Annotated in this window: 99 protein-coding genes and 1 tRNA gene (1 of these 100 running past the window's edge); 46 read left to right on the top strand and 54 right to left on the bottom strand. The window is 57.7% G+C overall.

The features are described 5' to 3' along the window. The 8 genes from BLS30_RS10670 to BLS30_RS10635 form a co-directional block, all read right to left on the bottom strand. Positions 1–2,107, bottom strand: partial view of a circularly permuted type 2 ATP-grasp protein gene (locus tag BLS30_RS10670; protein WP_090228725.1) — the 5' portion only. The gene continues 437 nt to the left of window position 1, outside the view; 2,107 of the gene's 2,544 nt are visible here — the first part of the coding sequence; it begins with the start codon at positions 2,105–2,107; its stop codon lies off the left edge, out of view. 240 nt (positions 2,108–2,347) lie between these two features. Next, entirely contained in the window at positions 2,348–5,644 is a 3,297-nt protein-coding gene (locus BLS30_RS10665) for a transglutaminase family protein (protein ID WP_090228722.1), read from the bottom strand. Between the two features lie 54 nt (positions 5,645–5,698). Continuing rightward, positions 5,699–6,742, bottom strand: coding sequence for an alpha-E domain-containing protein (locus BLS30_RS10660; protein ID WP_090228720.1), 1,044 nt, complete (start codon positions 6,740–6,742; stop codon positions 5,699–5,701). Further along, on the bottom strand, positions 6,739–8,220 hold the full coding sequence (locus tag BLS30_RS10655) for a circularly permuted type 2 ATP-grasp protein (RefSeq protein ID WP_052743877.1): 1,482 nt from the start codon (positions 8,218–8,220) through the stop codon (positions 6,739–6,741). The genes BLS30_RS10660 and BLS30_RS10655 overlap by 4 nt, the downstream gene beginning before the upstream one ends. A gap of 265 nt (positions 8,221–8,485) precedes the next feature. Continuing rightward, positions 8,486–9,280, bottom strand: a complete 795-nt coding sequence (gene otnI, locus BLS30_RS10650; RefSeq protein WP_090228717.1) for a 2-oxo-tetronate isomerase — start codon at positions 9,278–9,280, stop codon at positions 8,486–8,488. Between the two features lie 66 nt (positions 9,281–9,346). Then, a complete protein-coding gene (gene arfB / locus BLS30_RS10645; protein ID WP_170832454.1) occupies positions 9,347–9,769 on the bottom strand; it encodes an alternative ribosome rescue aminoacyl-tRNA hydrolase ArfB in 423 nt (140 codons plus the stop codon). A 43-nt stretch (positions 9,770–9,812) separates the two neighbouring features. Then, positions 9,813–10,337, bottom strand: a complete 525-nt coding sequence (locus BLS30_RS10640) for a flavin reductase family protein (RefSeq protein ID WP_197540865.1) — start codon at positions 10,335–10,337, stop codon at positions 9,813–9,815. Positions 10,338–10,463: 126 nt separating this feature from the next. After that, positions 10,464–12,086 (bottom strand): phytoene desaturase family protein, encoded by a 1,623-nt coding sequence (locus BLS30_RS10635; protein ID WP_046479222.1) that lies wholly within the window; start codon positions 12,084–12,086, stop codon positions 10,464–10,466. Between the two features lie 213 nt (positions 12,087–12,299). Here BLS30_RS10635 and BLS30_RS10630 point away from each other — a divergent pair, with 213 nt between their 5' ends. After that, complete coding sequence (locus tag BLS30_RS10630) at positions 12,300–12,581, top strand: hypothetical protein (protein ID WP_046479223.1); 282 nt, start codon at positions 12,300–12,302, stop codon at positions 12,579–12,581. A 401-nt stretch (positions 12,582–12,982) separates the two neighbouring features. On the opposite strand, the gene BLS30_RS10620 is transcribed toward BLS30_RS10630, so the two are convergent. Continuing rightward, positions 12,983–13,879 (bottom strand): branched-chain amino acid aminotransferase, encoded by an 897-nt coding sequence (locus BLS30_RS10620; RefSeq protein ID WP_046479224.1) that lies wholly within the window; start codon positions 13,877–13,879, stop codon positions 12,983–12,985. Between the two features lie 220 nt (positions 13,880–14,099). On the opposite strand from BLS30_RS10620, the gene BLS30_RS10615 reads away from it, so the two are divergent. From BLS30_RS10615 to BLS30_RS10605, 3 genes are all read left to right on the top strand, one after another. Next, positions 14,100–14,678 carry a MarR family winged helix-turn-helix transcriptional regulator gene (locus BLS30_RS10615; RefSeq protein WP_090229380.1) on the top strand — a complete coding sequence of 193 codons (579 nt, stop codon included), beginning with the start codon at positions 14,100–14,102 and terminating at the stop codon, positions 14,676–14,678. A gap of 37 nt (positions 14,679–14,715) precedes the next feature. Further along, positions 14,716–15,420, top strand: a complete 705-nt coding sequence (locus tag BLS30_RS10610; RefSeq protein WP_082101105.1) for a response regulator — start codon at positions 14,716–14,718, stop codon at positions 15,418–15,420. A 139-nt stretch (positions 15,421–15,559) separates the two neighbouring features. Continuing rightward, a complete protein-coding gene (locus BLS30_RS10605) occupies positions 15,560–16,987 on the top strand; it encodes an ATP-binding protein (protein ID WP_082101104.1) in 1,428 nt (475 codons plus the stop codon). A gap of 2 nt (positions 16,988–16,989) precedes the next feature. Here BLS30_RS10605 and BLS30_RS10600 read toward each other — a convergent pair whose 3' ends face one another. The 5 genes from BLS30_RS10600 to BLS30_RS10580 form a co-directional block, all read right to left on the bottom strand. Then, positions 16,990–17,697, bottom strand: a complete 708-nt coding sequence (locus BLS30_RS10600; protein WP_170832453.1) for a TetR/AcrR family transcriptional regulator — start codon at positions 17,695–17,697, stop codon at positions 16,990–16,992. A 92-nt stretch (positions 17,698–17,789) separates the two neighbouring features. Then, positions 17,790–18,197: an arsenate reductase (glutaredoxin) gene (arsC, locus tag BLS30_RS10595; RefSeq protein WP_090228713.1), complete on the bottom strand. Its 408-nt coding sequence runs from the start codon at positions 18,195–18,197 to the stop codon at positions 17,790–17,792. 97 nt (positions 18,198–18,294) lie between these two features. Continuing rightward, complete coding sequence (gene proC, locus BLS30_RS10590) at positions 18,295–19,119, bottom strand: pyrroline-5-carboxylate reductase (RefSeq protein ID WP_046479227.1); 825 nt, start codon at positions 19,117–19,119, stop codon at positions 18,295–18,297. Between the two features lie 31 nt (positions 19,120–19,150). Continuing rightward, complete coding sequence (locus BLS30_RS10585) at positions 19,151–19,648, bottom strand: type III secretion system chaperone family protein (RefSeq protein WP_046480679.1); 498 nt, start codon at positions 19,646–19,648, stop codon at positions 19,151–19,153. Between the two features lie 289 nt (positions 19,649–19,937). Beyond that, positions 19,938–20,195: an accessory factor UbiK family protein gene (locus BLS30_RS10580; RefSeq protein ID WP_046479228.1), complete on the bottom strand. Its 258-nt coding sequence runs from the start codon at positions 20,193–20,195 to the stop codon at positions 19,938–19,940. Positions 20,196–20,380: 185 nt separating this feature from the next. On the opposite strand from BLS30_RS10580, the gene lgt reads away from it, so the two are divergent. From lgt to BLS30_RS10555, 5 genes are all read left to right on the top strand, one after another. Then, a complete protein-coding gene (gene lgt / locus BLS30_RS10575) occupies positions 20,381–21,208 on the top strand; it encodes a prolipoprotein diacylglyceryl transferase (RefSeq protein WP_046479229.1) in 828 nt (275 codons plus the stop codon). Further along, positions 21,205–22,332 carry a class I SAM-dependent methyltransferase gene (locus BLS30_RS10570; protein WP_090228710.1) on the top strand — a complete coding sequence of 376 codons (1,128 nt, stop codon included), beginning with the start codon at positions 21,205–21,207 and terminating at the stop codon, positions 22,330–22,332. Before lgt ends, BLS30_RS10570 begins: the two co-directional genes overlap by 4 nt. Positions 22,333–22,372: 40 nt before the next feature. Next, positions 22,373–23,158, top strand: a complete 786-nt coding sequence (gene pgeF, locus BLS30_RS10565; protein WP_244464945.1) for a peptidoglycan editing factor PgeF — start codon at positions 22,373–22,375, stop codon at positions 23,156–23,158. Between the two features lie 199 nt (positions 23,159–23,357). Beyond that, positions 23,358–24,434, top strand: a complete 1,077-nt coding sequence (locus BLS30_RS10560; RefSeq protein ID WP_090228708.1) for a hypothetical protein — start codon at positions 23,358–23,360, stop codon at positions 24,432–24,434. Between the two features lie 283 nt (positions 24,435–24,717). Then, complete coding sequence (locus tag BLS30_RS10555) at positions 24,718–25,695, top strand: ribose-phosphate pyrophosphokinase (protein WP_046479231.1); 978 nt, start codon at positions 24,718–24,720, stop codon at positions 25,693–25,695. 37 nt (positions 25,696–25,732) lie between these two features. Here BLS30_RS10555 and BLS30_RS10550 read toward each other — a convergent pair whose 3' ends face one another. Genes BLS30_RS10550 through BLS30_RS10540 form a run of 3 tightly spaced genes read right to left on the bottom strand, consistent with a single transcriptional unit; the run spans position 25,733 to position 27,664 of the window. Further along, entirely contained in the window at positions 25,733–26,197 is a 465-nt protein-coding gene (locus BLS30_RS10550; RefSeq protein WP_090228704.1) for a cupin domain-containing protein, read from the bottom strand. Positions 26,198–26,242: 45 nt separating this feature from the next. Beyond that, on the bottom strand, positions 26,243–26,554 hold the full coding sequence (locus BLS30_RS10545) for a MoaD/ThiS family protein (protein ID WP_052743874.1): 312 nt from the start codon (positions 26,552–26,554) through the stop codon (positions 26,243–26,245). A 27-nt stretch (positions 26,555–26,581) separates the two neighbouring features. Continuing rightward, positions 26,582–27,664, bottom strand: coding sequence for a WD40/YVTN/BNR-like repeat-containing protein (locus BLS30_RS10540; RefSeq protein WP_046479233.1), 1,083 nt, complete (start codon positions 27,662–27,664; stop codon positions 26,582–26,584). A 91-nt stretch (positions 27,665–27,755) separates the two neighbouring features. On the opposite strand from BLS30_RS10540, the gene BLS30_RS10535 reads away from it, so the two are divergent. From BLS30_RS10535 to BLS30_RS10525, 4 genes are all read left to right on the top strand, one after another. Continuing rightward, entirely contained in the window at positions 27,756–28,202 is a 447-nt protein-coding gene (locus tag BLS30_RS10535) for a MarR family winged helix-turn-helix transcriptional regulator (protein WP_046479234.1), read from the top strand. A 125-nt stretch (positions 28,203–28,327) separates the two neighbouring features. Further along, positions 28,328–29,260: an AEC family transporter gene (locus BLS30_RS10530; protein ID WP_139165329.1), complete on the top strand. Its 933-nt coding sequence runs from the start codon at positions 28,328–28,330 to the stop codon at positions 29,258–29,260. 129 nt (positions 29,261–29,389) lie between these two features. Beyond that, a complete protein-coding gene (locus tag BLS30_RS18025; RefSeq protein ID WP_139165328.1) occupies positions 29,390–29,626 on the top strand; it encodes a hypothetical protein in 237 nt (78 codons plus the stop codon). Between the two features lie 552 nt (positions 29,627–30,178). Continuing rightward, positions 30,179–31,588: an SLC5/6 family protein gene (locus tag BLS30_RS10525; RefSeq protein ID WP_090228701.1), complete on the top strand. Its 1,410-nt coding sequence runs from the start codon at positions 30,179–30,181 to the stop codon at positions 31,586–31,588. Between the two features lie 76 nt (positions 31,589–31,664). Here BLS30_RS10525 and BLS30_RS10520 read toward each other — a convergent pair whose 3' ends face one another. After that, positions 31,665–33,248, bottom strand: a complete 1,584-nt coding sequence (locus BLS30_RS10520; protein ID WP_244512415.1) for an OmpA family protein — start codon at positions 33,246–33,248, stop codon at positions 31,665–31,667. A 257-nt stretch (positions 33,249–33,505) separates the two neighbouring features. Between BLS30_RS10520 and BLS30_RS10515 the strand changes: the two genes are divergently transcribed. From BLS30_RS10515 to ychF, 3 genes are all read left to right on the top strand, one after another. Beyond that, positions 33,506–34,162: a 50S ribosomal protein L25/general stress protein Ctc gene (locus tag BLS30_RS10515; RefSeq protein WP_090228694.1), complete on the top strand. Its 657-nt coding sequence runs from the start codon at positions 33,506–33,508 to the stop codon at positions 34,160–34,162. A 98-nt stretch (positions 34,163–34,260) separates the two neighbouring features. Continuing rightward, on the top strand, positions 34,261–35,004 hold the full coding sequence (pth, locus tag BLS30_RS10510; RefSeq protein ID WP_090228690.1) for an aminoacyl-tRNA hydrolase: 744 nt from the start codon (positions 34,261–34,263) through the stop codon (positions 35,002–35,004). Between the two features lie 61 nt (positions 35,005–35,065). Beyond that, positions 35,066–36,163 (top strand): redox-regulated ATPase YchF, encoded by a 1,098-nt coding sequence (ychF, locus tag BLS30_RS10505; protein ID WP_090228687.1) that lies wholly within the window; start codon positions 35,066–35,068, stop codon positions 36,161–36,163. Between the two features lie 80 nt (positions 36,164–36,243). Here the strand turns inward: ychF and BLS30_RS10500 are convergent, their stop codons facing one another. Then, complete coding sequence (locus tag BLS30_RS10500) at positions 36,244–37,659, bottom strand: aminotransferase-like domain-containing protein (protein ID WP_090228685.1); 1,416 nt, start codon at positions 37,657–37,659, stop codon at positions 36,244–36,246. Between the two features lie 109 nt (positions 37,660–37,768). Here BLS30_RS10500 and BLS30_RS18020 point away from each other — a divergent pair, with 109 nt between their 5' ends. Further along, entirely contained in the window at positions 37,769–37,984 is a 216-nt protein-coding gene (locus BLS30_RS18020; RefSeq protein WP_046479241.1) for a YjiS-like domain-containing protein, read from the top strand. A gap of 16 nt (positions 37,985–38,000) precedes the next feature. Here the strand turns inward: BLS30_RS18020 and sthA are convergent, their stop codons facing one another. From sthA to BLS30_RS10470, 4 genes are all read right to left on the bottom strand, one after another. Further along, positions 38,001–39,425, bottom strand: a complete 1,425-nt coding sequence (gene sthA, locus BLS30_RS10490) for a Si-specific NAD(P)(+) transhydrogenase (RefSeq protein ID WP_090229376.1) — start codon at positions 39,423–39,425, stop codon at positions 38,001–38,003. Positions 39,426–39,615: 190 nt separating this feature from the next. Continuing rightward, on the bottom strand, positions 39,616–40,425 hold the full coding sequence (locus BLS30_RS10485; RefSeq protein WP_090228681.1) for a class II aldolase/adducin family protein: 810 nt from the start codon (positions 40,423–40,425) through the stop codon (positions 39,616–39,618). After that, positions 40,422–41,513, bottom strand: coding sequence for an S-methyl-5-thioribose-1-phosphate isomerase (gene mtnA, locus BLS30_RS10480; protein WP_046479242.1), 1,092 nt, complete (start codon positions 41,511–41,513; stop codon positions 40,422–40,424). The genes BLS30_RS10485 and mtnA overlap by 4 nt, the downstream gene beginning before the upstream one ends. A gap of 389 nt (positions 41,514–41,902) precedes the next feature. After that, complete coding sequence (locus BLS30_RS10470) at positions 41,903–42,433, bottom strand: adenine phosphoribosyltransferase (RefSeq protein ID WP_082101101.1); 531 nt, start codon at positions 42,431–42,433, stop codon at positions 41,903–41,905. Positions 42,434–42,581: 148 nt separating this feature from the next. Here BLS30_RS10470 and BLS30_RS10465 point away from each other — a divergent pair, with 148 nt between their 5' ends. Then, on the top strand, positions 42,582–43,010 hold the full coding sequence (locus BLS30_RS10465) for a hypothetical protein (protein WP_090228678.1): 429 nt from the start codon (positions 42,582–42,584) through the stop codon (positions 43,008–43,010). Between the two features lie 82 nt (positions 43,011–43,092). On the opposite strand, the gene BLS30_RS10460 is transcribed toward BLS30_RS10465, so the two are convergent. The 5 genes from BLS30_RS10460 to petA form a co-directional block, all read right to left on the bottom strand. Beyond that, positions 43,093–43,308 (bottom strand): 2TM domain-containing protein, encoded by a 216-nt coding sequence (locus BLS30_RS10460; RefSeq protein ID WP_046479245.1) that lies wholly within the window; start codon positions 43,306–43,308, stop codon positions 43,093–43,095. A 136-nt stretch (positions 43,309–43,444) separates the two neighbouring features. After that, positions 43,445–44,320, bottom strand: coding sequence for an S-methyl-5'-thioadenosine phosphorylase (locus tag BLS30_RS10455; protein WP_170832452.1), 876 nt, complete (start codon positions 44,318–44,320; stop codon positions 43,445–43,447). Positions 44,321–44,515: 195 nt separating this feature from the next. Continuing rightward, positions 44,516–45,397: a cytochrome c1 gene (locus tag BLS30_RS10450; RefSeq protein ID WP_046479246.1), complete on the bottom strand. Its 882-nt coding sequence runs from the start codon at positions 45,395–45,397 to the stop codon at positions 44,516–44,518. A gap of 31 nt (positions 45,398–45,428) precedes the next feature. Beyond that, a complete protein-coding gene (locus BLS30_RS10445; RefSeq protein ID WP_090228676.1) occupies positions 45,429–46,727 on the bottom strand; it encodes a cytochrome b in 1,299 nt (432 codons plus the stop codon). 18 nt (positions 46,728–46,745) lie between these two features. Continuing rightward, positions 46,746–47,318: a ubiquinol-cytochrome c reductase iron-sulfur subunit gene (gene petA / locus BLS30_RS10440; protein WP_090228672.1), complete on the bottom strand. Its 573-nt coding sequence runs from the start codon at positions 47,316–47,318 to the stop codon at positions 46,746–46,748. A 337-nt stretch (positions 47,319–47,655) separates the two neighbouring features. Between petA and BLS30_RS10435 the strand changes: the two genes are divergently transcribed. Next, the gene (locus tag BLS30_RS10435) at positions 47,656–48,141 is read left to right on the top strand and encodes a tRNA (cytidine(34)-2'-O)-methyltransferase (protein WP_090229373.1); all 486 of its coding nucleotides are present in this window, start codon (positions 47,656–47,658) and stop codon (positions 48,139–48,141) included. A 20-nt stretch (positions 48,142–48,161) separates the two neighbouring features. Here BLS30_RS10435 and BLS30_RS10430 read toward each other — a convergent pair whose 3' ends face one another. Next, positions 48,162–50,012: an ABC transporter ATP-binding protein gene (locus BLS30_RS10430; protein WP_090228669.1), complete on the bottom strand. Its 1,851-nt coding sequence runs from the start codon at positions 50,010–50,012 to the stop codon at positions 48,162–48,164. A gap of 244 nt (positions 50,013–50,256) precedes the next feature. On the opposite strand from BLS30_RS10430, the gene hemF reads away from it, so the two are divergent. Continuing rightward, positions 50,257–51,159 carry an oxygen-dependent coproporphyrinogen oxidase gene (gene hemF, locus BLS30_RS10425; protein ID WP_090228667.1) on the top strand — a complete coding sequence of 301 codons (903 nt, stop codon included), beginning with the start codon at positions 50,257–50,259 and terminating at the stop codon, positions 51,157–51,159. Between the two features lie 228 nt (positions 51,160–51,387). Further along, positions 51,388–52,170: a DUF2147 domain-containing protein gene (locus BLS30_RS10420; RefSeq protein ID WP_090228664.1), complete on the top strand. Its 783-nt coding sequence runs from the start codon at positions 51,388–51,390 to the stop codon at positions 52,168–52,170. A 243-nt stretch (positions 52,171–52,413) separates the two neighbouring features. Here the strand turns inward: BLS30_RS10420 and BLS30_RS10415 are convergent, their stop codons facing one another. Next, the gene (locus BLS30_RS10415; RefSeq protein WP_090228662.1) at positions 52,414–53,790 is read right to left on the bottom strand and encodes a hypothetical protein; all 1,377 of its coding nucleotides are present in this window, start codon (positions 53,788–53,790) and stop codon (positions 52,414–52,416) included. A gap of 125 nt (positions 53,791–53,915) precedes the next feature. On the opposite strand from BLS30_RS10415, the gene BLS30_RS10410 reads away from it, so the two are divergent. Genes BLS30_RS10410 through BLS30_RS10400 form a run of 3 tightly spaced genes read left to right on the top strand, consistent with a single transcriptional unit; the run spans position 53,916 to position 56,162 of the window. Next, complete coding sequence (locus BLS30_RS10410) at positions 53,916–54,584, top strand: CoA pyrophosphatase (RefSeq protein WP_090229371.1); 669 nt, start codon at positions 53,916–53,918, stop codon at positions 54,582–54,584. Further along, positions 54,581–54,868 (top strand): DUF6111 family protein, encoded by a 288-nt coding sequence (locus BLS30_RS10405; protein ID WP_046479250.1) that lies wholly within the window; start codon positions 54,581–54,583, stop codon positions 54,866–54,868. The genes BLS30_RS10410 and BLS30_RS10405 overlap by 4 nt, the downstream gene beginning before the upstream one ends. 10 nt (positions 54,869–54,878) lie before the next feature. Further along, complete coding sequence (locus BLS30_RS10400) at positions 54,879–56,162, top strand: CCA tRNA nucleotidyltransferase (RefSeq protein ID WP_090229368.1); 1,284 nt, start codon at positions 54,879–54,881, stop codon at positions 56,160–56,162. Between the two features lie 76 nt (positions 56,163–56,238). Here the strand turns inward: BLS30_RS10400 and groL are convergent, their stop codons facing one another. The 3 genes from groL to BLS30_RS10385 form a co-directional block, all read right to left on the bottom strand. After that, the gene (gene groL / locus BLS30_RS10395; protein ID WP_046479251.1) at positions 56,239–57,873 is read right to left on the bottom strand and encodes a chaperonin GroEL; all 1,635 of its coding nucleotides are present in this window, start codon (positions 57,871–57,873) and stop codon (positions 56,239–56,241) included. Between the two features lie 56 nt (positions 57,874–57,929). Next, a complete protein-coding gene (locus BLS30_RS10390; RefSeq protein ID WP_046480694.1) occupies positions 57,930–58,244 on the bottom strand; it encodes a co-chaperone GroES in 315 nt (104 codons plus the stop codon). Between the two features lie 467 nt (positions 58,245–58,711). Then, positions 58,712–59,095 carry an H-NS histone family protein gene (locus BLS30_RS10385; RefSeq protein WP_244464948.1) on the bottom strand — a complete coding sequence of 128 codons (384 nt, stop codon included), beginning with the start codon at positions 59,093–59,095 and terminating at the stop codon, positions 58,712–58,714. A gap of 1,033 nt (positions 59,096–60,128) precedes the next feature. Here BLS30_RS10385 and BLS30_RS10380 point away from each other — a divergent pair. Beyond that, positions 60,129–60,722 carry a superoxide dismutase gene (locus tag BLS30_RS10380; RefSeq protein WP_046479252.1) on the top strand — a complete coding sequence of 198 codons (594 nt, stop codon included), beginning with the start codon at positions 60,129–60,131 and terminating at the stop codon, positions 60,720–60,722. Between the two features lie 379 nt (positions 60,723–61,101). Then, complete coding sequence (locus tag BLS30_RS10375; protein ID WP_244512414.1) at positions 61,102–62,337, top strand: patatin-like phospholipase family protein; 1,236 nt, start codon at positions 61,102–61,104, stop codon at positions 62,335–62,337. Between the two features lie 20 nt (positions 62,338–62,357). Here BLS30_RS10375 and BLS30_RS10370 read toward each other — a convergent pair whose 3' ends face one another. After that, a complete protein-coding gene (locus tag BLS30_RS10370; protein WP_046479253.1) occupies positions 62,358–63,848 on the bottom strand; it encodes a helicase HerA-like domain-containing protein in 1,491 nt (496 codons plus the stop codon). A gap of 267 nt (positions 63,849–64,115) precedes the next feature. Here BLS30_RS10370 and BLS30_RS10365 point away from each other — a divergent pair, with 267 nt between their 5' ends. The 3 genes from BLS30_RS10365 to BLS30_RS10355 all read left to right on the top strand — a co-directional run bounded on the left by BLS30_RS10365 (position 64,116) and on the right by BLS30_RS10355 (position 69,804). Then, entirely contained in the window at positions 64,116–66,083 is a 1,968-nt protein-coding gene (locus tag BLS30_RS10365; RefSeq protein WP_090228659.1) for a methylmalonyl-CoA mutase family protein, read from the top strand. A gap of 118 nt (positions 66,084–66,201) precedes the next feature. Next, entirely contained in the window at positions 66,202–68,364 is a 2,163-nt protein-coding gene (scpA, locus tag BLS30_RS10360; RefSeq protein WP_090228656.1) for a methylmalonyl-CoA mutase, read from the top strand. Positions 68,365–69,003: 639 nt separating this feature from the next. Beyond that, positions 69,004–69,804 (top strand): 2OG-Fe(II) oxygenase, encoded by an 801-nt coding sequence (locus tag BLS30_RS10355; RefSeq protein ID WP_090228655.1) that lies wholly within the window; start codon positions 69,004–69,006, stop codon positions 69,802–69,804. A 14-nt stretch (positions 69,805–69,818) separates the two neighbouring features. Here BLS30_RS10355 and BLS30_RS10350 read toward each other — a convergent pair whose 3' ends face one another. The 3 genes from BLS30_RS10350 to BLS30_RS10340 all read right to left on the bottom strand — a co-directional run bounded on the left by BLS30_RS10350 (position 69,819) and on the right by BLS30_RS10340 (position 72,853). Next, positions 69,819–70,406: a hypothetical protein gene (locus BLS30_RS10350; RefSeq protein ID WP_046479257.1), complete on the bottom strand. Its 588-nt coding sequence runs from the start codon at positions 70,404–70,406 to the stop codon at positions 69,819–69,821. A gap of 103 nt (positions 70,407–70,509) precedes the next feature. After that, entirely contained in the window at positions 70,510–70,911 is a 402-nt protein-coding gene (locus tag BLS30_RS10345) for a hypothetical protein (protein ID WP_046479258.1), read from the bottom strand. 73 nt (positions 70,912–70,984) lie between these two features. Continuing rightward, a complete protein-coding gene (locus BLS30_RS10340; RefSeq protein ID WP_244512413.1) occupies positions 70,985–72,853 on the bottom strand; it encodes an alpha/beta hydrolase in 1,869 nt (622 codons plus the stop codon). Positions 72,854–73,129: 276 nt separating this feature from the next. Here BLS30_RS10340 and meaB point away from each other — a divergent pair, with 276 nt between their 5' ends. The 3 genes from meaB to BLS30_RS10325 all read left to right on the top strand — a co-directional run bounded on the left by meaB (position 73,130) and on the right by BLS30_RS10325 (position 76,206). Next, complete coding sequence (gene meaB / locus BLS30_RS10335) at positions 73,130–74,131, top strand: methylmalonyl Co-A mutase-associated GTPase MeaB (protein ID WP_046479259.1); 1,002 nt, start codon at positions 73,130–73,132, stop codon at positions 74,129–74,131. A 57-nt stretch (positions 74,132–74,188) separates the two neighbouring features. Continuing rightward, a complete protein-coding gene (locus tag BLS30_RS10330) occupies positions 74,189–74,806 on the top strand; it encodes a pyroglutamyl-peptidase I (protein ID WP_046479260.1) in 618 nt (205 codons plus the stop codon). A 65-nt stretch (positions 74,807–74,871) separates the two neighbouring features. Next, positions 74,872–76,206, top strand: coding sequence for a TIGR03808 family TAT-translocated repetitive protein (locus BLS30_RS10325; RefSeq protein ID WP_046479261.1), 1,335 nt, complete (start codon positions 74,872–74,874; stop codon positions 76,204–76,206). An 80-nt stretch (positions 76,207–76,286) separates the two neighbouring features. Here the strand turns inward: BLS30_RS10325 and BLS30_RS10320 are convergent, their stop codons facing one another. Beyond that, positions 76,287–77,297 carry an asparaginase gene (locus BLS30_RS10320; RefSeq protein ID WP_046479262.1) on the bottom strand — a complete coding sequence of 337 codons (1,011 nt, stop codon included), beginning with the start codon at positions 77,295–77,297 and terminating at the stop codon, positions 76,287–76,289. A 321-nt stretch (positions 77,298–77,618) separates the two neighbouring features. Here BLS30_RS10320 and BLS30_RS10315 point away from each other — a divergent pair, with 321 nt between their 5' ends. The 4 genes from BLS30_RS10315 to BLS30_RS10295 all read left to right on the top strand — a co-directional run bounded on the left by BLS30_RS10315 (position 77,619) and on the right by BLS30_RS10295 (position 85,196). Then, a complete protein-coding gene (locus BLS30_RS10315; protein ID WP_090229361.1) occupies positions 77,619–79,934 on the top strand; it encodes a Tex family protein in 2,316 nt (771 codons plus the stop codon). A gap of 188 nt (positions 79,935–80,122) precedes the next feature. After that, complete coding sequence (locus BLS30_RS10310; RefSeq protein WP_090228652.1) at positions 80,123–81,532, top strand: DUF1254 domain-containing protein; 1,410 nt, start codon at positions 80,123–80,125, stop codon at positions 81,530–81,532. An 11-nt stretch (positions 81,533–81,543) separates the two neighbouring features. Further along, positions 81,544–82,569, top strand: coding sequence for a DUF1254 domain-containing protein (locus BLS30_RS10305; protein ID WP_090229358.1), 1,026 nt, complete (start codon positions 81,544–81,546; stop codon positions 82,567–82,569). 644 nt (positions 82,570–83,213) lie between these two features. Then, on the top strand, positions 83,214–85,196 hold the full coding sequence (locus tag BLS30_RS10295; protein WP_046479263.1) for an acyl CoA:acetate/3-ketoacid CoA transferase: 1,983 nt from the start codon (positions 83,214–83,216) through the stop codon (positions 85,194–85,196). Between the two features lie 214 nt (positions 85,197–85,410). Here BLS30_RS10295 and BLS30_RS10290 read toward each other — a convergent pair. The 7 genes from BLS30_RS10290 to BLS30_RS10260 all read right to left on the bottom strand — a co-directional run bounded on the left by BLS30_RS10290 (position 85,411) and on the right by BLS30_RS10260 (position 91,157). After that, positions 85,411–85,485 (bottom strand) — tRNA-Gln (locus BLS30_RS10290). Positions 85,486–85,652: 167 nt separating this feature from the next. Further along, positions 85,653–86,603 carry a TIGR02186 family protein gene (locus BLS30_RS10285; protein WP_090228647.1) on the bottom strand — a complete coding sequence of 317 codons (951 nt, stop codon included), beginning with the start codon at positions 86,601–86,603 and terminating at the stop codon, positions 85,653–85,655. Further along, positions 86,603–87,532, bottom strand: coding sequence for a sulfite exporter TauE/SafE family protein (locus tag BLS30_RS10280; protein ID WP_046479264.1), 930 nt, complete (start codon positions 87,530–87,532; stop codon positions 86,603–86,605). Before BLS30_RS10280 ends, BLS30_RS10285 begins: the two co-directional genes overlap by 1 nt. A gap of 51 nt (positions 87,533–87,583) precedes the next feature. Next, positions 87,584–88,630: a 2Fe-2S iron-sulfur cluster-binding protein gene (locus BLS30_RS10275; RefSeq protein WP_046480703.1), complete on the bottom strand. Its 1,047-nt coding sequence runs from the start codon at positions 88,628–88,630 to the stop codon at positions 87,584–87,586. A gap of 86 nt (positions 88,631–88,716) precedes the next feature. Continuing rightward, on the bottom strand, positions 88,717–89,094 hold the full coding sequence (locus tag BLS30_RS10270; protein ID WP_046479265.1) for a Rieske 2Fe-2S domain-containing protein: 378 nt from the start codon (positions 89,092–89,094) through the stop codon (positions 88,717–88,719). A gap of 113 nt (positions 89,095–89,207) precedes the next feature. Further along, positions 89,208–89,699 carry an aromatic-ring-hydroxylating dioxygenase subunit beta gene (locus BLS30_RS10265; protein WP_046479266.1) on the bottom strand — a complete coding sequence of 164 codons (492 nt, stop codon included), beginning with the start codon at positions 89,697–89,699 and terminating at the stop codon, positions 89,208–89,210. Between the two features lie 186 nt (positions 89,700–89,885). Next, entirely contained in the window at positions 89,886–91,157 is a 1,272-nt protein-coding gene (locus BLS30_RS10260) for an aromatic ring-hydroxylating oxygenase subunit alpha (RefSeq protein WP_046479267.1), read from the bottom strand. A gap of 778 nt (positions 91,158–91,935) precedes the next feature. Here BLS30_RS10260 and BLS30_RS10255 point away from each other — a divergent pair. The 8 genes from BLS30_RS10255 to BLS30_RS10220 all read left to right on the top strand — a co-directional run bounded on the left by BLS30_RS10255 (position 91,936) and on the right by BLS30_RS10220 (position 100,554). Next, positions 91,936–93,072, top strand: a complete 1,137-nt coding sequence (locus tag BLS30_RS10255) for a type 2 periplasmic-binding domain-containing protein (protein WP_090228644.1) — start codon at positions 91,936–91,938, stop codon at positions 93,070–93,072. 196 nt (positions 93,073–93,268) lie between these two features. Continuing rightward, positions 93,269–94,156, top strand: a complete 888-nt coding sequence (locus BLS30_RS10250; protein ID WP_046479269.1) for an ABC transporter permease — start codon at positions 93,269–93,271, stop codon at positions 94,154–94,156. 35 nt (positions 94,157–94,191) lie between these two features. Continuing rightward, complete coding sequence (locus BLS30_RS10245) at positions 94,192–95,073, top strand: ABC transporter ATP-binding protein (RefSeq protein ID WP_090228642.1); 882 nt, start codon at positions 94,192–94,194, stop codon at positions 95,071–95,073. 27 nt (positions 95,074–95,100) lie between these two features. Next, on the top strand, positions 95,101–95,967 hold the full coding sequence (locus tag BLS30_RS10240) for an ABC transporter permease (RefSeq protein WP_046479270.1): 867 nt from the start codon (positions 95,101–95,103) through the stop codon (positions 95,965–95,967). A 49-nt stretch (positions 95,968–96,016) separates the two neighbouring features. Next, positions 96,017–96,904 carry an ABC transporter ATP-binding protein gene (locus tag BLS30_RS10235; RefSeq protein WP_046479271.1) on the top strand — a complete coding sequence of 296 codons (888 nt, stop codon included), beginning with the start codon at positions 96,017–96,019 and terminating at the stop codon, positions 96,902–96,904. 36 nt (positions 96,905–96,940) lie between these two features. Beyond that, a complete protein-coding gene (locus BLS30_RS10230; RefSeq protein ID WP_046479272.1) occupies positions 96,941–97,147 on the top strand; it encodes a hypothetical protein in 207 nt (68 codons plus the stop codon). Between the two features lie 46 nt (positions 97,148–97,193). Then, positions 97,194–97,925, top strand: a complete 732-nt coding sequence (locus BLS30_RS10225) for an ABC transporter ATP-binding protein (RefSeq protein ID WP_052743866.1) — start codon at positions 97,194–97,196, stop codon at positions 97,923–97,925. A 4-nt stretch (positions 97,926–97,929) separates the two neighbouring features. Next, positions 97,930–100,554, top strand: a complete 2,625-nt coding sequence (locus BLS30_RS10220; protein ID WP_090228636.1) for a Gldg family protein — start codon at positions 97,930–97,932, stop codon at positions 100,552–100,554. Between the two features lie 119 nt (positions 100,555–100,673). Here the strand turns inward: BLS30_RS10220 and BLS30_RS10215 are convergent, their stop codons facing one another. The 5 genes from BLS30_RS10215 to BLS30_RS10195 all read right to left on the bottom strand — a co-directional run bounded on the left by BLS30_RS10215 (position 100,674) and on the right by BLS30_RS10195 (position 105,953). Beyond that, complete coding sequence (locus tag BLS30_RS10215; protein WP_046479274.1) at positions 100,674–101,252, bottom strand: c-type cytochrome; 579 nt, start codon at positions 101,250–101,252, stop codon at positions 100,674–100,676. A gap of 73 nt (positions 101,253–101,325) precedes the next feature. After that, on the bottom strand, positions 101,326–102,591 hold the full coding sequence (soxC, locus tag BLS30_RS10210; RefSeq protein WP_046480706.1) for a sulfite dehydrogenase: 1,266 nt from the start codon (positions 102,589–102,591) through the stop codon (positions 101,326–101,328). 501 nt (positions 102,592–103,092) lie between these two features. After that, positions 103,093–104,001 (bottom strand): 3-methyl-2-oxobutanoate hydroxymethyltransferase, encoded by a 909-nt coding sequence (gene panB, locus BLS30_RS10205; protein ID WP_052743865.1) that lies wholly within the window; start codon positions 103,999–104,001, stop codon positions 103,093–103,095. A gap of 182 nt (positions 104,002–104,183) precedes the next feature. Next, complete coding sequence (locus BLS30_RS10200) at positions 104,184–105,179, bottom strand: aminomethyltransferase family protein (RefSeq protein WP_090228633.1); 996 nt, start codon at positions 105,177–105,179, stop codon at positions 104,184–104,186. A 12-nt stretch (positions 105,180–105,191) separates the two neighbouring features. Further along, positions 105,192–105,953: a sulfite exporter TauE/SafE family protein gene (locus BLS30_RS10195; RefSeq protein ID WP_046479276.1), complete on the bottom strand. Its 762-nt coding sequence runs from the start codon at positions 105,951–105,953 to the stop codon at positions 105,192–105,194. Positions 105,954–106,223: 270 nt separating this feature from the next. On the opposite strand from BLS30_RS10195, the gene BLS30_RS10190 reads away from it, so the two are divergent. Further along, entirely contained in the window at positions 106,224–107,300 is a 1,077-nt protein-coding gene (locus BLS30_RS10190) for a LysR family transcriptional regulator (protein ID WP_090228630.1), read from the top strand. Positions 107,301–107,430: 130 nt separating this feature from the next. On the opposite strand, the gene BLS30_RS10185 is transcribed toward BLS30_RS10190, so the two are convergent. The 4 genes from BLS30_RS10185 to BLS30_RS10170 form a co-directional block, all read right to left on the bottom strand. Then, positions 107,431–108,267, bottom strand: a complete 837-nt coding sequence (locus BLS30_RS10185; protein WP_046479277.1) for a hypothetical protein — start codon at positions 108,265–108,267, stop codon at positions 107,431–107,433. A gap of 61 nt (positions 108,268–108,328) precedes the next feature. Further along, positions 108,329–109,276, bottom strand: a complete 948-nt coding sequence (locus BLS30_RS10180) for a dimethyl sulfoxide reductase anchor subunit family protein (RefSeq protein ID WP_046479278.1) — start codon at positions 109,274–109,276, stop codon at positions 108,329–108,331. An 89-nt stretch (positions 109,277–109,365) separates the two neighbouring features. Next, positions 109,366–110,115: a 4Fe-4S dicluster domain-containing protein gene (locus BLS30_RS10175; protein WP_046479279.1), complete on the bottom strand. Its 750-nt coding sequence runs from the start codon at positions 110,113–110,115 to the stop codon at positions 109,366–109,368. After that, entirely contained in the window at positions 110,112–113,030 is a 2,919-nt protein-coding gene (locus BLS30_RS10170; RefSeq protein WP_090228626.1) for a molybdopterin oxidoreductase family protein, read from the bottom strand. The genes BLS30_RS10175 and BLS30_RS10170 overlap by 4 nt, the downstream gene beginning before the upstream one ends. Positions 113,031–113,633: 603 nt before the next feature. Between BLS30_RS10170 and BLS30_RS10165 the strand changes: the two genes are divergently transcribed. Then, positions 113,634–115,310 (top strand): formate--tetrahydrofolate ligase, encoded by a 1,677-nt coding sequence (locus BLS30_RS10165; protein WP_046478303.1) that lies wholly within the window; start codon positions 113,634–113,636, stop codon positions 115,308–115,310. Positions 115,311–115,343 lie beyond the last annotated feature (33 nt).

Raw genomic sequence — 115,343 nt, 5'->3', positions numbered from 1 at the left:
TCACGATCAGGGCATCGATCGCTTCTGAGAGATTGTAAGCGCGCTCCAGCCGCCTTCCCATATCGAGGAAAGCCCAACCGAAGTTGCGTGTCATGTTCTCGTGGACCAGGCCATTAAACGCGGCAATGGAGGTCAGCCCATCTTCAAGCCATTCCAGCGCGTCGATACGTGCGACGCCACGCAAATCCGCTGCGCGAAGCCGTCTGAGCGTGCGCCATGCTTCGAGTGATAGCCGATCCCGAATATGTCCGAGTGTCCGATGAAGTGCCTCGACGGTTTGGATGAGGCCGCAGACGTGGGTGTCATTGCAGAGCAGCTGGCCGATCATCCAGTTCAACGCATCGATGTCGGATACTTCAGGCCCCGGCAGGTCCACGTCGCTGTCGCGCGCAATCAAACTGGACAAACAGCGCCGTGCCGCTCGCGGTCCGTCAGGCGAAGCCCCCACATCCTGATCAAGCCGCTCCAGAGCACTCCGCAGCGCTCGCATAATCCAATCCGTCCGTTCGGCGTAACGTCCCAGCCAAAATAGGTTGTCGGCGACGCGGCTTTGCAGCGCGCGCTGCGACCGATCTACGGTGGCTGTTTCTATTGCCGGACGCCACAAGCTCGTGTGCGGGCGGCTACGGGTATCGGAACTGATCCAGACGTCTCGGGTCAATGCAGAGGGGGCGCTCAGCGCGACGGATTGGGTCTCCACGGTCATCGCAATGCCACCGGGCATCACCCGATACCCGTCCTCAGTCGCGCTGACGAATATGCGAACGGCGTACGGCACGGGATGCAGACCGTTCTCTCCCAGCGAGGGTGTCGTTGCGAACCCTACGGGTGCTTCCGCGACCATGGACTGACCGAACAGTTCAACCTCTGTGCGGAGCGACTCGGTCGTCCCGGAATCGAGTGCGGAAAGAATGCGGCCCGCTGTTGCACGGCCCGGTCGTCCTGTTCCTTCGTGCGCGGCGCGGAAAATCCATTTGTCCGGATTCCGCAGCACTTGCTCGCGGGCCTCCGCATCACCCAGCCAATAACGCGGCGCATCTCCTAACGTCAGGGGTTCGCCGAGCAGTTCCTGGCACAGTCTCGGAAGGTAACCGCTCAAACCACGGTTTTCGACGATCGCTGATCCCAGAGCGTTGACGATCAAATCCGGGTTGTATTGGGCAGCTTGAACCAACCCTACCGGGCCGCCGAAATCGCTGGGGTTCAATTCGAGCGGATCAGACGAGGCCGCCTCGGTGCAGCGCACCACTTGATCGATGGCCTTCAATCCCTCAAGCGTCTTCAAGTACAGACGCTCGTTCACCACACTGAGGTCGCCTCCCTCAACAAGGAGGCACCCAAGATATCGAGCGATGTAGGCGTGCGAGAAATAATCGCTATTCGTCGGCCCTGACGTCAGCAGTGCAATGCGGGGATCAGGTCTTTCCGACCGTGCGAAGAGGCTGGCCTGCATGTCGCTGAAAAACGACGACAGGCGCATGATATTTGCGGTTTTAGACAGGTCGCCAGCGACCTGGGTCAGCACAACGCGATTGGCTAGTGCGAAGCCGATGCCGGCCATCGTTTCGGCATGGCTATCTATGATCCGCCACATGCCGTCCGCGCCGCGTGCGATATCCGCTGCGTAAAATTGAAGGGGGGAGCCTGTCGGTTTTATACCAACGCAAGGGCGCAGAAACGCCGGGTCGGAGAATACGAGAGATGGCGGCAAAAGGTTGCGCCGCATGAGGTTTTGTTCACCGTAGACGTCCTTGAGGATCTCGTCCATCAGGCGCGCGCGCTGGATCATCGCCGCTTCAAGCCAACGCCACTCAGCGGGAGAAATGATCAGCGGAATGAGATCCAGATGCCAGGGTTGTTCGGTGTTGCTCGGGTCAGCGTAGATATCATTCGCTATGCCGAGTTCGCGAACGCGATGGTTAAGACGGTCAGAGCGCTGATGCCGCTCGTGATCACCGAGACCTTCAAGAGCTTCTAGCACATCAGCCCAATGAGCCCGGAGCCGGCCGTGCTCATCGAGCAGTTCATCACGAACGCCTGCGATGGGCCGGTAACCGGCTAACAAGCTCCCACTAGGGGGCAAGGCTTGCTGTGCACTCATCGTCATCTATTCGGTGCTCCAGGTCACCGCAGGTACTCATGGTCACGTAGGGAATACATTGCGCGTCCTTTTGAGTTCGCGCCATGTCTTTCAAGAAACGTGCTTTCGGCTGGCTTCTACTTACCGACGACTCGCCCCAAGCTGTCCGATTATAGGAGGCTGCTTTGCCAATCAACGTGACCAAATGAATACACTTGGCCTATGTTTCGGCAGATTCGGCGTAGATTTATGCTCATACGGGTCGAATTAGCGCACAAGACGCAGGTCCAGGGTGACCGGATAGTCCGGATTTCTGGGAGGATTGATCGGCGTGGTGGCTCCTGCCGTGTGGCCATTCCCCTCGAATCTGGCCAACCGCCGTCCCTCCGCCTCAAACGCATTGACCGGAAAGTTTTCGAAATTGCGGCCGCCTGGATGCGACACATGATAGCGACATCCGGCTACGGCACGGCCGCTCCAGGTGTCGTAGATGTCGATGGTCAAGGGCACGTGTGGTCCAATCGTGGGATGGAGGCATGAGGGTGGCTGCCACGCCCGGTAACGTATCCCTGCGACCGCTTCGCCCGCACCACCCGTTTTGGTAAGGGGGAGCTTCACCCCATTGCAGGTGATTTCAAAGCGGTTGTCCGACTGCCCTGTGACCTTGATCTGGACACGCTCAAGCGAGGAGTCGACGTAACGCGCGGTGCCGCCGACAGCACCTTCCTCTCCCATAACGTGCCAGGGTTCGAGCGCCTGGCGTAACTCAACCGTCAATCCGTGGGTCGCAACCTGGCCATAGCGCGGGAAACGGAACTCAAAGTGGGGCTCGAACCAGGATAGCTCGATGGGAAGGCCCGCGGCTCGCAAATCAGCCACAACATCCGCAAAATCCGACCACACGAAGTGAGGCAGCATGAAACAATCATGGAGTGACGTGCCCCAACGGACGAGAGGCCGACGATAAGGCGTTTCCCAGAACCACGCGATGAGCGCCCGCAGAAGTAGTTGTTGCGCCAAGCTCATGCGCGGGTGCGGCGGCATTTCAAACGATCGAAATTCCACGAGGCCCAGGCGACCGGTCGGGCCATCGGGCGAATACAGCTTATCGATGCAGATTTCGGCACGATGGGTGTTGCCCGTTACATCGATGAGCAGGTTTCTAAAGATACGGTCGACGAGCCAGGGTGGCAGGTGCCCCTCCCCGGGGCCCGGCACCTGGGCAAGCGCGATTTCCAGCTCGTACAGACTTTCGTGCCGCGCTTCATCAACACGCGGAGCCTGGGAGGTGGGGCCGATGAACATCCCGGAGAATAGATAGGACAGTGAGGGATGGTTCTGCCAATAGGCGACAAGGCTCGCCAACAGATCCGGCCGGCGCAAGAATGGACTGTCGGCGGGCGTCAGCCCACCCAACACGATGTGATTGCCGCCCCCCGTACCCGTATGCCGGCCGTCGAGCATGAACTTCTCTGTACCGAGCCAGCACTGATGTGCATCTTCATATAGCCCCTCCGTCACTTTGAGAGCCTCCGCCCAGGAACTCACCGGCTGCGTGTTGACCTCAATGACGCCGGGGTCCGGCGTGACCTTGATTTCGTTCAATCGGCTATCGTGAGGTGGGGAATACCCCTCGATGTGGACCTTTACTCCCGTTTTTCCAGCCGCTCCCTCAATCGCACCTGCGAGGGCAGCATAGTCTTCAGCGTCCTCAAGCGGAGGCATGAATACACATACGCGGCCATCTCGCGGCTCGACGGCAAGGGCCGTGCGCACGGCACCATAAATTTCATCCTTCTCCGGTGCTGTCACGGGCTGTTGCGCCGTAAGCGTCACTGTGCGTCGACGCTGCAAAAGCACTTGCCGTTGCGGCAGCGGCTCGCGGGGCACTTGCGGATCGCGAGGGATGACTTGTGGGTAGTCGACGGGGGCTGCGTAGTTCAGCGAGGCTAAAGGCAACCGGAATCCGATCGGGGAGTCGCCCGGCGTGAGGAAAAGTTTGTCCCACCGTAGCGCCCAGCGTTCGGTGACCCAACGCCGGCCGCGGTCGTGCGTCTGCCACGCCTGAATAGGTAAAACATAGCCCACCGGAGCTCCTAGCCCGCGCTCAAATACCCGGATAAGACGGGCGCGGTCGGCTTCATTTTCGAGCTTGTTGTCTTCCGGTGTCAGGTTGATCGGTAACTTCTGCTCAATGAGCATGAAGTGAGCGACATCCTCGTATGCGGGAATCCCGCTATCGTCGGGCAAGCCCAGTTCATCGCACAACGCTTTCGTGAATTTTTCCGCGTCCAGCTTTGTGGGTGGTGGCCCCTCTTGCGCCTCGGGAGCTATGAGCGCGTCATCGGTCCAAAGCGGTTCCTGATCAGCGCGCCAATAAATCGAGAAGGACCAACGCGGAAGCTCTTCACCAGGATACCATTTGCCCTGACCGTAGTGCAGCAGGCCGCCCGGCGCAAAGCGGTCGCGCAGACGACGCACAAGATCCTCTGCGTACCGCCGTTTGGTCGGTCCGACTGCCGCCGTATTCCATTCGGCGCCATCCATGTCGTCGACAGCGACGAATGTCGGTTCACCGCCCATCGACAAGCGCACGTCGCCTTTGCTCAACAGCACATCGACGGCGCGACCTGCATTCACGATGTCTTGCCACTGAGCATCGTCGTATGGCTTTGTCACGCGCGGCGTTTCGCGCACGCGTGTTACGGCCATTTCGAAGTCGAACTCGACTTCGGCTTTTTCATGCGCGCCTGTAATGGGCGCCGCGCTCACGGGATGCGGTGTCGCGGCTAGCGGAATATGGCCTTCTCCGGCTAAGAGGCCGGACGTCGGGTCGAGGCCGATCCACCCAGCGCCCGGAACGTAAACTTCGGCCCAGGCATGCAGATCCGTGAAATCCGTTTCGGCCCCGGATGGCCCCTCGAGGGCTTTCACATCCGGCTTCAGCTGGATCAGGTAGCCAGAGACGAAGCGCGCCGCCAATCCGAGATTTCTCAGGATCTGAACAAGCAGCCAGGCGCTATCCCGGCACGAGCCGGAGGCGTTGGTCAGCGTTGTCTCCGGCGTCTGGACGCCTGGCTCCATCCGGATCAGATACCGCACGGCGGATTGCAGTTGGCGGTTCAGGTCGCAGACAAAATCGATCGTCGTTTTCGCAGAACGATCGATGGTCGCAAGGTAAGCCTTCAGCTCGGGGCCCATCTCTTCCGGCAACAGGTAGGGCTGAAGTTCTCTTTGCAGAGCCGGATCGTAGGCAAACGGCCATTCCGCCGCGCTCTCTTCGATGAAGAAGTCGAACGGATTGATGACGGCCATATCGGCGATCAGATCAACCGTTACCGAGAACTCATCCGTCGGTTCCGGCAACACGACCCGGGCCAGGAAATTACCGAACGGATCCTGTTGCCAATTGAGCCAATGCGACTTCGGGGACAATGTGAGCGAGTAGCTCAAAATCGGTGTTCGACAATGTGGGGCAGGACGCAGACGGATAATCTGCGGGCCCATGTTGATTGTCCGGTCGTAGCGATATGTGGTCCGGTGAGTCAGTGCGACATGAAGCATGGAGACCGATGATGAGGTTGCAGCAACGAAGACATTTCGGTCGGGGGAGCGTGCTTAGGAGGGCGCCGAGCCTTGGCTCTGACTTTGGCTCTGCGTCACATTTCCGATCACAGGCATTCCCGGCTCTGGTGTCTGGACGATTGGTTGATGCGGTGCGTATCCGAAGAACGTCGCCCCCAATTCATCGGCAATTGCGTTGAGGCGCCGCTGAAGGCCGTCGTTGAAGGCATGCAGGTTCCCGACCAGATCGGCATGCTGCTGAGCCACCTGCAGGTATGCCGTCAATTCATCGAGATGATGCAACGCACGTCCTGTCCTCGCCAATCGACACCGCATACGTAGTTCGTGCAGCAGGCGTTCCATCTGATGGGTGCAGAAGGAAACGGAGCGCGGATGGCTTGGGTTGAGAAGTAAGAAGACAGCGATGCGATCCGGGTCGACGCGGCAGGCTTCGATCCTCTGGAATGCCTGATACGCGGACGCCGAGCGCAAAACCAATGCCCAAAATGTCGTGTCGGCGATGCGGTCTTGCGGAGACTCTTCGGCAGCGAGCTGTGCGAACTTCACATCGAGCAGCCGGCTCGTCTGGTCGGCACGTTCAAGAAATTGGCCCAGGCCGTAGAAGCGCCAGCCTTCATCGCGATAAAGCGTGCTGTCGGCGATACCAAACTGAGCCTGGCAACCGCTCTTGATCATGCCACACGTGCGCGAGAGGTGCACGATGTCGATTTCCGCTTCGCCTGTCAGCATGATGCGATTGTAGAACTCGTTGAGCTGCGACCACATCTCTGTCGGCAGATAGGCCCGGAGTGCGCGCGCGTTCTCCCGCGCCGCCTTTATAGCCGACAAAATCGAACCTGGATGGTCCAGGTCTCGGATATAAAAATGCAGGACGTTACGCTGAGATGCGTCGGTGTATTTTTCCTCGAACTCCTCGTCATCTGCGTAGAGCTGCACGAGCCACTTCCACGACGTCTCGGACTCGCGCCCTCGATCGTAGGCCGCATGCGTTTCAATAATTCGGGCGAGACTGTCAGCCCGCTCCATATAACGGGCCATCCAGAACAAGTGCTCTGCGTAGCGCGCCAGCAGACTCACTTACACGCCTCCTTCAACACCCACGTATCCTTCGTGCCGCCGCCTTGCGATGAATTGACGATGATTGACCCTTCCTTCAACGCCACTCGGGTCAGGCCGCCGGGAAGCACCCAGGTGTCACGTCCCGTAATCGCATAGGGCCGCAGATCGACATGTCGTGGGCGCAAACCGTGTTCGGTCAGGGTGGGGCAGACGGAGAGGTCTATCATTGGTTGCGCGATGAAGTTCGCCGGATCGCGCAGGATGCCCTCGCGGGCCTCGTCGAGCTCGGCTCGTGTCGCCTTCGGACCAACGACGATACCGTAGCCTCCCGATTCACCGACCGGCTTAACCACCAGCTTGTCCAAGTTGGCGAGCGTATAGGATAGCCCTTCCTTCTCCGCGCAGATGTGTGTCTCAACGTTCCCGAGGATCGGCTCTTCGTTGAGGTAGTACTGGATAATGCGCGGCACATAAGCATAAACCGCCTTGTCGTCCGCAACGCCAGTTCCGACGGCATTGGCGAGCGTGACATTACCACGGCGCGCCGCGCGCATGAGCCCCGCGGCCCCAAGCATGCTCTCGGGATTGAATGCCTCTGGATCGAGGAAATCGTCATTTAGACGACGATAGATGACATGGACCGGCTCTAATCCGGCAACGGTTTTCATAAAGACGCGATCGTTCTCGACGATCAGGTCACGGCCCTCGATGAGCGGGACGCCCATTTCGCGCGCGAGGAAGATGTGTTCGAAGTACGCCGAGTTGTAGACTCCCGGCGACAGAAGAACGACCGTGGGATCAGTCACACCCTCTGGCGCGACTTCCGCCAGCTTGTGATGGAGGCGTTCGCCATAGTCGGAGACCGAACGCACCTTCAACCCCTGCATGAGATCGGGGAAGGCCCGCTGCATCAAGTGGCGGTTTTCTACGACGTATGAGACGCCAGAAGGCGCGCGGCCATTGTCCTCAAGGACCAGAAACTCTCCATTGGCGTCACGAATAATATCTGTGCCGTTAATGTGGATGTAAGTGCCGCATGGCGGATCGAGGCCAATCATTTCTTCGCGGTAATTGGCATTCTTCAAAACGAGATTGGCTGGAATGACGCCATCGCGAAGGATTTTCCGTTCGTGGTAGACGTCCCATAAAAAGAGATTCAGCGCTTTCACCCGCTGCTGAATTCCCTTTTCCAACAGGTCCCACTCATTGGCCGGAATGATACGGGGGATCACGTCGAAGGGAAGAATACGGTCTATCGCCGTGCGCTCGGTATAGACGGTGAATGTAATACCTAAATTGAAGAGTTCATTAGCCGCTTCAGCGGCTCGCGTTTGCAACGCGTCGAGGCCGAGAGACTGAAGACGCTGCCAGATGCCTATGGCGCTGCTTCCGGGTTCCAGTTTCGTGCCGAGGAGTTCGCAATAGTGACCCCTTGGATCATAATTATCGAAGGGTGCTGGCTGGGTCGGATCCGTCAAGGCTGCAATTGTTGCCATCGATTGCTCTGTAGCTTGAGCCTGTGGAGAGCATTAGCTGTCTTATTGCTAAGCAATCGCAGTATCACCCAGGCAATCGTTAGCCGCAACGATAGTCTTTTGGGCGATGTGCTGAATATATAAGCAGACAACGCGCCAATAACGCATCGTGTTCCCGATTATCGTAGCAAAACTAAAATCTATCTCGACGGGCTGAGAGATCATCTCCCGCAGGTAAAAAATTGTAACAGCGAAATAACACGCATTATCCCGGCTTTTGCGTCGATCAAGCTGTATTGGGTTTGCCGTCAAAACGGACACCGCAGCGCTGCGCCCACATAAGCCCCTCTTTGGTGGCGGCGCGCGGACGATATTCGCAACCGACCCATCCGCGAAAATCACTAGCATCCAACAGATTAAAAATCGCCGCGTAGTCGAGATCGCCAGCATCGGGCTCGCCACGATCGGGAGGGCCGGCGACCTGATAGTGGCGCGCGAGATAACCGAATTCCATAATGGCGTTTTCCACGCCGCCCTGCTCGATGTGCCGATGATAAAGGTCGAATTGCAGGCCGATGTTGGACACGCCGACAGCTTCAATCGTTGTGCGCGCATCCTCTGTCCGATTGAGCAGGTAGCCCGGGATATCGCGGGAGTTTATCGGCTCAATCAGGATGTCGATCCCGTGGGATGCCGCCATGCGCGCAGCGCGTGAGAGGTTCGCGTAATAGGTTTCAAAATTTGCTCCGTGCTCGGCTAATCCCGCCATGGCGTGGAGGCGCAGACAGCCAAGTTCGTCAGCATAGCGCAAGGCCTGAGCCACGCGCTCCTCAAAGTCGGCTTCACGACCCGGGATGCCTGCGAGCCCGCGTTCCCCTGCAGCCCAGTCGCCGGGCCAAATATTGAAGAGGACCAAGGTGAGGTCATTGGCCTTAAGTGCCGCGGAAACCTCGCTCGCGGGCCAATCGTAAGGGAACAGGATCTCGACCCCTTCAAAACCAGCCTCAGCAGCAGCCGCAAAGCGGTCCAGGAATGGCAGCTCTGTGAACAGAAAACTTAAATTGGCGGCAAAGCGAGGCATGATCGTTCTATTCCGTTATTGTTGAGGATTGGGCAGACAGAACTCATGCCGCCGCCTTTATGGACTTCAACTCAGATCGGGCTTGGAACGGCGCAGTCGCTTGACATCACTACGCTGCGTTTTGGCCCGTAGACGTCGCTCTTTAGAGGCCCGCGTCGGTTTGGTTGCGATGCGGCGCTTGGGTTCGATGAGAGACTCGCGGATCAGGTCAGCCAGTCTCTCGCGCGCGTCAGCCCGGTTGCGCTCCTGCGTGCGGAAACGGTCGGCCTTGATGATGATCACATCATCATCTGTCAAACGCGCACCAGCTAAACGCCGAAGACGCGAGCGTGCCCGATCGGGCATTTGCTCACACCGAGCCAGATCAAACCGTAATTCTACGGCAGTCGAAACTTTGTTGACGTTCTGCCCACCGGGACCCGACGCACGAATGAAGCGTTCTTCCAGAACGCTGTCGTCAATCGTTAGAGCGTGCGTGATGCGCAGCATCAATGGCTATCCTTCGAGAGATGCCCCGGCCCCATGGCCTCACTCAGCGGGATTCCAGCTTCCAGTAATCCCCACGGAAATACAAAAGCGGTTCGGCCTCGGCGCGAAACGTTCCGGCGATAACGCGACCGATGAATATCGAATGCGTCGTGAACCCGTGGCTTTCCAGAACCTCACAATCAAGGCTGGCCAAGGCACGTTCCAGAACGGGTGCTCCTGTTTTCAGCGTCTGCCAAGCGAGACCGGTGAACCGTGCTTCACCGCTGAGACCTCTCTTGCCGGAAAACCGCTGGGCAATCTCCTCCTGGTCGTTCGCCAGCAGGTTGATGCTGAAGACGCCAGCCGTCGCGATCACATCGTGTGCGCTCGCGTTGCGGCCGATGCAAGCGAGCAGCGTTGGCGGATTATCCGACAGCGACGATACAGCGGTCGCGGTGAGGCCCGCTCGTGCACCCACCTCGCCAGCAGCGATAACCGTCACGGCTCCCGCCTGATGGCGCATCAGAGCTCGATAGCTCGCACCATCCATGGCATGTGCCACAGGCGTAGGCTTTTCAAATCGCGACACGCCGATCCTTCCTCTATCCTTCGTCTGTAAGACCCCGCAGCAACCGGGTGAGAGCCTCTGATCTATCACTTAGCAAACTGCTCGTTGCACTGCACCTTTCGGCTGCGTCGTGGGACAGATGGTATCTCAGAGCCATTGGGGCCAGCGCTTTAGATCCTTCGCAATTTCCTGAGCTGCATTGCGACCTGGCAACCCTGTGACGCCCCCCCCAGGGTGGGCTCCCGAACCGCAGAGATATAATCCGGGCAGTCCGAGCCGGTAGTTGGCATTTCCCAAAACTGGCCGGGTGGAGAAGAGCTGATCCAAGCCCAGTTGGCCATGGAATATATCACCATCGACGAGGCCCAGGAGGTTTTCAAGATCGAGCGGTGAGAGCACTTGGCGCGCGATGACTGCTTCGCGGAAATTAGGCGCGTAACGTGTCACCGTATCGATGACGACGTCGGCGAATGCTTCGCGTTCAGCCGGGTCGGCCCAGCTTCTATCGCCTGGCAAGTGCGGCGCGACATGCTGGATAAAGAGGCTCGCAACATGTTGGCCGGATGGCGCCAGCGTATCGTCCAGTGTCGAAGGGATCAGCATTTCGATGATCGGCGCCCGAGACCAGCCCTCCAGGCGCGCATCGATATAGGCTCGTTCCATGTAGTCCATAGAAGGCGCGATGATGATGCCTGCGCCATGGTGCGGCTGCATGGCCTTGCCGGGACGGCTGGTAAAATCGGGCAGCTCCGACAACGCCACGTTCATGCGAAACGTGCCTGAGCCGGACTTGATCGCCAGCATGCGCCGCCGCAGTTCCGGATCAATCGCGGTGTCAGGGACGAGATCGCGGAACAACAACTTCGGCGGTACGTTGGCGGCAACAACTTTGGCTTTAATACGCTCTCCCGAGGTCAGTTCGACGCCGGTTGCCCGGCCGTTCCCGACGATTACTTTCGCCACCGGGGCATCTATTCGGATTTCAGCTCCAGCGGCGCGCGCGGATGCAGCCATTGCCTGAGTGATCGCCCCCATACCGCCAACGGCATGCCCCCACACTCCGGCCTTGCCGTTTACCTCGCCGAAGCAATGGTGGAGGAGAACGTACGCCGTACCCGGCGTCGATGGTGCTGCGTAAGCGCCCACAATCCCGTCGAAGGCAAAGGCCGCCTTGACGACATCGTTTTCAAACCAGCCGTTCAGGAAGTCGGCCGCGCTCTTCGTGAACAAATCAACCAGCAGGCGTTTGTCGTTCAAGTCGAGCCCGATAAGACGGCGGCCCAGCCCTGCCCCTTTGATCAGTTCGATAATGCCACCACCGGCATTGGGTGGCGTTCGCAATGCTAGATCTCGCACGACATCGGCCGCGCGGTCGAGCGCCGCTTCATATACGGGGAGCCGCTCGGCATCCGCCGCCGAGAATTCGGCGATCGCGCGCTGGCGCGCCGCTGTGCCGAACGGCATGACCAGGGCCCTTCGTTCGTCCACGGGCCAGAAATTCGCGACGGGCCGTTCGACAATGCGCAGGCCGTGCGCATGAAGGTTGAGATCCGCGATGACGCGCGGGTTGAGCAAGCTGACCGTGTACGAGGCCACCGAATTGCGGAAACCGGGGTGAAATTCTTCGGTAACAGCAGCACCGCCCACGCATTTGCGGCGTTCTAAGGCTACGACGCGCAATCCTGCTTTGGCGAGGTATGCGGCGGCGGTCAATCCGTTGTGCCCAGCGCCGATAATGACGACATCGTAGGCGCTATCGCGTTTTGACATATCCCGTCCCTAAAGAGGAGGCCTTTCCAAAAGCGAACTCACGCCCACTATATTTCGCGCCGCATCAATCGGAACTCTTAGGACGTAAACGGCGTTATCTGGTCCAATTTGTCACCAGAATGGGTGATTTTATTATCGCTGCGTTAACAACCTGATTGCACGTTGCAGGCCCATACAGTTTTGTAAGGGCTCATCTGTTGCGAGGAAGCGGCCATGGGGCGATCCGCCGGTGTTGTACTCGATAACCGTTCCGGCAAAACGGCGAGAGTCGATAACCTGCTTCTGCGCCGGGCCAATCCCACGCTTGGGCTCTTTTTAGTTTGCCTTATCCCTGCAAAGTTCTGGACCGCCGCCTACTTGTTCGTGGCCCATCTGCACGACATTTATTTAAGCTTATCGGTGGTGTTGGCCGTAGGCGCAGGCATCGCAGGGTTCCTGGCGCTTGTCCTCAGCGGACTATGGCGGATGCGGCCTTGTACCGTTGAAGGTCCTTAATCATCAGCCCCACGTGCAACGGATACGTTGGCAGGTTCGCTTCTGCCCCCCGACCTGACAGTTGGCCGGAACGAACTTGCACACCCTGCAGGAATACGAGGATATGCAGCCCCGAAAGGAGCCACCCTTCTTGTAGTTGCACTTGAGGATCGTTTGACAATCCCTGCCGGGATTGATCGCTCCGCCCGGCCCCTCCTGGGCCAGAGCGGAAACGCCCGAAAAACTGAGCGCTACGACTGCTGCAATGATTAATCCGGCTCTCTGCATCGCCTTAGCTCACCTAGATTGCCGCCAATATGCGGACAGTCTCAGCGAGAACGCAGCGCTAGACAATCAGTTGCGTATTTCTTGGTAGACGGACGAACAAGCGACGTGCCGCCATAGCCAAAGTGGGTTGGGTCTCACTCCGCGGCGAGCTGCTTCGAAGGCTGGACCAACTCCATGTAATCTTTCAACAAAGTCTCCGAGATGGTACCAGGTGTGTACTTATATTCACCGATTTCAGAGACTGGCGTCACTTCTGCTGCCGTGCCCGTAATGAAGCATTCGGAGAAAGAACCGAGCTCTTCCGGCTGAATATGGCGTTCGATCACCTCATACCCGCGCTTCTTGGCGAGGCCGATAACGGTGCGACGCGTAATGCCGTCCAGGAAGCAATCCGGCGTCGGCGTGTGGATCACGCCATCCTTAATGAAGAACACGTTTGCTCCGGTGCACTCGGCGACGTAACCACGATAATCGAACATCAGAGCGTCGGCGTAGCCTGCGCGCTCGGCGCGGTGTTTCTCGATGGTGCAGATCATATAAAGACCCGCCGCTTTAGCCTTGCACGGGGCCGTCGCAGGGTCAGGACGGCGATATTTCGCGAGGGTTAGCCGCAAGCCTTTGAGCCGCTGCTCCATCGGGAAATAAGAGCCCCAATCCCAAGCGGCTACGGCTAGGTTAATGCTATTGTGTTGAGCGGAAACGCCCATCTGCTCGCTGCCACGCCATGCAATGGGGCGCAGATAGGCTTCAACGAGATTGTTTGCCTTCATCACCTGACGGCAAGCTTCGTCGATCTCAGCAACAGAGTATGGAATTTCAAAATCGATAATGCGGGCACCTTCGACCAAACGCTCAGAGTGCTGCGTCAATTCAAAGATCTCGCCACCGTAAGCGCGAATACCTTCAAAGACGGCGCTCCCGTAGTGCAGCGCATGGGTGAGGACGTGAAGCTTGGCGTCGCGCCAGTTGATCAGCTCGCCGTTGAACCAAATAAAGCCATCACGATCATGGAATGGGACCAGAGCAGCCATTTTGAGGTTTCCTCGAAGGTGTCTTGAATGCGACCACAACGCAACGAACACTGGTGCCGCTCATCGGCGCAAGGGCCTCGGGCATCAAACAGCAAGTTGCGTTCGCCATTCTGGCGCTTGGGATGGGCTTATTTCAAGGGTGTTCACCCCCTGAATCGGTCTCATAATTCCGCGCTAAATGGACTTGCCAGAGGTATCAATTGGACGCAAATATGTCAACATGACTGACATAAATGATCCGGCCCCCGTCGAGGCATCCAGTCTCCCGGCCGATCAACTACAAGAGAACCCTGGCATGGACGATGCTGACGCGCTGCAGCGCGAACGTCTCATCGCCTGTATCGAGTTGTTATTTTTCGCTTATCGTGACTTCACGGGCGATCCCGATGTCGTGCTCGAACGCTATGGTTTCGGCCGCGCGCATCACCGCGTCCTCCATTTCGTTCACCGCAATCCAGGCTTGCGCGTCGCCGATCTCCTCGACATTCTGAAGATCACAAAGCAGAGCCTAGGACGGGTTCTGAAACAGCTGATTGATGAGGAGTTCATTGCACAGAGGGCCGGAAAGTCCGACCGGCGCCAGCGTCTGCTCTTTACAACGGCGAAGGGTGCGAAGCTGGTGGATCGGCTTACCGAACTGCAATTGGTCCGCATCCGTTCTGCGCTCGATCTGGCGGGTCCAGGCGCAGATGAGGCTGCCCGGCGTTTTCTTTTTGCCATGATTAGGCACGAAGACCGGGCCAAGGTGGAAGCTTTGATCCGGTCGCACACTGGATCAAAGGCCATTAAGTCTACGTAAGCGGGGCCGACAGATCGGAGCTCCCATGGGGAACCCAATGAGACCAATCGGTGACGAGACGTTGCCGGACGATGCGCCGCATGTGTTGGTTATCGACGATGATCAGCGCATTCGGGATCTTTTGGCGCGCTACCTTTACGAGAATGGCTTCCGCGTCACGACGTCCAAAGACGCCGAAGCGGCGAAAGCCGCCATGCGTGGCCTATCCTTCGACCTGGTCCTTGTTGACTGGATGATGCCGGGCCAAAGCGGGCTTGACCTTGCCCGTGAATTAAAGGCGACGAAGGACATTCCGATTTGCATGCTCACGGCCCAGTCCGATCCCGACCACCGGATTACAGGACTAGAGGCCGGCGTCGACGATTACATCCCCAAACCCTTCGAACCGCGTGAGTTGCTGCTACGTCTGCGCAACATCATTCGCCGCGGGCATGCTCCCGGCGTGCCGGGGGATGAAGTCCGGATGGGGGCGTATGTGTTCCACGTTGGACGTGGAGAACTCAAACGCGACGATGAGAGCATCAAGATCACCGAGCGCGAACGCGAGTTGCTGAGACAGTTTGCGAGCCGTCCGGGTGTTCCTATCCCCCGACACGAGCTATCGAACGACGACTCGACGGGCAACGAGCGGGCTATCGACGTGCAGATCAACCGTCTGCGAAGAAAGATTGAAAACGACCCCTCCAACCCAGTCTATTTGCAGACGGTACGCGGCAAGGGGTATATCCTCTACACCGACTAACACTTGACGCGCACTCATCCGAATTTGCAACGTCGACCGGCGGCACTCCGGAGACGAAATTTGTGTCATGGTGCCCACCGCGCCTGAACTTTTTTGAAGGGCCCCGCGTAACGCTTGGAAGAAAGGGGGGAGTTATCGCATGACGTTCCTCCGCACAGCTTCCGGAGCTCCACCTCGTATTAGATGGAACCGCTTCCTGATTAGCATCACGGCGTGGTTCCGGTCGCTGCGGGAGCTTGGCGCGCGCCGGCTTTCGGATGTCGTGCCGAAGGGGCTTTATGCCCGCGCCCTCATTATCATCATCGCGCCTATCGTCGTGCTCGAGGGTGTCGTCGCCTTCGTCTTTATGGAACGTCACTGGCAAGCCGTGACGCGGCGCCTTTCCGAAGCGACCGCGCGCGACGTGGCGGCCCTCATAGAGATCTACGACAATTATCCTTTCAAGGATGGGCACGGACGTCTCGTCGAAATGGCGCGGGACCGGCTCAACCTATCCATGCAGATTCTACCCGCAGGCGATCTGCCGGCCGCCCGTCCTAAGCCGTTCTTCGATCTGCTAGATCGAGCGCTTTCGCGCGAGATTAGCCGGCAAATCGATCGGCCGTACTGGATCGACACCGTTGGCAATTCTCGGCTCGTCGAAATCCGGGTCAAGCATGACAATGCCGTGCTGCGGTTCGTGGCCACGCGAAAACAAACCTACGCTTCGAACTCGGAGATATTCCTGCTGTGGATGGTGGGTTCGTCGGTGATCCTCTTGACGGTCGCCATCATGTTTCTGCGCAATCAGATACGTCCCATCGTGAAACTCGCGGAAGCCGCCGATGCGTTCGGCAAGGGGCGTCCCGCACCAGCGGACTTCCGGCCGCGCGGCGCGCGTGAGGTACGCCAAGCTGCTCTGGCGTTCATGGAAATGCGCGAACGCATCATGACGCACGTCGAACAGCGCACAACGATGCTCGCGGGTGTCAGCCACGACCTGCGCACGATCTTGACCCGCTTCAAGCTCCAGCTTGCGTTTCTCGAAGACACACCCGAAGTGCAGTCGCTACGTTTCGACGTGAACGAAATGCAGCATATGCTGGAAGATTATCTCGCGTTCTCTAAGGGCGACGGTGGCGAAGAGGCCAAACCCTCCAGTCTCAAGAAAATGCTTCGGGAAGTCTGCGACGAGGCGGAGGTGTTAGGTGTCGACATCTCGTTCAAGATGCGGCGTCGCAAGAAGGATATCGTGCTTCCTCTCAAGCGGCACGCGTTCAAACGTGCGATCACCAATCTCGTTTCGAATGCGAGCCGTTATGGAACTTGTGTGGTAATCCGTGCAGCGACGGAGCGCCGTTGGGTTCGCATTGAGGTTGATGACAATGGACCCGGTATTCCGGAGAACGAGCGCGAGAACGTGTTCCGTCCATTTTATCGTATCGACGTCAGCCGCAACCAGGATTCGGGGAACACGGGACTTGGTCTCGCAATCGCGCGGGACATTGCACGCAGCCACGGTGGCGATATCACCTTAGGCGAAAGCTCCATGGGCGGCCTGCGCGCAATCATCAGCGTGCCGCTCTAAAGTCACGGCGCCTCTGGCTGCGGTGGCTGGGGTGCCGTCCCAGCCGGCGGAGCGGACGTTTCGTGCTCTCTGCCTGATTTATCCTTACGCCGCATTGCCGAACGGAATATCCCGCCCACGCGACCGACAAACCCTGCCGCGTCCTCAACAGTCTCCAAAGCACGCTCTCCGCGCCGCAAACGACGATCAAGCACGGCCATCGTTCGCGCGAGACCAGGGTCGTCATCCTCAAGCCACGTCCGCAAAACCGATGCGTAGAGAGTCGCGAGACCCGCCACGCGCAAAGACCCTCTTGCGCCATCCGTATTGATGCCAGCTGCCTGCAACATCCAGGACTGTGAAGCGAGGGACGGTGCAAGCAAAGATGGCTCAAGCCCCACACCGTTCATGATCGAGCGAACAGCCTCTTTATGCGGTTGCAGCGCATCGAACCGGGTCATCAGGACTTCGAACAACGCATCCCGATGTGATTGTCCCTTTTCCATCGGTGGTATCTTGGCCAGAACCTCATCATCGATGCGCCGGGTGAAGGCCGCGAGAATGTCGGCTTTGGAGCTGAAACTGCCACGCAGCTCAACCAAGTTCGACCCCGCAGCCTGAGCAATCTCGCGAAGGGAGATTTCACCCCACGGGCGCGATACGGCGAGACGCAACGCAGCGTCGATTATCCGATCCCTGTAGGTGTCTGGATACGCTCCGGACTGGCTCATGTCGGCGCTTTCTCCAAGATTCAAATTATTCATGAGTTAGGAGCGTGCCGGCTCAATTGCCAGAGGCGCGGCATATAAGATTCAGCTCGGACTTACCGGCGGCCGGGAACCACTTCGCCATCTTCCTTGGTGAAGCTGCCGATATCGGGGTTGTCGAGAAGATCAAGAACTTGCTCGGAAGGCCGACATAAACGCACCCCCTTGTCCGTCACCACAATCGGGCGGTTGATGAGGATAGGGTGTTCGATCATGAAGTCGATGAGTTCGTCATCGCTCCACTTCGGATCGTCGAGGCCCAATTCATCATAGGGCGTTCCCTTGCGGCGTAACAGGTCGCGGACGGGAATTTTCATGGCCGCGATGAGTTCAACCAACCGTGCCCGAGACGGTGGGTCTTTCAGGTACTCAATTACCTCCGGCTCCGCGCCGCTGGCCTGTATCATCGCCAGCGTGTTGCGCGACGTTCCACATTTCGGGTTGTGGTAAATCGTGACCGTCATCTCTATCTCGCTCAAAATGGCCGAAGGACAGCTCGGTGCGCCTACTTAGCATGGAGCCGCCGCCTGCCTAGGTGATAGAGAGTCGACGGCCTTCTTGCTAGCCTGCGAGTTCGCGTCCGCGTTTCACCGCGGCGGCCACAGCGGCCTTCATCAGCGGCTTCAAGCCGTCATCGGCCGTCAAGACTTCCAAAGCTGCCGCAGTCGTGCCCCCGGGAGAGGTCACATTCTTACGCAATGTCGCGGCATCGTCATCCGCCGCTTCAAGAAGACGGCCGGAACCGGCGACGGTCGCACGGGCGAGGCGCGCGGAGAGTTCAGCATCGAGGCCCGCAGCGATGCCTGCGTCCGTTAGCGCCTCTACCAAATAGAAAACATATGCGGGGCCGGAACCTGAGACCGCAGTGACCGAATCCATCAAGGCTTCGTCTTCGATCCATGCCACATCGCCGACTGCGCGCAACATCTCCTCGGCAATCAACTTCTGGCTTTCGCTGACGTGCGCGTTGGCGCAGCAGACCGTGATCCCGGCACCGACGGCCGCCGGTGTGTTGGGCATGGCCCGGATCACCGCAGTCCCCGTCGGCAGGTGCTGCTCGAAGCTCGCGATCGTTCGGCCAGCGGCGATGGACAGCAAAAGCGTGTCAGGACCGGCCAATTGCGCCAGTCCCGGCATCACCTTGTCCATGATCTGCGGTTTGACGGCCGCGAGAATGACCGATGGCGGAGCCTCAAGCGACGTGATCGCGGGTGCGCAGCGTACACCCTCGCGTATCACAAAGTCCTGCACCTCAAGCGATGGTGCGGGATCCTGAATAATGACCTGGAACGGCTCAAGTCCCGCCTCTAACAAGCCGGAGAGCATGGCGGTCCCCATCTTGCCGGCTCCGGCAATCAACAACGGTCCTTCGAGGGCCAAAGTCATAATGAAAAGCTTTCTACGGCTGCGATCGCCGTCAGGCTTGGCCTTCAGTCTCGAACATTGTCGAGATCAGAGCCTCACGGCTCTCCTTGCCTGCCCATACGACGAACTGGAACGCCTGATAGTAGCGCTCACAGCTCTCGAGTGCAGCCTGTAACAGCGCTTCACACTGCATCGGGGTGACAACCGACCCATTCAGCAGCAGGGCATGACGGTACATCACCAGACCTTCCTGTGTCCAAAGGTCGAAGTGGCCCAGCCAAAGCTGCTCGTTGATCTGCCCCACGAGACGGTACATCTCACTGAGGCGCGTATCGGGCACCTTAAAGTCAAAGGCGCAGGCAAGATGCAGAGCTTCCAGATCATCGCGCCAATTGAGCGAGATGTGATAATCCGTCCAGGTTCCTGAGACGATCAGTGTCAGTTCATCGTCGCCGGTGCGATCGCAGGCCCACTCGTGACGTCCCGCCAGTTGCTCGACAAGGTCGATGGGGTTCGTCACACGATCGTAGCCCAGCTCAGAAGATGCCATTACTTTTTCCCCAAATTGCGGACGCGTGCCGCGCCATATGTGGTCTTCAGTCTGCCCCGGCCCTCACCGGAGCTCGTCGCGCGGCGTCACGAAAGCATCTGTCGTGCACGAGTCGCAACCAACTGAACACGAGTGTCCACGGTCATGATGGCGAGCCCCCGACATTCGTGGGGCAAGTGCCGTCAGATTCCGGAAAACTGTTGAAAACGCGTGGATATTTAGCCAGAGGCACTTTCTGGCACTCGACATCTTCCGGGTACGCCCCTCATCCCCGGCGAGTCACGTTCGATCAGCTCGTTTGACCGAGCTTAGCCTCAAGAGCGGCAATACGTGCTTCGAGCCGTTCGTTCTCTGCTCGCGCCTTTTCCGCCATGGCTCGTACAGCCTCAAACTCCTCGCGTTGAACGACATCCATCTCGCGAAGAATCTTTTCGCCTTGGGACCGAGCCATCGTCTCGAACTCCTGCTTGACGCCTTGCGCTGCGCCGGCCGCATCGTTCATGAGCTTGGCGAGATCGTCGAAGAGGCGGTTTGATGTTTGCGTCATGTTCGGTCCTTAAGAATCAACACGTGTGGGCGCGTTACCGTCACCACACACGACAAATGTATCTGGGGAATGACTATGAGCCCGCTGCCCCGCGCGTTCAAGCCTCGCACAGCATGTCACCTTGACACTCGCGGGGCTATGTTCATCCCTGGCGTCCAGCTTTCCCCGCGCAGCCAAGGATTCACATGAGTTTGCTCGCCATTTCTTATCCGCAGATCGACCCGGTGGCACTTCAAATCGGACCCATCGCGGTCAGATGGTACGGGCTCGCCTATGCTGCAGGGCTGATCCTGGGATGGGTCTATATCAAACGGCTAGTCGCCAACGCGTCGCTCTGGCGTGATAACAAGCCGGCGATGACCGCCGATGACGTCGATGAATTGCTGTTGTGGGTCGCTGCGGGCGTCGTTGTCGGCGGCCGACTTGGCCACGTACTCTTTTACGAGCCATCATATTATTTTGAGAACCCGTTACAGGTGTTCGCGATCTGGCGTGGAGGCATGGCCTTCCACGGTGGCCTCCTGGGCTCAGGCCTTGCGATGTTTCTTTTCGCGCGCCGGAAGGGGCTTGTCGCCCTATCCGTCATGGATGTCGTCGCGGCGGCCGTTCCGATCGGCTTGTTCTTCGGGCGTATGGCCAATTTTGTGAACGGCGAAATCGTGGGCACGCCGACCGACATGCCTTGGGGCATGGTGTTTCCAGGTTGGGGCGAAGAGCCAAGGCATCCGGCCATGCTCTATGAAGCGGCGCTTGAAGGCATCGTTCTCTTCCTGATCCTGCGTTTCGTGACGCACAAATGGATGGCTCTGAAACAGCCAGGACTGACCACGGGGATCTTTCTCGTGGGCTACGCCGTGTTCCGCATCTTCTGCGAATTCTTCAAGATCATCGAATACCGCCAATTCTCGCCTGAGTATCCGATCACCAAGGGTATGGTGTACTCCATCCCCATGCTGCTCCTTGGCATCTGGTTCATAATGCTGGCGCGCTCCAAGTCACGGGCCTCTACGTGAACTATGATCCAGATGCGCGACGCGATACGCCCCTGTCGTGCAATCTTATCGCACGGATAAAACGCGACGGGCCGCTGACTGTCCGACAATACATGACGGCGTGCCTGCAGGATGCCGATCATGGATACTACCGGCGGCGAGAGGCGATTGGCCGGACGGGCGACTTCATAACGGCCCCCGAGATCAGTCAGATTTTCGGCGAACTCATTGGGTTATGGAGTGCCGTCGTCTGGCAGCAGATGGGTGGCCCGTCCAGAATTAACCTGATCGAGTTGGGGCCAGGTCGCGGCTCCCTCATGCGCGATGCTTTGCGTGCACTTCGCCTTGTGCCCGATTTCCTCTCCGCAGCGAACGTCCATCTTGTAGAGAGTAGTGAAACGCTCCGCGCCGCGCAGACCGAGACGCTTGGGGCAATAGATTTACCGATCAATTGGCATCCTCGCCTGGAGGACGTTCCAGAAGGGCCGACGATCGTCATTGGAAATGAATTCCTCGATGCGCTTCCCGTTGAGCAGCTGATCGCGACGCCGTCGGGCTGGCGCTGCCGTTCGGTCACAGTAGACGACTTGGACCGGCTGCAATTCGGCGAAATCGCTTTGCCTCCCAGTGGCCGGCTCGATATTCCAGTGCATGCTGAGAACGCGCCTGCGGAAAGTATCCTCACCGTGCCTGATTTCAGCGAACTTTCCGCTCCGCTCGCCTCACTGGGCAAGAGCGCCCCGCTCGCAGCTTTGCTGATCGACTATGGTCATGCGGCATCTGAGATCGGTGACAGCTTGCAAGCGGTGCGAGACCATCATCACGAACATCCCCTCACCTCACCTGGAGAAGCCGATTTGACGACGCAAGTCGACTTCGAGGCCGTTCGCACCCAAATCACTATGAGTGGATCTGAGAACGCCGCCGACCCGGCTCTGGTTGTTGATGGTCCTATTACGCAGGCAGAATTTTTAGGAGCACTCGGTATCGTACAGCGGGCGTCACGTCTGATGGCGGCAAACCCCATTGAAGCAGGCAACATCGAATTGGGTGTCGCACGGTTGTTGGCTCCGCAAGGTATGGGTACACGCTTCAAGGCATTAGGCGTACGTTCCGGCGGGTTGCCGACGCTTCCCGGCTTCTGAACACAATCACGGATTGTCTCAACCGAGACACCTGAGGATCATGGACCTCGACATGCTGACCCCATTGACCGCAGATACGCTGGACGACGTCGCCGGTATTCGTCACGGCTTCTTTACGCGGGACGGCGGTGTTTCAGAGGGGCTCTACGCCAGTCTCAACTGCGGCTTCGGCTCACGTGACGACCGTGAGGCTGTTGCTGAGAACAGATCTCGCGTTGCTGCGCATCTTGGTGCCACCCATTCGCATGTTCTGACACCATATCAAGTCCACTCCGCCGAAGCCGTCATTGTTGATCAGGTCCTTGCACCGGAAGACATGCCGCAAGCTGATGCACTCGTGACGTCTGTGCCGGGCCTTGCGATTGGAATTTTGACCGCCGACTGCACCCCGGTCCTCTTCGCGGACCCACAATCGCGGGTTGTCGCGGCAGCCCACGCGGGCTGGCGTGGCGCCGTTGGAGGCATTCTCGAGGCGACGGTCGCTAAAATGGAAGAGGTTGGCGCCCAACGCGATCGAATAATCGCGGCGATTGGACCGTGCATTCACCAGAATAACTATGAAGTAGGCGATGACTTCGAAGCAAATTTCACATCCACCCAAGACGACAACCTTCGTTTCTTCCGGAGATTTCCTGGGCAACCTCGGCCTTACTTCGATTTGCTTGGCTATGTCGCTTCAAGACTTGGGGCGCAAGGCGTAGGCACCATTGCCTTGGCCACTGCGTGTACCTACGAGAACGAATCGAAATTTTTCAGTTTTCGACGCACCACGCACAGAGGTGAACCTGACTACGGGCGTCAAATCTCTGCCATTCTCGTGGCATAAGTGCATTATCCACAGCTGGACTGTGCGTAACGACCCGTTCATTAGCCGTACGAACAGGTTAGAGCGCCGGGGGTCTGGACGGCATGTTGGCGTGCAGGTTAAATCGGTGGCTAATGTGTACCGGTTATAGGAGTTTTAGGCCGCAGGGTTTGTACGCCGGCCGCCGGATGATCAGTGGATCATAAAGGGGGACGTCGTCGTGACGACCATTACTTTTGCTGCGGCGCAGCGCGCTACCAGGGATGGCGCGCAACGCGCAAGGCGACCGCTTACGCTGGCGAGCCTTGCTGCGGTTTTGGGCTTTGCACTTGCTGGCTGCGGGACCACCGCCACAGATATATTCTCAACCGCCGGAGGCACGGCGGTCGCTCCTGAGCAAGCCGCACCGGCCTCTGCGACACAGGGCACTAAAATTGCCATAGCACCGGTTATTGGCGCACCTGATGGTGTAGCTAAGCAATTGCAGGCGCAGCTCGGCACCGCGATGCAGCGTAAGCAGATCGCTGTTGTCAACTCTCCGAGCGAGCCGTCGCAATACACGCTGCGCGGCTACGTCGTGTCCGCTCGTGAAGCGAGCGGCACCAAAATCTCGTACATTTGGGACGTGACAGATCCGGCTGGAAAGCGGGTTAACCGCATTACCGGCGAGGAACTGGCTCCGGCAGGCTCCGGGCGTGACCCATGGGAAGTCGTAACTCCGCAAATCCTAGAGACGATTTCGGAAAAGACCGCGACTTCGCTGGCGACTTGGTTGCCAAGCCAGGCTTCGAATTCTCCTGCAATCGCGGGTAACGCAAGTGCCCAGCCCATGGCTACCGCCAGCAACGGCGGGGCAATGGTGCAGACTGCAGCAGCAACGACATCCGCGACACCCCAAAATGCGGCGGCTACGACCGGAAGCATTGGCCGTGCAGGGGCTGTGAGTGCGATTGTCCCGAGTGTGACTGGAGCCCCTGGCGACGGAAGCGTTTCGCTGACGAATGCGCTGCAGAAGCAGCTCACCAGCAATGGCATCGCACTGGCGAGTGCCGCTTCGCCTCAGACCTATCGTATCGAAGGTAAAGTGAAGGTCGGCACCGGTACCGGGGGTAAGCAGCCAATTCAAATCGATTGGCGCGTCAAGGATCCTGCCGGCAAGACGCTCGGCACGGTGTCCCAGAAGAACGAGATACCGGAAGGTTCTCTGGACGGCTCTTGGGGGCAGACCGCAGACGCAGCAGCTGCAGCAGCCGCACAGGGTATCCTGAAGCTGCTTCCGCAAACAAAGACGAACTAGGTTCGGCGCCCTCGGCCTTGGCACATATTTCGGAGATCCCCCTCCCCGGATAAAGCGCTAGGCGTCTGACGATCGAACCGATAGCCCGGGCTGGATGACGAAAGTCACCTCCCGGGCTTCTTTCTCTGTGAACAGCAGCCCGAGTTGCGAGTTTCGGACGGTATCTCAACTCTTTGCTCAAAAAAGTTCATTATTCGATGGGTTCGTTGCTCGCACGGTGTTTACATTAGCGGGTGCCGCTTGCTAGAGACCTGTCATCGAATTGTCGTGGAGTGCCCTAGTGATGTCCTTCGATGCGCACTCAGGTGGTCGTCCTGACGGCCTCCCTCTCAAGCTCGTCGCCGGCAACAGCAATCGTCCCCTCGCGGAAGGTATCAGCAGCTATCTCAACGTGCCCCTGGCCAAGGGGCAGGTGAAGCGTTTTGCTGACATGGAAATCTTCGTCGAGATCCAGGAGAATGTTCGCGGCCAGGATTGCTTTGTCGTGCAATCGACGTCGTTCCCGGCGAACGACAACCTCATGGAACTCCTGATTCTCATCGATGCCCTGAAGCGCGCATCGGCGCGGCGGGTCACAGCAGTCATTCCTTACTACGGCTATGCGCGTCAGGATCGTAAACCCGGTCCGCGCACGCCGATCTCGGCTAAGCTCGTCGCCAACTTAATTGAACGGGCCGGTGCAGACCGCGTTCTTACTCTCGATCTGCATGCTGGCCAGATCCAAGGTTTCTTCGACATCCCGACGGATAACTTGTTCGCGGCACCGGTCATGGTGCGTGACATCGAGAAGAACTACGAAGCCGATGACCTCATTGTCGTTTCGCCTGACGTCGGCGGCGTGGTGCGTGCCCGGGCACTGGCTAAGCGCATCAACGTTCCGATCGCGATTTGCGACAAACGGCGTGAGGCCCCCGGCAAGTCGGAAGTGATGAATGTGATCGGTGAGGTCGAAGGTAAGCGTTGTATCCTCATCGACGACATTATCGATTCCGGCGGAACGCTGTGTAACGCAGCTGAAGCTTTGCTGGCGCACGGCGCGACTGAGGTCATGGCCTACATTACGCACGGTGTCTTGTCTGGCGGCGCCGTCAGCCGGATCAAGAATTCGCGGCTCAAATCGCTCGTGATTACGGATTCTATTTTGCCGACCGCTGCCGTTCAGGCGGCCGCCAATATCCGCGTTCTTCCGATCGCGGCCTTGATTGGTGAGGCAATCCTGCGGACGAGCCGCGAAGAAAGCGTCTCAAGCCTGTTCTATTGAGCAACGCAGTTTTGATGCCTCGCGCTAATTGGCGATTCTATCCGTGAGGACTGGATGCGGGGTTTCCGGCCCCGTCAGTCCAAATGTCGCTCGGCAGCGACCTGTCGCGATGGCAGACCCGGTCGTGATCCGGATAGGTTATTTTATCGACTGGTGCACGGCTCCCTACGACCAAGCAACGCGTAGCGGCCTCTCCGCGGTTTTCGAGGAAGTGCCCGGTAGGATCTCCTGCCCGAAACGTTGCGGCATAGCCAGGCTTCAGGAGTGTTTCCGTATCACCTTCGACCAGCGTGATTTGACCTTCCAGCACGAACACCATTTCGTCCTCGGCGCTGTGCCAGTGCTTTATCGATGAGCGGGAACCGGCCGGTAATATCTCTATAAACGCGCCGAACTGCGTAAGACCTCCCGCTTCACTGATCCACAGCGTCTGGTTTGGACCGCATGGATTTTCCGCAGATCCTTCTTCCACTATCATGCGATCCGGTGTGACGACGGTCATAAGGGTCCCTTGGGGTCGGCACTAGTTGTTGATCGCATCAACACGTTAGCCACCTGAGATTGCGGTCAGGAGGTAGACGTCGGAATTCTCCGTCAACGGCGTGTCCAACAATGCCCTTTCGCCACGCACAAAGACATTGATGTGACGACGAATGCGGGGTGTTGAATCACACAATCGGTCGCGCATTCCTGGCCAGCGCTCGTTTAGCTGGTCAATCAAGTCACGCACCGTTGCGGCGCGCAACTCTACGCGCCGCGGTGCTCCTGGGAACAAGTTCACCAATGCCGGAGCAAGTACCGCCGTCACACTCGGCGGTACGTCAGGAACCTGTGTCAGGGATGATCCTGGATTTGTCATCTCACATAGCCTCTTCGCGAAATTTAATTATGCGTCGAGGACGACCGTCTCCACGGAATGGATGGCGGGGAGATAGTCAGAGAGGCAATTCCAGCTATCCCCTTCATCGGCACTGGCGAACAGTGCTCCACCGCCAGTGCCGAAGTAGACGCCAGCTGGTTCGAGGCTATCTGTGGTCAATGCTTGACGCAACACGCCGAAGAAGGCGTTGGTTTGCGGGAGACCGTCGCGAAGCGCCTGCCACGTGCCGCCACTGTCGCGTGTGCGCCAGACCGCCGCCTTACCGTCCGGCATGTAGCGTCCGGCGATGTCGCCGTTCAATGGCAGAAGGAAAAGGCTGTCCGGATCGCGTGGATGGGCGGCTGCCGGGAATCCAAACGATGATGGCAATCCCGCCTCGATACTTTCCCACTGCTGGCCACCGTTCTCACTCCGGTACATCCCGCAATGGTTTTGCTGATAAAGCCGGTTGGGCATCCCTGGGGCCATAACCAGGGAGTGAACGCACTGACCAAGTTCAGGGTAGCGCTGATCTTCGGGGAGGTAGTCGGCGCGGGTGCCCTTATTGCGTGGTTGCCAAGTCTCACCACCATCCGCGGTGTAGAATACGCCTGCCGATGAAATCCCAACCCAGATCTGTTTGTCGTCTTCGGGATGGAGAACAAGAGAGTGCAAAATCAAGCCACCGCCGCCCGGATGCCAATCTTGGCGAGAAGGATGGTTACTTAGCCCTTCGATATGCGTCCACGTCTGGCCTCCATCTGCGCTATGGAACAACCCTGCTGGCTCGACGCCCGCGTACAGCCCACCGGGTCCAATCGCCAGGCTCCACACGGCTTTCACGGGCTCTTCACCCTCCTTATAAGCGAGCCCCTCGCTCGAATGGGTCCAGGTTTTTCCCTGGTCTGTCGATTTCCAGACTGCAGGTCCGAACCACTCGTTACCTCCGCCGGCATAGATCGTTCCCGTCTTGGGATCGGCGATCACGTGGTTGATAGGCCAAGTATCGCAAAATGGCCCGCGGAGCTCCCATGAGCGCCGCGACGCGTCGCTTTCCAGAATGAACGTTCCCTTCTTGGTTCCGGCCAGAATAAGGACTTTCCTCGCCATTTACGCGCTCCCGTTGGTTGAGGGCCGGCATCGCGGAATGCCGCAGTCAAGAGCCCTAGACAATTTGGGTTGATATCAACATTATTGTTTCATGTCAAAAATCGATAACCTGCCGTTTTCACTCACCTTGGAAGTCCGCGATGCGTGCCTCTGCCTGCACGTACGCCGTGCAGCAAGAACGCTGGCGCGCCGCTATGACGAAGCACTGAGACCCGTCAACCTGACCAGCGGGCAGTTCTCGCTACTGATGTCGCTTAACAGGCCGCAGCCCCCGACGATGGGGGACGTTGCGTCAGTACTCGCGCTGGACCGCACAACTCTAACCGCCAACCTCAAGCCGCTTGTGCGGCGGGGGCTCGTAGACATGAGCGCCGATGAGACTGACAAGCGGAGTCGTCGGATGACGCTTACGGCCGCCGGCCGCGATGCCCTTATTGCTGCGATGCCCCATTGGCGCGCCGCGCAGGAAGCAACCGCAGAGCTCCTGCAAGACCGCGACGCCGAGCGTTTGTGCGCCGATCTGCTGAAGCTTTCTTAATAGAAGCAATCTAATTGCCGCTCTCAAAAATCGCTGTCATTCATGTGGTAGTTCGGGGGATCGTCAAAGCCTTTTTCTTTAATCGGCTGACCTATGCCCGACGCCCCGTCGCATAGGTGGATCCATTGTCAATCAACGCCTTGAACACCATTCTTCCGCTGTTCGGAGTAATGTTGGCCGGCTACCTTTTTGAGCGTTTTCGCATTCTGAAACGTGGTAGCAGCGAGATACTCAGTGGTTTTGTTTTTCTGGTTTCCCTGCCCGCGTTGATATTCATCTCGCTCGCGCGTGTTCCGGTCGGCGAGTTCTTCAACTGGCCATTTCTCGGTGCTCTAGGGGGCGGCATGCTGGCGATGTTCGCCATAAGCTTGCTGATCGCACGCACTGTTTTTCCTGAGAGCCTGACTGCCAACGGGCTGCATGCGCTCGCCGCAACATTCTCCAGCACCGGCTATGTCGGACTGCCGCTTGTCTTAATTGTATTTGGGGAAACGGTACTCGTACCGGGCATCATCGGTGTCGTTCTGCCCGTCGCGCTCCTCATGCCTTTGGCGATCATCATCGCCGAAGCCGACAAGTGTCGCGATGGGGGACGCATTCTCCAAGCTTCGTTGCGCGGTCTCATTCGAAACCCCATGATCGTTGCAACCATCGCAGGCCTTTTAGTTTCCTGGTCTGGGATTTTCATTCCCGAGGCTATTGCAAATGGCTTTCAACTCCTTGGGGATGCATTCATCCCGTGCTCGCTCTTTTCGGCAGGGCTTTTTATGGCCGGCGCGACGGTCAAAGGGGAACGCGTGGAAGTTGGCTGGGTGGTCCTTACCAAACTCGTTTTGCATCCACTCCTTACGTTCTGGCTCGCCTACTGGGTGCTTAAGCTGGAAGAACCGCTGGCCGCGATTGCCGTCATTATGGCTGCGGTCCCCACAGGAGTGACTGTATTTATTCTCGCGCAACAATACGGTGCATTCGTTGCCCGTTCGAACGCCGTTATCGTTGTTTCAACAGTACTTTCTCTTGTGACACTCACCAGCCTTATCGCGATCCTAGGCCGTTGAATTTCAGTTCAAATCGAACAACTTGCTCTTCGCTGAATATTTTTTTGAACCTTTTCCGCTGTCGCCCCGACGAACTCTTCAACAGCGCAATGTCGCGCCGTTTAAGTGATCGAAAAAGGAGACACGGACATGTTGAGGACCACCGTTTTTACTCTCGCTCTCGCTTTAGGTGTCTTGGCTTCAGGCTCTGCAATGGCCAAGAAAGTCTGTACAAACACCTACCATCCGGACGGCACGCGCTGCACATTCTGCTACTACACAACCCAGCCTGGCAGCGGCAGCACGAAGTGCATCAAGATTAAAGCGCCCTCAGGCTCCAGCTCTTCAAACACCAAATCCCCGACCGGTCTTAAACTCGCTCGTTAAAGAGCTGTGGCGTCTGGCCCTCAAGCGGGTCCACGCCCCTCAAACTATTCAGTATCTTGACAAAAATTTCGCCTCCGGCGGCTAAGCCGGAGGCGGTGCTCGTTCCCTTGCCAAGCGCTTATCAACTGCCGAAGAGGTAAGGGCTGCCTCCTTATCTTCCGGCTGGATCGGAAATTTCTGGCGGCGGTCCACCATCCGCATCGGCTCCCGCGCAGCCACCAAGAAGCACGGCCGCCAGCAAGCTGGCCACTAAAAGGCTCACACAGGTTTTCATGGCTTTATGTTTCCACGGGTCCCGGCGCCGACAATCGGCCCCGGCCGGACCTCAACAGCGCCCGAATCTCTCCTTCAGGCGCGGATTTTGAGACGCCTCGATTGCGGCTGATCGATGGCTAACACCATTTCCGTTATTGCCCAGTGTTTGCTCACGGCTCAAGCTAGGTCACGCGCTTTTCTAGTTGGCTCACGTTCGCGTCATGACTTAGTTGGGGGAGTTGGCATTTGCGGCCCACGGTGTATCGATGAGCGAACACATACGGGGAGCCGCCGCCCATGCCGGACAATATCTCTACGCTTATCGCGGTTATTGCTGTCGTTGCGATTGCCAGCATGTGGCTCAGTCCGCGAGCGAAGACATTTCTTTCTTTTTATCGCGGCCACCATCCTGATGGCAGAACCCCAGGTGTCGTGGCGCTGACCCTGTCCCAGGTCACAACCTGGATTTTTGCCCGGTCAATTCTCAACGCGGCAATCCTTGGGTACGCTTTTGGAATTGCGGGTGCGCTCTCCTATACCGCCTATTACCTGTCATTTCTGACCGGCGCCTGGATCATTTCCAGTCTGCGCTTTCGCAATGGCTTTGAAAGCGTGCAGGCCTTTCTCCAAGCCCGCTTCGGCAGTGTTGGAACGTCCACGTACAATTTTGTTATTGGCGTTCGGTTGCTCTCAGAAGTGTTCGCCAATTTGCTGGTGATCGGGCTTATCTTCGGAACCGACGGGTCCGTGGCTTATGTCGCTTCCATTCTGCTCGTCGGCGCCGTGACACTGGGCTATTCACTCGTGGGTGGGCTCAACGCTTCGATCCGAACCGACGTATTCCAAATGGCGGTATTTCTGATCGCGCTGGCTCTTCTCGCCGGCATCGCTTTGTCAACCGGAACGTTCGACATTGCAGCAGTCACGGCCTCCTCTGCCGATATGACCAATCCCGGCTGGGCATTGTTGGCGGTCGCTTTGCTGCAGGTGTGGAGCTACCCAATGCACGATCCGGTTATGATGGATCGGGGCTTCATCGCCGACCGACGCACAACTATGGCGAGCTTCTACCATGCCGGTTGGATTTCCATCCTATGCATCCTCGCGTTCGGCCTCCTCGGCGTGTGGTCCGGCCTCTCGAAGGCCGAAGGAGAGGCCTTTATTCCAACCCTAACGCGGCTCATCGGCGACGGGCCAATGCTCGTGTTCAACGTTGCGCTGGTCGTGTCTTGCATGTCGACGATCGATTCAACGTACTCCAGCGCGGCAAAACTGACGGTTGTTGACATGCGGCTTGCGCGACCGACGCTCGCCAATGGACGCAAGGCCATGGCGTTGTTCCTGCTCGGCGGTCTCATCATGGTGTTCCTTGGATCCAAGGACCTGTTCGCCGCGGTTGCTGTATCGGGAACAGCTTCTATGTTCCTTGCGCCAGTTGTGTTTTTCTCGCTCTGGGGCGGGTATCATAATGTCCCGGTCTGGAGTTACCTCACCGGGTTTTTCGCCGCGCTGACTGCGGCTGCGCTCTATTTCACAGAGTCTTCGGGCTACTCTAATATTGTCGCTTCACTGACTGGGTTCGAACACAAATACTCGGTCCTCCTGATCCTTTCGGCCGCGACGTTGATCATTGGCTGCGGCGCGTTTGCTCTGGGGCTTGCCATGGGCGGATCGCGCGGTGACCTGCGCACCGCCGGAGAAACCTGATCCACGCGTTCCTCTCTACTGAACGAAAAAGGGCCGGTCGAACCGGCCCTTTGCATTACTTCTTGCGCGCGTTCGTTTAGCGGTTCCGGCTTAGAAGAGGCGTAATTCGCCGGATGGTCACGCGCCGATTTCTGCGCTCCGGTTCTGGTGTCTCAACCAGCAAGTATTCCTCACCATATCCCTGTGTCGTCAGGTTTTCGGGGGGAATGCCGAAATCTTCGCTCAGGACAATCGCGACGCTTTCGGCACGACGATCAGACAATGTGAGATTGTCTTCATCCTCGCCGACGGCGTCCGTGTGTCCTTCGATCAGGAAGATCTCATTCGGGTTCCGATCCAGAGCGCGATTGATCGCCCGCGCAACCTCTTCCAGGTGGTCGAGCGCTTCGTTATCAAGCTCCCACGAACCGAACTCAAAGTTGACCGTGTTGAGGTTGACCGAACGCATTCTGGCGCGCAGCGGATAGTTGTAGCGCACCTCATCAAGCGAGTATTCACGCTCGATATCGACGACCGGCGGTGCAATCAGCGTGTCATACAGATCGTCTTCCGAGGCCCTATCGGCGTCCACAACATAGTAGCGGCGCTCAATGTTCACCCGCGGCATGGTGAGGTCTAAAAGGAACCAGAGCACGTTATCGCCACGCCGATCCGGCCCGTGACGGTGATGGCGACGGTTGTCGATAAGCACAACTTCGCGGCCGTCACGTCCACGCCGGACGCGTCGCAGCAAGCGACCGTTTTCATCTTCGATGGTAATGATTGTAACACCGTTGGGGCGTGTGATCGTGGTGATCCGCTCGCCGTTGCGCCGGCGGACATCGACATTGCGTGCATTGCGGCGGAAGCGATCGGCATCATCGTGACGGATAATCGTGCGCCGGCCTTCGCGAATTATGCGACGGTTGCCCGGTTCTTCAATAACTACCCGACCACCCTCGCGGCGCTCTTTACGCTGGCGTCGAATTTCCGAGATATTACCCTCGCGACCTTTGCGGCCTTCGCTCGGTCCCGCGCGCCGCTGTTCGCGCTTTTCCCGACGCTCATCGCGTCTATCGTCCTTGCGATCGGCACGATTGCGCTCGCGGTTCTCTTGACGATCGTCGCGTCGCTCTTCCTTACGCTGTGCACGATCCTCTTTGCGCTCGGCTTTATTCTCGCGCTTTTGTTCGCGATTGTCCTGACGATCATCCCGCCGCTCTTCTTGGCGTTGCGCGCGATCCTCTTTGCGCTCGGCCTTGTTCTCGCGCTTTTGTTCGCGATTGTCCTTACGGTCCTCGCGTCGTTCTTCCTTGTGCTGTGCGCGATCTTCTTTCCGCTCGGCTTTTTGGTCGCGCTTGCGTTCTTTGTTTTCCTTGCGATCGTCGCGTCGCTCCCGCTTACGCTCTGCGTGATCGTCCTTCTTTTGCTCGCGTTTTTCCTTGCGTTCAGACCGTTGCTCTTGCTTGCGTTGTTGCTGCTGCTTTTTCTTTTCTTCCTGAGCCTTTTGGTTTTGTTTTGCGCGTGGATGAGGTTCATCACCGCTTCCTGCCTGCGCCAAAATAACTGGATTGGAGACTGGGACAGTTGTGTCAGCAGCCTGAATTGGCAGTGGCCAGGCTACAGAAAGGCTGATGGCGCCTCCCAACGCCATGTATTTCGCACGTGTTGTAGTGCTCATTATTTTATTCACTCCAATGGCTGCATAGTTGTTCATACCCGGCGGAACCTGCCCAACGCATGGCGGAACAAACCGTTGCAATCAAGGCGAATGCGTGTTGCCGATTGTATATCGTGCGTTGCCAAGGGGTCCCCATGCCGTTATAAGCCAGTCTTCTCACTTAAATCGTGTGAGACGCGTGACGGCACCCTTGGAGGCCGCACAGCGTGTTTGGGGCCCAATCCAGGGCCCCTCTTAGCATTTGGAGACGCAAGCTAATGGCTACATCGACCGTTGAGCTCGATGCCTTGGCGCGCCCGCGTGTTGGCAAGGGGGCCGCACGCCAGGTTCGTCGCGAAGGTAGAGTTCCCGCCGTAATCTACGGCGACAACAAGCCACCCGAGGCTATCGCCCTCGACTATAATGAAATCTGGAAGCAATACCTGAAGGGTCATTTCACCTCGACGGTATTCAAGCTGAAGATCGACGGTGAAGAGCGCCTCGTCATTCCACGCGACATGCAGCTCGATCCCGTGCGTGACACGCCGGTGCACATCGACTTTCTGCGCATTGGTAAGGACGGCTTGATCCGTGTTCTCATACCGGTCCGCTTTATCAATGAAGCGCAATCACCCGGTCTGAAGCGCGGCGGTGTCTTGAACATCGTGCGCCACGACGTTGAAGTCTGGTGCCCCTACGACAAGATCCCAGCTGCTTTCATCATCGATCTTGCTGGCGTGCCGATCGGTCGCTCGATCCACGTTTCTTCGATCAATATGCCTGAAGGCGTAGTGCCGACCATCACCGATCGCGACTTCACCGTCGCTACTGTGGTTGGTCGCGGTAAGCAGCAGGCAGAGGAAGACACAGAAGCTACCACTACGGCGGAAGCTGCTGCACCGGCTGCTGCTGCTGCTGCTGAAAAGAAGAGCTGATGTGCTGCTAGAATTCGGAGACAGCGCAGGAGCTTAAGGCTTCCGCGCTGTTCCTTCGGCGATCCTCATGAGATGTCGCCAAGCCATCGGAAGGCCTCATGAAGCTTTTTGTCGGCCTCGGCAATCCCGGAGCAAAATATGAGCGCAACCGCCATAACGTCGGGTTCATGGCGGTCGACCGCATTGCTGCGGACCATGGGTTTGGCGCATTTCGTCGCCGCTTCAAGGGACTCGTAGCGGAAGGGACGATTGCAGGCGAGCGCGTCCTTATTCTCAAGCCTGACACATATATGAACGAGTCCGGGCAAGCTGTTGGCGAAGCCGCGCGTTTTCTGAAGATTTCAGAAGCAGACATCGTCGTGCTTTACGACGAAATCGACCTCGCGCCCGGCAAACTCAAGGTCAAAACCGGCGGAGGGAATGCCGGACACAACGGATTGCGCTCGATTTCGGCGCATCTTAGCAATGACTATGTGCGTGTGCGGATCGGCGTGGGCCATCCGGGCCAAAAGGAGCTTGTCGCGCACTATGTGCTGCACGATTTCTCTGCTGCTGACCGGGATTGGCTAGACCCGCTCCTCGAAGCCATTTCGAAATCCGCTGGCCGTCTGGCTAAAGGAGATCAGGCCCGCTTTCTCTCGGAGGTCGCGCGCGCCACTTCGGCCGATGAGGCTTCGAAGGCGGCCGCCCCCTCACCATCTGACGTTCCAGATGCCGCATCTGAACTCAAGCGGCCTACGTCTAAACGGCATCCCTCGGGCGAACGCATGTCAAAGCGGCAGAGCGCGCTTGCGGAAAATCTTCAAAAGTGGCTCAAGGGACGCGACCCGAACCGGAGCTGATATTCCAAGGCTCCCCCTTAGCGCCGGACGCAAAAAGAACATTCAAAGGACCGGATAAATCATGGGCTTTAAATGCGGTATCGTCGGTTTGCCCAACGTCGGCAAGTCGACCCTCTTCAATGCGCTGACCCAAACGGCGGCAGCTGAAGCGGCGAATTATCCGTTCTGCACGATCGAACCCAACGTCGGTGAAGTCGGGGTTCCCGATGACCGGCTCCAGAAACTTGCGACAATCTCCAAGTCGCAGCAGATCATCCCGACGCGGCTGACATTCGTCGATATCGCCGGACTTGTCCGAGGCGCCTCTAAGGGTGAAGGTCTCGGCAACCAGTTTCTGTCTCATATCCGCGAAGTCGATGCGATTGCTTACGTGCTGCGTTGCTTCGAGGATGACGATATCACCCACGTTGAAGGCCGTATTGATCCGCTTGCCGACGCAGAGACGGTCGAGACAGAGCTCATGCTTGCCGACCTTGAGAGCTGCGAGCGGCGCACGCTCAACCTCGAAAAACGCGCGAAATCCGGCGACAAAGAAGCCAAGGCGCAACTCGCGGTTATTGACAAAGCGCTTGAGTTGCTACGCGCCGGCAAACCAGCGCGCCATGCCGTTCTGACGGACGAAGAACGGCGCGCGTTTGAAATGCTGCAGCTGCTGACAGCCAAGCCGGTCCTCTATGTCTGCAATGTTGATGAGGGCTCGGCTGCGGATGGCAATGCCCATTCCCAAAAAGTGGCCGAAGCCGCTGCCGAACAAGGAGCTCAGTCCGTTGTCATCTCGGCAAAAATTGAATCGGAGCTTGCCGGGCTTGAAGATGACGAGCGCGAAGCTTTTCTGAGTGACCTCGGTTTAAAAGAGCCCGGCCTCAACCGCCTGATCCGTGCTGGCTATCGCCTACTCAATCTTGTTACCTACTTCACTGTTGGGCCGAAAGAGGCTCGCGCGTGGACGATTACGGTGGGAACCAGAGCTCCGCAGGCTGCCGGCGTCATCCATACTGACTTCGAGAAGGGCTTCATCCGAGCCGAAACGATCGGTTACGACGATTACATCAGCCTCGGCGGAGAAACCGGGGCCAAGGAAGCGGGCAAAATGCGGCTTGAGGGCAAGGAATACGTCGTCAAAGACGGCGATGTGATGCACTTCCGCTTCGCCAACTAGGGTCTTTGCTCGCCCGTGTGCTTCTTATCGGAAAACCGGTTCCCACTTTTCCGGAAGCACTCGGACCGGCAATCGCTTCCTCAAGCAGGTATTTTGTATTCATCGATCGCACGCGCCAGATTTTCGTAGATCTTTTGATTGCGCGATTGGGCGATGTTGAAGCGGAGGTATTCACTTGCGCTTCGCGACACGCTGAAAACGTTGCCGGGTGCCAGCGCGATACCTTCTCGCGCTGTTTGCCGCGCGATTTCGGTCGCATCCACGCCTTTCGGCAATTTTGCCCATAGGAATATGCCGCCTGCCGGTTCCGTCCAAAGCTTCAATCCCGTCTGCTCAATCTGTCGGCGAACAACAATGGACGTCCGGCCAAGGCGCTCCCTTACGCCCGCGACATACCGGCGATAACCGCCATCCTGCAAGACGTTGTGGACGAGCTGGGCCGACAGTTCATTGCTCGTTACTGCGATCGCGAGCTTCAGGTCGCGGAGCCCTTCTAACCAATCCTGGCGACATGCGATCCAGCCACATCGACAGGCGGCCGACATGATTTTCGAGAAGCTGCCGACATGGATGACGCGGTCGAGTTGATCCAAAGTTGCCAGGCGCGCCGATGGCGTTTCCTCAAAATCGGCATAGATGTCATCTTCGAGGATGGGAATGTCGTACTGCTCAGCGAGCTTTAAGAGCTGATGCGCTGTTGCGGGGCTGAGCGTCGCGCCGCTCGGATTATGGAGCGCGGAGTTGGTGATGTAGAGGGCCGGCCGCTCGCGTTCGGCGGCGGCGGCAAAAGCCTCAAGATCTGGGCCTGTTCGCGTGTACGGGATACCGACAATGTTTGTACGCTGCACTCGCAAGTTGTTGAGTAAATTGAAATAACCAGGATCGTCAACAAAGACGGTCTCCCCCGGCTTCACCAGAAAGCGAACGATCAAATCGATGGCCTGCGAAACGCTGTCCGTCAGCATGATCTGACTCGGAACCGCTGCAATCTCTCGACTGGCCAGAACGATCTGAAGCTGATGCCGGAGCGGCGCGAAACCGAGGGGCTGGCCGTAACCGACCAGCTGTGCGTCGGCAGAACGGGAGATTTTGCGAAGGGAACGGCGGATACTATCTCCATCCAGCCAGTCATCCGGCAGCCAGCCACAACCTGGCTTCAGCATGGACGGATCGTCCTTGAGCGCCTGACGCATCATCCACAGAGGATCCACCTCACGTTCGCAAGGTTCGCTCGCGTCAGCTAGCTCAAGCGGCGCTGTTCGGCTAGCGACAAAGAAACCGACTTTGCTGCGAGAGCTTACCAAGCCGCTCGCAACAAGACGATCATAGACCGTCACGGCGGTAGATTTTGATATGTCATTCTGTTCGGCGAAGCCACGCACAGACGGCAACTTATGACCAGTCGGCAAACTCCCGGACTGTATCATCTCGGTGATGCGCGACACTGCTTGGTCGGCGAGCCGTCCCTCTCCTCTTGTTAGTTCCAGCCGCAGCATCTGTGCTTTCCATTGTACCGGTACAGTCTTTTTGTATTCCCCAAATCTGTACCTGTCCAGTGCAACACAGATCGGGAATGTTCGGCCCGCTCAAGTAGCGGAGACGAGCATGTCAGAACTAAGCAAGACCCACACTCATCCAGCGCATATCGACGCTTCTGGTTGCGCTTCATCGCAGCGCGGACTGTGCTTCAGGCTGTCCGCAGCTCTCCAGCGTTGGTATCAGCGCCGTCGTCTGCTTCGGCTCGACGAGCGCATGCTGCGCGATATTGGGCTCAGCCGGTGTGATGCGGAACGGGAGGCCGCAAAGCGCTGGAGAAAATAGCCTCCCGGGCAAGTTCTCAGGCCATGGCGCGGGAGGTCATCGCCATGCGGTTCCAAGCATCGAGGGCGGCGATTTTGTAGGCTTCCGCCAGGGTCGGATAGTTGAAGGTGTTTTCAAGGAAGAAATCTATCGTTCCCTTGAGATTCATGACGGCTTGGCCGATGTGGATCAGCTCTGTCGCCCCTTCGCCGAGGATGTGGCAACCAAGCAATCGCCCTGTCTTGATCGAGAAGATCATTTTCATCATGCCGGACTGGATGCCCATGATCTGTCCGCGAGATGTCTCCCTGAACCGTGCAATACCGCATTCATATGCGATACCACGCCCGGCGACTTCCGCTTCACTCATTCCGACTGTCGAAATTTCAGGGACGGCGTAGATGCCATAGGGGAAGTATTCCGGCGCTGGCGGTGGCGGAACGCCGAAGGCGTGGCAGGCCGCGATCCGGCCTTGTTCCATCGAGGTCGACGCGAGGCTTGGAAAGCCTATGACGTCCCCCACGGCATAGATATGCGGGACAGACGTTTGGAAGGTGTTCGAGTCTACCGTCACGCGGCCACGATGGTCCACTGCCAGCCCGATGGCCTCAAGATTAAGCGGACTGGTGGCGCCCACTCTGCCGGCCGCAAACAAAAGCATATCAGCATGAACACTGCGGCCGCCGGCGATCTGGACGATGGGCCGCATTCCTGAAAGCGTGATCTGCTCGACCGTGGAGCCCAACCGCATTGCGACGCCGCGATCGCGCATCTCGTGAGTGAATTCGGCGATGATTTCGCTGTCGACGAAATCCAAAATCGACGTTCGCGGTTCAATCAACGTGACCTGCACATCGAGCGCACTGAATATGGACGCGTATTCAACGCCAATCACGCCAGCTCCGATGATCGCCATACTGCGGGGGATGTGATCTATCTGAATGATGTCGTCGGTATCGAGAACAGTGACCTGATTGAACGGAACGTAGTCTGGTCGGAATGGTCGCGTGCCGACGGCAATCACGAACCTTTCGGCACGGTAAGTGCCGATAGAGCCTTGTGCCGTCATCACCTCGACACGCCCCGTGTCTACGAAGCGCGCCGTCCCGTAGATGGTTGTGACACCATTTCTCTGAAACTGATGTTCAAGAACCTCGACTTCATGATCGAGCGTCTTGTGCTGGCGTGACAATAGATCGACGGCGCGGATGTCTTTCTTCACCCGGTAGGACCGGCCGTAAAATCCGCGCTCGCGCCAGCCCGTCAGATTCAGCACTGTCTCTCGCAGGGTCTTCGAAGGGATCGTTCCAGTGTGCAGCGAGACCCCGCCGACGCGGCGGTTCTTCTCGACAACGAGGACCGATTTTCCAAGTTTTGCCGACTGAACGGCGGCGCGCCTCCCGGCCGGACCGCTACCAATTACAATGACATCGTACGTGTTCTGCGCAGTCACGTAGTTCATGCTCAGATCCTCGCCACGGACGACCCGCCATGAATGCCGCACGTACCGTTGCTCATTCGGGTTCCGCCCCAAGCAATCCGCAATGGAGACCTCGTTGCCGTCACCGGAACCTTTTGGCTCCGATGGCTTCAACATTCGACTTGTCGGTACTTTGCTTAAGGACGATTCCTTGCGGCAGCCTGAGCGGCTGTTAGTCCTGGGCGTGCTGGCCGTAACCCTTGAACCGCTCCAGAACGACTTTCATTTCCGAGGTGGACAGCAGCTTCGGCTTGCCCAGGGTCAACACCTTGAAATACTGCTCCGCCAGAAACTCGACCTCGTGAGCTAGCTCCAGTGCGGAACCAAGTGTTGTGCCGACTGCGATCTGGCCATGATTGGCCATCAGGCACGCATCGCGTTCGGCGAGCCCGGCCGCCACGATATCCGCGAGTTCTTTGGTGCCAAACGTTGCATAAGGCACAAGGGGGATGTCCATCCCACCAGCGATCGCGACCATATAGTGGAAGGCCGGAATCGATTTATGCGCGCAAGCAAGCACCGTCGCGTGCATTGAATGGGTATGTATCACGGCGTGGCGATCAGGGCGCGCATGGTAGGCAGAGAGATGGAACTGCCATTCACTTGACGGCTTCCGCGACTTGGGCCGGACGCTGCCGTCATCAGCTACGAAGACAATGTCGGCGGGTTCGATCTCTTCGTACGCCATACCGGACGGCGTAATCAGCATACCGCCCGGCCATCGGCACGAGACGTTGCCGGAGCGTCCGGGCGATAAACCCGTCCGGCTCATGTCAAGCGCCGTTGCGATTACCGCTCTACGTTGCGCGACCTCGCTCGTCTTCGCTTTGCGAACAACAGGACGTTTGGCGCGCGCCGTCTGGGACCGGGTTTGGCTTGCCGATTTCTTTGCAGGTTTCTTCGCGACCTTCGCCGCAGGCGCGGACGCTCGCGCGGTTTGTGCCCGAACGGTACGCGGCTTACGGGTACGGCGGTCGCTCATTTCTTTTCCGAATACAAAGATGCCAAACCGTCGGAGGTCGCTTCGCAGATGCCACGCTCGGTAATGAGGCCAGTTACAAGCCGTGCGGGCGTGACGTCGAAAGCTGGATTACCGGCGGGTGAACCTGGCGCAGCGATCTCGACCGTCACGACGGTGCCGTCAGCCAAGCGCCCCGGCATTTTCAAAACTTCATCGACCGGCCGTTCCTCGATAGGGATGATCCTGCCGTCGTTGAGGGTCCAATCGATCGTGGTGTGTGGTAGGGCCACATAGAAGGGAACGTTATTATCCTTGGCCGCCAGAGCTTTGAGATAAGTTCCAATTTTGTTGGCAACATCGCCATTGGCGGTAACCCGGTCGGTCCCGACAATACACACGTCCACCTTGCCATGTTGCATGAGATGGCCGCCGGCATTGTCGACGATGATCGTGTGCGGAACCCCGTGGGCCCCGAGTTCGAACGCCGTTAGGGCCGCACCTTGATTGCGTGGGCGGGTTTCATCGACCCAGACGTGAACGGGGATACCCTTATCGTGCGCCATATAAATCGGCGCGGTGGCTGTCCCCCAATCGACGCAAGCAATCCACCCCGCGTTGCAGTGCGTCAGAATATTGACAGGCTCGCCCGGGGCCTTCCTGCTCGCGATCTCTTCGATAATCTTGAGGCCGTGCGTCCCAATCAACCGGCAGGTCTCGACATCCTCATCGCAAATCTCGGCAGCCCGCTTGTAAGCAGCAGCAAGACGCTCCTCACGCGGCAGATTCTGGATCGCCTTGCGCATCTGATCGAGCGCCCAGCGGAGATTGACCGCCGTCGGTCGTTGCTTGGCGAGATAGGCAATCGCTGCGTCAACGGCTTCGTCCGACGCATCTTCCTGGAGGGCGAGGCAAACCCCGTAGGCGGCTGTCGCACCGATCAAGGGCGCACCACGCACCTGCATCGTTAGAATGGCGCGCCCAGCGTCTTCCAACGTTCGCAGGGTTGCCGTTTCAAATTCATGAGGCAAGCGCGTCTGATCGATGATTTCGACGCTCTCACCATCCTCGGCGCGCCAGATGGTGCGGTAATGCCGGCCGTTTATTTTCATAAGCCTCTAACTTCCTAAAGGTTGTGCTGTTTTGATCCGGCTCGATGATGCGGGGCACACCCGTTTATCGCGATCTCTAGCCCTACACTAAAAAGTATATCGTTTGGTTGAGCGAGGATCAGTTGCGATATGCAACGAACCATAACTAGGCTCGATATCCCGGACATGAAGCCCGATGGAGGGGCGCGTCAAGCCCACAGGACTTACAGGTAAACAGGTACCACTCAGCGTGCGGGCGTGCCGAACAATCGCGAATGGTCACTCCAGCGGCACCGCATCGCGGACAGCGGCATTCAGCCATTGGATCTGCCTCCCACGCGAGCAACTGGGCGACCGCGGGCTCTATTTCCTCGGCGAGGAGCCGCTTCTCTATGGGCCCGCGGTACATATCAATGTCCTTCGAAAGCCATCAGGGTATGGCTTTTTACGCCCATAGCGTCGAGACGTTTCAAGCCGCCCAGGTCAGGCAGGTCGATAACGAAGGCCGCCGCAACGATGTCGGCCCCGGAGCGCCGGATCAGCTTTGCGGTTGCTTCTGCCGTGCCACCCGTGGCGATCAGGTCATCGACAATGAGAATGCGCGATCCCGCTGCCACGGCATCTTCATGCATCTCTATGACGTCAACTCCATATTCGAGCGTGTATTCCTCGCCGATCGTTTTCCAGGGCAGCTTGCCCTTCTTGCGGATCGGTACGAATCCGCAGCCAAGGCGGTCTGCGACGGCACCGCCCAGGATGAAACCCCGGGCCTCGATGCCGGCCACCGCGTCGACGGGTATCGTGCGGAACGGCTCAGCAAGTTGAGCGATCGCCGCTTTGAAGCCCTGCGCGTCACCCAGAAGCGTCGTCACGTCACGAAACAGGATACCGGGCTTGGGATAATCCGGGATCGTACGAATAAGGCTCTTTAGATCTTTCAATGACCACCTCCACGTCAAAATAGGGGCGCAAAATAGCAACAACCTGCCCGCTGGGGTAGGACGTAGCGGCAATGTCGCGGGCTTTTTGATCGCAGAGTGATTTGATTGCGGCGCTTAAAACTGTGCTGCTGATTACCGAGGTGAAGTGATGGCCAGTATCGATTATCCGTTGGCGGCGGATGAGGGGCTCGACGACCTGCCGCGCACGTTTCGCCGCGAGCGCGAGGCGCGCGAAAGGGAAGCCCGAGAACGCGAAGCACGCGAAAGGGAAGCTCTAGGGCGCGAGGAGCCGTCCATGAGTGCCCAATCCTTCCCCCATGACGAATTCGGCGCACCCTTCTCGGCAAGCCATGATTACACTGCTGCAACAACGTATTCGGTCGAGCCCGTCCCGGCGGCTGTCAAACGCTTTGACGTGCCGTTTACGACGCTGAGCTTGTTTTTCCTGAAGGCTGTGGTCGCGGCAATCCCTGCCCTGATCCTTCTGGGTGCCATTTTATGGGTCGCGGGCGACATTCTGCAGGCCTACTTCCCGTGGCTTATCAAGATGCAGATCTTCATCCATTTCCCGGAATGAAGACGGTGCGCCGCCTGCAAAACCATAACCTACGGATGCAACGCTCCGCCGGACGAATTTTCGCGGCAACACACGCGCTTCGTCAGGAAGCCGTTCGGACGCTTTGATAGACGGCGAAGGCGTGACCGATCAATCCGAGGCCCCAGCCCGCCAACGGCCAGAAGAACCAAAGATTGTTCGGGTTGGTCATCATATTGATGACAAAGAGGAGCACGTTGACTGCGAGGTACACGATGAGGTGTATCCGAAAGCCTTGATCTGCCAACACCGATTTCATCGTATTTTGAAGTGCTGCCATTTTTTGGTATCCGCTAAAATTAGCCTGACGTCGAAAATCGGCCTCGCGGCAGTATTATACGGCCCCTTGCATTCTGGGGCGAGGAAAATGCTTTCGTCTGAAAGGATGAAGGGCCGGCTTTGACCGGCCCCCATCGTCATCCTTTAAACACGCGACCGGCGACTGCTTCCAGCTTGGCGAGCAGCGCGGGATCTCGCGCTTCCGGCGGCGTGATGATCGCCACGTCCAAGGCCTTGTCAGAACCGATCGGGCACGCGGGGTGCTCCTTCGGCATCGACTTCGCCAAATTCAGGACAAGCCGCTGAGCCTTTGCCGTATTGTCCTTCATCACAGCAATGACCGAGGCGACATCGACGTGCGCGTGCTCGTCATGCCAGCAGTCGTAGTCGGTCACCATGGCAAGCGTCGCGTAACAAAGCTCGGCTTCGCGCGCGAGCTTGGCTTCGGGCATGTTGGTCATACCGATTACGCTGCAGCCCCAGGAGCGATACAGCTCGCTTTCCGCTTTGGTCGAGAACTGCGGGCCTTCCATCACGAGATAGGTTCCGCCGCGTGTTGTGGGAACGCCTTCGGCGCGTGCGGCGGCTTCAATCGCATCGGCCAAGAGCGGGCTTACCGGCTCGGCGACGGACACGTGCGCCACACAGCCTGCGCCGAAGAAGCTTTTTTCGCGCGCGAACGTCCGGTCGATGAATTGATCGACGATGACGAAGTGTCCTGGAGGCAGTTCCTCTTTCAAGGATCCGCACGCCGACACGGAAACAAGATCCGTGACACCGGCGCGCTTAAGCGCATCGATATTCGCCCGATAGTTAATGTGAGACGGTGAAACCTTGTGGCCGCGGCCATGTCTCGGGAGGAACCGGATCGGCAATCCATCGATTTCAGCGAATAGAATGTCATCGGAGGGGCGCCCCCAAGGACTGTCAACGTGACGCCATTCGGCGTTATCGAGGCCGGGGATGTCGTAGAGGCCACTGCCGCCGACAATGCCGAGTACCGTTTGCACCATTGTTCAGATCCCTCCTGATACCGATGCGCTCTTTGTCTGGTCGTGCTTCTTGCAGGAAAACCGGTTCCCACTTTTCCGGAAGCACTCAAACTACGCCGGGGCAAGGCTTTAACGAGAAAAGGCCCCGCACGCGAGGCCTTTTCTTGATTTTATCGACGTCCGGCGCATTCCAGCGCCAGGGTTACACGAAACACATTAGCGCTTCTTCACGCGCGCCCAGATGCGGTGCTTCGCGATATAGAGCAGGACTGTCGTGACCAAAAGGTAGAGCATAACCTGCCAGCCGATGCGCTTGCGCGATTCCAGCGACGGGTCGGAAGCCCAGGCCAAGAACGCCGTGACATCCCGCGCGTTCTGCTCAAGCGAAGACTTAGCGCCAGCATTTTCCTGATACTCTACCGCACCCTCTGGTGGGATCGGCGGGTTCATAGCGATCTGGTGGCCAGGGAAGGCTTTGTTGTAGTGCATGCCTTCGCTGAGCTCGAACCCCGATGGCGGATCAGTGTAACCCACAAGCAGAGCATGGACGTAATCCGCGCCTGCTTCCTGATACCCCGTCAGGATATCGCGGCCCATCTTGAACACATGTGCGTACCACGCATCGTGATTTTCGATGGTACGGGCTTTGATGATGTTCGAGAGGTCTGGCGGATACGCACCATTGTTTACGAAGCGCGCTTCCTGCTCGTTCTTGTACGGGCCGTGGATCGGATCCGACAATTTTGCCGGACGCTGGAACATGTTGCCCTCATCGTTAGGGCCATCCGTGATCTGGTTCGGCCAGTCCTTCGCCAGCGCCTGGACGGACGCTTCGTCGAACATGGGGCCACCCGGCTCCGCAAGGTTGCGGAAGTAGACGCGGCTGAGCCCATGGCACGCAGCACAGACGTCCTTGTAGACCTGGAAGCCGCGGCGCAACTGGGGACGATCGAAGTGGCCAAAGAAGCCACCGAAGCTCCAATCCTCACGCTCGATGTGGATCGGTTCGCCACCTGCAGCGTTGCCCGGGCCGGTCATGACAGCGGATGTCGCCAGCACTGCGGCCAGCATTCCGGCGGCCCGAAGGGTGTTGCTCATTAGCGTTTTCATCTTGTCTTCGTCCCCCGTCCTATCGGCTTTCTGGTGCAGCAGCAGCACCCTTGGGCTTGGCTGCGCCACCTGAACCGTCCCCTTTGCCGCCGAGCACAGCGTCAGTGATCGAACGCGGGAGTTTCTTGGGTGTTTCGAGGATGCCGACGATGGGCATTACCAGCAGGAAGTGCGCGAAGTAGTAGAAGGTGAAGATCCGCGCCCAGAAGACGTAGACGCCTTCCGCCGGCTTCGATCCCAGATAGCCCAACGCGAGGCAAGAGAATGCGAACAGCCAGAAGAACCACTTGTAAATCGGCCGGTACTTCGTCGAGCGGACACGCGAGGTGTCGAGCCAGGGGATGAAGACCAGGATAGCGATCGCTGCGAACATCGCGATTACGCCGCCGAGCTTGTCGGGAATGGCGCGAAGGATCGCGTAGAAGGGCAGGAAGTACCACTCCGGCACGATGTGCGGCGGCGTCACCAGCGGGTTCGCCTCTATGTAGTTATCCGCGTGCCCAAGGTAGTCAGGCAGGAAAAACACAAACCAAGCGAACATAATCAGGAAGATAAACATCCAAAGCAGGTCTTTGGACGTTGCATAAGGGTGCATCGGCACTGCATCCGACTTGGTCTTGATATCCAAGCCCGTCGGATTGTTCTGCCCTGCGACGTGCAGAGCCCAGACGTGCAAGACGACGAGGCCAGCGATTACGAACGGCAGAAGATAGTGCAGTGAGAAGAAGCGATTGAGCGTCGTGCCGGTTACGGCATACCCGCCCCATAGCCACTCCACAATCGCCGTGCCTAGCCCTGGGAAGATGCCATCCAGAGACGAGAACAGGTTGGTGATGACCGTCACACCCCAGAAGCTCATCTGACCCCAGGGGAGCGCGTAGCCCATGAATGCGGTCGCCATCATCACAAGGAAGATGAGAACGCCGAGGATCCATAGGATCTCACGCGGAGCCTTGTAGGATCCGTAGTAGAGACCGCGGAAGATATGGATATAAACCGCGATGAAGAACATCGAGGCACCAACCGCGTGGAAGTTGCGGATCATCCAGCCGTAGTTGACGTTCCGACGGATGTGCTCGACCGAGTTAAAAGCTTCCGCAGCGCTCGGCTGGTAGTGCATTGCAAGCACAATGCCCGTCAGGATCTGCGCCACGAGGCAGAACGATAGGATCCCGCCGAAGGTCCACAGATAATTGAGATTGCGCGGCGTCGGATAATCCACGAAGGAATCGTGAAGGAGCCGCATCAGTGGCAACCGCTCATCCCACCAGCGAGCAGTTGCGGATTTGGGCACGTAGGTCGATTCGTGTTGAGCCATGGCGCTCTATAGGCTCCCTTACCCGATCTTGATTTTTGTGTCTGAGACGAAGTCGTACGTCGGCACTTCGAGGTTGCGCGGCGCAGGTCCTTTGCGGATGCGGCCAGCGGTGTCGTAGTGCGAACCATGGCAGGGGCAGAACCAACCGCCGAAGTCCCCCTTTGTATCGGAAAGCGACTGGCCCTTGGGAATGCAGCCAAGGTGCGTGCAGATACCGACCATTACTAGCCAGTTCTCGTGGCCCGGCAGCGTACGATTTTCGTCGGTCGCCGCTGCATCGGCAGCAATGTTGTCGTTGCGTGCCGCTTCGTCGGGAAGATCGGTGAGCGGAACCTTCTTCGCCGCGTCGATCTCTTCCTGGGTACGGTGACGGATGAAGACCGGCTTACCGCGCCACATAACCGTGATGGCCTGCCCGACCTTGATCGGCGAAAGGTCAACCTCGATCGAAGCCAGAGCCTTTGCGCCTGCGTCCGGGTTCATCTGCTGGACGAACGGCCATATCAAGGAAGCGGCGCCGACAGCCGCAAAAGCGTTGCCCGCGATTATCAGAAAGTCCCTACGTTGGGGATCTTCTACATCAGTTGCCACACATGCCTCCCTCGAGCTCGGACCGTTGCGGCATCAAGCGCAACGCATAAAGATAGTCATCGAACCCCTGCGAGCGGGTCGCGTCCGCGGTACTGAAGTAGAATGGCGCCAGCGATTGAGCCAGAGAGAAGGTGTTCCGCCCTTGGCCCGGCGCCCCGTTTGCGCAGGATTCAGATCAGCGCCAGAACGGCGCAAATATGTACGCGACCTTTTGGCATCCTTTCGTTGTTGCCTCAAGGCTGCACTAGTCGGAGCTAACAGGGCAATTTGGCGCATGCGACCGGTAACGGGGCGTCGCCTTCAGTTTATCGTCTATTGCACCAACACGGATTGTGCGATGCGCATTGCGCTTTATCAGCCGGATATTCCTCAGAACACCGGCACCATCCTGCGCCTCGGGGTATGCCTCGGTGTGCCTATCGACATCATAGAACCTGCCGGTTTCAGCTTGAGCGACAAAGCCTTAAAGCGCGCCGGCCTCGACTATCTGACGCATCTCGACATGCATCGCCACGAAAGCTTCGCGGCTTTCGACACCTGGAGGCAGCAACAGGGGTGCCGGCTTGTTCTACTCACGACTGCTGCGGCGCAGCGATACGCTGAAGCTGCCTTTGCGCCCACTGATATTTTACTTTTAGGCCGGGAAAGTGTGGGAGTTCCGCCCGAAGTCCATGCTCAGGCCGACCTATCAGTGCGGATTCCGATGCAACCGGGAATGCGATCTCTCAATGTCGCCGTCGCCGGGGCGATGGTCCTCGGCGAAGCGCTACGTCAAACCGGACAACTGCCGGTCGAGGCTGTCAGAAGTGGGGCCACTGACTGAGTCCGGCCCCACCTCGCAACTTACTCCGCAGCTTCACGGGCGAGGAACCCGCCCGACTGGCGGGCCCAAAGTTCAGCATAAAGCCCACCACTTTTGATGAGCTCGTCGTGCGTTCCTTCTTCGACGATGGCACCGGAGTCCATCACGACAAGCCGGTCCATCGCGGCAATCGTCGATAGCCGGTGAGCGATGGCGATCACAGTTTTTCCGCTCATCAGGCTCGCTAAGCTGTCCTGAATTGCAGCTTCCACCTCGGAATCGAGTGCGCTGGTCGCTTCGTCGAGGATCAAGACCGGAGCATTCTTCAAAAGTACGCGCGCGATGGCGATGCGCTGGCGTTGGCCGCCTGACAGCTTCACGCCACGTTCGCCGACGTGGGCATCATAGCCCCTGCGCCCTTTCATATCGACTAGGCCCACGATGAAATCATGCGCGTGAGCCTGTTTGGCGGCCGCGATTGCATCTTCGCGCGTGGCCTCGGGACGGCCGTACACAATGTTGTCATGCACCGAACGGTGCAGCAACGAGGTGTCCTGCGTGACCATTCCAATGGCGGATCGGAGACTCTCCTGGCTGACCTTCGCGATATCCTGACCGTCGATTAGAATGCTGCCTTTCTCCAGGTCGTAGAAGCGCAGCAACAAACTGACGAGTGTCGACTTGCCCGCACCGGAGCGACCGACGATACCGATCTTCTCTCCGGGCCGGATCTTGAGCGAGAGGTCCTGAATGACTCCGCCCTTCTTCCCATAGTGGAAGCCGACATTCTGGAACTCGATGGCTCCGTGATCGACGTGGAGGGGACGTGCCCCCGGTTCGTCGACAACGGTTCGCTCGCGTGAGAGGGTGGAAATACCATCCTGAACCACGCCGATATTCTCGAACAGGCCTGCGACCTCCCACATGATCCAGTGCGACATGCCTTGAAGCCGCAGAACGAGCCCGACGGTCAATGCAATTGCGCCGGTCGTCACTGCCGAGATGGACCACAGCCAGATCGACAAAGCAGCGACAGAGAACAAAAGGAATGCGTTGAGCAGGTTGAGGGCAACCGTGAGCAACGTGACCAGGCGCATCTGACGGTGCACCGTGCTCAGGAAGGTGTCCATGCTGTCACGCGCATAGTGGTCCTCGCGCTCGGCATGGGCGAACATCTTGACGGTTTGGATATTGGTGTAGCTGTCGACAACGCGCCCCGTCATCACCGAGCGTGCGTCAGCCTGCTCCGCGGAAATTTCCCGCAACCGCGGGATGAAGTAGCGAACGGCGGCGATATAGCCGACCAGCCAGAGCAACATAGGTGCGGCCAGCCGCAGGTCCGTCGCGGCGAATGCGATGACCGCACCGACGAAGTAGACCGACACATAAACCAGAACCTCTGCCATGATCATGACGACCTGGCGGACAGAGACCGACGTTTGCATGATTTTCGTGGCGACGCGGCCTGCGAAATCGTCCTGGAAAAACCCAAGCGACTGGCGCAATACATAGCGATGCGCTTGCCAACGCGTGCGCATTGCAAAGTTGCCCATCAATCCCTGGTGCACACAAGCTTCGTAAAAGAACTTGAGCAGCGGCAGAACGATCAGGACAAGGCCCCCAAGCATCACAAGGCGCGAGCCGTGCTCAGCAAAAAATGCCTGAGGATCCGAGCTGGACAGCCAATTCACGAGGCCACCGAGGACCGCAAACAGCGAAACCTCAATCAAAGCAATTGCACCGCCGAGGATCGAGGACGCGAGCAGGAGCGGCCAGAACGGGTGCGTATAGTGGATAATGAATGGCACGAGTTTGTCGGGTGGCATCTGAGCAGCCCCGCCAGGAAACGGGTCCCGGCTCGACTCCAGCCATTCAAAGATGCGAGTAAACATTTCAAGGGCTCCTCGCGCCGGATCGGCAGAAACGCCCCCGCACGCCGACGCGAAGTGCCCAGCGCGATATAACACGCGCAGAAAGGGTCAGCTCGGTTGGATTGCAGGGCGCAGCCGGAAGCCGTCGGCGCGTCTTATGAGATTTGATCCGCGTCAAAGTAGCTATCGCCTCACATAGTCAAGATGATGGCGGATTAAACAGTAGTAGCCAAAGGGATAACGCGAGAATGGTGCAGATCGATCGATGACAACGCAGCTTACGGGACGCCAGGAAAAGGCGAGGGAATGGTTCGAGAAGCTACGCGACGATATCTGCGCGGCATTCGAGCAACTTGAAGAGGAACTGCCGAAAGGACTGCCGCTGTCGCTAAGACCGGCCGGTAAGTTCTCGCTCGAACCCTGGACACGCACCGATCAAACGACTGGCGAAGCCGGCGGCGGTGGCGTTATGGGCATGATGTCTGGTCGCGTGTTCGAAAAGGTGGGCGTGCACACGTCAACCGTCCACGGCAGCTTCGCGCCAGAATTCGCCAAACAGATTCCAGGCGCAGCGGAGGATCCGCGTTTTTGGGCGTCAGGCATCTCACTTATTGCGCACATGCAAAATCCACATGTGCCTGCGGTTCACATGAACACCCGCATGGTGACGACGAGCAAATGGTGGTTCGGCGGCGGCGCTGACCTTACCCCGGTGCTCGAGGCGCGCCGCACGCAAGAAGATCCGGACACGGTTGCTTTCCATGAAGCCATGCGCTCGGCTTGCGAGAGGCACAAGGTCGCCGACTACGACCGCTTCAAATCCTGGTGCGATGAGTACTTCTTCCTGCCTCACCGTCAGGAGATGCGTGGTATCGGCGGGATCTTTTACGATTATCTGACGCCGTCTGAGGAGGACGGGGGATGGGATGCCGCCTTCGCCTTCACTCAGAGTGTCGGTCGTGCGTTCCTCAATATCTATCCCGAATTGGTGCGCCGCAACTTTGCGACGGACTGGACTGAGGCCCATCGGGATGAGCAACTGATCCGCCGCGGACGCTACGTAGAGTTTAATTTGCTCTATGACCGCGGCACGCTGTTCGGGCTGAAGACCGGGGGCAACGTGCCGTCGATCCTGTCGTCCATGCCGCCTATGGTTAAATGGCCTTAACGAAGAGCGGCGAATGTGAACCATTTGCCGCAATTTTTCCCGCCTTCGACCTACGGCCGCCACATAAAGTTCTTAACAATCTCGTGTCATGATGAAAGATGGCTTGAGGGAATGTATTGAAAGCAAACGCTTTTCGCGAGGCTCTTTCAATTCTCTCTGAGAACAGGCACGGGGGGACCCTGCCGAAGCTCACAACCCCAGGTTTGAAGTTCTAGTAAGGGGCTACTCGTGAAGTTTTCAGCGCAGAAACTGGCACTGGTAACACTATGTGCCGCAACTGGTGGTCTAGCCTCAGTTCCAGCTTACAGCGCCGGTGCACCGCTCGGCGTGTGGGTAGATGAAGAAGGTCGCGGTGCCGTCGAAGTACGCGAGTGCGGCGCGCGGCTTTGCGGCTATGTCGTCTGGGTTCGCGATCGCAAGGACCGTCACGGCTGCGGACGTCAGCTCATGGGCGACGTCGTTGAGGTTGCTTCCGGATGGGACAACGGCTGGATCGCCAGCCCCGACGACGGCACGAAGTACAGTGTCGCGCTAGAGCCGGTCAATCGTTCTACCATGAAGGTTATCGGCTATTCCGGTAGCAAGTTCTTCAGCAAAACGATGATTTGGCGTCGCGCACCAAATAATATCGAACGTTGCGACAAGCCCGCAGCCGAAGTCATCACGGCGAGCGCAACTCCGAAGGTGGCCCCGAAGAAAGAACCTGTCTGGACAGGGCCGCGTGACGCCCCAGCCCCTCAACGCAAGCCACTTGTTGTCGCTGCTATGAGCGAGCCCGCAATTGTCGCACCTGCACCCACGCTGGCACAGCGACCACGTCCGTTACCTCAAGCCATGGGGCTTGGAAGAGGAACGGACGACATCGTCGTGGTCAGGACACGGGTTGCCTCAGCAGCTGAGACCGGCACATCCCCCGACACGCGTGCAGACGCTGCATTGAATGACAATGACTGCGGCCTCCGTGCACCATTCTTCGCGTTGTTTGGCGCTTCCACCTGCGGCAAGAAATAACGCCATCGCGTGAGACGTTGAGGCTGGCACAATTTATTGCCGGCCTCTTTTCCCGTTGGGGCGCGCTTTGTTTATTAGCTCACGACCTTTTATTTCTACGCTCAAATCTATTTGGACGAAGCCACAATAGAACCCCATTACCGTCTGGCTTTGCGGCCGCTTATTTCCCCCAAAAATAAGGGGACCGCCAGAACGCGATCCCCTTAAACTGCGATGATCCAGCTTGTCGCCGTACCGCACCTTCTAGCGGCGTGCCTCGGCAGTCAGCATGTCAAAAACCTCAGCGAACTCGACAGCGCCCGAGTTTTTGACGTTGTGGTTCATGCGATCTTCCAAGGCTTTCAAAAGCTCAGCCGACGTTCTCCCACGCACGATCGAATTGCGCTCATAACCGCGGCGAGAAAAGAAATTGACCGTGGGCATACGCAGCCCCACAGAGGTCATCATCTCAACACCAGTGCCTGGACCAGCCAAGTTCATCAGCTCAAGTTCCGTCGGATCCAGATTGTAGCGATTCTTTCGTTCGGCAAATTCCTTGATACCTTTGAGTTTGATGACCTGCAGCCACGGTCCAATGTCCCCATCCAAATTGATGGGGTGAATACCCATTCCGTGCCCCGTTTTGGCGAACGCTTGGTGTCTCGACCAGACATGTGGGATGCTTTTCGCCTTTTTGAGCATCCTGCGTAATATGCTGGCCTTCTTTTGAAGATTTTGTCTTCGTTCAGCACTCACCTCGTGACTGCGGGACATCCGTTCCAAACGAGCGACGAAGTCAGCGCCATGCTTGACAAGCTCGTCTACCGAATTCGCACTGAGTAGCTGGGCATAGCCGAGGGCCGAAGAAATGGGGCGGCCTGTTTTTCTCAAAGGGTGGATCCCAGCTTGCATGTCGGCGGTACCGATGCCACCGGTCTCCAACGCGTAAACACGCACGACCTGATCCTTGGAAAGCCCTAACCGCAGGGCTTCTCGTGCGTAGCGTAGTTTGAATTCGCGTTCGGAAATGCGCTCGGGAACAAATCCATAGTGGCGTTTTGCTGCGGCCAAGTAGTCATTGATACCCGGCAATTCGTCACGCGGACGCTCTGGCTTTTTTTCGTCACCCGCCAGGAATTTCGCCCAGGCGGCCGCCAAACGTTTGCTGAGGTTGGGTCCTTCGAACTCAGGCGGATAACCAGTCACGTAATCCGACTTCCTGACGAGGTCGCCCCGGCGAATCTTTTTTCGGCGCGCACTGCGCTTAGATTCCACCTGGTCCCAAAAGGCATCTTTTTCCGCCTGATGAAACGTCCACGCCTTGTAGTACTCTTCAAATTGGCGGCGATCGTCCGCTGATAACTGTGTAGCAAATTCGGAGGCGCTCCCTCTCGCATGCGCCTCGGGAACCTGTACGCTTCCGGTCAACAGCAGCGCGCCCAGCAGCATCGAGGCTGCCATGCAGCGTTTTTTGACTATCATCGTGGATCCCATATCTTTTTTTAGAGTACTAAGTTTCACGCCACCCGTAGGCGAGCCACTTTCCCACACGATGCCCGCTTGCTCGTTAGCGTCGCTCACCGCTTTGCCTGTTGCATGTGCGTAAAATGGGGCAAAGTCCTTGCAAAGGTCCAGTTTCATTGCTTGTTCGGGGGGCGGCACGTAAGTTGGTCGCCTACGGAGCGATATCTACTCCCAAGGTCTTGCTGAGGAATTTAGAAAGGGTGGCTACCATCATCGAAAGTGGGCCGATCCTCGGAGAACGCATGAGCACCAGTACGGCGGATTCATTCACTGCTGCGGACAATTTTCGCCAACTCGCGGAGCGGGTGCTTTTTCGCGATCCCCCGTCAATCGATGAAGATTCGACCGCGAAGCCTGCCAGCTTGGGCGATTACGATCTCAATCCCGGTATCTTGCCGGACCCAGCGCAGATCCTTCCCCCCAAACCTGCTGCTGTTCTCATACCTATTCTCGCCACGACGCCTCTGAGTGTGTTGCTCACCGTACGGAGTGACCACCTGCCGAATCACGCCGGACAGATCTCTTTTCCAGGCGGCAAACTCGAAGAACGTGACGCCGGACCGGCCGCGGCGGCCATGCGGGAGGCTGATGAAGAAATCGGTCTCGATCCGCGCTTCATCGAGCCTGTGGGCTTTCTAGACTGGTATCGTACGGGGTCGGGATACGTTATCAGTCCGCTCGTCGCTCTGATCAAGCCCGGCTATACGCTCAAAGCTGATCCCGGCGAGGTGACGGACATTTTTGAAGTTCCACTGCCCTTTTTGCTGGATGTTGCCAATCACCAGCGCCACTCGAGAATATCCCGCGGCCGGCAGAAGCATTTTTATGCGATGACCTACGGCGAGCGATATATCTGGGGCGCCACCGCGGGCATTATCAAAAACTTGCATGAGAGGCTCACGGACTCATGATCCGCGTCGTTATCGAGAATATTCTGCTGCTTTTGCTGCCGACCCTCTTCTACGTGGCATATATCTTCCTAACGGTCGGCTCAAAGGGTGCAAAGCAGAAGATCAATGACGCGCCGTTCATGTGGCTCTTCGTGGCTGGCGTCGTTCTGGCTATCGCCGTTCTCGCAATATTCGGAAGCACTTCCGGCGGACGTCCGGGCGAAGCCTACCAACCTCCCGTTTTTGAAGGCGGTAAAATCGTTCCCGGCCATATCAAACGAGACGAACAGTCCTCAGGTGGATGAAGGCGCAAAAATGCAGGGTGATCGAGATCGGCCGAACTCCGAAGCTGGTCTGCCCAACCTTGCTGGCGCTGACTGGTTGAACTCGGCCGGAATTCAAGCAGTGTTCGACGCCCTTGAGAGAGGGGGATATTCGGCGCGCGCCGTTGGCGGCGTTGTGCGCAATGCCCTGTTAGGTGAACCAATCCATGACGTCGATATTGCTACGACGGCCGAACCCGACCACGTGATGCGGCTGGTCCAGGCTGCAGGTCTCAAAGGCATCGCGACGGGTGCAGCACACGGAACAATTACAGTTATCTCCAGCCACGTGCCCTTCGAAGTCACGACGCTCCGGCGTGATGTGGAAACATTCGGCCGTCACGCAACCGTCGCGTTCACAACCGAATGGGAGGAAGACGCCCGTAGACGCGACTTCACCCTCAACGCGCTCTACTGCGATCGTAAGGGACAAGTTTATGATCCTGTCGGCGGCTACGCAGACCTCCTCGCACGGCGCGTACGTTTCATTGGGGATCCCGTCGCGCGCATCCGAGAAGATTATTTGCGCATTCTGCGATTCTTCCGTTTTCAAGCGACGTACGGCATCGGCGATTGCGACGGCGAAGGGCTGGCAGCATGTATCGCCGAGCGAGATGGGCTGACGCGCTTATCGGGAGAACGCGTCCGCTCTGAGATTTTGCGTTTGCTGGTTGCTGTTGGCGTGTTGCCCGTTGTCGATGTCATTGTTCGCTCGGGAATCGGCGAAATCGTTTTCGGCCGAAAGGGCGACGTCGCTTCTCTCTCACATGTCGCCGAGATCGAACGCGCCTTAGAGCGAAGTCCCGATGCTATCCTGCGTTTGGCGGCGCTCGCCTGTTCCACATTGGACGAGGCCAATGCCTTGGCTGACCGCCTAAGGCTCTCCAATTTAGAGCGCGGCCAACTTGAAGCCGCTGTGCTGACAGATCCAGCCCTTGGGCCCGAAGCTAATCTTGCGCGTGCGAAGGCCTGCCGCTTCCGGCTCTCGCTCGATGCATTCCAACGAGCATACATTATGACATGGGCTCGATCCGCAGCCGGTGCGGCCGATGAAGCTTGGCACGTACGCTTCCATGAACTCTCGACGTGGAAGGTTCCGGAGGTGCCTTTCAAAGGTTCCGACGTTGTCGCGCTCGGCGTGCCCCCTGGACCCAACATCGGTATCATCCTGCAGCAATTTCAGGACTGGTGGATCGCCGCCGATTTTCCGGATGATGACGCGCAGCTTCATCATCACCTCGCAACAGTCGCAAGGCCCTACATTGCGAATGCCTGAGTCAACAGATTGAGAAACTTAAAACATAAGGGCCGGCTTAATGCCGGCCCTTCTCAAATAGTATGACGGAGACGGGTTAGAAGCCCATCCCGCCCATGCCGCCGGGCATTGGACCTGCTGCGGGCTCCTCCTTCGGATGTTCGGCGATCATCACCTCGGTGGTGACGAGGAGGCCTGCCACGGAGGCTGCATCCTGCAGGGCGCACCGGACAACCTTGGCCGGATCGACGACCCCCGTCTGAATGAGGTCTCCGTAGCCATGCAGTTGGGCGTTATAGCCAAAACTATAGGCGTCGTTTTCCAGGATCTTGCCGATGATAACGGATCCATCTTCACCGGCATTGGTGAAGATCTGTCGCGCGGGCGCCTGCAGAGCCTTGCGAACGATATTCATACCGGTCTTTTGATCCTCGTTTTCAGGCGTCAACCGGTCAAGCACGGTAGCAGCGCGCAAGAGTGCAACGCCGCCGCCAGGGACAAGACCTTCCTCAACGGCCGCACGTGTGGCGTGTAATGCGTCGTCGACGCGGTCCTTGCGCTCTCTAACTTCCATCTCGGTAGCGCCACCGACCTTGATCACCGCGACACCGCCCGAGAGCTTGGCTAACCGCTCCTGCAGTTTCTCGCGATCATAGTCGGACGTCGTTTCCTCGATCTGGGCTTTGATCTGACGGCACCGGGCTTCGAGGTCGGCCGCGCTGCCACCACCGTCCACGATCGTCGTGCTGTCCTTGTCGACCGTGACGCGTTTGGCGGTTCCCAACATGTCGAGCGTCACGTTTTCGAGCTTGATGCCGACATCCTCGGAGATGACGGTGCCACCCGTCAAAACGGCGATATCGGCTAGCATCGCTTTGCGGCGGTCGCCAAAGCCCGGAGCCTTGACGGCGGCAACCTTCAGGCCACCGCGTAGCTTGTTGACGACCAGTGTCGCCAAGCCTTCGCCCTCAACGTCTTCAGCGATGATCAGAAGCGGCCTGGCGGATTGCGCAACAGCTTCGAGGACAGGCAGCATTGCCTGAAGACCTGAGAGCTTTGCTTCGTGGATGAGGATCAATGGATTCTCAAACTCGACGATCATCTTTTCCGCATTGGTGATGAAATAGGGGGAGAGATACCCGCGGTCGAATTGCATCCCCTCGACGATATCCAACTCGGTTTCGAGACTTTTCGCCTCTTCGACGGTTATCACGCCTTCATTGCCGACTTTCTTCATTGCTTCGGCGATAATACGGCCCACTTCTGAATCGCCATTCGCCGAAATCGTGCCGACCTGGGCAATCTCTTCGTTCAGCGTGACTTGCTTGGCCTTCTGCGCAAGTTCCGCAACAACGGCTGCTACCGCGGCATCAATGCCGCGCTTGATGTCCATGGGATTTGCGCCGGCCGTAACCGACTTTACACCCTCCCGGACAATTGCCTGGGCCAGAACGGTCGCAGTGGTCGTCCCATCACCGGCGAGATCTGCCGTCTTTGAAGCGACTTCGCGCAACATTTGCGCGCCCATGTTCTCAAACTTGTCTTCAAGTTCGATTTCTTTGGCGACCGTTACGCCATCCTTACTGATACGCGGCGCACCAAATGACTTTTCCATTACGACGTTCCGTCCTTTCGGACCGAGCGTCACCTTCACCGCATTTGCCAGGATATCGACGCCGCGGAGCATCTTTTCGCGCGCGTCCTGCGAAAACTTTACGTCTTTCGCTGCCATTTTGAACCACTCCTAAAATTGTCGCGAGTGTAAAATGATGGATGCTTGGAGATCGATCAGGCGGCCTGCTTTGCCGCTGCCGGCCCCTCGAGCACGCCAAGAATGTCATTTTCTTTCATGATCAGAAGCTCCTCGCCTCCGATCTTGACCTCAGTGCCAGACCATTTGCCGAACAGAATGCGATCTCCGACCTTGACGTCGAGCGAAACTACTTTGTTGTCGTCACCGCGCGATCCGGGGCCGACAGCAACAATCTCGCCGTGCTGTGGTTTTTCTTTCGCTGTGTCGGGAATGATAATCCCGCCGGAGGTTCTGGCTTCTTCGTCAATTCGACGAACCAGGACCCGATCATGAAGAGGACGAAACTTCATGGCGATAACCTCATTGTACGGTTCAATGTTTGCGTATTGATCGCGGCCTTTGAAATCAGGCTCGATCACGACGCTTCGTGAACCGTCAATGCCACGCAATACGAAATTGAGGTTCTCACGCGCCGCGCCAGCGATATGGCGAGCTGGATTAGCACTGTCAAGGGGAGAGTGCTAAGGCAAATTCAACCGCCTACAACGTCTTCAGGCCTGCCGTCTGGGATCCTACGGTTCCGAAGCCGCCGCGTTCTGAAACTGACTTTTCCTGTGGGGCGACCACTGCTCACGCCACACTGTTGGCGTGGCTCTCGGCCTGTTTTAGCGTTGGCGGGCACCTGCACCGGGAGGCCGGCATTTATCAAAAGGTCGTTACGTCAAAAAACAATGCCGGCCGCTTGTCGCGGCCGGCATTGTTGAAATGAACATATTAGATTCGAATAGAACCCATCATTTAGAACCCATCATTCCTCTCAAAGCGCGAAATCTTCGAGCTTTGAACCCTTATTCAGCTTCGCGACGAGCCAATTTGGCTTACGGCCGCGCCCCGTCCAAGTTTCCGAACGATTATCGGGATTGACGTATTTGGCTGCCGAGATCGACGCTTTTCCTTTGCCACGCCCTTTGCCACCGACGAGCTCGTTGATAGAAAAACCAGCGTCTTGTGCCAGCTCTTCCATCTTGGCTAGGATTTCCTGACGCTCGCGTTGACGCGCGGCCAAAATCGCTTGTTCCACATCACTCTGAAGCGCGATGAGTTCCTTCAGAGACATTTTAGCCAGATTGACGTTGGCCATCTTAGGTGCTTTCCCCTTCTTGGTCACTGCGCGCTGTCTCGCCATATCGATCAAACCCACATCTGTGTTCCAGTTTCCATTCTAGGTCTTGCGCCAGCTGCGTGAATTAACCATTAACAATAGCGCAGATTCTATTGTGTTTTTGATCTCACCTGGAATTAGAAATTCTCTTCTTAATGAATTTCTTCAATCAAGGTCTGGCAAATAGCGAGTTATCGTATGCCAGAGCAGCCGTCAACTCGAAACTATAAGTGCTCACCACTACTCGCAACTTGTTTATTTCATTTTTTGAGTTTGGCTATTTGCTACTTCATCTCAATCCAACAATATTCTTTATGTTCTCAAGTCCGGGTTCGAAGAGTTTTCAGAGGGCGGAGATCACGGCGCCCCATCAGGCGCGAACACCAGTCGATGAATGGTAGATGAACAAGTCAAACAGGGAGCGTTCAGAGAGCGACACCTATGTTGGCCAAACCCTGAAGCCCATCTTCCCCGGCGTGATCAGGGGGTGCAGTGCTCAGGGTCGCTGCATCCCCACCTCTTCTTCTCTCTGATCTTAAAATTCCAGCTCAGTTCAAGCGCCTATTCGTAACGCCTAAATTTCTCAATTACAGGCATTGCGACAACCGGACGCGGAATATGCGGTCTTTTGCTCTCTCATGTCACGTCGTCAATTTCAATCATTCTAAACTTTAAGCTCGACTGTTGGCCCGCATTTACGAAGGCCAACTGCAATATCCCGCACTTCTCGTTTGTCAGTCTTCGCGTTATAGGCGCTTTCTATCCTAGACCCTAAAATCTCATAATGACTTCACGTTGCAGACCGGCAGCTGTAGCGACGCCAAAATCTCGCTGAACGGATTCCCCGGCCGACAATCTCTTGCTGATGCTGTCTGGTGCACAAGCACACGTGCGTCATACAGGACTAAAGTCAGACTTCCGGCTTTTTCATTTGTACGTATTTCGAGAATTTGCGGTTGCTGCAGCTCGGAACTTGGCGCAGCACGGCGCGTTGCACCCGCGCGTCCAAAGATATACGGTCTGCGCGCAAATCACCTATCGGAATGACCGACCAAGCCCCGGAGGCCTACTAATGTCGTTTTCCTTGCCCGCTCTGCCTTACGCGTACGATGCGCTTCAGCCATACATGTCGGCAGAAACCCTTCAGTTCCATCATGACAAGCACCACCAAGCCTACGTCGACAAGGGGAATGAGATCGCCGGCAAGGGTTCAAAGTACGACGGCATGAGCGTCGAAGATATCTGCCGCAAAGCCTTCGCTGATGGCGACCAAGCGGTCGTTAACCAAATCGGCCAGCACTATAATCACATTCATTTCTGGCAATGGATGAAGCCCAACGGCGGCGGCAGCAAATTGCCGGGCAAACTGCAAAGCCTCGTCGACGAATTCGGCGGCCTTGAAAAGGTACGTCACGAGTTCATTGAGGCCGGTAAAGGTCAATTTGGGTCGGGCTGGTGCTGGTTGGCTCTAAAAGACGGAAAGCTCATCGTCAGCAAGACGCCGAATGGCGAAAACCCGCTGATGCATGGCGCCCAGCCCCTGTTGGGCTGCGATGTCTGGGAACACAGCTACTACATCGACTATCGCAACGCGCGTCCGAAGTACCTTGAGGCTTTCTTCGACAATCTCGTCAATTGGGAGCACGTCGAATCCCTCATGGGGTGACGCATAGATTTTTCGGCCCTGGATAAGGCTGACTGACACTCATTTGATGGCGTGGGTTTTTCTCTCTCGAGAGAGATCCACGCCATTTCAGTTTCGGCACGGCAGAGGCGTTGGATATACCGTTTAGTTGTAGGAAGGCTGCGAAGTTCTGCCCAATATTTGAGCGCCAAAGATCTTTAGCATCGAATTTCTGACAGATGATGCTGCCAAACTCTCGACGGAAGCTTGGCTTTAAGCCATAGATCATTGGCTTACGAAGCAAAAAGAACAAAACGGCTGCGTTGAGTTCTTGAGGGGCTTGGAAGCTGGCTGCGCTCGGCACGAGGTTGTGAAACGAGTTCAGTTTGTAACGGGGATTGCATGTCTTGGGGGCGTGCTCTTGCCAGATCGATTGTATGTCGTGCCGCTTTGGCGAGCTATCGGCGTCGCGCTGCTGATGATGGCAATCGCGGCCGCCGCGGGCGGCTGCGCTACGCTTGATTTGCGCGATGGCATCGATGATGCGCGCTTAGCCCGGCAAGCTGTCGTAGCCGGACTGCCAGGCGTCCGCTTCTGGGGTGATGAAGTTCCCGCGGATATCGGTGCGGAAGTCAAACGGCGCCTGCCCAATATGCCCGGTTTTTCGCTCGCATCAGCGAAGCTGAAGGAACGTCCTGTCGTCGATATCCTCGCATTGTCGGGTGGTGGCGGTGACGGAGCATTCGGCGCTGGCCTGCTTGCCGGCTGGACAGCGCGAGGGGATCGCCCGGAATTTGAAGTCGTCACGGGTATAAGCGCCGGTGCGATCATTGCACCGTTCGCCTTTCTGGGCCCGCAATACGACAAAGACCTCGAAGAGATCTGGACCGGCTACAAGACCTCGCAGATCGCGACCGCGCAGATTCTGCCAGGCCTTCTTGGCGGCCCGGCGCTTGCAGATACCGCGCCGCTCAAGGCACTCATTGCACGCTACGTCGACCATCGGATGATGCGAGAAATCGCGCACGAATATCAGCGCAGGGGGCGTATCCTGCTCGTGGGCACGACGAACCTCGACGCCCAGCGCCCGGTGGTTTGGAACATGGGTGAAATTGCCGCCAGCAAGCACCCAAACGCCCTGCATCTTTTCAGAGACGTCATTCTCGCCTCAGCCGCCATTCCCGGGGCATTTCCGCCGGTCGATATCAAAGTGCAGGTCGACGGCAAAATCTATTCGGAGATGCATGTTGATGGCGGTACGACGCAGGAGATTTTCGTCTCACCGGTTAAAGTGCCTTTCCGAGCCTTTGACAGACTTTACAAGAAGCCTCCCGTGCGCCGCATCTACATCGTCAACAATGCCAAAATCGACCCCGAACAGAAGGTGATCCGCTCGCAAACGATACCGATTGCTTCTCGGGCAATCTCGACTCTTATCAAGAGCCAAAGCCAAGGCGAGATCTACCGCATCTACCGCATGGCTAAGGACGCTGGCGCCGATTTCAATTTCATTGCGGTACCCCGCGAGTTCGAGGTGCAGTCCGAGCAGTTCTTCGACCCGGTCTATCAGCGCGCATTATTTGACGAAGGCTACAAGGTCGGCAAAGCCGGAAACCGGTGGCTTAAACAGCCACCGGATACAATTGCGCAGAATTAAGAACTTTATTCTCGATCGGGTCAGCGCCCTCGCATGATCGAGCGCACCAGCGTATTTACGAGCCGACGCATGATCGACTTGCTTGCATAGCTGACGGCTTGTTCACCAAGCGACTTACCACCGCGTGGGCCGCGACCGAAAATGACGTTCCCCAGCCAGCTGCCTGTGCCTCCGGAGTTCGCCTGTTTTTGCAGTTCAGCCTCCTTGGCCGCGAGCTCTTCAGCACGCTTCGCCAAGATCTCATGGGCGCTTTCGCGATCAACCGCCTCATCATATTTGCCGTCGACGGGACTACGCTTCATGAGCGTTGCGCGTTCCTCGTCTGTGAGTGGGCCAATCTGACCTTCCGGCGGACGGATCAATGTCCGCTGCACCATTGACGGTTCGCCCTTATTTTCAAGCATCGAAACGAGCGCTTCACCGATGCCGAGATCAAGGATCGTGCGCTCGGTATCGATGTCCGGGTTTGGCCTGAAGGTTTCTGCCGCTGTCTTGACTGCCCGCTGTTCCTTAGGAGTGAACGCGCGCAACTGATGCTGAATGCGGTTGCCGAGCTGCGAAGAAACGCTGTCAGGGACGTCGAGCGGGTTTTGCGTAATGAAGTAAACGCCGACGCCCTTCGAACGAATGAGACGCGCGACTTGCTCAATGCGCTGGAGAAGGGGTTTTGGAGCTTCATCAAACAGCAGATGCGCTTCGTCGAAAAAGAAAACCAGCTTGGGCTTCGGCTGATCGCCAACTTCCGGCAGCGTCTGCCAGAGTTTCGTCAGCATCCACAGCAGGAACGTGCCGTAAAGCCGGGGCTTTTGCATGAGCTGATCTGCAGCCAGCAAATTCACTATACCGCGACCATCCATGCTGACGCGCATGAAGTCGTTTATATCGAGCGCCGGTTCGCCGAAAAATTGGTCGGCCCCTTGCTCCTCCAAAACCAGCAGACGCCTCTGGATCGCACCGATCGATGCGGTCGCAACGTTCCCGTACTTCATCGAGAGCTCTTTGCCGCGCTCGCCGATGTTGTGTATCTGCGCGCGCAAATCTTTCAGATCGAGCAGAGGAAGTTTCTCTTCTTCAGCGACACGGAACGCGACATTGAGGACGCCTTCCTGGACTTCATTGAGTTCCAGCATGCGCGAGAGAAGCAGCGGCCCCATGTCTAGGATGGTCGTGCGGATCGGATGACCCGATTTGCCGAAGACATCCCAAAAAACGGTGGGATAGGCTTGATTCTGGTATTCCGTCAGGCCGATCTTTTCATTGCGTTTGACAATGAAATCCTTCGGCTCACCGGCTTTTGCTATGCCAGATAAGTCGCCCTTGATATCGGCAGCGAAAACAGGGACACCATTCTTGGAGAAGCCTTCGGCCAACACCTGCAAGGTCACCGTTTTACCGGTACCCGTCGCTCCAGTAATCAAGCCGTGGCGGTTCGCCAATTTGAGATCGAGATACTCAGGCTTAACGCTGGTTCCGAGATAGATCTTGCCATCCTGGAGAACCGATTGGCTCATTGTTCATGACCTCGCGGGATTAGTGACGGTATCGAAGCGACTCAGCTTACGGACAGATCTGACCTCTATGCACGTACATCCGCGCTTTGCAAACCCAGTTGCATGACCGACTAACATCTTTGCAAGATATCTATTTGTGTGACACCACAATGACTATGCTGTGCTGCACAAAAGTGGTTGGAGCGACCAAACACCCAATTCCGCTTCGCTGCTTTTTCGTGCGAATTGAGATCTGCACTAAATCACTGGAATGGAGAGACACGCCCAATGACAACTGAAGCTCGCCCCCTCGCGGCCGACTTCGAGCCGGGAACACACGATGCCTGGGTCAAGCTGGTGGAAAAGGCGCTCAAGGGCGGCGACTTCGAAAAGCGTATGGTATCGCATTCCGCCGACGGTCTCCGCATTTTGCCGCTTTACGGGCGCGCCGGTGACAAGCCACGGGTCACGCGAACCGAGACGGAACGGCCATGGCGGATCTGCCAGCGTGTCGATCATCCTGATGCGCACGTGGCCTCGCAACTGATCCTCGATGACCTCCAGGGTGGAAGTGACGCGATCGCTATCGTGCCGCACGGCAGCCGCGCGGCACGCGGGTTCGGGCTGACAGCACAAACCGTCAGTGATCTTGATGCTGCTCTTGCCGGCGTGGCGCTAGACATGATCACGGTTCGGCTTGAACCTGCGCATGGCGGCCGAGCGAATGCCGCAATGCTGGCGGCCTTGATTACACAGCGCGGACACACGCCATCAGAATGTGCGGTCGACTTCGGACTAGATCCGATCGGCACCATGACCGCGACGGGAGTAATGTCGGCGCCTTGGGCGGCCATTTCCAAGCGTCTAGGCGATGCCGTAGTGGCACTCAAAGCGCAGGGCTTCACCGGTCCATTCCTCACATGTGACGTACGCGGGTACCATGAGGCCGGCGCCTCCGAAGTCCAGGAGTTGGCCATCGCGCTCGCTACGGGTGTTGCCTATCTTCGTGCGCTTAGCGATACGGGCCTGGATATTGATGATGCGGCACGTGCCTTATCGTGGACGATCGCTGTTGATGCCGACCAGTTCCTAGGAATTGCGAAACTTAGAGCGTTGCGACGTCTCTGGGCGCGTGTCGAGGAGGCTTCCGGCCTCACTCCGCGTCCGATTAAAATCCACGCAGAAAGCGCTTGGCGCATGCTGACCCAGCGCGATCCCTGGGTGAATATGCTGCGTGGAACCATGGCTACGTTCACGGCCGGCATTGCAGGCGCGGACACCATCACCGTGCTTCCCCACACGGCTGCTCTCGGATTGCCGGATGGCTTCGCACGGCGCATCGCGCGCAACACTCATCTTATTTTGCAGGAAGAGTCGAATATCTGGCGCGTCGCCGACCCCGCCGCCGGATCAGGAGCCTATGAAGGTTTGACGGACGAGTTGGCTCAGGCCGCATGGACGCTCTTCCAGGAGATTGAAGCTGAAGGCGGTATCGTCGAGAGCCTCGTTGCGGGCAAAATCCACGATCGCATCGCTCAGGTTCGCGAGAAGCGCGCAAGCGATATCGCGACGCGTCGTGCCGCGGTCACGGGAACGAGCGAGTTTCCTTTGCTCAACGAAGCTCCAGTGAAACTTCTCGATGTCGAACCTCGAGCAACCACACCGCCAACGGCTCTGCGTGAAGGCGATAGCGAGCTGACATTCGCGGAACTCATCTCAACCTTCAAGGAGCACGCGACGCGCAGCAAAGTGGTGCAAGCAGAAGTCGGCGCAACAACAGCAACCCCGTTACCCTGCGTTCGGCTCAGCGAGCCTTTCGAGGCATTACGCGATGCCTCCGATCGTTATCTCTCGGAGAAGGGACAGCGCCCACAAATCTTCGTAGCTGCTCTTGGTGCGATAGCGGAACACACGGCACGCTCATCCTGGATCCGAAATCTGATGGGCTCGGGCGGCATCGAAGCATTGATCTCCGATGGATATGCCAATGCCAATGAAGCGGCGGAAGCATTTGCGGCAAGTGGGGCTCGCTTGGCCTGCATTTCATCTAGCGATGCGAAATACGCTGATATGGGTGAAGCCGTCGCAAAAGCGTTGAAAGCGCAAGGTGCCAGCCATGTATACATGGCGGGGCGTCCGGGCGAACAGTCCGCTGCACTCAAAGCCGCCGGGGTCGATGCCTTTATTTATGCCGGCCAAGACGTCCTTAGCCTATTACGCAAGTTGCACGATCATCTCGGCATCCCTACCCAATAGGGTGTTCTCCGTTTGCGCAAACGCGTGTCAAATAGCTTTGCCAGCGGTACACTGTGAATTGTGCTAATTAATAACGAAGGCGACAGCCGTAGCGCTCGACCTCTCAAGGCCAAATAAAATGACGCGAATTCCTGATTTTACGAAGATCGATCTTGGTGCCGCTCAGGCTGCCGATGCCGCCGCAGGCGGCCCCGTCTGGCAGACGCCCGAGGGAATTCCCGTCAAGCCTGGCTTTTCCAACGCCGATATCGACGGGTTGGACTTTGTCGACAACGCTTATCCTGGGATCGCGCCATTTTTGCGCGGCCCCTATCCGGCGATGTACGTGACGCAGCCGTGGACTGTTCGCCAATACGCGGGCTTTTCGACAGCTGAGGATTCCAACGCATTTTATCGGCGCAATATTGCAGCCGGGCAGAAGGGCCTTTCGGTCGCTTTCGATCTGGCGACGCACCGCGGTTACGATTCCGACCATCCGCGGGTGCGTGGTGACGTCGGCATGGCAGGCGTTGCGATCGACTCCATCTACGACATGCGCACGCTGTTCTCGGGCATCGACCTGTCGCAGATGTCGGTCTCCATGACCATGAATGGCGCGGTCCTACCCGTTCTGGCTCTCTTTATTGCTGCGGGCGAGGAACAAGGCGTTTCCCCGGACAAGCTTTCGGGAACGATCCAGAACGACATTCTCAAAGAATTCATGGTGCGGAACACTTACATCTACCCTCCCGCACCTTCGATGCGCATCGTCTCCGACATATTCGCTTACACCAGCAAGAAGATGCCGAAGTTCAATTCCATTTCGATCTCCGGCTATCACATGCAGGAAGCTGGAGCGACGGCAGATCTGGAGCTGGCCTACACGCTTGCTGACGGCATCGAGTATGCGCGCGCAGGCGTGGCGGCGGGTCTCGACATCGATGCGTTCGCGCCACGGCTGTCGTTCTTCTGGGCGATCGGCATGAACTTCTTCATGGAAATCGCCAAGATGCGCGCCGCCCGTTTGTTGTGGGCCGGCTTGGTCAAATCCGAGTTTGCGCCGAAGAATGAGCGCTCGCTTTCGTTGCGTACCCACTCACAAACCAGCGGATGGAGCCTTACGGCGCAGGACGTTTTCAACAACGTCGTACGGACAGCCGTAGAAGCCATGGCGGCGACGCAAGGGCACACGCAATCTCTGCATACCAACGCCTTCGACGAAGCGATCGCGCTGCCGACCGATTTCTCAGCCCGCATCGCGCGCAATACGCAGCTATTCCTGCAACAAGAGTCGGGTACAAGCCGGATCGCCGATCCGTGGGGCGGCAGCTATTACATTGAGCGGCTGACTTACGATCTGGCGCAACGCGCACTGAAGCACATCGACGAGGTCGAGAGCCTCGGAGGTATGGCGAAAGCCATTGCCGCCGGTATTCCCAAAATGCGCATCGAGGAAGCCGCGGCACGAACGCAGGCACGCATCGACTCTGGTCAGCAGACCATTGTTGGCGTCAACAAATACACGGTAGAAACAGACGCTGAGTTTGAAGTCCTAAAAGTCGACAACAAGGCGGTCCGTGAGCAGCAGATCGCCAAACTTGAGCGGTTGCGGGCCGAGCGAAGCGACGCAGAAGTCGCCGCGGCCCTTGAGGCCCTGACGTCCGGCGCTGCCGGCAACGCCAATCTGTTGGAACTCGCCGTAAACGCAGCCCGCGCAAAAGCGACCGTCGGCGAAATTTCGGACGCAATGGAAAAGGTGTTCACGCGACACCGGGCGGAGATCCGCGCAATTTCCGGCGTCTACGGCAAAGAGGCAAAATCGATGAACAAAGATGTTGGCCGTGTGCTGGCATTGGTTGAAGATTTCGAAAAGCACGATGGCCGCCGGCCACGTATTCTCATCGCCAAGATGGGCCAGGACGGACATGATCGCGGCCAGAAGGTGATTGCCTCTGCATTCGCGGATCTCGGTTTTGACGTCGATATCGGACCTCTTTTCGCCACCCCTGATGAAGCAGCGCGACAAGCCGTCGAAAACGACGTCCACATCATCGGTGTCTCTTCACTCGCCGCTGGCCATCTGACATTGGTACCGGAACTGCGTACAGCGCTAGAAAAGGAAGGACGCGGCGACATCATGATCGTCGTGGGCGGTGTCATTCCACCAGCGGACTACGATGAATTGTTCTCTTCTGGCGCCAAGGCTGTGTTCGGTCCAGGCACGAACATTCCGCAAGCGGCTGCGGGGCTCATTGCAAAGCTCAGTCAAAGCCTGGGTTATGCAAAGGAAGCGGCTGAGTAGTCGGCAACAGTGGGGCGTGCGGGCACTACGTCAGTCTGCTTTTTGATACTGGCGTGGTTGGCTGTCACGGCATCTCCAGGTGGGATACTCGTGTGGCACTCCTGGCCACGGCCTGCGCCCAATCACAATAAGCCGGTGCTCTACTGCACCTATTTTTCTGGGACCGGCTTTTTTGAGCGCGCCTTCCTGCACAATCGGTCTGACCAAGTCGGATATCGCATATGTCCGCTGTGGTCCCGGCCGATAGCTATTCCGATCCAATGAGGGAGGTCGTCGTTCAATTCTAATGCAAAAACGAGCTCCAGCGTTTCTGAGCATTTATTATGTCTTGCATATAGAATTTCAGCCGCCGCCTCAGCTTTATGTGTTCAAATTGTTGCAGCGATAAGCTCCCATTTTCGGAACTCCCTTGTCTGGCGCTTAATTGTGCGGCTCGCGTCCTTCCGCATATCTACATGATATTTCTACTCTTTCCCTGTTGCGTCTCCATGATCGTCGCTTGCTATTATCGACCGCATTAGCACAACCTTGCTGTTGTGAACGCGCCGGAATGATCCGTCTTGAAACCATCGGCAAGGGAACCAATCTGCGCTAGAATGTTTTGAGTGATTTGTTCGCGACTTGAGGAGCCTTAACGTGATGTGGCTTACCCTTGCTGTGGGCTTTCTCTTATTCAGTGCCACTTTGGCCTACCTGCGCTACAGCAGAGTGCAGCTTTATAAGTCGCTGGAATCCGAAACCTCTGCTGTTTCAGAATTCCTCACTGGCGATGTGCTCAACTCCCGAAGCCAAGAACGCCTTCCGTCTTTCGACAGAAGGCTTGTCTACCTTGATGACGTATTGCCAGCCGACCAATTCGCGGCTCTGCGGTCTGAAATCGAGACGCTCGTCGAAACAGAGCGCAGCTATCTGCCCGCGCACAAGAAGGGTGGCACCGTTGCCTACGAGACGTTGATGGTGAAAGCGCCGCGTGTGGTCGCCCTCTACAGATCTCCTGCTCTTTCAAAGCTCGTATCTTCGATCCTAGGCGATACTGCTCGTCCCACACCAATCAACGACCAGAGTTCCTGCTCCATCCTTTTTTATGACCGTCCCGGCGATCATATCGGCTGGCATTACGATCACAATTTCTACCGAGGGCGCCACGTCACCGTTCTCATTCCAATCATCAATCGGAATGCAACGGGCGATGGTCTTTCTGCCGCGCGCCTGGAAGCACGCTTTGGGCGGGACATCGACGTGGTCGAAACTCCACCGAACCGTTTCGTCATGTTCGAAGGGCAGAAGGTCCTGCACCGCGTGACGCCGATCGCCGCCGGAGAACGCCGTGTCATGCTGTCGATGACGTTCGCAACCGACACGCATTCGAGCGTCGCCCAGGGCATCAAACGCCGTATCAAAGACACAGCGTTTTTTGGCCTTCGTGCGCTTTGGACCTAAAGGAGACTCCGATTTTATCGGGGCTCAGTGCCTTGGATGCGATCGTACCAACGGGCTCCCGTCTGCGCTGACGGCTTCGACGCCTTTGGCTCGACCGTCGTCAGCCAGTTCATGGCGTCTGATCCAATGTCGCCTCCCGCAAAAGCCATTTGGGGTCCTGCATCGGTGTAGCATCCGCCGACGCAGACTGCTGCATTGCTCAGAAGCTCTATCATGGGTATTTCGCCGTTGCCCGCTGCTGGTTGGGCGGGACGACGTGGCGTGAGATCAACGACCCCAACGCGTCCGGAGCTACAACCGGCTTCGCACACGACAGCGAAATCGTTGGGGTAGTTTTCAGTCAGAGGGTGACGTTTGAAATGGACTTCGTTTTCTAGTTTGCTTCGCGACCAATCGGCGTAAGGGTCGCTTTCATCCCTATCGCCTGGACCCTTGGCGTTTTGGCTCGCGTCGGGAACCTCAGCCACTGCAAAGTCGCGTTCTGGAAATTTTGAAGCCTTTAGCGCCGGGTCGGCCTTTACAGGCTGAATTCCTGCGCAAAAACTCAAGAAGAAAACGCTTAGAGCCAGCCGCATTGGGCTCGCTGAGAAAACAGAACGCATGAAACTCCCCGCAGTTCGCGTACCGCTCGAGGCACGGCTCCTACGGACTTTGGCATATCCTACTTAACTGACAGTTTATCGGCGTATCGATGCCAAGCAAAAGCTAACGCTTGTGTTCAAAGAACTGCGCGGAACCGGGGCTTGCGTTGATGATGTGAACGTTCCGGTAGTCGGATTCGACTTCTTTCTTCGCTTTTGGTGCTGCGGCCTCTTGCCCCTCGGGAACGGCGAAGCCCGCAATTTCAACTTCTGGCTTGCGATCGGGGAGCGGCGCCTGCATCGGGGCCCAAGACGGTTGTGGTGCAGCTGGTTGCTGAGGCTGTGGCACGCCCCCGAAGTGGCGCGCGACACAGGGGTCGGTGCGCTTCATCAACTCCAATTGCCCGGGCAGAACCGTGACCTGGCTGCCATCTTCGCAGATAAAGGTCTGATTGGCGCGGGCTTTCGTCGCCGCTCCGATCAGTATGAGCGAAAGCAAGGTCAGCGCGCCAATTGCGCGAAACATGGAAGTCCTCCTAACGGGCGTACACTCGCAGGTCTGGTGTTAAACTGCACGACAGCCCGTCGAAACCCATCCCTTATTTCCCCGTGCCGGCTACGTCTGGGACAGCGATGGCCGGATAGCGCCAGTAGGTGCCACGGTCGATGGTTACGCGCTCAAGCGTCGGCACCCGTTTTTCTGGCGGTCGCAGGCCTGATGAGATCAATCTGCCAATATCCTCCAACAGCGCATTGTTCTCAGCGTAGCCGGAGTGGTTGATGCCGATGCTATCCATACTGCTAGCTGTCGCATCGATTGTGTCTACTCCTTCCAGGATAATGGGGCCATCATCGGGCACGTCTCCCGCACGCGGAACACCACCGTTGACGCGGCGGGAAATCTGCAGCGCCTGATCATTAGCAGCCGAATAAAGCGTGATCCCCTCTGCAATCCCCTGGATCGATCCTACGATGTATTCAAAGCTGTCACGGTCGACATCTGGTGCGGCCAATACCAGCTGACTGATTAGAACACCGTCGGGTAGAGAACGCTTGAGATCCTGCAATACACGGAGCAGAAGTTGGTTCCCCATTGAGTGGGCGATGATGCTGACCTTCTTCGCGCCGGTATCGCTGACGACCATTTCAAGGAACTTGCGCAGATAGGGTTCCGCCTGCGCCGTGCTCTCCCGGTCATACGTATAACCTTGAAGCGTACCGCCGGACGGCCAGCTATAGAGGAACGGCGCACCGTCAAACTTCAAATCGTAAGAGATTTGAGCGGTACGGAAGATGGCGTTCTCGAAGGTCGTTTTATAGCCGTGCACGAAAACAAGAGCGTGGTCCTTGAAGCGCGTTGACCCAGCAAGGCGCATACGCACGAGATCCAGAAATTCTTCACGGGTGAGCGCCTTCAACTCCTTGATCGTGAAATGCTCTTTGGGGTCTTCTTCTGCTTCGTACAGAGTGACGTTGATGTAGGGAATACGGATGGCCCACGGCCGCTCGACCATCGGCACGACGTGATCCTTGGGGATCGTAACAAGCGCACGTCCCAACTCGAGACGTCGCCCCCGCTGCCAGTCGTAGCTAATCTTTTCCGTGGCCTCAGTGTTTGTACTTTTCCGTTCGCGATCGGTTCCGTAGAAAACGGGAACAACACTCCAATCCTCGTTTTCAGATTCCGTTGCCGACTCACTCGGTACAACGGCCATTTCAGCTTCTGGAGCAGCCATCTCCGTTTCGGGAGGGGGGGCAATTTGCGGTGCCGCCGTCGGCGCCGTCGCACTGGGAGGAGGCACGGCGGATGGCTGAAATTCCGGTCGGGCAGGTCTCGCCATTTTAGCACCAGGTGGTGCTCCTGATGCTTCAGGCCTACGGAAACTGCGGCTATATGATTTCTTCTGAGAACTTTCGCCCGTTGCTCGAGATCCGCGTGTCGCACCGCCAATTTCCGGAAGTTGGGTAAGTCCACCGGAGGAAGGCGCGGCCCCTGCACTGGGCTCTCTGCGCTCTTGTTCAAGTACTTCGCTTGATTGCGCCGTCGCGCCTTTTTCCGCCGCACCGCGCTCCATCTCCTCCTTCCTTTCTGCGGCCAGTTCCCCAATCCGGCGCCCGGCTTCCTCTTCTACGCGACGCGCCTCTGCGCGCGCTGCCTTTTCCTGAGCGGAAGCGGTAGCTGTGTCTTTCTCCGGTTCTACGCCTTCCGGTTTGGCAGCCTGCTTTTTCTCCGCAACTTCTGGCGTCTGCTGCGTGGGTGCCGCGACTTCTGGAAGTGGCGCGCGGAGCTCCATCTCGCTTGCTAAGAACAACAGTGCGAGGGAGACGAGAGAGGCGGTGCCAACAACAATTCTTGTTGCGATGCGTGCCATGGGAGGCGCGCGGCGGACAGCCCACCAAACCATGGCGCACAGAAAAAATACTGCGACGCCTAGCGCGATCATCGTGGTTGGAGAGAAATCCGACATCTGCAATGCTCCTCGGCGCCGGAAAATCCGATCGGCGCTTCGTCGTTAATACGTTTCGCGTGCGGCACCCTGATCCCAATACAGGCCATTTGACATGGTGACACGGGCCCTTTCTTGACTGAAACAGCCTTGGTAAGAGAACCGGGCGGTTTCGGGGCGTGGCGCGGCTCGTATGCATCACATTGTACACGAAGCGTCGCGCCTGATGCCGGGGTCACCGGTCCCTTGAGCCGCAGATCAAGGAAACGCAATGCAAGGTCATGGAAGGCCGTAGGAATGTTGAACCAGACGGCCAAGAGCCAGCCCAGCGCTGAACAATTTGCCGAAGGCGTCGCCGCAGGTGATCGCGCTATGCTGGCGCGCACCATCACGCTGATTGAAAGCACCAAGGCTGAACATCAAGCTCTCGCGCAACGGGTGCTGCAGCTTTTGCTGCCTCGCACCGGCGGTGCCGTCCGGCTTGGCATCACTGGTGTGCCGGGTGTGGGTAAGTCGACCACCATCGACCAACTGGGCATGAACCTCGTTAATAGCGGGCTGAAAGTCGCGGTGCTCGCGGTCGATCCGACGTCGCGGCGAACCGGGGGCTCCATCCTTGGCGACAAGACCCGCATGAGCCAGCTTGCGCAGAGCTCACAGGCCTTCATCCGACCGTCGCCGTCCTCGGGCACGCTGGGGGGCGTTACGCGCAAGACCCGTGAAACAATGGCTGTGGTCGAAGCGGCCGGCTTCGATGTCGTGATCGTCGAGACGGTGGGTGTCGGACAATCCGAAACCGCCGTTGCCGATATGGTCGACTTCTTCCTCGTGCTGTTGCTGGCCGGTGGTGGCGATGATCTGCAGGGGATCAAGAAGGGCATCATCGAGATTGCGGACATGATCGCGATCAACAAGGCCGATGGCGACAACGTGTTGCGCGCGAAGAATGCCGCTGCCGAATACCGCAACGCACTGCATATCCTCGCGCCGCAATCGACGACATGGTCGCCGCCGGTTCTTACGATTTCAGGCGCCACGAACAATGGTCTTGATGAACTGTGGGACAAAATCAAACAACATCGCGAATTGACGACGGCTTCCGGTGAGTTCGCCGAGCGGCGCCGTCATCAGGCTGTTGGCTGGATGCGTGACATGCTGGAAGCGCGGCTGATGGGAGCATTGCACTCCAATGCGAAGGTCGCTGCTGAGCTGCCTCAGATCGAAGCTGATGTTCGCAATGGACAACTGCTGCCAACGCTCGCTGTTGACCGGATCATGGCGCTGATGGGCATGTCCTGAGCCAATAGAGCCGTTCGGTAGCTTGTGAGTCTGCCCAAGCGGACTAAGTTTGCGAGAATGACCCAGATAGCGACGGCTCGCGTGCTCATTACCGGTTTCGGTTCGTTTCCAGGTGTACCTGAAAACGCCTCCGCGGTCGTTGTAGAGCGGTTGGCGCTCTCGATCGCAGCACTTCCAGGCGTGCGGCTGACTTGGCGTATCCTCCCCGTCGATTGGGAGGTTGCTCCCCGACAGGTCGCTGAATTGATTGCAGACGAAAATCCGCAAGTCATTTTGCATTTCGGGGTGTCACGCCGCGCGGAGGGGCTTGTTATTGAAACCCTCGCTCGCAATCATTGCCACAGCAGCGTTGATATCTGCGGGAGCTTTCCGTTGGCCCCGAAAATTGCGGCCGACGCGCCGGATGCGCTCCCTTCGACCTTTCCGGCGGCCTCCATCGTCGATCGGCTCCGCGCGGAGGGGTTTCCCGCGCAGCTCTCCGAGGATGCGGGCGGCTATCTGTGCAATAACGTGTTGTATACCTCGCTCAACCGTCTATCTGGAAACAACAGTTGCATCGGCTTTGTTCACCTTCCGGTCGACCTCAGCGGCAAGAACGGCAGGCTTTCCGTAGACGACATCGTTAACGGTGGCGTTGCGATCCTGCAGACTTGCCTCGAGGAGAGGGGCTTCTGAGGGTTTTATGGCCCGCTGTTTGCATGCTCATCCACGACTGATCATGACCGCGGAGCCGCTTCCCTATGGATTTCAATCGCAGAGCCGTTCTGGCGACGAGTACCGGCCTTGCCTTCGCTCTTGGCGCCACCTCGGTTGCCGCGCGCCCGACACAAGCGGCTGCCGTCGATGACGGATCTGCGCTCAAGTTGCGGTCCGGCTCCGCCCGAGATCAAGCCGCTGTTCTACAAGATGCAATCGACGTCGCGTACGCCGCGGGTCGCCCTGTCCTGCTTCCCGCTGGTCGCTTTGTCGTAGGCGGGCTGGAATTGAGAGACGGCACGCGGCTGATTGGAGCTCACGGCACGACGGCGCTCGTGGGCGCTAACGCCGAGAGCATCATCTCCGCACGCAACGTATCGAATATTGTCATTGAGGGGATACGGCTTGAGGGCAGTGGACAGGTTCAACACGTCGTATCGCTGGAGGACTGTCAGAACATACGGCTCGAAAATCTGGAGATTCAGGGAGCTTCAGGCTCAGCGCTTCGTGTTCGGGCCTGTGCGGGCCGCATTGAAGGTTGCATGATCTCAGAAATCGGCGCCGTCGGCATTTTCGCTTTGGATTCCGCGGGGCTTGAAATCACCCGAAACACCATTGCCCATTGCGGCAATAACGGCATTCAAGTTTGGCGCTCGCATGCGGGCGATGACAGCACGATGGTCTCCGGCAATCGCATCTCACACGTTACGGCCAGAGACGGTGGCGACGGGCCGAACGGCAACGGCATCAACGTCTTTCGCGCAAACAACGTGACTGTCGCCAACAACAAGATCAGCGATTGCGCGTTTTCCGCTGTACGGGGCAACGCCGCGTCGAACATTCAGATTGTCGGCAATACGTGCCAAAGGCTCGGCGAGGTCGCGCTTTACGCGGAGTTTGGCTTTGAAGGCGCGGTGATTTCGCAGAACCTCGTGGATACGGCGGCCACCGGTATCGCCGTCACCAACTTCAATGAGGGCGGACGGCTTGCGGTGGTGCAGGGCAATCTTGTGCGCAATCTATTCCGGCGTGAGCACGAGCCGGTCGACAAACGCGGCGAGGGCATCACCGTCGAGGCCGACGCGACCGTAACGGGCAATACGATCGAGGAGGCGGCGACCGCTGGTCTCGCAATCGGCTGGGGTGCTTACATGCGCAACGTCTCGGCGACGGGGAACGTAATCCGGGAGGCGAGCGTCGGCATCATGATTTCCGCAGACAAAGACGCCGGAGCCTGCCTTGTTTCCGGCAACATGATTTCAGGCTCGCGAAACGGGGCGATCCGCGCAATGGATCATGGCCGTGTGATCGGACCAGATCTTTCGACAACGACCACGCAAACGGGGCGCGTGTCGATCTTCGGCAATCTGGCCGTCTAGGGGCTTTGTTTGGTTGTGCTTCTTATCGGAAAACGTGTGTCCACTTTTCCGGAAGCACTTCGATTTGCCTGCTCGTGCTTCTAGATCTTCAACTGATCAAAGGCGCGCTCCAGCGCGGGGGCTGTGCGGATCGTTCCAACTTCAGCGCCCCGCCAGCTCTTCAAGACATTGCGCTGCATCAGGTCGGGCGTCTCGGGAATGACGCGTTCGACGAGCGCCAATGCCGTACCGGCTGACGCGCGTGTCGTGCCATCGTCGATCTTCAAAGCAAACCCTAGCCCAAGCTCAGGGAAGCCGCCGCAATACACACCTTCGGCGCCTGTCTTCATAAAGACACGTCCGGAGAGCTTGCGCATGACGACGCTATCGGCCCGCCCGGGACCTGCGACCAGTTCAGGTTCGCTCCAGCAGGCCGACATGATCGTACGAAAGGCCGAGGCGCGCTCGGAGGACAGACCTTCTCCCGTCACCAGCCGCGCAAACATGCCGGCCAAGGTCGACAGTGGCAGGGCCCAGTTCGGAACCGAACAACCATCGATTCCCATGACATCATTGCCCAGCGGAAGGTCGCTCATGCTTGCCATGATCTCGTGCACGCGTTTCTGTACGGGATGTTCCGGCAGCCAGTATCCGGTTATGTCCTCTCCGAGATGCTTTGCGGTCGCGAGCATGCCTGCATGCTTGCCCGAGCAGTTGTTATGCAGCTGATTTGGTTCGTTGCCTGATCGCCAAAGGGCTTTGGCGGCGGATGCGCCAAGCGGTGAATGCACGCCGCACCCAAGCGCATCCTCCCCCAGGCTGATCTTCTTCAGCATCGCGGCCGCCAGGCTGGCGTGACGCTCACTGCCGACATGGGACGCGCAGGCCAGAGCAATATCGGCGGCATCGAAGCCATAGTGTTCCGCCGCCCCCGATTCTATCAACGGCAGACACTGGATCGACTTGATGGATGAGCGTGGAAATACGGGACGTGTCACGTTCCCCAGGCTCAGGGCCAGGCTCTGATCCGTGCGGGCGATGGCCAACGCACCCGTGTGCGTGCTCTCGATCAAGGCACCACGGGTGACCTCGATCAGGATGGGATTGCTCATTGATGCCTCAACACTTTGAACGGCCGCTCGTGACATGGCAGGCTCATTTTGCCCGCAAACTCGCAATTCTCCGGGCCATGTCAAATGTTTTTGCCCCGTTCTAGGCCTTTCGCACTACGGCCAGACCGCCAATTTCTTGGTCAGGGACACTAAACCCCATTTTTGCTTCCGCCAGACCCGCTTATGTTCCGCGTCCGCGTGCCATCGATTCGGCTATATGAGCGCACCATTGTCGTGCCGCGGCCAGCCCCTATTTGGATCTAGGGATAACCGCGCTACTCCTTCGCGATCTCTCGTCGTTTGCTTGTTAAGGGACAGCTCTTGAACGCTATTAATGCCCGTATCGCCAAAGAACTGGATGTTCAACTTGCCCAAGTCACCGCAGCCGTCGACCTGCTCGGCGAAGGGGCGACTGTGCCATTTATCGCACGTTACCGGAAAGAGAAGACCGGCGGTCTCGACGACACGCAATTGCGCAAGCTTGAGGAACGCCTCGGTTATCTCACTGAGCTAGAGCAACGCCGGGCAACCGTGCTGAAAAGCATTACAGAGCAAGACAAGCTGACGCCCGAGCTTGAGCGCTCAATCCGCGCTGCGGAAAGTAAGGTCGAGCTGGAGGACCTTTATGCGCCCTTCAAGCCCAAGCGGCGCACGAAAGCCCAGATTGCACGCGAGGCGGGGCTTGAGCCTCTCGCCGACATGCTTATCAACGATCCAACACGCGATCCCTCGCAGGAAGCCACGAAATTCATCAACGCTGAACAGGGCGTCGTGGACGCCAAGGGCGCGCTCGATGGCGCGCGCGCTATTCTGATCGAACGCATTGCCGAAGACGCCGCGCTTGTGGGCGATTTGCGACAATGGCTGTGGAGCAACGGCGTTCTCACTTCGAAGGTCATCAAGGGCAAACAGGACGAGGGCGCCAAGTTCTCGGACTACTTCGATTTCAGCCAGCCTGTCCGTGACGTTCCTTCCCACAGAGCGCTGGCCCTTTTACGCGGTCAGAATGAGGGATTTCTCAGCCTTAACCTCGACGTTTCTGTCGAAGGGCGACAGCCCCACCCGGCGGACATGAAGATTAGGGCGGCGGCCAACATCGCCGACCGGAACCGTCCCGCTGATAGCTGGCTTGTCGAGACGGCCCGCCTCACCTGGAAGAAGCTACACGGCTCGCTTTCCACGGACCTGATGGTGCGACTGAAAGAAGATGCCGACACTGCCGCTATCGGAGTTTTCAAGTCCAACCTCAAGGATTTGCTCCTTGCTGCGCCTGCCGGCGCGCGGGTGACGATGGGGCTGGACCCCGGCATTCGCACGGGCGTCAAAGTTGCCGTCGTCGATCATACGGGCAAGCTGCTCGATACGGCCACGATCTATCCGCACGAGCCCCGCAACGATTGGGCTGGCTCTCTGGCGGTGCTCGCGGCGCTTTGCGCCAAACACAAAGGCAATCTCATCGCGATTGGAAACGGCACGGCCAGCCGGGAGACCGATAAGCTTGTCGGCGACCTGATGAAGAAACATGCGGAGCTCAAGCTCGCAAAAATCATGGTCTCGGAAGCTGGCGCGTCGGTTTATTCGGCATCCGAACTCGCTAGCCAAGAATTTCCCAATCTCGACGTGTCCCTGCGCGGCGCGGTCTCCATTGCGCGGCGACTGCAGGATCCGCTGGCGGAACTGGTCAAGATCGAGCCCAAGGCTATCGGCGTCGGCCAGTATCAGCACGACGTCAATCAGACCGCGCTTGGCCGCTCGCTCGACGCTGTCGTCGAGGATTGCGTGAACTCGGTGGGCGTCGACGTCAACATGGCCTCTGCTCCTTTGTTGGCGCGCGTTGCCGGTCTCAATGCCACCATCGCGCAAAACATCGTGCTGCACCGGAACGAGAATGGCGCCTTCAAGAAGCGCTCCGAGATCAAGAAAGTGGCGCGGCTCGGGCCCAAGGCCTTTGAACAAGCGGCCGGGTTCCTGCGCATCATGAACGGCGCGAACCCGCTCGACGCCTCTGCTGTTCACCCCGAGGCCTATGCCGTCGTGGAGCGGATCGCTGAGACGACCAAGCGGCCCCTCAAAGCCATGATCGGCGACGGCGCATTCCTGAAGTCTCTCGATCCCAAACAATTTGCTGACGAGCGCTTCGGTACGCCGACTGTCATCGACATCCTCTCGGAACTTGAAAAGCCGGGGCGCGATCCACGGCCAGAATTCAAAACCGCCGAATTCAAGGAAGGTGTCGAGAAAATCGCCGACTTGCGCCCGGGCATGGCTCTTGAGGGCGTCGTGACGAACGTCGCGGCCTTCGGTGCATTCGTCGATATCGGCGTGCATCAGGACGGGCTCGTGCACATCTCGGAATTGGCCGACCGGTTCGTGAAGGACCCGCGCGAGGTGGTGAAAGCGGGTGATGTCGTGCGCGTACGGGTAAAGGACGTCGATGTCGACCGCAAACGCATCGCGCTTACCATGAAGTCTGGTGCAATCGATGGGACATCGTCAGGACCGTCCTCGCAGGCGGGCCGTGATACGTCGCGAGGCGCGCAGCGCTCAACCTCACGGCCCCCGCAGACCGCTCCCTCCGGCGGCGAATCCGCATTTGCCGCTGCGTTCAAGCGTGCGCAGGGGCAGGAGAAGGGGTGAGGGGTGGCGGCGCGCTCTGCTCAGTTATGGCGGATCTTTCAGGGTTAAAGCGGACTTCATAATCCGTCGCCGCAAATTCTGCCTTTGCCCCAAGGCGGCTGTTGCTGGGTCTTTTAGATGCGGCGATGGCCATGTATTGGGGATTGTTCTAGGTTGGAAATTGCAACCGAACGGAGGGAAGTCGCGGGATGCAAAAAATGGTCCGCCGCATCTTTGGAGCCAGTCTGGTCTTCGGGGCATTGGTATTCACCGGCTCGGCGCTGAGCCAGACGATTTCGCCGAAGGAAACGCGGGCCATTGCAAAGGAGGCCTACACCTGGGGCTTCCCGCTGGTCGACAGCTACCGCATCCAGTATTCGTATTTCGTCGACAATGGCGGCGCTGAATTCAAGGCGCCCTGGAATACGATCTATAACAACGCCCGGGTCTACACACCCGAGGACAAGGCGATCCAGACACCTAATTCCGATACACCGTATTCCTATGTCGGCGCTGACCTTCGCGCCGAGCCTATCGTCCTGACCGTCCCGGCTGTCGAGGAGGCGCGTTACTACTCGCTGCAGTTCATCGATATGTACACCTTCAACTTTGCCTACGTAGGCAGCCGCGCGACCGGTAATGAGGCCGGTAGCTTTCTGCTGTCGGGGCCGAACTGGAGCGGCGAGACACCGTCGGGCATCAAGGCAGTCATCCGATCCGAGACGGACTTCGCCTTTATCCTGTACCGCACCCAGCTTTTCAGTCTGGAGGACATCGGCAGCGTCGAGAAGATCCAGGCGGGGTACAAGGTTGAGCCGCTCTCGGTCTTTGTCGGTGGGTCCGCGCCCCCGGCGGCACCCGCAATCGATTTTCCAAAGCCCATCTTGGCCGAAGAGGAAAAGTCCTCGCTCGCCTTCTTCAACCAGCTCAACTTCATCCTGCAGTTCTGCCCCACCAACCCCGCCGAAGTGGAGCTTCGGAAGCGCTTTGCCAAGATTGGCATCGAGCCTGGCAAGGCATTTGATGCGGCAGCGCTCTCGCCTGAGATGCGGAAGGCGATCGAGGACGGGATGGCGGACGCCTGGGCGGAGTTCGAGAGCTACAAGAAGAACGAGATCGACACCGGAAAAGTGTCGAGCGCCGATGGTTTCGGCACCCGCGCGTTCCTCGACGGCCGCTATCTCGATCGCATGGCAAGCGCTGTGCTCGGAATCTACGGCAACTCGAAGGAGGAGGCTCTTTATCCGGCCTACTTCGTCGATGCCGGCGGTCAGCCTCTCGCCGGATCCGATCGATACACGATCCGCTTTACACCCGGCGAGCTGCCGCCGGTGAACGCCTTTTGGTCGCTCACGCTATACGAGCTTCCCGCAAGCTTGCTCTACGCGAACCCGATCAACCGCTACTTGATCAACTCGCCGATGCTTCCGAGCCTTAAAACGGATGCTGACGGCGGATATACTCTCTACGTGCAACACGAGTCTCCCGGCACGAGCGAGGAATCGAACTGGCTTCCCGCTCCCGCGGGGCAATTCTTCTTGGTAATGCGGCTCTACTGGCCGAAGCAGGAAGCGCTCGACGGTGCGTGGAAAACCCCGCCGCTCCAGCCGGCAAACTGAAGGAGTCTGAAGTGAAACGGAACATATACATCGCCGTGCTCGGCGCCGCTGCGCTTCTTGCTCTGCCTGCGGCGGCAGCGGAAGACGAACCAATTCCCGTCAGTGTCGATAACTTTGCCCGGGCCGAATCGGACCTTTATTTCAGCAACGTGGTGAAGGAGGATGGCTTCGGGCAATTGACGCACCGCCGCGAGCCAGCCGACATCGACAATCAGTCCGTCATCCGGCTCAATCGCGATACTCTCTATTCCTCCGCAGTGTTCGATCTCGACGCCGGGTCGGTCACCGTTACCATGCCCGATGCCGGCAGCCGCTTCATGTCGCTCATGGTACTGACCGAAGATCACTATGTGCCGATGGTTCACTACGGCGCCGGGCCGGTGACGCTTGAAAAGGAAACAGTCGGCACCCGATACGCTGTCATCGCCATCCGGACGGTGGTCAATCCCTCAGACCAGGAAGACGTTAAAACTGTCCACGCGCTTCAGGATGCGATCAAGATCGATCAGGCGAGCCGCGGCAGCTTCGAGATCCCGAACTGGGATCAGGCCAGCCAGAAGAAAGTACGCGATGCGCTTCTGATTCTTCAGTCGACGCTTCCCGATTTCAAAAAGGCCTTCGGTTCCAGGGAAGAAGTCGATCCAATCCGGCATCTGCTGGGCACGGCCGCAGGGTGGGGCGGCAACCCGGACAAGGATGCTTTCTATCTAAACGTCACGCCCGACGGGAACGACGGCAATACCGTCTACAAGCTACAGGTGGGGGATGTGCCAGTGGACGGGTTCTGGTCGGTGAGCCTTTACAATGGGGACGGCTACTTCGAGAAGAACCACTACGACGCATATTCGGTCAACAACATCACCGCCGAGAAGAACGACGACGGGACGATCGAGATTCAGTTTGGCGGCTGCGACGGAAAGATCCCCAACTGCCTGCCGATTATGAAGGGCTGGAACTACACTGTTCGCCTCTATCGGCCGCGCGCTGAGATTCTGGACGGCTCCTGGACCTTCCCGGAGCCGCAGCCAGGCGGTTGAGATGTTATCGATCCACTGGCCGCGCCAACCTTTCGCGGATGAGCAGGCCCCCAGCCGATGGCCGCTTATGGCGCAAAGCGGACCGCGGCTCCGCTACATGAATCCGACGCTGCTGGTAAGATCCGATTTCTCGCCGTTTGTCGTCACGGATCGGAGCGGCTCTTTACACCGCCAATTGACGATCCTCTTGGGCCAGGCCGCCATAGTCCCGGGCACTTGCAGCAGCCTCATGCACGACGACATAGGTGGCGACAGGCAGGCCGGTACCGCGCACGCTTCTCAAAAGGTCGTTTGCTGCCTTTACGAAGCGTGCCTTCTCAACGCGGACATAGAGCCCCAGCAGAGACGGTTTGACCTCTGGCGTCCGCCCACAACCCTGGCATGTGGCATACCACTAAAGGCGTAGTTTTTCGCAACTGCTACGCGAAACCGCACTCCATCAGAGCACAGACATGATCTATTCTTGGCGTCCGTTTCATCGGCCTCGTCATCCTGCCCGGATGACAAGCGCCGTTAAAACGGACAGCGACGTATTATGCGGCGTTGGAAAAAATGGGCGCTTGATCGGCTGCTAAAGACAAACGCGCGCGCCCTATAAAAAACGACCGCCGTGCCGACAGGTTGTGTCAGGGGAAACGCGAACAGTGTTGAAAAACAAGGTTATTACTGCTGAAGACGCCATTGCTCTGATCAACGACAACGATGTGGTGACCACCACCGGGTTCGTGCAGAGCTGCATTCCCGAAGCGCTGCATGCAGCGCTTGAAAACCGCTTTGTGCGTAGCGGCGGTCCACGCGGCCTCACCCTCATCATGTGCGCGGGCGCCGGAGACAGCAAAGGTCTCGGCACCGGCCGCCTGCACCACGAAGGGCTTTTGTCGCGCGTCATCGCGGCAAACTTCGGCCGCATGCCGAAGGTCGCGGAGGCCGCCCAGAACAACAAGATCCAAGCCTATAATCTGCCGCAAGGGATCATCGCCAAGCTTTACCGCTCGTGTGCTGCAGGTTCGCCCGGTCTCTTCTCCAAGGTCGGGCTGCACACCTACGTCGATCCGCGCCTTGGCGGCGGTAAGGTCAATGACGTAACGACTGAGGACATCGTCAATTTGATCGAGGTCGCCGGACAGGAGTGGCTCTTCTATAAGGCGACGCCCATCAACGTGGCCTTGATCCGTGCCACCAGCGCCGACCCCTCCGGCAACCTGAGCATGGAGAAGGAGGCCCTGACGCTCGACGTTCTCGCCCAGGCCATGGCTGCGCACAACAATGGTGGCCTCGTCATCGCGCAGGTTGAACGCATTGTCGCCGAAGGTTCGCTCAAGCCGAAGGATGTCAAGGTTCCCGGCGTTCTCGTGGATTGTGTCGTCGTCGCCGATCCGCCCGAGATGCACCGCATGAACTACGGGGTTGTTTACAATCCCGCACTCTCCGGCGAAACCCGCGTCCCCGTCGAGAACATGGCCAGGATGCCTCTCAATGAGCGCAAGATCATTGCCCGGCGTGCCGCGTTCGAGCTGCCGCCGAACGGTGTCATCAACCTCGGCGTTGGTGCACCTGATGGCGTCGCGTCGGTCGCCAACGAGGAAAAGGTCACCCCCTATATCGTCATGACGACGGAAGCCGGCGCTGTCGGCGGCGTGCTTGCCGGCGGCTCAAGCTTCGGCTCTGCGGCCAACGCGCATGCAGTCATCGACCAGAACCAGATGTTTGACTTCTATCACGGGGGCGGTCTGGACCTCACGTGTCTCGGCATGGCCGAATGCAGTGAGAGCGGAAACGTCAACACGAGCCGTTTCGGCGGCCGTCTGAACGGCTGTGGCGGCTTTATCGACATCTCGCAGAACTCCCGTGCTGTCGTGTTTGCAGGGACGTTTACGGCGGGCGGCCTGAAGATCGCGATCGAGGACGGCAAGCTGCGCATCCTGCAAGAGGGGCGCGCGCAGAAGTTCGTAAAGCGAGTCGAGCAAATCACGTTCTCTGGCACCTACGCCGCAATGCGCGCACAGCCCGTGCTCTATGTTACGGAACGCTGCGTCTTCCGACTCACGCTCGAAGGGTTGGAACTCATCGAAGTCGCACCAGGCATCGACATCGACAAAGACATCCTGCCTCACATGGCGTTCACGCCCGTGATCAAAGCGCCGATCCTAATGAACGCGCGCATCTTCCGGGATGAGCCGATGGAATTGTTGGCGGAGCTCACCAACAGGAACCTGCCCGAACGGGTCAGTTACGATAAAGCCCGGAATATCCTGTTCCTCAACCTTGAGGGCTGGGCCATGCGCAAGCAGAGCGATCTGGCCGACCTCAGGCAGGTTCTGGTGGATGGGTGCGAGAAGGCGGGCAAGCGGGTTAATGCCGTCGTCAATCAGGATGGCTGCCGCATCGCGGACGACCTGCAAGATGATTATGCCGAGCTCGTCGATTTCATGATGAAGCGCTACTACGCGACCATGGCGCGCTATACCACGAGCGCGTTCATGCATCTCAAGATGCAGGATGCCGTATCCAAGCGCGGACTGCAGCCTCATATCTTCGAGAGTGGCGATGAAGCTCACGCCGCAAAGTCACCCGCCGGTCTTGAAGACGATTGGGATGGGCTCGTGAATTGGAAGGCTAAGGGGTAGGTCGCGAGGTGTTAGCTGGATCGCGGAGATTGCCCTGGCCGTCTCCGCATCCCCTGCCTCGGCACTGTGCGCAAAGCAGACAGAGCGGCAACGTCTGACGCCCTGTCACTCTTCATCCGTACGCGTGGCGTGAACAGCTGTGCAGGTTGGGGATGGCTGCCTGAAAGCGCTTTGGGAATGCGCGGCGCAGACGGTCGGGACCGACTGCAAATATTGGCTGGGGCGCCAGGATTCGAACCTGGGAATGGCGGTACCAAAAACCGCTGCCTTACCACTTGGCTACGCCCCATCAGACCGGATGGTCTTTTACAGCGTTTTCGCCGGGTTTCAAGTGCGGCAAACGCGAGGCTGGGCGCTAAAAAAGGGGAGAACTCCCAGCCTGTACTTCGTGTCGCACCTTGGCAGGCCCTTCGGCCGGCCCGCCAAGATGAAACCAATCAACTCGCCTGTGGCTTGTTAGTGACCCGACTTGCGGAAGACCATAGATGCGCCGATTCCTGCGGCGGCAGCCAGGGCAACGGCGAGTATGCCATACAAAAGCTGATGCGAGAATGCGAGCTGGTGCATGAGACGCATAAGGCCTTGGCGTTCCATCCTGATCTTTGAGGTATAGCTCGCCAGCATTTCCTCATCGCGGATCAAGTAGACACGAGCGATGAGATTGCCCACCAGAACGCTCGGCGGCAGATCGATCGTTGAGCGGAAAAGTACGCGCCCGTTGAAGGTGACGCTGTTTTCACGCTCAACATACAGGCCGTTTTTCTTTTTCAACCGCAGCAATGCTTCCGCATACCCTTTCCTCTCAGCCGCCGACAAGGCGCCGGCTCCGTTCGACGGGCTGCTGAGTAGGTTCTCGATGCCGATATTATGCTTGCTATAAAATGCACTTCCCGCGATCTCCGCTAGCGGGCGTGACGACTGAAGTGCATAGAAGCTAGGAACATCTTTAAAGCTCGCGGATTCCGTATTGATCCACATGCCCGCGACGTTGTTCTTTTTACGCAGGACGACCTGTTCGTCCCGGCCCTGAATGGCCACGACGACATCATAGGGCGCGTTGCCAATACGGGAGAAGTTGGAGTCGTCAATGGCACCGAACAGAACGATCTCCGCGCCATGGAAGGATGACGTCACAGCGACACTGCGAGCCGCGACATCGGCTTCCACGGAGATGCCTTCCACGTAGCTGCGCTGGACACCACGGGCAGCTTCAGTCGTGTCGCTGACCGCCGCTGGGGAGGTAGAAGGTTGGCTGACATTGGCGCGGTTCTGGGACCACCAGAAATAGAAGGCAGCTGCAAGAGCAGTCGCCCCCAGAACAAAGCCAACGACAGCATAAATCGCATAGCGGGAGAACGGGCGTCGCTCCGCTTCCAATCCGCTTGCCATATTCTGTGCCCGTTGCATCAGTGTCCCCCTCCGGCAATACCGCTCAGTGAGTAGAGCTCTTCCGGCGGGATAAAGAGATCCCAGCCCATACGGACACCCACAAGCAGCACGAGGCCCGCCAACAAGAAGCGAAGCTGTTCGCCCTTGAGCTTCTCGCCGGCCACCGCGCCGAACTGCGCGCCGATCACACCACCCGCCATCAGAAGCAGAGCCAGAACGATGTCGACGTTCATGTTGGTGATGGCGTGCAAGATGGTTGTCGCAGCCGTCACGAACACGACCTGAAAGAGTGAAGTGCCCACAACGACCGAGGTCGGCATCCGCAGCAGATAGATCATCGCGGGAACGATGATGAAACCGCCACCAACGCCCATGATTGCAGACATGAATCCGACAAGGATACCGATGAGCAGCGGTGGCACCGCGCTGATGTACAGCTTCGATCTATGGAAGCGGATCTTGTAAGGCAGGCCGTGGATCCAGCTGTGCTGGCCCGGACGACGGGCGGAAACCTGTTTGCCCGCCTTAGCTTTTCGCATCGTGTTGAGGCTTTCGATCAGCATCAACGAGCCGATTAGGCCTAGAAACACAACGTATACGATCGAAACGAGTAATTCGAACTGGCCCTGAGCACGCAGGATCTTGACGACCTGTACGCCGACCATCGAACCCATGATACCGCCGACCAGCAAGATGACGCCCATCTTGATGTCGACATTCTTGCGTCGGTACTGGGCAATTGCACCAGATGCCGATGACGCCACGATCTGTGCGGCTTCCGTTCCAACAGCCACAGCCGGAGGAATTCCGGAAAAGATCAGAAGCGGGGTCATCAAGAACCCGCCTCCAACTCCAAACATTCCAGAAAGAAAACCGACTGCGCCCCCCATACCCAAGAACACAAATATGTTCGCGGACATCTCGGCGATAGGCAGATAAATGTTCATGTCAGCTGGTCAATCTCGATCCCCGACAACGAGTACGCAGCCTCCCCACGACTATGCGAACTTGTCGTAACGTATTGATTGCGGCGGTAGCCGCGCCTCTGTAAGCAATAATCTTAGTGCCCCGTCAACCATGGGTGGCGGTCCGGCAACATAGCCCATTGCATTGTCGCCATAACGCCCTTCCATGGCCCGCTTCGCTGCCTCATGGACAAATCCACCATCCAGGCGAACCTGCGGGAATTCAGGATGCGTCGGAGAAGCGGGGGCCTCATCCGACAGCGCCAAGGTTACTTCCAGAGCTCCTTGCGCCTTATCGACGTAATCGGCAAGCTCCTTGACGTAGAAACCATCGGCAAGCGTACGGACCCCGAAGAATATATATCCCTTATGCTTCCGGAAATGCTCCGTTAGTGTTGCCCGCTCGAGAATGGACATAATCCCGGCGATCCCCGACCCGCCAGCGATGCCGATGAAGTCCTTCTGGTCTTCCGGACCGAAGGTTGCAGCTCCTAAGGGTCCAAAAATCTTGAGCTCCTTGCCCACCAACTCGTTGGCAAACAGCCATTCGGAGAATCCACCGCCCGGCTTACGCTTCACGACAAACGACAACTCGTTCGTCCCTTCCACGTAATTGACCATTGAATACGCCCGGCCACCGAGAACATCTGGCGTCTCGACCACAGCGAACTGGCCGGCCTTGAAGGTCATGGGACTCGAAAGCGTAAGGTCAAAGTGGATTACATCCGCCGTAAGCTGACGGGCCGCAGCGATACGCGCGACACGCCATTTAGGGGCAGCGCTCAGATCGGTTGCTTGCGTAACGTTCGCCGGCACCCGCAGCACGCAATCGCTGTTGGCGCGCGCCTGGCACATCAAGACGTCACCCTTGTCGCGCTTGAGCTTCGCAGCGCCGGGCGCTTCCGGCCAAGCCATCTCCACCGAACCATCCATGACACGAGCGCGGCAGCTTCCGCACGTGCCGGTCGCACATTCGTAAGGAAGGCTGAGCCCGGCAGACAGGCCCGAGAAAAGTATGGGTTCAGAGCAGTCACCTGTGTAGGTGAAGACGCCCGATTTTGTTTCCAGTTTTATTTTCATTGGCCATCCAGCACTTGTAAAAGTGGGAAGCGGAAGAAAAGGCTTGAGCACGCACGCAGCGCGCTGTCCCTCAAGCCCCGTTCGCGTTAGGCGTTCGTGAAGAAGGAGTCGTCGTCCATATCGTCTTCGTCGTCGAACTCATAGACGATCTCACCCTCGATGAAGGCATAGACGTCGCCGTTTTCTTCCTTGACGTCATAGGTCTTCAACGGCTTCTCAGTCTCGCTACCGTCCATCTCGAGCGTGCGCAAGTCCCACGCCCACAGGTGTTTGGTGCATGTAAGCACACAATTCGCGACGACACCGGACTCTTCCAGCGGTTCTTCCATGTGAGGGCAAATCGGCGGCATAACCCGGAACCCCTCTCCATAGTTGACGACGAGCACCGAGATGCCCTCAACCCACACCTTGTGACAGGTGTTTTTTGGTACGTCCGAAGCCGCACACACTTTGATCCAGCTCATAAGTTTTCCCTTTCGGACACGAGGCGCCTAACGGGCAGCTTTGTTCGCTGCCCGATACGGACGGTGTCATCCCAGAATAGTAGCTTTTTGCTCTAGGGCGTAGGATCGCGGCCTTAGATTGGCCAGTGCGAACCCTTATCGAGGCGGCGGTTGTCGATTTTGACTTCCCGCTTCACAAACTTGGCCTCACCGTTGTCCAGCTTAAACGTATCGTAGTACTTGCCGGTCAGGAACAGGCGGCTTTCACCGGCCTCGATATGCGAATTGAAGCCATCCAACACGTTCATATAGACGACAAACGAGCTAACCGCGGTCGCCTTATCATCTTCGACATCCACGGTGTAGACGGACGTGTGGCGACGCAACCAGGAATGGTCCGTATTGTGCTTCGGCAGATGGCTTACGAGGGTTTCCATCTCCTTCCGGCTGCCCTGCAGGTAGATCATGTCCTTATTGATTTCAGGGCTGAAGGCCGTGATGGCATAATGAAAGCTCTCGTCGCAAAGACCGAGCCAGTCGTTCCACTTCTCATCATCCAGCGCAACAGTCGCGCGATAGATCGTATCGCGCACTTTCGATGCGGCGTCTGCGCCGTTCTTATTCATTAGTGGTCCTCCCAAGAAGCCAAAGTGCCGACAGTCAATACCCGTATCCCGGGTGCGTAGAAGAGATCCGTCAATACGGGCGTAGATCTCTGCTGACTGTCATCTTTCAAAGTACGCTTGCGGTGATCAATACGGGCGGCCCAATGCCGGGCCGCCCGATGCAGGCGGGCACAAGCCCGCCTGGGATTACTCAGCCGCTGCTACTGCAGCGTCACCAGCAGCCCCGGCGCGCGGCGTGTAAGGCTGCGTCGGGTTCGTTGGCGAACGGTTGATCCAACGGCCCCACTCTTCGTAGTAGTGACGCATGCCGTTCTCGTCGTGGATCGTCTGGTTTTCCTGACGACCATGGAGAATGCGACGGGGCTCAGACTTTGGAGCCATCGTAGCGCCCTGACCAACAACACCAACAAGGTCTTCGTGCAGGTTACGACCGAACGGACCCCAGATGGAGTTGTGGTGGTTGATACGCGTCATGCGCTCTTCCGGCGTATCACGCTTCAAGCCAAGCCCACGGAACTCGATCAAAACCTGATTGGGACCCAAGGGCGTAACAGTGTCACAACGCAGCGCAGAACCGCGCAGGTTGAAGTTGAAGCCCGGGAACAAGTCGATCATGTACCACTGGTTCGGCGGCAGATGCGGGAACGACAGTTCCGCGCGGCTTTCGAACCCTTCGTAGTTCTCGTAGTTCACGGTGAACGTACCAACAACAACGTGACCGTTATCGAAGGCTTCGTTTTTGCGTGCGAAGTACGCATCGTTAAAGCCGGTCACGCGGTTATGGTAGTGCATGAAGTCGTGATAGAACTCGCTGTTGGTGTCATGCCACAGCTTGTAGTTCGTATTCACGATCGCCTTGTGATAGTGGAAAACCTCGAGCGGCTCGGCATCGAGCGTCTCGCGGAGGCATTCGAATGCGGGGCCAGCCCACTCTTCGAGCGACACCTTTGGGCTATCATCCAGGTTGACCCAGACAAAACCACCGAACTTAACTTCGCAACGAAGACGACGGAGACCGACGTTCTCTTTGCAAAGACGATCCTGATAACCTTCCTGCTCACGGGCGACGTATACGCAGTTGCCCTTCATGTCGAACTGCCATGCGTGGAACATGCAGGTCATGCGCTTGGGGTTACCGGACGGCTGCCCCTCGAGGAAGCTACCTGACGGGCGACGCTCAATCATCATGCCACGGTGCGGACAGACGTTCAGAAAGGCGCGAACTTCATTGTCGGCACCACGAACGATAATAATCGGCTCACGCGCGATGCTCGTCGTGCGGAAGTCGTAAGCATTTGGCAGCTCAGACTCGTGACAAACGGGCACCCAAATATGCTTAAAGAGCTTTTCGTTCTCTTCCTCGAAGATCTCCTGGTCCGAGTAGATCCGGCTATCAACCCACTCACCCTGTTGGAGCGGTGGTTCCGCGGTCCACTGACTGTGATTCCTTGCTGGCATCAGTTCCTCCTCAAGCGTCCGGATGTTAATTCCTGTCGCGCGGACGCATGTCGCAGACAAATCCTTCGGAAGGCCGACTATCGGCCGCCTCCGCCGCCGCTCCGTGTTTTCCAGTCTCCAAGTATCAATCACTGCAGACACTTGGCGGATACACGGCCGGTTCATGTCTATCTTAAATAACAAAGAAGAGTGGGAGTCGCCATATCGATGGGATTAAAAGTTCCTATCACATGATCGAACTTGCAAATCAGATATTAGCTGGTTCGCCGAGGGTAATTTGGGTTTGCAAAGCCCCGCAAACCGGGCTCATTCTACGGGCTCGCGCCTCCGCAGGGGCGAGCGACGGAAGGCTAATCATATTCGGCAATATGGATGTTGGCCCAACCTTGATAGGCTTGAGATATGAGGAGATCAAAACGAACAATTTTACAGGTCATGGTTTTACACGGCGCAATTGCACCACGTTGCGGGATTCACTTTGCGAGTTCTGATCAGGAATTGCTTTGCAGTGTCTCAGTGTCGTTAAGCACTCGTGCAGACACTGAAAACACGACCGAATAGAGGCGGTATTTATCGTTTAAAAACAATAAGATGGCCGCCGCGTTGAACTCAACCGCATCGTCGGGGATGCATAGAAGGGAGAACTGCACAGAAAGGCAAAAAAACAAACCGCCCAAAGCTGGGTGACGGGCAAAGCGCAAACCGCCGTCATCCGAAAAGTTGAATAAAAAAATAAAGAAGCTTTGGCGCTGTCACACAATGTTTCTGGAGGAAACGAATGAAATTGTTTGCGAAAAGCGTTACGTCAGCTGCCCTCGCGTCGGCAGCTATGCTGCTTGCGTCGGCCCCTAGCTCCGCCGATGTTCAGTTTGGCAAGGCCGGAGAACCGGTTAATCTCGTCGTAGGCTATCAGCCGTACTACACGGGTTCTTGGTCCGGTATTGTCGTCAACGGCAAAGAACTCTGGAAGAAATACTTACCTGAAGGCTCTACGGCTGATTTCCAAGTCGGTCTGCAGGGTGCGGTTATCGTGAACGCGATGACCGGTGAAAAGCAGCACATCGGGTATGTCGGCGATATGCCGGCGATCGCTGCCACATTCCGCAACCTTCCCAACCGTGGCGGCACCGATATCCGCATCGTCTCCACGCTGGGTACCTCGAAGCAACAGTGCAACATCTTTCTCGTCCGCAACGACGCCCCGGAATTCAAGTCCGGTACGGATGCGGTCAAGTGGATGGATGGCAAAACCATTTCCGCACCGTTCGGCGCCTGCACCGACCGTTTTGCCCGTCGCGCGTTCGACATTACGGGCATCAAACCAAAGCGGTACCTGAACCAGAGCATCGAGGTAATCACCACCAACTTCACAGCGAAAAAGCTTGATGCCGCCGCCATCTGGGAACCCACAGCCAGCAAGATCGAGCTGAAGGGTATCGCCCGCCGCGTGGCTTCGGGTGAAGATTTCGACATTGTCGACGGCGGCTTCATGGTCATGCTCAATGACCTGATCCAACAACGCCCTGACGTCGTTAAAGGTTGGCTCAATGCCGAGCTTGACGCGCAGCTCTTTCTTGCTGACCTCAACAATGCCGACGCCGTTTCGAAGATGGCAGAGCAGCAAACCGAGCAAATCGACCGTAAAATTTTGTGGGCTGCTCTTTACGGCGGCGCTGAGCCCCAGGTGGGTCAGACCAAGATTCGGCTCGATTTTGTTGCAACGGATCGCGTGAAAAAGCTTCTTGATGATGCGACTGCGTATCTGTACAGCCTGCCTCAAAAGCCCGCAGCCGAAGAGAAAATTCGGCCTGACGCCATGCAGTTCCAATTTGCCGAGGAACTGATGAAAGAGCGGGGGCTGTCGGCGCCTCTCGGTGAGGTCAAGACGCGCCCCATGTCGGACTTCAAGCAGTAAGCCGAAGCCGATTGTCGGAGCCTTTGCGGAGGCTCCGACCTAAAGTGGCCGGATTGGGTGAAAAAGACGTCGAAGACGCGCGACACTCAATCCGGCTCACAAACCACCCCTAAGACACAGAAAGAAACCGGGCCGCATTACGCCCCAAAAGCTCGACCTAAACGGCGAGTCCTAAAGCTGGAAAGTGCGCTTCACCATGGCTCAAGCAGCATCAAAATCAAAAAATACGCGGCGCACCGCCCCTCCCAAGGGGTTCGCGCTATTTCTTTACCGGCTGAAGAAATCTTTTTCTACTCCGACGCCGTACCTCACGATCGCCGGTGTCGGCCTGTGGATCTTCGTCTACTGGTTATTGTGCGAGGGACTACGCGTAGACCGCTTTGATAAGATCCCCGGTCCAGTCGCAGTCGCCCGCGACTGGTTCTCGCCCGAGCCCTTCCAGGGTATTTCCATCTTCACGGAAGCCTACTGGAATCACATCTATGTGAGCTGTCGGCGCATCGCGATCGCTTTCGCAATCGCCACCGGCGTAGGTGTTCCTCTGGGGCTCTTCATGGGCTGGTCTAAGAAGATCCGGGATTATATCTTCCCAATTCTTGAGACGCTCCGGCCAATTCCTATCCTTGCTTGGGTTCCATTGGCTATTCTCATGCTCCCAGGCTTTGAGGCACCCGTTATCTTCCTGGCAACGCTGGCTTCGCTCTTCGTTACCACGCTCAACACGATGCTTGGCGTGGAGTCGATCGACGAAGAGTATTTCCGCGCCGCCGGCTGCCTTGGTTCCAGCAACTGGGACATCTTCAAGAACGTCGTCGTTCCCGGAGCTCTGCCATTCATCTTTACGGGCCTTCAGATTTCAATCGGTGTGGCTTGGTTCTCGCTGGTTGCTGCTGAAATGGTCTCCGGTGATCACGGTCTCGGCTATCTCATCGTCGACTCCTACGTGAACAGCGTCACCATTCCGATGGTGATCGGCATGCTCACGCTAGGCCTCATCGGCTGGCTTACCTCCATCCTGGTACGCAGCCTGGGTAACTATCTCATGCAGTGGCACGTGCGCGAGCTCGCGCTTCAAGGTCGCTGATCGAAAACATAAAAGTCGAAAGGCACAGAAATCTCATGAACGTGTCCGCTCCATTTTCCGAAGCTGGAACGCCGCATAAGAAGCCTGAGCAAGCTTTGAAGGGCGCTATCAGCATCCGCAACGTTACCAAGATTTACGATCCCGAGGGCGTCAACGTGATGGCCGTTGACAATGCCTCCATGGAGATTGCAGGCGGTGAAGTCTGCATGATCGTCGGGCCGTCTGGTTGCGGGAAGACAACCCTACTCAACGCGATCGCCGGCTTCCACTCCATTACCTCCGGTGAAATCCGTCTGGATGGCGAACTTCTTTGCGGTCCAGGCAAGCCAAAAGCCAAACAGGGCGCAGATCGCATGGTCGTGTTCCAGCACGGTGCTCTGTTCCCATGGAAAACGCTGGCTGAAAACGTTGCCTACGGTCCTATCGTGCAGGGCGCGCTGTCCAAGTCCCTCGCGATGGAAAAGGCTCGACATATGCTTGCCGACGCTGGTCTCGGCGACGTTGGCAACAAGTATCCGGGCGAAGTGTCATCAGGTATGGCACGGCGTGCCGAAATCGTACGCGCATTGATCAACGATCCCAAAGTTCTGCTGCTCGATGAGCCGTACCGAGCGATGGACGCGCTGACGAAATCTATCATGCACGAGTCACTGCTCGAGACCTATGACCGCACGAAGGTGACGATCTTCTTCATTACCCACGACCTCGAAGAAGCAATTTTCCTTGGCGACAAGGTGCATATCGTCACGACACGTCCGTGCCAATTGAAGAAGACGGTTAACGTCGACATTCCACGGCCACGTTCCTACGCCGTGCAATCCTCCGAGCAATTCCGGGTGCTCATGGAAGAAGTCAACGAAGCCGTCCACGAAGAAGCAATCAAAGCGTTCGAAGCCGGCGAACGCGAGCTTGCGTAACTAAGAGCGGGGAGTCGAAACAAAGTCATGACTGATGTCGCACAATCCAGCTCAGGCGCCTACGCATTGCCGCGTCGCCGCTCGAAGCTGGAGAAACTTATCCAAAATGTTTCTTTCTGGCGCGGTGTCACCGCCGTCATCGTGTTCCTGTGTGTCTGGGAAGTTGGGTCCCGGATGGACGAATGGCTCGGTGAAGCATGGACCGTTCCTTTTGTCGGTCTCATCCCTCCACCAACGGATGTCGCAGTTGCCTGGCTCGAGGTTCTACCGAAGGCTGGTTACTGGAACAGCTGGTATGAAAGCTTCCGGCGCGTTTTGTCGGGCTTCTTGGTGGCTATGGCCCTCGGTATTCCGTTCGGCCTGCTTCTTGCCGTGAACAAGTACTTCCGCGACTTGTTCTTCCCACCCTTTGAGATCCTTCGTCCAATTCCGCCGCTGGCGTGGGTTCCCGCTTCTCTGATCTTCTGGCCCACCAACGAAATGTCGATCGCATTCGTTACGTTCCTTGGTGCGTTCTTTACGATCGTGATCAACGTGCTTGGTGGCGCAAGATCTATCGATGTTCGCTACCTGCGCGCCGCGCAGTCCATGGGCGCATCGCAGTGGCACCTGTTCTCGCGGATCGTCCTGCCCGCTACGCTGCCTTCGATCTTCACCGGTGCTGCAGTCGGCATGGGTATTACGTGGGAAGTCGTTCTTGCGGCCGAGATGATCTCGGGCGGTGGTACGCAGGGTGGCGGCGGCCTCGGGTTCTTCATCTGGAACTCGTACATGGGCGGCTCGCTTACGCAGATCGTCGTCGGCATGATCTCGATCGGTATTGCGGGCTTCCTGTCATCATCCGCGATCCGTGCGCTCGGAGACTGGTTCATGCCCTGGAAACGGATGTTCTGACCTCGTGTCCATAATTCGTGACCGAGTGTTCAAGAAAAGGTAGCAAAAAATGCAACAAGAGAACTCCAAAGGAGCAGCCGCCGCGTCCAAGGACTATGCCATTGGTAAGTCCAAGGTCGAGTTGCGGAACGTTTCCAAGTCCTACGGTGAAGAGTGGGACGAGCAGACCGTTATCGAGGACATTAGCTTTGAGCTAACGCCGGGCGACCTCACCGTTGTGGTGGGGCCGTCAGGTTGCGGCAAGTCCACGTTGGTCAATCTCATCGCCGGTTTCGAACGGCCAGACAGCGGTGAGATTCTACTGGACGGCAAGCGCGTAACGGGACCTGGCAAAGACCGCATGGTCGTTTTCCAGGAAACGGCTTTGATGCCGTGGCAGACCACGTACGAAAACGTTGTATTTGGTCCCAAGCTGCGCGGAGACATGCGGGGCAAGGAACTTAAAGACGAAGCCGAACGCCTGCTGGCGAAGGTTGGTCTTTATGAGTTCATGCACAAGTATCCCCTTCAGCTTTCGGGCGGCATGCAACGCCGTGCAGAACTTGCACGCGCGCTGATCAACAAGCCAAGCATCCTGATCATGGACGAACCGTTCCGTGGTCTGGACGCCATGTCTCGTGGTCTGATGCAGGAATTCTTCTTGCGGTTGTTTGAAGAAAACCACCGTACGAACTTGTTCGTGACTTCAGAAATCGATGAAGCGATCTTCCTCGCAGACCGTCTGGTTATTCTGTCCAACCGGCCAGCGCAGGTCCGCAAGGTGATCGACATCCGGTTGCCGCGCCCACGTCACTACTCGATGCTCAACTCGCAAGAAGCTTATGACTATAAACGCGAGGCTATGAGCATCCTGCATGACGAGGCGATGCGCAGCTTCTCGTCGACGGGTGTGTCTTCGGACTTCACCGAGAACTACACTGCACAGCCGAATGCCTAGTCGGATCGGTAGAAGAAGTTACGGAAGTAGAAACACGTGCTAGAGTTTCTAGCTCTGATAACGCAGCGCCCGGTGGTCATCGCATTGGCGATCACCGGTGCGCTTCTCGTTACGGCCGGCAGCTATATGGCGAAGCCGGACGAACCCACAAAAGCATCACGCTCCTTGACGGTGGTGGGATACGTCCTCACTGTGCTTAGCGTGGTGTTTTTCATAATCGCGGGCTTCATGTCCGATCAGTGATATCTCGCCCGCGATTACTGCTGATGCAGAGGATACGTACTCCTATATGCAGATCGAGGCCCGGGGACTTTGTAAGAGCTTCGCTGCGCATGATGTTGTCAAGGACGTCAGCTTCAGCGCGGAACCGGGAGCGGTAATAGGCTTTTTGGGCCCTAACGGTGCAGGTAAGTCGACCACCATGCGACTTCTCACCGGATGCTTGGCGGCCGACCGCGGGACCGCAAGCATTGGCGGCTATGACATTGATCGCAATCCGCTCGAAGCACGCGCATGTCTCGGCTATCTTCCCGAAGCCGCCAACGGATTTACCAGCCTCACAATCTTAGAGTTTCTCATTTTCGCTGCTGAAGCTCGCGGTTTTCATGGAAAGCCGTGTCGGGACGCCATCTCCCGAGTCGTGGATATGATCGGGCTTGGGCCCGCGCTCGGACAGACACTCGGCCAGCTCTCCAAAGGATGGCGACAACGCGCCTGGCTGGGGCAAGCGCTCATACACGATCCACCGGTGTTGATCCTCGATGAACCGACAGATGGCCTGGATCCCTTGCAGAAGACGCACCTGCGCAAATTGCTCGCGGAACTCAGCTCACGTAAAACCATCCTGATGTCGACACATATTCTCGAAGAGGCCGAAGAGTTGTGTGATCATTTGATCCTCCTCGCTGAGGGACGCGTCGTTGCCGATACCCGAAAAGCCGACGTGGTCGATGCGTCCGGCCGGCTTGCGCCCGCGTTCTTACGCCTGACGCAACCCGGCGCCGCGCACGCTGTGCCGTGATGCCATGACGAGTGCAAGCTTACCCTCCGAGAGCAGGCCGACCTCGAAGTCCGGACGCTGGATCAGCGATGTCTTCGCGGTGTACCGCAATGAATGGCGGCAGTTCATCTATGCCCCTGTGACAGCGATCTTTCAGGTCGGTTTTCTAATCGCGCTCAACGCCTGTATCTTTCTGATCGCCAACTTCTATGCAACGGACGTTGCGAGTATTGCCCTGCAATGGACGTTCTTGCCGTGGGTTGCGCTCGTCTTCGTCCCCGCGCTCGCCATGCGCGCCTTTACCGATGACCCGGGCGATCGCGCTCTGGAATTGACGCTCAGCATGCCGTTGGCACGCTCGGCTATCATCGTGGGCAAATGGGCAGCAGGCCTCAGTGTGCTGTGCGTCTCGCTTCTCTGCACGTTTCCATTCGTCCTCACGATCGCCTATCTCGGTGATCCGGAATGGGGCGTCGTTGCTGCAGGCTATTTCGGGGCACTCGGCCTTCTGGCGGTCTATTTTGCGGTCGCCCTCTTCGCGGCTGCTCTCGTTCGAGAGCCAGTCAGCGCCTATGTTGTTGGGCTCGGGTTTCTTGTACTGCTATCCCTCTTTGGTTGGGACGTTTTCGGCAGATTGCTGAGTGGCACCTTTGCTGAGCCCTTATCCGCTCTCTTAGTGTTCCTGAGTCCGAAACACTGGCTGGATCGTATGGCGGCCGGGCGGATAGAGCTCGCCGCCGTTCTTTACTTCGTCCTCACAACGGGGCTTGCGTTATTGGCAACGACGCTAGCGATGGCTCGTCGCCGTCTCGCCGGAAAAGCTAAATTTGTTCGGGCGGGCCGTGACACTGCGACTGTCGTACTTCTCGCAGGGGCTGCTGCCGTCGTCATTGCCGTAACATTGCGCCTACCGACTACTCTCGACCTAACGGATGCCCGCGAGTTCACGTTGCACGATGAGACGCGTGCCATAGCCCGCAACACGCCTGAAGGCATTGCCGTCGACTTCTATTGGAGCGAAGGGCAAGCAAGCGTTCCGGCAAGCATTCGCCTCCACGCGGATCGCGTCGAACGGATTTTGTTCCAGTTGGCGTCCCTGTCCGACGGACACATTACAATCCGAACCCATGACGTAAGTCCCGATAGCGACGCCGAGGAAACGGCGCTCGCGGCCGGGGTGCGGAGGGTGCCCATGTCATCGGGCGACAACTTCTTTTTAGGCGCTGTATTTCACCGTGGAGATCGGCAGGGCGTGATCTCGTATTTCGACGAGCAGCGCAGCGAACTTCTTGAGTATGATGTCGCGTTGGCTATCGACAACCTCTCTCGCGACAGGACACCACGCATCGGCATCATCTCGCCTGCGTTGACCCCGAGCAATGCAACCGAACCGCGGCCGGGCCTGGCATTCCTGGAGGACGTGAAACGCCAATATGATGTGGCGATTATCCCGCATTTCTCAGACACGCTTCCTGAGGATCTCGATGCGTTGATCGTCATGGACGCGACGATACTCAAATCGGACCTGCTCTATCAGATCGACCAGCATGTGATGGCGGGCAAGGGGCTGATCGTGATGATCGACCCACATGCGAGATTTAACAGCGGGAATGCCGCAGTGGTCCCGCAGCCATCAGAAGTGATCAACGACATTTCGGATTTACTTCTGACGTATGGTGCCCGCTTTCTCGGTGAGGGCATCGTTGGCGACTCTCAGCTGGCCTCGCCTGTGGTCGGCAAAGATCAGCAGCAACTGAATTATCCGTTCTGGCTCCGCGTTCCGAGATCGCGCGTTTCATCCGCTCATCCCGTCACTGCGAGCCTCAATGATCTCTTATTCGGGGAAGCCGGCTCATTCGAGCTCACAGGCCGCGACAACGCCGTCGCCTTAATTACGACGACCGAAGATTCCGGGACGCTGCCCAGAGAGGATTTCAAGAATGGCGATCCCGCTAGATTGGAAGCGCAGTTCAAACCCGACGGGAAGCCACGCGTTATCGCGGTGGCTCTAGGTGGCCCGTTCAAGAGCGCGTTCGGCGCCACTGGGGGAGACGGCAAAGACTCCAAGCACCATCGTGCTGAAACCAATGCGGCAAGCGTGTTTGCCATTAGTGATGCAGACTGGCTATACGACCCAATGGCCCTGCAAAACGTTACTGTCGGCGATCGGAACTTGAGCCGTCCTCTGAACGACAACGTTACGTTTCTGCTTAACATGATCGAGCATGCAGCAGGAAATCCTCGGCTGATCGGGATCCGCTCACGGGGCCGTCTTGCTCGGCCGTTCACACGTGTCGCTGAAATGCTGCGCGACGCCAGCGCACGATATCAGGAAGAGGAGCGCAAGCTCATCACGCGCATCGCGCGGGTGGAAGGTGATATTCGCAAAGTTCTCGAACTTGCCAGTGCTTCGCGCACCGAGCAACTACCTGACGAGATTCGCGCGCGTGTGAATCAACTCAGTCAGGCGTTGTTGCCATACCGGCGTGATCTACGACGCATCCGCGCAAGCATGCGTGATGACGTCGAGCGGTTGGGTCAGAAAATTACGGTGCTCAATCTGGCTGCCGGGCCACTACTCGTGGCGCTGTTCGCGGGCTTGATGTGGTCGCGGCGGCGGCGCCCAACCTTATTTTCCGGGAAGACGTGAGCCGGTAAGGCTCAAGTTGCTCTAGACATCAAAGGGCTGCGCTTACCGGCAGGCGCGGCGCAGCCCCCAGGACCCTTTAGCGCTGTCTTCCCCCCGATCAGACAGCGCACATCAGGGCCTTAGCGATAGTGCCTCACGTCCGGACGCGGATCTGGAATGAAGCCGTCCTTATTAGGCATCTCGACCTTGGGCAAGGTCTCCGCATTCATCACTTCATCCTCTTTTATGATGTTGGCGCGGTTGAGGATGTAAGCGGTGACAGAGTAGATCTCTTCGTCCGTGAGCGACCCTGGCTCATTGAATGGCATTGCCCGCTTGACGTAGTCGAACACCGTGGACGCATAGGGCCAGTAGCTTTCGATCGTCTTGACGGGTTTTGCCGTATTCAGCGTGCCTCGACCGCCGATCAATTTATCGCCGCCGGCCTCCTTGATGCCCTCGAGGTTTTCCCCGTGGCAGGCGGCGCACTTTTCGGCGAAGACTTCCTTGCCTTTGGCGACTGTTCCTGAACCCTCCGGCAAGCCGCGACCGTCCGGCATTGCGTCGATATCGATCTTCGCAATTTCCTCTTTTGTCGGCGTCGTGCCGAAGCCCAACTCATCGGCCCTGGCGTCGTTCCCCAATGCACTCACGGCAACGATCGACACGCCCGCAAGAAGTGCCAAGAAGACTTGTGGTGTGCTGCGTTTTTTCAGCATATGAAGTTCTCCCTGACCGCTTTTCCGCACAGGAAATCCCGCACGAAAAGCAGTCCTTTAATCCTTGCAGTTGTCAGACCTGATGTGCCGCGTTCGTTACCGAACCATCGGCGCCGATGGCCCACGCCATGATGCCGTTGAGGTGGTAGACCGAGTTCAGTCCCCGCACAGCGGTGATGTCGGCGATCGTCGGCTGGACGTATCCCGTCTCATCACTGCAACGGCATGCGATGAGCGCCGGCTTGCCGTCCCACACCCACGGGAAGCGGAAGCGCGTATGGCAAATAGGCAGGACTGGACCTTGCAGCGAAGCCAGATTCCATGTTTTGCCGCCGTCCACCGTGACCTCGACATCGCGGATCGCGCCGCGTCCCGACCAAGCAAGTCCAGTGATCTCGTAGAAGCCCGGTCCTGGCAGCTTCATATCGCCGGACGGGAACGTGATTACAGACTTCGCTTCCATCGTCATGGAAAACTGACGCGCTTTGCCGTCAGCGAGAAGGTCCGTGTACTTGGACGTTTCTTCACGTGTCATGAAGGGCTTGTCGCTGATTTCCAAGCGGCGGAGCCACTTAATGTGTGTGTTGCCTTCGTAACCAGGAAGGAGAAGACGGAGCGGATAGCCCTGTTCGGGGCGTAGGGCCTCACCGTTCTGCCCATATGCGATGATGGCGTCAGACCACGCCTTGTCCATTGGGACACTGCGCGTCATGACGGCAGCGTCGGCGCCTTCCGCGAGAATCCACGCGGCCCCATCTTTAATGCCGACCTCACTCAAGATTGTCGACAGAGGTACGCCGGTCCACTCAGATGTACTGGTCAGGCCGTGCGTGCCTTGCACGGTTTTGAGCGTCGGCTGCTTGAATTCGGTGAGGCCGTTACCCGAGCACTCGATGAACATGGTCCGCGAAACCGACGGGAACCGCTTTAGGTCCGCCATGGTGTACTTTTTCGGCTTGTCGCACATGCCATGGACAATGAGGCTGTGGTTAGCCGGATTGATTGTCGGGATACCGCCGTGATGGCGTTCAAAGTGCAGACCCGATGGGGTGATAATCCCCAAGCCGCTGGCCAGCGGTGTCATCGTCCAAGACGATTCCTTTGTCGCAGTGCCAAAGCGCCAGCGTGCCTCTGTTTCAAACTGTGATCGAGTGCCGTATCCTCCGTCGTCGTTGGTCAAACGACCTTGCACTTTCGTGGGATCTTCGGGAACAGGGAACTCAATAGCGCCTGCAGGAGCTTCAGCTCGGGCCAATTGGGGCAACGTGCCGGCCGCTGCAGCCGCGGCGGCAGTCGCCAGGAAAAACGAGCGTCTGGTCGGCTGCGGGTTTGGGAACATCCCCTCTTTACATTCGCAGTCTTCGAGTTCCGCCCTTTGCGCTTCTAGCGCCCGCTTTTCCGCTTCGATCATGCCTTCGATCTGACGGCGCGTTCCATCGTCGACATCCCAATCGGAAATGTCGGGATAGTTGAGTTCTGTTGTCATGCGATTTCCTCCAGAAAACGTTTTTTGTACCGTTCACCCGGATTGACGGTCGGGTCGGGTCTTTTTTTTGGGGCTCGCTATGAATCCGCGTAGCCAAGCCTACAACTTCGAGAGACAAGTTGCGCTTTAGGACCTTTGCGTTCGCGGTTGGCTTCTCTCCTTGCTTTTGACACTGTGCCCGCGACTAAGCGCCTCAGCTTATTCTGGCAAAATACTGCACACTAATAAATGATCGTTATGTACCAAGAGCCTTTGCCTATCGAATACTCCAAAAAGACGCCCGGCGGTTGAGGCCGGGCGCTCAAGTTTCTCAAACAATCTGCAGAGCGTGATCGAGTGAGGAAAGGCGTTTTTTTAGCCGGCTTTCTTTGCGCCTGACTTGATTTCTTCGAGCTTGCGCTCCCACTTCATTTCGCGAGCGAAGGTCTCGAGCTCTTCCGGTGCCATGTGAATGGTCTCTGCCGGGCCCGGATAATCACGTTCGACAACGTCCTTCATGTAACGCGTGATGACGTCTTCCATGATCGGGATGAGGTCGGTGTAGATGCGCGAGTGCTTCGGAACGTGTTCTTCCCACAGATGGAAGAGGTCCGAAGAAATGATGTGGACGCCGTCAGCGCGGTTGCCGGCACCGAGGCTGATCACGGGGATCGGCAGGGTTTCAGCGAGGTATTCGGCGACTTCGTGCGTCGTCACTTCGCAGAGGAGCGAGAAGCAACCGGCATCGTACATGGCTTTCGCGTCGTCGATGAGTTCCTTAGCGCGCTTTGCGGTTTTACCCTGAGCGATGAAGCCACCAAGCTGAGGCATACGCATCGGCGTGATGCCGATGTGGCCCTGAACCGGGACACCAGCGTTGACGATCGCTTCGATATTCGCAGCGTGGTGACGGTTACCTTCGCACTTCATGACTTCGGCATTCGCCTCGTGAACGAAGCGGCCTGCGTTCTCGATCGCCTGCTCCTTGGAGACGTGGAAGCTCCAGTAGGGCATGTCGACCATGCGAAGACCGTACTTCGAACCACGGTCGATCGCCTGCGACATCATCATAACTTCGTCGAAGCTCACCGAGACCGTGCTCTGGTGACCGAACAGGATCATGCCGCCGGTGTCTGAAACGCACAGGATGTCCATCCCGAGACGGTCAGCCACAACTGCCGTGCGGTAGTCGTAGGCGGCGAGCTGGGTAATTGGCTCACCCCTCTTCTTTTTTGCCATCAGCGTATTGATGGTCACTTTTTTGCGTGCTGGCTTATCCGCCATGGCGTCTCTCCGTTCGGAATTCTTCAATGGTTTTTTTTCGAGCGAGGTAGCTTGCCGTGGACGGTCTGCCGGCAAAGAACTCCTCTGCCCCTAAAGGGCGTCTTCTGGCCCCCAATAGTCAAATCCGCAGAACCTATCATGGGTTTGCCAAAACCTATGAGCGTGGCCGCAACTGATGATTTTCAACGCCATGGCGCTCGTGGACGAAGTTTTTGGGGGTCATAATAGGGCCGCTCTATCCGCCGAATTTCGTGAAATACGCCATTCTCGTCTCGCAAAGAGGCCCCCTCGTCGGTCGTGCACGCATATCCCAACCCGAGAATCGCACCCACTAAAGGACTCCAGCATGCCGAGGTCACAGTGATTTCTCCTGGGCGTTGGGGTCTCCTCACTTCGGCGTGTGGTTGCCAGAGAACAGGTCTTGTGTCGGCCTCGGCCGTAAAGGCCACCAATGATATGGGAACGTTTTCCCGCACCTCAGCCTCACCTGAGAATGTGGCAAGTCCCAATTCGTGAGCTTTTACGGGCAGGCTTAGTTCGTTGGCGAATAAGATGAATCCGGCCTCTATGCGCAAAATATCAGCGGCTGCAAAGCCGGCAGGGGGCACACGCTTCGTCAGTGCGTTCCATAACTCTGTGGCGCTCTGCTTCGGCGCAATGATCTCGAAGCCAGCTTCCCCGGTATAGCCCAGGCGCCCGACGAGGCATGGCACCCCTATGACGTGGACCTCAGTACAGCCAAAGTAGGGAAGCTCGGCGAGCGCCGCTCTATCAGCAAACTCGCTGAGTACGTCCAGGCTATTGGGCCCCTGAAGGGCGTAGATAACGCACGCGTCGCTGAGATCCGTGGCTGCTGGGGCCAATGCGAGCAGATTGGCGATATCCTGATGCCGACCGCTCATCACCTCGAATGTGTCGGTCCCGACGCGCCATATGGTGAGATCGACTGCAACGTGTCCCGACGATGTCTGGCGCAGGCAGTAACGCAACCGACCGACGGACAAATCGGATAAATTGCGCTGCGTCAGTGTCTGTACTGCAGCGAGCGCATACGGTCCGGCGACTCGGACTCGGGACATGAACGAGAAGTCAAAAACTGCCGCGCTCTTTCGGCATACGGCAGCTTCCCCAATAATGTCACCATAGTCTCGGGCCAAATCTGTGAGACTGAAACTCATCTCACGGCCTTCTCAGCTTGTGAAGGCAAGGGCGAGTTTTATCAGGATCATTCCGCCAACAACTACGAGAAGCGCGGACACGAAGGCCTTCAGCGTTGCGCGCGGCAACACATGAGCCAACTTGGCGCCAGACCACGTGCCGAAGACGATACCGAAACCCAAGATTGATCCAAGCAGGGGATCAAGTGTCCCCGCCACAATATTTCCGCTGGTCGCGAGGACGGCGATCGGCAACTGAATAGCCTGAGCCAATCCGATGGCTGCAAGCACCGGCATCTGCATCCACACTAATATCGGAATTAGTACGAGGGGGCCGCCGGTTCCCGTCAAAGCAGAGGTAAAGCCCGTGACTGCGCCGATATTCGCGAGAATGGGCTTAGAGATAATTCCGCCATCGGCGGGCTCTGCCGCCGACTGGATTAAGAGCGCGTGTACTCCTGACGCGGCCGTCAACGTTCCTACGACGAACTCAATAATCGATGCCGGAATAGCGTTTGCAGCCAATGCTCCGATGAAGGCGGCAGGCATAGCACCCGCCCACATCCAGGCGGTCATATCCCAACGGATGGAATTACTCCGGGCGAAGACAAGCGTTCCCACTGCTCCGGACAGCAGAAAAGCAAACATGGCGGCCGCTATCGCCACATGAATGGGTACGTTCGCCAAGTATACGAGTGCCGGAACGACGATAACGCCGCCGATTCCGACGCAACCTATCAATAGTCCTGCCCCCATGCCGAGACCGGCAAAGAGTAGCAATTGCGCGAATTCCATGCGTTTGGCCCCCTGATGACCAAATCCAGGTCATCGCTTGCTCAACACATGGACATTCAATGAGGCAAGCGACGCAGGCCATAATCGCTGACGCACAAAAATGCGCCATAGGGTTGGCGTTCGAAAATACCAAACCAATAATAGATGACACCAATAATTGATGAAACTTATTGAACTAGAACTTTTATGAGCATGTTACTATTATTATTCCAAAGCCCATGTCAGAGCCATGACAGGGTATAGGTCTGGAAACCCTCAGGAAGTGCACCGATGTTCCTACGCCAGTTCAAATATCTCGTAGCGGTCGTTGAAGAGAAACACTTCGGTCGAGCAGCGAAACGTTGCAACGTTACCCAACCGAGCCTCTCGAGCGGCATCAAGCAATTTGAGCTGGAAATCGGTGTGCCGATATTCTTGCGCGGCCGTGGTCAGCGCTTCCATGGTCTGACACCCGATGGTGAACGGATCGCCAAATGGGCACGCCTCATCCTCTCGCATTGCGAAGCGATGCGCGACGAGATCAAGGAACGCCAGGACGACCTGCACGGCTCATTGCGGATGGGCGCTATGCCCTCGATGTCTCCTGTTCTTCCTGTCCTTCTGGAAAAAGTGCGCGAGCGCTATCCGAATGTCCGCATCGACGTCCACTTCATGGGCAACGAAGCGATGAAGCTCGGACTTGATAACTTCAATCTTGATTGCGCGCTGACGTACATCGACCAGGCAGATCTTGGTCGCCGCAATGTTATTCCGATCTATTCCGAAAAGCTTAGCCTGTTGGTTCCGGACACAGCCGAGTTTGAGGGCCGTACTCAGATCACTTGGAAAGAAGCGGCAGAACTTCCTCTCGCGATGCTTCGCTCTAGCATGCATGAGCGCCGGTTTGTCGACAGCATCTTCGAACAGGTTGGCTGTGACGTCGTTCCAAAGGTTGAATCCGAATCCATTCTTCACCTGATGTTCCAGGTTCAATGCACGGAACTCTCGACGATCATTCCGGCACACTTCAAACGCATGCCCGGCCTGCATGCCGGCACGAAGGCGCTCGATCTCGTCGAGCCCGTGATGAGCCAGGAGGTCGGGCTGTTCTGGGCTGAAGGCGAAATCATTATGCCGATGGCCAGCGCGCTGGTCTCGATCGTGAAGAAGCTAAACAAGTCTGGCGAACTTCGCAGGCTGCTCGGCGACGACGAGAAATCCCAGGGCTCAAGAAAATCAAAGACGACTGTCCAGGCACAGACCCCCTGTGCGATCAACGCCGCACGTGTGCCAGTCTCCAATGGCGACACTGAAGAGCAGCAGCGCGTCGCCCGCCATCTGCGCCTAGGCGATCATGATATCCTGTGAGTTTATAGAACGTGCCACCGACACCTCGGGGGCACGTTTTTTCTGGTTCTCGTATTCAGCAAAAAAATCGGGGCAGCTTGGTTTCCAAGCCGCCCCGTTTTCAGTTCTAAATATCGACCTTTTTTACATCTTAGTGCGCATGTGGTTTGCGCTGTGCGGCGATCGATTTCTGCAAGAAGGCGACCACTTCCTCCGGCGACATGTTGTCGGAGATGATACGGCGCGCCATCAAAATGTAATTCGCGTTGAAGTTTCCGCTGGAAGCCTGCTCTTCCGTCCCAACGAAGAAATATGGCTCTGGCCTAGATGTGTTGCTGATCGCCATGCCGACTCTCAGAAGTCGTCCACCGGAGGCTTGGATCGGCATTTCAATGCCGATCTGGAAGCTGTTCGGCCAGCATTTGATTGCGGGCGGCTGTGCCGTCGACGTGCCTGCAATCGAAATGGTTCCATCCTCGGCATGCTTGCTGGCAAGCTGGGATAGGATCTGGCCTGCGTTCGTGTACCAGTTATTCAGGACCGCTAGCTCTTCCTGGTAGGATTCAGGAGCGAACTCTTCATTGTCACCCGACATGAGGTTTTCAGGCGTATAAGGGAGGTTCTTGGAGAACCGGTCGCGGTCCAGGCCGCGATGGAGAAGTTCAACCAAAGCCCACGCTTCCACATGCGCCGGAGAGCGATCCTCGAAGTAGAGGACGTGCGGAACAAGCTTGTCGCCTTCCCGGAACTGCATCTCCATATGGGGCAGACGCAATTCCACACGGTACTTGTCCTCGAAGGCTTTCGTGGAGAAAGCACCGTGTTCGGTATCCCATATCAATTCGACCTGCCGGTTGCCGTTTTCCGGCGCCCGAAAGCTGTTCGCGAAACGGGCAAGCCAATGAATGCCATTGTGTGCTTGGCGCCGGGCCTCATTCAGCTTTCGGCTATCTATTGTTTCAATCGTTTTCCACGCGACCGCGGTCATTTTATTTCCTCCGGAAATTTCGCCGGTTGTTTAGCAACGAGGTTCTTATCGCCTGACGAAATTACGCTTTATCCGCACCGTAGAACAGCATCACAGCGTGATCCGCCTCGGCGAAAAATAGCCAACGTTCAACGAGCAAGCCCGCACCGGCGCTGACAGCCGCAGTAAGAGCGACCGGCAAGGCTACCAGCGTGGACAGCATGGGAAGCAGAAGCAGACAAATCGGCGGCACCAGAAAGATCAGGTAGGTTGCCACAGTGCGCAGCTTCTTTGCGTGCTTGCGGGCCACATGGTACCCCATCTCGCGCATGACGAAGTTCGGACGCGAGTGCGGCGCTTCAATCATTCCAACCTTGCCGAACCGACCGAGGCCCGTTGCAGACTCTACGGTCAGTGAACGCTTGGCGCCATCTACGGTTTGCCACCACATGGTCTTGAGAATGAAGGCTACAACGACCAGCGCCACTGCGAGACCCGCCGTCCACCACGTCACTCCGGTTGAGGCCGCGAGGATGACATGGAAAAGAACGCCGCCGCTGGCGAGGGCCAAGCCGACATAAACCGGTGCAGTCCAAGGCTGGTGCCACGAGCGAATGGGGGGCAGCGATGCGTAAATCATCCCCGTTGCCCAGACCGTGCAGAGCGACAAGATCACTGTGCCGATCGCGAAAACCACCACGATGCCGGACAGGTTCTCAAAAAATACCCACGAAATCCCGAGCAGGCCAGCCGGAGCATACGTTGCGACGGCGAGCACGCCTTCGCGCGATAGCCATGACGAGCGCCATTGCGAAAACGCCCGCCAAGAACGCTCAGGACGTCCAAGGTGGAAGGTTGATGACAGCAGGCCGGCCGTAATCAGCGCCAGCGCCAAACCGAGGCCTGCGAAGCCGATACCCCAGTGGGGTGGGACGACACCAAGGGTGCCAGCAATCGCCATCCAGATGAGCAGGCCGTAGCCCGCTCCGGATGCGGTCGTGAAGAAGATCACCGAATAAGCAGGATGCATGGTCTTGTTTGTCTCGTTGTCTCGTTGGGGCGCGGTTCCCGCCCAGTGCTTGGCTTATCCATTTGCCTGCGGCCTACCGCAGACGGTGATTACCGTGACAGCATCTGATCTGCCCAGGCGAAGAGGCGTTCGGTCACACTGCCGTCAGTCTTTGCAGGCGGTGGTGCCGTATAAGACTGTGTGGAAGTGGCCGAGTTCCGCTTCGGCCGAGGCGGGAGATACTTGTTGACCGGCTTGTAGTTCATCTCTGGCAGGAGATCGTAACCACCGCGTTCGGCAACGAGTTGCGACACATCACTGTTGGGATCGCCGAGATCACCAAAGTGGCGCGCCCCGGTTGGGCAGGCGCGGACGCATGCCGGGATCCGATCCTCTTCGGCCAAGTGTTCGTTATAAATACGGTCAACGCACAGCGTGCATTTCTTCATGACGCCGTGGGCATAGTCGTATTCACGTGCGCCGTACGGGCAAGCCCACGAGCACAGCTTACAGCCGATGCATGTGTCCGGATTGACGAGGACGATGCCGTCCTCGTCGCGCTTATAAGACGCGCCGGTTGGGCAGACCGTGACGCATGCCGGCGTTTCACAATGCAGGCACGAGCGCGGAAAGTGTACCGTCCGGCCTTCAGCACCGTCGTCGACCTCATAGGCATGGATACGATTGAGCCAAGCGCCATGGGGATCGGCACCGTAAGGGTCCTGATCGGACAACGGGGCCGAGTAGCCGCCTGTATTCCATTCCTTGCAGCTCGTGGCGCAGGCCTGACAGCCAACGCACGTATCAAGGTCGATGACGAGACCAAGCTTCCGCTCGGTGGTCTCGGGTAGCATGGTCATGAGTTGTTCCCCCTGAACTCAACTCCGAATGTAGAAACCTCAGCGACCTCGCGCTTCAGAGGGCTCTTGAGCGGCTCGAAACGCGGGCTGGTTTGTTGTTCTTCTCTTTCTAGCGCGCGCTCGATCCTGATCCTGAGATCGTACCAGGCGGCCTGCCCAGTGATCGGGTCCGAGTTGGAGAAGCGGTAGCCACCAGCTCGCTCGGGCAACAATTCCGAGATCAGGTGGTTCAACAGGAAGCCGTGGGTAGCTTCAGGTGCATCGTTATCCAGGCCCCACGCGCCGGAACGCTTGCCGATGGCATTCCAGGTCCAGACAGTGTCGGGATTGACACCATCCATTAGTCGGACCTGAGCTTTCACACGGCCCATAGCGCCGTGAATCCAGACCCAGTCATCGTCCTTAACGCCCAGGGCTTCTGCGCGGCCCCGATGCACATAGAGACGGTTCTGCGCCGTGATCTGCCGAAGCCACGCGTTCTGCGATCCCCACGAGTGATACATATGCATCGGCCGTTGCGTGACCGCGTACATCGGGAACTCATCGGTATCGAGAACCGCTCCTTCGAAGGGCGCGTACCAGAAAGGAATCGGATCAAAGAACGCCTCGATCCTCTTCCGGTGAGAATCCGGTGGCTGGATTTCGCCGTGACCACGCGCGGCCAAGCGGAACTTCTGCAAAGGCTCGACGTACAGCTGGAAGATGATCGGATCAGCCGAGCCGATGAAGCCAACTTCCTTCGCCCACTCCAGGTAGTCCTTGTTAGCGTGCTTGAAGTAGCGCTGCTCGGGCTTCAAGTGGTGCATGTAGAAGCAGCCGTTCTTGATGTACTCATCGAGCTGGTTGGGGTTCGGTGCCCCCTTGCCGTACTGATCGCCATTGTTGCCACGGAAGCCTGCCAACGGGCCGACGCCCGGGCCGCGCTCGTGGTTGACGATATAATCAGAGTATCCGCCAGGATACTTCGGCGAACCATCATCGTTGACGAAGCCCGGCAACCGCAAGCGTGCACCAAGATCGATCAAAACGGTCTGGAACGGACGGACATCGCGGTCCGGCTCGACAACCGGCTGACGGATTGAGTCGGCAGGTCCATCAGGATCGGAAACCGGACGGTCCAGAATCGAGATGCAGTCCCAGCGCTCGAGATAGGTTGTATCCGGCAGAATAAGATCGGCGTAGGGCACCATCTCCGAGTAGTAGGCGTCGGAATAGATGATCTTCGGGATCTTATATTCGCCGGTATTCTCGTCTTTCGCCGTCAAATGCTTCAACACGCCTGGAACGTTCATCGTTGAGTTCCAGCTCATGTTGGCCATGTACATGAACAGCACGTCGACCGGGTATGGATCGCCCATCGCGGCGTTGGTGATGACCATGTGCATGAGGCCGTGAGCCGCAATCGGCGCGTCCCACGAATAGGCTTTATCGATGCGTTCCGGACCATTTTCCGGGCTAAGCAACAGGTCTTCTGGGCCTGTCACGAAGCCAAGCGGCGCACCATTAAGCGGCGTGTTCGGCTTAACGGTTCCGTGCTTGCCTGCCGGCTTGTTGTGCGGCGGGGTCGGACGCGGATATGGGGGCTTGTAACGGAAGCCACCTGGGCAGTCGATAGAGCCGATAAGGATCTGCAGCATGTGGATCATTCTGCAGGTCTGGAAGCCGTTGGAGTGCGCCGAAATTCCGCGCATCGCATGCATCGAGACTGGCCGCCCGATCATCTTGTCGTGGCGACGCCCAGCCCAATCGGTCCAAGCAACGTCGAGCGTGATTTCCTGCTCGAATGCCACTTCGGCGATCTCCGCGGCGATTCGACGAATCGTATCCGCCGGTACGCCGCAGGCTTTTTCGGCTGCTTCCGGAGAATAGGACGGAGACAGGAAGCGCTCTGCGATGGGTTGGAATGACGGACGTGCCTTGCGACCGTCAGGCAGAGTGAACTCGCCTGCCAAAGCCGGAACAACGTCGGCCTGAGTGGCATCCGCCAACTGGTTTGTTTTCTTGTCGAAGCACAGCGGCTTTCCAGCTTCGTCGCGCGCAAACAAACCATCGTCAGCGTCGCCAGGCGAATTGATGACCAGCCAGGGTGCATTAGTGTAGCGCACGAGGTAGCCGACATCGATCTTTTCGGTGCGCAGAAGTTCGTGGATCAAGCCACCGACAAACATGCCGTCGGTGCCGGGCTTCACGCCGATCCATTCATCCGCGATTGCCTGGTAGCCAGTGCGAATCGGGTTGACCGATACGACCTTGGCGCCGCGCCCCTTGAGCTTTCCAAGCCCCGCCTTGATCGGATTGGAGGCGTGGTCTTCGGCAACGCCGAAGAGAACAAAATACTTCGTGAGGTCCCAGTCGGGATCGCCGAACTCCCAAAACGATCCGCCGAACGTGTAGAGACCTGCTGCAGCCATGTTAACGGAGCAAAAGCCGCCGTGCGCCGCGAAATTGGGTGTTCCGAATTGCTGTGCGAACCACCCTGTCAGGGCCTGCGACTGGTCGCGACCGGTGAAGAACGCGAGCTTTTTGGGGTCCTTATGACGAACGTCACCGAGCCAGCGCGTTGCCAGACCCAGCGCTTCTTCCCAGCTGATTTCCTTGAATTCACCTGAGCCGCGCGGACCAACCCGCAGCAGTGGCGCCTGCAGGCGCGCAGGTGAATAATGCTGCATAATGCCGGCAGACCCTTTGCCGCACAAAATGCCTTTGTTCACGGGATGGTCGCGGTTGCCCTCGATATACCGGACCTTGCCGTCCTTCAGGTAAACCTTAATTCCGCACCGACACGCGCACATGTAACAGGTCGTGGTCTTGATCTCGTCAGCCGGATTTGCCGACAGGTCAATCTTGACTCCGTTCCCGTTAGATCCATTCGAACCCACGATCTTTGCTCCACCCTTTGCGCCGTGTTGGACCATTGACCCAGGATTAAGGTCCGGCCACAGGCTCAGATTTGTCGTTTTGTATCGCCCGCTGCAACGGGGCACCGCAGGCTGCCGCTCGCTCCGCTTAGCCGTGAGCTGAGCATTACCAGCACCTGAATACACTATAGCAGCACCTGAATACACTATAGCAGCACCCGTCGACACCTTAAACCGTGGAGGTGAGCGAGGCGCAATGTAAAGTCATTTTGGTCTATCGATAGATTGATCAAGTTTACAGCTTGCGAGCCCAAGTGTCGGCAGGCCGACATGAAATTTGTCGCAGTGACACTCAAGAATCGCTGAAACGACAATTGTTTCGACGCAGCAAAATCAAACATATTGATTTCGTCTACAAACCTATCCAATCAAACAATCCCGCCAACGTTTCTCTCTGTGCTATCGACTGCATCGTGAGGCCAAATAAACGTCGGCGTCTGCCCGATCACGGCCTCTTGAGGGTGATCAGAGCGAGCGCCGTTAAATTCCATGACTTTAGTCGTGTGGATACGGATCCCCTCGCGCCAGGATCGAGATCAAAAAACCGGGGTAGGGACCCTTTAACAAAAAAAGCCGCTAGGCGGCGGAGGAAGACAACGCATGACCGTCAAGTCAGACATTGAGATCGCACGCGAAGCCAAGATGAAGCCGATCTCTCAGGTGGGCGAGAAGATCGCGGTGCCGGGTGACGCGCTGCTCAACTACGGACCTTACAAGGCGAAGATCTCGGCCGAGTTCATCAACAGCGTCAAAGATCGCCCCGATGGCAAGCTCATTCTGGTGACTGCGATTTCGCCAACGCCGGCTGGCGAAGGCAAGACGACGACGACGGTCGGTCTGGGCGATGGTCTGAACCGCATCGGCAAGAAGGCGATGAGCTGCCTGCGCGAACCCTCACTCGGGCCCTGCTTCGGCGTGAAGGGTGGCGCGGCCGGCGGCGGCTATGCCCAGGTCGTGCCGATGGAAGACATCAACCTGCATTTCACCGGCGACTTCCACGCCATCACGTCGGCGAACAACCTGCTCGCCGCGATGATCGACAACCACATCTACTGGGGCAACAAGCTCGGCCTTGACGAGCGCCGCATCACCTGGCGCCGCGTCATCGACATGAACGACCGGGCGCTGCGCTCGATCGTCAACTCGCTCGGTGGCGTTTCCAACGGCTTCCCGCGTCAGGACGGCTTCGACATCACGGTGGCCTCGGAAGTGATGGCGATCCTGTGCCTTGCCAGCGACCTCAAAGATCTGCAGCGCCGCCTCGGCAACATCGTCGTCGGCTATACGCGCGACAAGAAGGCGGTGCTGGCGCGGGATCTGAAGGCGGACGGCGCTATGACCGTGCTGCTCAAGGACGCGCTGATGCCGAACCTGGTGCAGACCTTAGAGAACAACCCCGTGTTCATCCACGGCGGTCCGTTCGCCAACATCGCGCACGGCTGCAACTCGGTGCTGGCCACCAAGACGGCCTTGAAGCTCGCCGACTATGTCGTGACCGAAGCCGGCTTCGGCGCGGACCTCGGCGCTGAGAAGTTCCTCGACATCAAGTGCCGCATGGCCGGTCTGAAGCCGGATGCCGCCGTCATCGTGACGACGGTGCGCGCCATGAAGATGCATGGCGGCGTCGCCAAGAACGATCTCAAGGGCGAGAACGTCGCGGCGGTCGCGAAGGGTTGCGAGAACCTCAAGCGTCACATCGAAAACATGCGCAAGTTCGGTCTGCCGCCGGTGGTTGCCATCAACCAGTTCATCACGGACACGGATGCGGAAATCGATGCGGTCCGGGAAGCGGCTGAATCGGTCGGCGCCAAGGCGTTCCTGTGCTCGCACTGGGCAAACGGCGGCGCCGGTATCGAGGACCTGGCCCGCTACGTCGCGGAGCTGGCGGATTCGGGCCAGGCGGACTTCAAGCCGCTTTACCCCGACGACATGCCGCTGTGGGACAAGATGAACACCATCGCCACGGAAATTTACCGGGCTTCGGGCATTACCGCCTCGGCGTCGGTCAAGGCGCAGTTCAAGGATCTGCAGGACGCCGGTTACGGCCATCTGCCGATCTGCGTGGCCAAGACCCAGTACTCGTTCTCGACCGATCCCAACCTGCGCGGTGCGCCAACGGGCCACGAAGTGCCCGTGCGTGAAGTGATCCTGGCGGCGGGTGCGGAATTCATCGTCGCGGTCGCGGGTGACATCATGCGCATGCCCGGCCTGCCGAGCGTGCCCTCAGCGGAAGCCATCCGCCTCAATGATCAGGGCCATATCGAGAACCTGAGCTAACCCAAAGCCGGGGAGGGGCGCAGCAGCGCCTCT

The sequence above is a fragment of the Filomicrobium insigne genome, from assembly GCF_900104305.1.
GTDB classification, from domain to species: domain Bacteria; phylum Pseudomonadota; class Alphaproteobacteria; order Rhizobiales; family Hyphomicrobiaceae; genus Filomicrobium; species Filomicrobium insigne.
Note: the sequence above shows the minus strand (reverse complement) of the source record. Positions and strands in the feature narration are given on the sequence as shown.

Bases quoted from the DNA above. Each gene is read 5' to 3' on its own strand.
- BLS30_RS10665 (WP_090228722.1), bottom strand. From the start codon at position 5,644: ATGCTTCATGTCGCACTGACTCACCGGACCACATATCGCTACGACCGG.
- BLS30_RS10655 (WP_052743877.1), bottom strand. From the start codon at position 8,220: ATGGCAACAATTGCAGCCTTGACGGATCCGACCCAGCCAGCACCCTTC.
- otnI (WP_090228717.1), bottom strand. From the start codon at position 9,280: ATGCCTCGCTTTGCCGCCAATTTAAGTTTTCTGTTCACAGAGCTGCCA.
- arfB (WP_170832454.1), bottom strand. From the start codon at position 9,769: ATGCTGCGCATCACGCACGCTCTAACGATTGACGACAGCGTTCTGGAA.
- BLS30_RS10635 (WP_046479222.1), bottom strand. From the start codon at position 12,086: ATGTCAAAACGCGATAGCGCCTACGATGTCGTCATTATCGGCGCTGGG.
- BLS30_RS10630 (WP_046479223.1), top strand. From the start codon at position 12,300: ATGGGGCGATCCGCCGGTGTTGTACTCGATAACCGTTCCGGCAAAACG.
- BLS30_RS10620 (WP_046479224.1), bottom strand. From the start codon at position 13,879: ATGGCTGCTCTGGTCCCATTCCATGATCGTGATGGCTTTATTTGGTTC.
- BLS30_RS10615 (WP_090229380.1), top strand. From the start codon at position 14,100: ATGACTGACATAAATGATCCGGCCCCCGTCGAGGCATCCAGTCTCCCG.
- BLS30_RS10610 (WP_082101105.1), top strand. From the start codon at position 14,716: ATGAGACCAATCGGTGACGAGACGTTGCCGGACGATGCGCCGCATGTG.
- BLS30_RS10605 (WP_082101104.1), top strand. From the start codon at position 15,560: ATGACGTTCCTCCGCACAGCTTCCGGAGCTCCACCTCGTATTAGATGG.
- BLS30_RS10600 (WP_170832453.1), bottom strand. From the start codon at position 17,697: ATGAGCCAGTCCGGAGCGTATCCAGACACCTACAGGGATCGGATAATC.
- arsC (WP_090228713.1), bottom strand. From the start codon at position 18,197: ATGACGGTCACGATTTACCACAACCCGAAATGTGGAACGTCGCGCAAC.
- proC (WP_046479227.1), bottom strand. From the start codon at position 19,119: ATGACTTTGGCCCTCGAAGGACCGTTGTTGATTGCCGGAGCCGGCAAG.
- BLS30_RS10585 (WP_046480679.1), bottom strand. From the start codon at position 19,648: ATGGCATCTTCTGAGCTGGGCTACGATCGTGTGACGAACCCCATCGAC.
- BLS30_RS10580 (WP_046479228.1), bottom strand. From the start codon at position 20,195: ATGACGCAAACATCAAACCGCCTCTTCGACGATCTCGCCAAGCTCATG.
- lgt (WP_046479229.1), top strand. From the start codon at position 20,381: ATGAGTTTGCTCGCCATTTCTTATCCGCAGATCGACCCGGTGGCACTT.
- pgeF (WP_244464945.1), top strand. From the start codon at position 22,373: ATGGACCTCGACATGCTGACCCCATTGACCGCAGATACGCTGGACGAC.
- BLS30_RS10555 (WP_046479231.1), top strand. From the start codon at position 24,718: ATGTCCTTCGATGCGCACTCAGGTGGTCGTCCTGACGGCCTCCCTCTC.
- BLS30_RS10550 (WP_090228704.1), bottom strand. From the start codon at position 26,197: ATGACCGTCGTCACACCGGATCGCATGATAGTGGAAGAAGGATCTGCG.
- BLS30_RS10545 (WP_052743874.1), bottom strand. From the start codon at position 26,554: ATGACAAATCCAGGATCATCCCTGACACAGGTTCCTGACGTACCGCCG.
- BLS30_RS10540 (WP_046479233.1), bottom strand. From the start codon at position 27,664: ATGGCGAGGAAAGTCCTTATTCTGGCCGGAACCAAGAAGGGAACGTTC.
- BLS30_RS10535 (WP_046479234.1), top strand. From the start codon at position 27,756: ATGTCAAAAATCGATAACCTGCCGTTTTCACTCACCTTGGAAGTCCGC.
- BLS30_RS18025 (WP_139165328.1), top strand. From the start codon at position 29,390: ATGTTGAGGACCACCGTTTTTACTCTCGCTCTCGCTTTAGGTGTCTTG.
- BLS30_RS10525 (WP_090228701.1), top strand. From the start codon at position 30,179: ATGCCGGACAATATCTCTACGCTTATCGCGGTTATTGCTGTCGTTGCG.
- BLS30_RS10520 (WP_244512415.1), bottom strand. From the start codon at position 33,248: ATGAGCACTACAACACGTGCGAAATACATGGCGTTGGGAGGCGCCATC.
- BLS30_RS10515 (WP_090228694.1), top strand. From the start codon at position 33,506: ATGGCTACATCGACCGTTGAGCTCGATGCCTTGGCGCGCCCGCGTGTT.
- pth (WP_090228690.1), top strand. From the start codon at position 34,261: ATGAAGCTTTTTGTCGGCCTCGGCAATCCCGGAGCAAAATATGAGCGC.
- ychF (WP_090228687.1), top strand. From the start codon at position 35,066: ATGGGCTTTAAATGCGGTATCGTCGGTTTGCCCAACGTCGGCAAGTCG.
- BLS30_RS10500 (WP_090228685.1), bottom strand. From the start codon at position 37,659: ATGCTGCGGCTGGAACTAACAAGAGGAGAGGGACGGCTCGCCGACCAA.
- BLS30_RS18020 (WP_046479241.1), top strand. From the start codon at position 37,769: ATGTCAGAACTAAGCAAGACCCACACTCATCCAGCGCATATCGACGCT.
- sthA (WP_090229376.1), bottom strand. From the start codon at position 39,425: ATGAACTACGTGACTGCGCAGAACACGTACGATGTCATTGTAATTGGT.
- BLS30_RS10485 (WP_090228681.1), bottom strand. From the start codon at position 40,425: ATGAGCGACCGCCGTACCCGTAAGCCGCGTACCGTTCGGGCACAAACC.
- mtnA (WP_046479242.1), bottom strand. From the start codon at position 41,513: ATGAAAATAAACGGCCGGCATTACCGCACCATCTGGCGCGCCGAGGAT.
- BLS30_RS10465 (WP_090228678.1), top strand. From the start codon at position 42,582: ATGGCCAGTATCGATTATCCGTTGGCGGCGGATGAGGGGCTCGACGAC.
- BLS30_RS10460 (WP_046479245.1), bottom strand. From the start codon at position 43,308: ATGGCAGCACTTCAAAATACGATGAAATCGGTGTTGGCAGATCAAGGC.
- BLS30_RS10455 (WP_170832452.1), bottom strand. From the start codon at position 44,320: ATGGTGCAAACGGTACTCGGCATTGTCGGCGGCAGTGGCCTCTACGAC.
- BLS30_RS10450 (WP_046479246.1), bottom strand. From the start codon at position 45,397: ATGAGCAACACCCTTCGGGCCGCCGGAATGCTGGCCGCAGTGCTGGCG.
- BLS30_RS10445 (WP_090228676.1), bottom strand. From the start codon at position 46,727: ATGGCTCAACACGAATCGACCTACGTGCCCAAATCCGCAACTGCTCGC.
- BLS30_RS10435 (WP_090229373.1), top strand. From the start codon at position 47,656: ATGCGCATTGCGCTTTATCAGCCGGATATTCCTCAGAACACCGGCACC.
- BLS30_RS10430 (WP_090228669.1), bottom strand. From the start codon at position 50,012: ATGTTTACTCGCATCTTTGAATGGCTGGAGTCGAGCCGGGACCCGTTT.
- hemF (WP_090228667.1), top strand. From the start codon at position 50,257: ATGACAACGCAGCTTACGGGACGCCAGGAAAAGGCGAGGGAATGGTTC.
- BLS30_RS10415 (WP_090228662.1), bottom strand. From the start codon at position 53,790: ATGAAACTGGACCTTTGCAAGGACTTTGCCCCATTTTACGCACATGCA.
- BLS30_RS10410 (WP_090229371.1), top strand. From the start codon at position 53,916: ATGAGCACCAGTACGGCGGATTCATTCACTGCTGCGGACAATTTTCGC.
- BLS30_RS10405 (WP_046479250.1), top strand. From the start codon at position 54,581: ATGATCCGCGTCGTTATCGAGAATATTCTGCTGCTTTTGCTGCCGACC.
- BLS30_RS10400 (WP_090229368.1), top strand. From the start codon at position 54,879: ATGCAGGGTGATCGAGATCGGCCGAACTCCGAAGCTGGTCTGCCCAAC.
- groL (WP_046479251.1), bottom strand. From the start codon at position 57,873: ATGGCAGCGAAAGACGTAAAGTTTTCGCAGGACGCGCGCGAAAAGATG.
- BLS30_RS10390 (WP_046480694.1), bottom strand. From the start codon at position 58,244: ATGAAGTTTCGTCCTCTTCATGATCGGGTCCTGGTTCGTCGAATTGAC.
- BLS30_RS10380 (WP_046479252.1), top strand. From the start codon at position 60,129: ATGTCGTTTTCCTTGCCCGCTCTGCCTTACGCGTACGATGCGCTTCAG.
- BLS30_RS10370 (WP_046479253.1), bottom strand. From the start codon at position 63,848: ATGAGCCAATCGGTTCTCCAGGATGGCAAGATCTATCTCGGAACCAGC.
- BLS30_RS10365 (WP_090228659.1), top strand. From the start codon at position 64,116: ATGACAACTGAAGCTCGCCCCCTCGCGGCCGACTTCGAGCCGGGAACA.
- scpA (WP_090228656.1), top strand. From the start codon at position 66,202: ATGACGCGAATTCCTGATTTTACGAAGATCGATCTTGGTGCCGCTCAG.
- BLS30_RS10355 (WP_090228655.1), top strand. From the start codon at position 69,004: ATGTGGCTTACCCTTGCTGTGGGCTTTCTCTTATTCAGTGCCACTTTG.
- BLS30_RS10350 (WP_046479257.1), bottom strand. From the start codon at position 70,406: ATGCGTTCTGTTTTCTCAGCGAGCCCAATGCGGCTGGCTCTAAGCGTT.
- BLS30_RS10345 (WP_046479258.1), bottom strand. From the start codon at position 70,911: ATGTTTCGCGCAATTGGCGCGCTGACCTTGCTTTCGCTCATACTGATC.
- BLS30_RS10340 (WP_244512413.1), bottom strand. From the start codon at position 72,853: ATGTCGGATTTCTCTCCAACCACGATGATCGCGCTAGGCGTCGCAGTA.
- meaB (WP_046479259.1), top strand. From the start codon at position 73,130: ATGTTGAACCAGACGGCCAAGAGCCAGCCCAGCGCTGAACAATTTGCC.
- BLS30_RS10330 (WP_046479260.1), top strand. From the start codon at position 74,189: ATGACCCAGATAGCGACGGCTCGCGTGCTCATTACCGGTTTCGGTTCG.
- BLS30_RS10325 (WP_046479261.1), top strand. From the start codon at position 74,872: ATGGATTTCAATCGCAGAGCCGTTCTGGCGACGAGTACCGGCCTTGCC.
- BLS30_RS10320 (WP_046479262.1), bottom strand. From the start codon at position 77,297: ATGAGCAATCCCATCCTGATCGAGGTCACCCGTGGTGCCTTGATCGAG.
- BLS30_RS10310 (WP_090228652.1), top strand. From the start codon at position 80,123: ATGCAAAAAATGGTCCGCCGCATCTTTGGAGCCAGTCTGGTCTTCGGG.
- BLS30_RS10285 (WP_090228647.1), bottom strand. From the start codon at position 86,603: ATGCAACGGGCACAGAATATGGCAAGCGGATTGGAAGCGGAGCGACGC.
- BLS30_RS10280 (WP_046479264.1), bottom strand. From the start codon at position 87,532: ATGAACATTTATCTGCCTATCGCCGAGATGTCCGCGAACATATTTGTG.
- BLS30_RS10275 (WP_046480703.1), bottom strand. From the start codon at position 88,630: ATGAAAATAAAACTGGAAACAAAATCGGGCGTCTTCACCTACACAGGT.
- BLS30_RS10270 (WP_046479265.1), bottom strand. From the start codon at position 89,094: ATGAGCTGGATCAAAGTGTGTGCGGCTTCGGACGTACCAAAAAACACC.
- BLS30_RS10265 (WP_046479266.1), bottom strand. From the start codon at position 89,699: ATGAATAAGAACGGCGCAGACGCCGCATCGAAAGTGCGCGATACGATC.
- BLS30_RS10260 (WP_046479267.1), bottom strand. From the start codon at position 91,157: ATGCCAGCAAGGAATCACAGTCAGTGGACCGCGGAACCACCGCTCCAA.
- BLS30_RS10255 (WP_090228644.1), top strand. From the start codon at position 91,936: ATGAAATTGTTTGCGAAAAGCGTTACGTCAGCTGCCCTCGCGTCGGCA.
- BLS30_RS10250 (WP_046479269.1), top strand. From the start codon at position 93,269: ATGGCTCAAGCAGCATCAAAATCAAAAAATACGCGGCGCACCGCCCCT.
- BLS30_RS10245 (WP_090228642.1), top strand. From the start codon at position 94,192: ATGAACGTGTCCGCTCCATTTTCCGAAGCTGGAACGCCGCATAAGAAG.
- BLS30_RS10240 (WP_046479270.1), top strand. From the start codon at position 95,101: ATGACTGATGTCGCACAATCCAGCTCAGGCGCCTACGCATTGCCGCGT.
- BLS30_RS10235 (WP_046479271.1), top strand. From the start codon at position 96,017: ATGCAACAAGAGAACTCCAAAGGAGCAGCCGCCGCGTCCAAGGACTAT.
- BLS30_RS10225 (WP_052743866.1), top strand. From the start codon at position 97,194: ATGCAGATCGAGGCCCGGGGACTTTGTAAGAGCTTCGCTGCGCATGAT.
- BLS30_RS10220 (WP_090228636.1), top strand. From the start codon at position 97,930: ATGACGAGTGCAAGCTTACCCTCCGAGAGCAGGCCGACCTCGAAGTCC.
- BLS30_RS10215 (WP_046479274.1), bottom strand. From the start codon at position 101,252: ATGCTGAAAAAACGCAGCACACCACAAGTCTTCTTGGCACTTCTTGCG.
- soxC (WP_046480706.1), bottom strand. From the start codon at position 102,591: ATGTTCCCAAACCCGCAGCCGACCAGACGCTCGTTTTTCCTGGCGACT.
- panB (WP_052743865.1), bottom strand. From the start codon at position 104,001: ATGGCGGATAAGCCAGCACGCAAAAAAGTGACCATCAATACGCTGATG.
- BLS30_RS10200 (WP_090228633.1), bottom strand. From the start codon at position 105,179: ATGAGTTTCAGTCTCACAGATTTGGCCCGAGACTATGGTGACATTATT.
- BLS30_RS10195 (WP_046479276.1), bottom strand. From the start codon at position 105,953: ATGGAATTCGCGCAATTGCTACTCTTTGCCGGTCTCGGCATGGGGGCA.
- BLS30_RS10190 (WP_090228630.1), top strand. From the start codon at position 106,224: ATGTTCCTACGCCAGTTCAAATATCTCGTAGCGGTCGTTGAAGAGAAA.
- BLS30_RS10185 (WP_046479277.1), bottom strand. From the start codon at position 108,267: ATGACCGCGGTCGCGTGGAAAACGATTGAAACAATAGATAGCCGAAAG.
- BLS30_RS10180 (WP_046479278.1), bottom strand. From the start codon at position 109,276: ATGCATCCTGCTTATTCGGTGATCTTCTTCACGACCGCATCCGGAGCG.
- BLS30_RS10175 (WP_046479279.1), bottom strand. From the start codon at position 110,115: ATGACCATGCTACCCGAGACCACCGAGCGGAAGCTTGGTCTCGTCATC.
- BLS30_RS10170 (WP_090228626.1), bottom strand. From the start codon at position 113,030: ATGGTCCAACACGGCGCAAAGGGTGGAGCAAAGATCGTGGGTTCGAAT.
- BLS30_RS10165 (WP_046478303.1), top strand. From the start codon at position 113,634: ATGACCGTCAAGTCAGACATTGAGATCGCACGCGAAGCCAAGATGAAG.